The following is a 110,897-nucleotide window of genomic DNA, read 5'->3' on the forward strand; positions in this document are numbered from 1 at the left end:
GTGCTCGCCTCGCACGACCCCGACCGGCTGCTCTCGACCGCGAGCGTCGGCAAGGTCTTCGTCCTCGTCGAGCTCGCCGAGCGGCTGCGCGACGGCCGCCTCGCACCCGACCAGCCGCTCGACCGCCGGACCGTCACTCCCGTCGCCGACTCCGGCCTGTGGCAGCACCTCTCGACCGACGTCCTCCCGCTCGTCGACGTCGCCACCCTCGTCGGGGCGGTGAGCGACAACTGGGCGACGAACGTCCTTCTCGACCTCCTCGGTCTCGACGCCGTGCGCGCCCGCGCGCAGCGGTGGGCGCCGCGCGGCTCCGACCTCGTCGACGTCGTCCGCGGCCTGCGCGGACCCGGCGACCCGCCGCACCTCAGCCTCGGCTGCGCCGCCGACCACGTCGAGGTCCTCGCCCGGCTGTGGTCCGAGCGCGACGAGCCCGACTCGGTCGGCCGGCGAGTCCTCGGCTGGCTCGCCCACGGCGTGGACCTGTCGATGGTCGCCTCGGCCTGGCACCAGGACCCGCTCTCGCACGCCGAGGAGCCCGGCCCGGACGCCACGCTCATCACCCACAAGACCGGCACCAACCTCGGCGTCCGTGCCGACGTCGGCATCCTCGACCGCGGAGGGCGAGCCACGGCATACGCCGTCATCGCGAACTGGAACGAGCACCCTCCCGGCGCCGGCCGCGACGACGTCATGGACGCCCTCCGCCGCATCGGCGACGCGCTCCGCACTGCCCTCGGCTGAGCGAGCGCGAGGCGTGACAGGCTGGCGGCCATGAGCGAACACGGACACTTCGACGACGCCGCCGCCACGTGGGACGACGACCCGGCCAAGGTCGAGCGCGCCCACAACACCGCAGCCCTCCTCGCCGACGCACTCCCGCTGCGCGGCGACGAGCGCGTCCTCGAGATCGGCGGCGGGACGGGCCGGCTCAGCCTCGCGCTCGCCGACCGCGTCGGGTCGGTCCTCGTCACCGACGCGTCGGAGGGCATGGTCGACGTCGCGCGCACCAACATCGAGCGCGCCGGGGTGGGCAATCGCCTCGACGCGCGGCGTCTCGACCTCGTGGCCGACCCGCTGCCCGAGGAGCGCTTCGACGGCGCCTGGGCGCAGCTGGCGCTCCACCACGTCGAGGACCTCGACACCCTCCTCGGCCGTGTCCACGAGCTGCTCGTGCCGGGCGGATGGCTCGCCGTCGTCGACCTCGACGACGACCGCGCGGGCGCCTTCCACGCGCACCACGACAACTTCACCGGGCACCACGGGTTCGACCGTGACGCGTTCGCAGAACGCTTGCGGCGCAGCGGTTTCCGCGACGTCAGCGTGCGCGACGCGGGTTCGGTCGAGAAGGAGCTCGGCGGCGACCACCAGGGCCGCGGCACCTTCGGCATGTTCCTCGCCGTCGGCCACGCCTGAGGCCGCTCCGTGACCCGCACGCTGCGCGACGACCTCGGCCACGAGGTCGCCCTGCCCACCACCCCCGTATGCCGTGTCGTCTCGCTCGTGCCCTCGCTCACCGAGGCGGTGGCTGCGACGGCGCCGGAGGCCCTCGTCGGTGCGACCGACTGGTGCACTCACCCTGCCGACCTTGACGTGACCCGGGTGCGTGGCACGAAGAACCCCGACCGTGCCGCCATCGCCGACCTCCGCCCCGACCTCGTCGTCGCCAACAAGGAGGAGAACCGTGAGCTCGACGTGCAGCGGATGCGCGCGGACGGCATACAGGTGTGGGTCACCGACATCGAGACGGTGCCGCAGGCGCTCGCGTCGATGCGCCGTCTGTTCGTCGAGGCGTGCGGGTGGTCCGAGCCCGAGTGGCTGGTCGAGGCCGACCGGCTGTGGGCAGGGCCGGTGCCAGGGGCGCACCGCAGGGTCGTCGTGCCGATCTGGCGCGACCCGTGGATGGTCGTCGGGCACCCGACCTTCACCGCCGACCTGCTCGCGCGGGTCGGGTGCGAGGTGACGACCGCGGGGGAGCCGGGGCGCTACCCCCACGTCGACGTCGACCGGCTCGACGCCTCGGGCGCGGACCTCGTGCTGCTGCCGGACGAGCCCTACGTCTTCACCGCCGACGACGGCCCGGAGGCGTTCGCGCGCACGGCGACCAGGCTCGTCAACGGTCGCCTTCTCACGTGGTACGGGCCCTCGCTCGTCGAGGCGCGAGCGGCGCTGACCGGGCTCTGACCGAGGTCTGACGGCGGTTGGGGGAAATGGTCCGGGTCCGGAGCCGGTGGCGGTCTAGGATTCCCGCCGGGGGAGGGGTCCCGCGGTGGTGTGAGTCCTCGACCCGGGACCGTCCCACCGACCGACACCGAAGGAACCATGCGGACCACAGTGCCCCTCGTCGACCTCGAGCCCGGCGTCGTCGTGCAGGTCGTCGCAGGGCGTCCCTCGCCGGTGACGGCCTCGGTGTGGCTCAAGCAGGGGGACTTCGTGTGGAGCGAGCACCAGTTCACCGAGCTGGGCGTCGGCACGCGGTGGCTGTCGGTCGAGGACGACGACGGGCTCCTCGTGACGCTCTGGACGCCTCGGCCCGACCTCGCCGGCGGCAGGCCGGAGGGTCGGTGGATGCGCGTCGACGGGCGCCGCTGGACCCGTAAGGAGAAGGGTGAGGTCGACTTCCTCGCCGAGGGTCGGTCGCCCTACGGCCCGTCCGGCCGGTGTGAGTACGCCGACTACAGGAACGGCGACGAGCGGGTCTCGTTCGAGCGGTTCGGCAACCTGGCGTGGGAGGTCAGCACGGGTCGCACCATCCCCGCGTCCTCCGTCACCGCCTACCGGGAGGACGACGGTGCACCACGAGCTTGACGTGCCCTATGCCGACACGCGTGCCGAGGACCTGCGGTGGTCGCTCGACCACGGCGAGCTGCCGGCCGTCGTCACCGCGGGCGTCGACGCGCTCGTCGACGGCTGCCCGGTCGAGCTGCGCATCCTCGGCGCCTCGCACCAGGTCGTCCTCGAGGCGCCCGGGCTGCCGCGGCTCGTCGAGACCGTCGCCTACGTACCCGGCCTCGGCGACCCGCTGCCCCGCTCCGGCGTGCACACCACCGGAGGCGACGCGCCCTGGTCCTATGAGCTGACCTCCGAGGTGGAGGTGCTCGCGCCCGACGACCTGCGCGACCGGGTCGCGTCCCTCGTCGCCGACCTCGACGGACGCCCGGACGCGCTGAGCGCCGCCTTCCCCGGCGACCGGCACGCCGTCACGGCCGTCCACGCCGAGCCGCTTCCCGGCGGGGGAGCGACGTGGCGCACGTGGCACGCCTACCCGCAGCACGGCCAGCTCGTCTCCACCCGCACCCTGGTCCGGCCGGCGCCGCTGGCGCCAGCAGTGCCATCCGCGCGCCCGACCGACCCCCAACCCCCGCTCGAGGAGCCCGCATGCGACGCCCGCTGACCGCCCTGACCGTCGGACTCCTCGCCGTCGCAGCGCTCACCGGCTGCGGCGACGACCGCGAGTGCATGGCCCGCTACAAGGCCGACCAGCGCGCGCTCACCGGCGCCACCCCGACCGACGCCCAGGCCCGCGACGCCTGCGACCGCAACTCCGGCCGCGGCTACTACGGCGGCAGCCGCGCCCGTGGCGGCGGCTCCGGCATCGGCAAGTAGTCCGGCGCCCCTGCCGCCCCACGTGGGCCTCGGGCCCACCCCGCTTCCGCTTCACCCGACCGTTCGACCACGACACCCGCACGACACTGAGAGGCACACGATGGACGCTGGAGACCTGCTCTACGACGTGGGCGCGATCGCCGCCTTCGGCGCGATCGGACTGCTCCTCATGGCGGCCGGCTACGCGCTCGTCGACGCGCTCACGCCCGGCAGCCTGCGCGAGCTCATCTGGGAGCGGCGCAACGGCAACGCCGCGGTCCTGCTCGCGTCCAACACGCTGGCCGTGGCGGCCATCGTCGTCACCGCAATCCTGTCGAGCTACGACGGGCTCGGCGAGGGGCTCATCTCGACCGCGGTCTACGGAGCGCTCGGGCTGGCCCTCATGGCCGTCTGCTTCTTCGTCGTCGACGCCTTCACGCCCGGCCGCCTCGGCGACCTCGTCACCGACGCCGAGCGGCACCCCGCCGCCTGGGTGAGCGCGAGCGCGCACCTCTCGGTCGCGCTCATCGTGGCCGCCGCGATCAGCTGACGACGATGACCTCGGTGCAGGACGACGTCGCCCGCGGGACCGGCGCCTCGGAGGCGACCGTCGCTGAGGCGAAGGATGCGCCCCGCGCGCGCCGGCGGCGTGCCCTCGTCCTCGCCGCCGTCTTCGTCTGCGCCGCCTGCGGCCTCGTCTACGAGCTCGCGCTCGTCGCGCTCGGCTCCTACCTCCTCGGCAACACGATCACCCAGGCCTCGGTCGTCCTCGCGCTCATGGTCTTCGCCATGGGCTTGGGCTCGCTGGCAGCCAAGCCCCTGACCCGCCACGCGGCGGCGAGCTTCGCGGTCGTCGAGCTCGTCCTCGCCCTCGTCGGCGGCACGAGCGTCCTCATCCTGTATGCCGCATTCGCCTGGTGGTCGCTCTACCAGCCCCTTCTCGTCGTGCTGGCTCTCGCGATCGGCCTGCTCATCGGGGCCGAGATCCCGCTCCTCATGACATTGCTGCAGCGGATCCGACGACAGGAGGCGTCGTCGGCGGTGGCCGACCTCTTCGCGGCCGACTACGTCGGTGCGCTCATCGGCGGGCTCGCCTTCCCCTTCGTCCTCCTGCCATGGCTGGGCCTGCTCGAGGGCACGCTCGTCGTCGGCGCGGTCAACGCCGTGGCCGGGGCCGCCGTGACCCTGTGGCTCTTCCGCAGCGAGGTCCGGCGACGCGTCCGCGCCCTGCTCGGCGTCGCGCTCGCCGCCGTGCTCGCCGCCCTGCTCGTCCTCGCCGTGACCGCGAGCGCGTTCGAGGCGACGGCCCGCCAGCGCATCTTCCGCGACCCCGTCGTCGTCGCCGAGCGCAGCGACTACCAGGAGATCGTCGTGACCCGCAGCCTGCGTGGCGGCGACACCCGGCTCTTCCTCAACGGCGACCTCCAGTTCTCCTCGCTCGACGAGTACCGCTACCACGAGGCGCTCGTCCACCCGGCCATGGCGGGCGCGCACGCACGCGTCCTCGTGCTCGGCGGCGGCGACGGCCTCGCCGCACGCGAGCTGCTCCGCTACGACGACGTCGAGTCGGTGACGCTCGTCGACCTCGACCCCGCCGTCGTGAGCCTGGCCCGCCGGGACCCGACCTTCCGCGACCTCAACGACGACGCCTTTGCCGACCCCCGCCTCACGGTCGTCAACGCGGATGCCTTCGGGTGGCTGCGCGCCAACGACGAGCAGTTCGACGTCGTCGTCGCCGACATGCCCGACGCCGACGACGTGCCGACAGCCAAGCTCTACTCGGTCGAGACCTACGGCCTCGTCCGGCGCGCCCTCGCGCCCGGCGGTCGGGTCGTCGTCCAGGCCGGCTCGCCCTACTTCGCCCGCGAGGCCTACTGGACCACCGCGGCGTCGCTGCGGACCGCGGGACTCAGCCCGACGGCATACCACGTCGACGTCCCGTCGTTCGGTGACTGGGGGTTCTTCCTCGCGACTGCTGGGAGCGCCCCCGAGCTGCGGATGGCGCCGGACGCGCCGCGGACCCGCTTCGTCGACGACGGCGTCCTCGCGGCAGCGCAGGTCTTCCCCAAGGACCGTGGAGTCCTCGACCTGACGCCCTCGACGCTGCTCGACCCGGTCATTCTCGAGCGGCAGGGGACCTGGCGGGGCTACTGACCGGGGCGTCAGTCCTCGTCGGTGTAGAGCACGCGGAAGCGCTCGCAGACGACGGGCATGTCGCGGGCGAAGCCGCGGTCGTGCGACGCCGTCTGCGTGAAGAAGCGCTCGTGCACCTCGCGCCAGTGGGCGAGCGAGAGGTCGCCCTCGCCCTCGAGCCGGGCGTGCTCCTCGGTCACCTCGTCGAAGGGGACGAGGTCGACGTCGGTCGTCTCGAGGAGGGCGCGCGGACGGCCGGAGCCGTCGAGGACGATGCTCAGCGCACCCTTCTCGGGCACCGGCTCGTTGTCGGCCTCGTAGTCCCACAGGGCGCTCGCGGTCGCCGTCTTGGTGCCCGCGAGGACCAGGGCGAGGAGCTCGTCGGCCTGCTGCTCGTCGGCGCCGAACGACCACGCGGGCGGCGGCACGGAGTCGAGCGGCGTCGGGCCGAAGTAGGGCGAGGACACGTTGAGCTTCGCGTGCACCCGGGCCAGCTCCCAGAAGGTCGTCACCTGGTCGTCGTCGCTCATGCCGCACACCCTAGGTGGACGCTCGGTCGTCCCGGACGGCCGTCAGACCACACTGGCCCCATGACGCCGAAAGCGACGACGAGTCCGACGCCGGGGACGACACGCAGGACGACGTCGTGAAGGCGGTCGTGCACGACACCTTCGGCGGCCCGCTCGAGCTGCGCGACGTGCCCGACCCCGCCTGCCCCAGCGATGGTGTCGTCATCGCGGTCGGTGCGACCGGGGTGTGCCGGTCCGACTGGCACGCGTGGAAGGGCCATGACCCGGTCGACCTGCCGCACGTCCCGGGACACGAGCTCGCGGGCACGGTCGCCGAGGTCGGGCCCGAGGTCACGCGCTGGAGTGTCGGCGACCGGGTGACCGTGCCCTTCGTCTGCGGCTGCGGCCGGTGCGAGCTCTGCCTCGCGGGCGACGCCCAGGTCTGCCCCGACCAGACGCAGCCCGGCTTCACGGGACCCGGGTCGTTCGCCGAGCGCGTCGCCATCAACGCCGCCGACGCCAACCTCGTCGGACTGCCCGACGCGGTCGGCTTCGTCACGGCCGCGTCGCTGGGGTGCCGGTTCGCCACCGCCTTCCGCGGGGTCGTCGCACACGGCCGGCTGCAGTCGGGGCAGGTCCTCGCCGTCCACGGGTGCGGCGGCGTCGGGCTCTCGGCGGTGATGATCGGTGCTGCGCTGGGTGCAGAGGTCGTCGCCGTGGACGTGAGCGAAGCGGCACGGGAGCGGGCCCGTGAGCTCGGCGCGGCATACGTCATCGATGCGAGTGGTAACCACGACACCGCGGCGACGATCCACGACCTCACCGGCGGCGCCCACGTCTCGATCGACGCCCTCGGCTCGTCCGCGACCGCGGTGGCCTCGGTCGGCAGTCTCAGGCGCCGGGGGAGGCACGTGCAGGTCGGCCTGCTGCTCGGCGACGCGGCGACCCCGCCGCTGCCGATGGACCGTGTCGTCGCGCACGAGCTCGAGGTCCACGGCTCGCACGGCATGGCCGCCCACGAGTACCCCGCGATGCTCGCCCTCGTCGAGGACGGCACGCTGCGACCGGACCTCCTCGTCGGCTCGGTCATCGGTCTCGACGGAGCCGGTGCGGCCCTCGGGGCGATGGACCACCCGCCCACGTCGGCGGGCATGACCGTCGTCGAGATCGGGCGATGACACGGGCTCGAACCGGTCCTTCCGGGGCCTGATTTCGTTCGCGCGCAGGTGTCCGTGTAGCATCGCCGTCGCACTCAGGCCGGGTCTGACCCGGGTCCTGGTCGGCCCCCTTAGCTCAGTCGGCAGAGCGTTTCCATGGTAAGGAAAAGGTCGTCGGTTCGATTCCGACAGGGGGCTCTGGTCCGGTCCGACACCATCGCGTGACGGGCCACGACCCCCAAGGCGGGGTAGCTCAGCTGGTTAGAGCGCACGACTCATAATCGTGAGGTCGCGGGATCGAGCCCCGCTCCCGCTACTCAAGGCGATTTCGGGGAATACCCGGACTCGCGTACCCTGTTGTGCTGGCGTCGCGCGAACTCAAGATTCGTGAGCCGGCGCGACAGACCACCAGATCACCTTTTTTCCGAGAGCAGGTTGCCCCGATGGCCAAGGCCACTGACGTCCGCCCCAAGATCACCATGGCGTGCACGGAGTGCAAGGAGCGCAACTACATCACCAAGAAGAACCGTCGGAACGACCCCGACCGTCTCGAGCTGGCGAAGTTCTGCCCCCGCTGCAAGAAGCACACCGAGCACCGCGAGACCCGCTGACCCCAGCGCCTCGACGCACCGAAGCCGCCCCCACGAGTCGTGGAGGGCGGCTTCGCCGTTCCGGGGCGTCGCGCGCGTTGCCTAGAGTGTCCGCATGCCCGTGAACGCAGACTTCCAGGGTCGGTCCTATCCGCCGAGCGGTCCGTATGCCGTGAGCGCGGCCGGCATCGCCGCCTTCGCCGACGCGGTCGGTTCCGACGACCCCCTGCACCACGACCCCGAGGTCGCGCGGGCGGCGGGCCACGCCGACGTCATCGCGCCGCCGACGTTCGCCGTCACGCTGGCGCAGCGCTGCGACGCCGCCTACGTCCAGGACCCCGACTCGGGCATCGACTACAGCCGGGTCGTCCACGGCGAGCAGCGGTTCGTCCACCACCGGCCGATCACGGCCGGCGACGAGGTGCTCGGCACCCTCACCGTCGACTCGATCCGATCGGCCGGCGGACACTCCATGATCACGACCCGCACCGAGCTCACGGTCGAGGGCGAGCCGGTGTGCACCTCGACCTCGACCATCGTCGTGCGAGGAGGGGAGGGCGCATGAGCATTCGCACCGCAGCCGAGACCCGGGCCGGAGACACCTTCGGGCCGCAGACCGTGCCAGTCGCCCGCGAGACCCTCGTCGCCTACGCCGATGCGTCCGGTGACCAGAACCCGATCCACCAGGACGAGGAGTTCGCCAAGGGTGTCGGCCTGCCCGACGTCATCGCCCACGGCATGTGGACCATGGGTGCCGCCGGCTCGGCCGTGTCCGCCTGGGCCGGTGGGGCGGACCGCGTCGTCGAGTTCGGCACCCGCTTCACGAAGCCGGTCGTCGTGCCGGCCGGGGGCGCCCAGGTCGAGATCTCCGGGACGGTCAAGAGCGTCGACCCCGAGACCCGTCGCGCCGTCGTCGACCTGACCGTGACCGCCGCCGGCGACAAGGTCCTCGGGCGCTGTCTCGCGACCGTCCAGCTCGACTGATGCAGGAGCTTCACGACGCCCCGCTGGCCGAGCTGACGACGATGCGGGTGGGTGGACCTGCCCGCCGGCTCGTCGTCGCCGAGACGATCGACGAGGTCGTCGACACCGTGCGCGAGGTCGACGACGCCGACGAGCCGCTGCTCGTCGTCGGGGGCGGGTCCAACCTCGTCATCGCCGACGCCGGCTTCCCCGGCACGGTCCTCCAGGTCGCGACGAGCGGCGTCGAGGTCGAGTCGGACGACTCGTGCGGGGGAGCGATGGTCCGCGTCGCCGCCGGCGAGAACTGGGACGACCTCGTCGCACGCGCCGTCGCAGAGGGGTGGTCCGGGGTCGAGGCACTGTCCGGCATACCCGGTTCGACGGGGGCCACGCCGGTCCAGAACGTCGGCGCCTACGGCCAGGAGGTCGCCCAGACGATCGCGCGGGTGCGGGTCCTCGACCGGCGGACCCAGGAGGTCCGGACGTTCAGCAACGCGGACTGCGCCTTCACCTACCGGCACTCCGTCTTCAAGGCGTCGTCGCGGTTCGTCGTCCTCGACGTCACCTTCCAGCTGCGCGTGGCGGACCGCTCCCAGCCGATCGCCTACGCCGACCTCGCCAAGGGGCTGGGCGTCGACGTCGGTGCGCGGGTGCCGCTCGCCGAGGCCCGTGAGGCCGTCCTCGAGCAACGGCGGAGGCGCGGGATGGTCATCGACGCCGACGACCACGACACGTGGAGCTGCGGGTCGTTCTTCACCAACCCGATCATGTCCGCGGCTCGGTTCGACGCGCTCGCGGATCGCGTTCGCGCCGAGCTCGGAGACGACGCCGCCGAGCCGCCTCGCTTCCCCGACGCCAGTGGTGACGTCAAGACGAGTGCCGCGTGGCTCATCGACCGGGCCGGCTTCGGCAAGGGATTCGGTATGCCGGGCCCTGCCGCCCTCTCGACGAAGCACACCCTCGCGGTGACGAACCGCGGCTCGGCCACCGCCGCCGACGTCGCCGCCCTCGCGCGGCGGGTGCGCGACGGTGTCCACGACCGTTTCGGCGTGACGCTCGTCAACGAGCCCGTCTTCGTCGGCCACGAGCTCTGAGGAGGAGTCCGTGGAGCGTCAGCCACGAAACCTGAGGAGGGCCAGGTGAAGACCATCAACCTCGACGTCCGCACCGGTGGCAAGGACGTCGTGCTCGACCTCACCGACCGCTGCGCCGACTTCGTGCGCGACCTCGGCGACGGCCTGCTCCACGTCTTCGTACCGCACGCGACCGCCGGCATAGCCATCATCGAGACCGGTGCGGGCTCCGACGACGACCTGCTGGCCGCTCTCGCCGACCTCCTGCCCGCCGACGACCGGTGGCGCCACCGTCACGGCAGCCCCGGCCACGGACGCTCGCACGTCATGCCCGGGCTCGTCCCGCCCTACGCCAGCGTGCCCGTCGACGGCGGACGCCTCGCCCTCGGCACCTGGCAGAGCATCTGCCTCGTCGACCTCAACGTCGACAACCACGACCGCACCGTCCGCCTCGACTTCCTCGCCGGCTGAGGCGTCCCGACATCCCACGGGGGTCGTTCTCTGACAGCCGGCCGGCGCAGGCGGGCTGCTCCGCACCCACCTGCGTGAAGGGGGTGTCTTCGCTTCGGGAGGTGACGCAGGCCCGTGTCACGCACCACTGACGCGCCGTCAGGGTCAGCGAGCGACGGGTACGCATACACCCCGTCTGGGGGGTGTCTTCGCTTCGCGACGTGACGCACCGCTGCGGCGGGCATCGGGAACCCGAGGCTGGGTCAGGCGACCGCGTCGTCGGCGGGTCGTGCTTGTGAACCCGCGGACCACGCGTCGACGACCTGGCTCGACCTTCGTGACACGGGCACGCGCGCAGCGTGCGCTGGACCCCCTGCGTTCGCTGCGTCGGCGGCGGCGTCCGCCGCGTTGGCCGCGTCCGGCTCGTCCCCCACGTTCGCCGAGCTCGGTTCCTCAGGCACGACGGGACCCACGAGGTCCTGGTCCCAGAGCGGAAGGGGCCGTCGGGCGTACCACTTCGGCTCGTTCCCCAGACCTCGGACGAAGAACTCCCGGTGCCACCACCAACTCGGCGGGTTGTCGACCGCCTGCACGTCGTGGTGAGCGGGAAATCGCCGGCTCCCGCCGCGGACGCGTGCGACGAGCTCGCTCTCGCGCCACGAGCACGGCTCGACGACCTGGGCCGGCGATGACCCCTCCGGGGCCACGTGGACGAGGGCAATGCCGAAGCCCGTGCCGACGAGCGCGCCGACGACATCGTCAAGGCTCGACCGCCCCGCGTCGGACTCCAGACGGGCCACTCGGCTGGCCGACCAGGTGCGCATCGCGGCGTAGGCCCGTTGGGAGAGGCCGAGCCGCCGCCGGTGGTCCCGGATGGCAAGACCGACGGCACCGGCAAGTGTGAGGGTGTCCACGGCGTCATGGAGGTCGGCGGCGCGTCGGGCCGCTCGCTGCTCAGGTGTCATGGCTCGACGCTGCCGCCGCGTCGCTCTCCCGACCAGACCACGCTGGTGTTCCTGTGGACGGTCGCGTCTCGCCAAGCCACCTGTGGACGACCCGCCCGGAGAAACCACACGGAGACCCACAGCGCCGTGGCGACGTCATTGCCTCGGGTGGTGGAGCGAAGACACCCCGCCCAGGCACCCCTCGAAGGGCAGCCGGTTCGATGAGCCCAGCCGGTTGCCGTTGCGTCGGGTGGTGGAGCAAAGACACCCCTCCACGTCCACCCGTGTGCGGCGGTCCCATGGTCCCGCCGCGACGACGACGAGCGACCTCCTGCGGCGCAGGAAGCTACGGGCGGCGGAGCGGCAGCGCATTCAGCACAACGTTGCGCAGCTCGCCCCCACCCACCGTGCACGTGAGGTAGGTGCAGTGGGGCTGCCGCCGGCGGTCGGTCGGTGAGCCCGGGTTGAGCAGGCGCAGGCCGTCGTGCTCGGTGTCCCACGGAATGTGGCTGTGGCCGAAGACGAGGACGTCGAGGTCCGGGTACGCGGCCCGCATCCGTTCCTCGCGCCGCTGCTTCGGCCCGGTCTCGTGCACCACACCCCAGCGCAGGCCACCGAGCTCGACGCGTGCGACCTCGGGCAGCCTGCGCCGCAGCTCGGCACCGTCGTTGTTGCCCCAGACCCCGACGAGCCTCTTGGCTCGTTCTTCGAGTGCGTCGAGCAGCCGTGGTGTCACCCAGTCACCGGCGTGGAGGACGACGTCCGCCTCGTCCACGGCCGCCCAGACCTGCGCCGGCAGGTCTCGCGCCCGCGCCGGCAGGTGCGTGTCGGCCACGATGAGCAGCCGCAGCACGTCCGCCCTAGAGCCCGTCGCGCCCATGTCAGTCGTCGAGTCCGTCGAGGTCACGCAGCGCCTCCTCCCACCGGCGCCGCCGCTCGGCATCGTCCTGGTCCCACCACGGCGTTCCGCGCTCGCCCAGACCGTGCTTGGCGAGGTCGACCCGCAGACGTGACGGAGCCGGGTCCTGACCCGCCTGCTTGGCCGCTCGCACACCGGACCGTCCCCGACCCAGGTGCGACAGCAGCCTCTCGGCCACATCCTCGGGCAGGGCCGGGTCCTGCCGCCGCCACCGGCGACCGTCGACGATGAGCCACCGCTCGGCGTCGACCTCGGCAGACATCTCACCCACGGCTCGGCTCCTCGGGATCGGCACGAACCTGCTGAGACACGGCATACGAGGGCTGCCGGAGGGCGGTCCACAGAGGCGAGGTCCACGTCCCCATCGGCGCGTGGCCGACCGGGTCGTGGCGGCGCGTGCAGTCCGAGTCGGTCCACGTGAGCTCGAGGCGGCCCCGCTCGTGCCACGGGTGTCCGGGCGCCGCGACGAGCAGTCGGTAGGCGCTCGGGGGCTCGCCGCCCCCAGCCACCGGACCGGCAGGGTCCACCCTCAACAGGAGCCTGCCCCGCGCCGTCTCGAGCGGGAGGAGGGTGGTCAGCGGTCCGTGGTCCCAGCGCCCACGCACCGTCAGCACGTGGCGCGTGAGAACCCCTGTCCCCGTCGAGGCGAGGAGCACGTCGCCGGCGGCCGGTCCGGTCAGGCGCACCGCCAACCCCTCGATGTCCGGCCCCTCGCGCAGTCCCGTGGCGCGGGACCAGCGCACATCGCACGCATGCGGGCCCGGTTCGTCGAGAAGCACCACGCCGCTCCGCGGTCCCGGCTCGATCGTCACGCGCCCCGTCCCGCAGAACCCCACGGCGTGCAGCGCCCGGGTCCCCCGGAGCCGAGCCGTGAGCCCGAACGCCCCGGCGAGCGCCCGCCCGCCGATCCACCCCAGACCTCCGAGGACCGCCGAGCCAATCGACTCGTCGCCGCCAGCGCGTGCCTCCATCACTCCAACCTAGGCGCTGGCCGAGTTCCGTGCGTCGGCCCCGACGGCGTCGTCCGCACCGTCACCCTCGAGCCACGCGTCGATGTCGGCGTATGCCGTCTCACGCACCTTCCCGGGCGCTCGCGACGCCCGAAGGGACGCTCGGGCGAGGTCGGCAAGCTCGGCGTCGGAGAACTCGAGCAGCCGCGCCACCTCGTACTGCGCCTGCAGCCGCGAGCCGAAGATGAGCGGGTCGTCCGCCCCGAGGGCGATGGTCGCCCCGGCGTCGACGAGCCGCCGCAGCGGCACGTCGTCGATGTCGTCGTAGACACCGAGCGAGATGTTGCTGCCCGGGCACACCTCGAGTGCCACGCCGTCCTCGACGACGCGGTCGAGGGTGCGCGGGTCCTCGACGGACCTCACCCCGTGCCCGAGCCGGTCCGGCCCGAGCGAGGTGAGCGTGCGCTCGACGGCGTCGGGCCCGAGCAGCTCGCCCGCGTGCGGCACGAGCGCCAGCCCGGCCCGGCGCGCGATCGAGAAGGCCGGCGCGAAGGCCTCCGTCTCGCCGCGTCGCTCGTCGTTGCTCAGGCCGAAGCCCACGACGGCACCCGGTCCCTCGCCGGCATACCTCGCGGCGAGACGCGCGAGGGTGCGCGCCTCGAGCTCGTGGCGCATCCGCGAGGCCGCGACGATGACCCCGACCTGCGCGGCGCCCGGCTCGCGCGAGACCGCCGCCGCCTCGTCCAGGACGATCTCGAGCGCGGGTGTGATGCCACCGACGAAAGGTGCATACGACGTGGGGTCGACCTGGAGCTCGAGCCAGCGCGAGCCCTCGGCGCCGTCGTCGAGAGCCGCCTCGCGCACGATCCGCCGCATGTCGGCCTCGCCGCGCACGCAGTGGCGCGCGACGTCGTAGAGGCTCTGGAAGCGGAACCAGCCCCGCTCGTCGCGGGTCTCGAACGTCACCGGCCAGTCGGCGCCGAGGGCCGACGGCAGGCGCAGACCGTGGGCCTTCGACATCTCGCGCACCGTGGTGACGCGCATTGAGCCGGTGAAGTGCAGGTGGAGGTGCGCCTTCGGCAGGGTCGCGGTGTCACGGACCCCCGAGGTGCCGGAGGGCGGCGCGCTCACTCCTCGACGATGTGCATGGCCGACTCCTCGGCCGACACGTCCTCGGGAGCGCCGTGTCGGGCGCCGTCGCCCTCGTCGGCGACGAGCGTCTTCTCCTCGTCGGGGCCGAGGCCCTCGTCCGGAGCGGTGAGGGACCCGCCGTCGACGTCATCGACGCCGTCGACGCCACCCGGCTCACCGAGGAAGTCCTCCTCCGCCGGGATGGAGTCGGGGTCGTCCCCGCCGACGCGCGGCTCGTCGTCGAGGCCGCCCTCGTTGTCGGGGGCGCCGTAGGCCGAGTTGGGGTCCGGCACCTCTTGGTTGATGCGCTGGTCGATCGTCTCGTCCTGAGCCTGCTCCTCGGCCGTCGTGCCCCACTCGGTGTTGCGCGGCTGGAGGTCGGGCGGCGACACCGGCAGGTTGTCGCCCTCGCTCGAGTCGAGCAGGTCGGGCTGGCCCTCGCCGGCGTCCACGCCGTCGTCGAGGCTCATCGAGCCGAGGTCGTCGTTGAAGTTCTCGGTTCCGGGCTGGTCGCTCATGACCTCACCCTGTCACGCCTGCCAGCTTTTCGGCGGCGGCGAGGAGGACGCAGGTCGCGACACCGGCCATCGCGGTCTCGACCTCGGCGAGGACGGGGAAGGACGGCGCGAGCCGGATGTTGCGGTCGCGCGGGTCCTTGCCGTGGGGGAACGAGGCCCCGGCAGGCGTGAGCGCGATCCCCGCGCCCTTGGCGAGCTCGACGACCCGTGAGGCGGTGCCGTCGAGGACGTCGAGGTTGACGAAGTAGCCGCCGGTCGGCTTCGACCACGTCGCGACCTCGCGTCCGTCGAGCGCGGACGACAGCGCCGAGTCCACGGCCGCGAACTTCGGGCCGAGGATCTCGCGGTGCTTGCGCATGTGCTCGCGCACGCCGTCGGCCGAGCCGAAGAACTGCACGTGCCGCAGCTGGTTGACCTTGTCCGGGCCGATGGAGGCGAACTGCTGGTGCCCGAGGTACCAGTCGACGTTCGCCTTCGACGCCGCGAGGAACGCGACTCCGGACCCGGCGAAGGTGATCTTCGACGTCGAGGCGAACATGATCGGCCGGTTGGGGTGCCCCGAGCCCGACGCGAGCGTGATGATGTCGGCGCTCTTGGCCTCGTCCTCGGTGAGGTGGTGGAACGCGTAGGCGTTGTCCCAGAAGATCCGGAAGTCCGGCGCCGCCGTCTCCATCGACGCGAGCTCGCTCGCGACCTCCTGCGAGCACGTCGAGCCCGACGGGTTCGCATAGGTCGGCACGATCCACATGCCCTTGACCGCGGGGTCCTTGACGAGCTCGCGCACGGCGGCGACGTCCGGGCCGTCCTCGTTCATCGGCACCGTCAGCATCTCGATCCCGTAGGACGCGAGCATCGTGAAGTGCCGGTCGTAGCCGGGCACGGGACAGACGAACTTCACCGTCTCCTCCTGCGACCACGGGCGCGGCGAGTCGGGTGCGCCGTGGAGCAGGAGCTGGACGAGGCAGTCGTGCATCATCGTCAGGCTCGAGTTGCCGCCGGCGACGACCTGCTCGGGCTCGACCCAGAGCAGGTCGGCGAACATCGCGCGCAGCTCGGCGATCCCCGACAGCCCGCCGTAGTTGCGCACGTCGGTCCCGCTCGCATCCTTGTGTCCGCGCGGCAGCTCGAGCAGCTCGTTGCTGAGGTCGAGCTGCGCGACGGAGGGCTTGCCACGCGTGAGGTCGAGCGTGAGCCCACGTTCCTGGAGATCGGCGTATGCCGTGCGCTGGCTCTCGAGGAACGTCTCGAGCTCGGCGGGGGAGAGGGAGGACAGGGCTGCGGCGGTCTGCTCGGTCACGACCGTCATCGTTCCAGACGTGAGCCGGGGAGGGCAGTCCTCCCCATGGTGCGAGACGTGCGGCGTTGCGAGGGTGGTCCGGGGCGGGCGAGAGGCGCTCGCCGCGAGGGAGGGAACTCACATGAAACTGTCCACCAGCCGTCACGGCGCCGTGCTCGCGGTCGCCACGCTGGCGCTCACCGGCGCGATCGGCGCCGTGAGCACGACCACCGCACCGGCCGCCGAGGCCGCACCCGGGATGGTTCGAGTCATCTCGCACAACATCGCCAAGAAGCCCGAGGCCCTGACGAAGGTCATCCAGAAGTCCAAGAGCGACCGGTTCCCGGGAGCCGAGGTCGTCTTCCTCCAAGAGGTGTGCCAGAGCATGCTGCCGCGGATCGAGGAGAAGCTGGGCAAGGCGTCGTTCCACATCCGACGGGACAACCAGTCGGACTGCTCGGACAACGTCATCGGCGAGGTGGTGGTCTACACGGACAAGAATGCGCGTGTGGAGCGTGATGCCGTCGACTTCAATGTCGAGGGCGAGGACCAGAACTACGGCATGGCATGCCTCAACTTCTCCTACGCGGGTCGTTCCACGCGCGCCTGCTCCACGCACCTGGCCTCCGGCGACGGCCCGGCCAAGAACGCGATGCGGCTCGCGTCGACGAAGGTGATCCGCGACAAGGCACGCGCCTGGAACAAGGACCTGATCCTCGTCGCCGGGGACTTCAACCGTGAGCCGATGGCACGCGCCATGGACTACGTCTACGGCGTCGGTCCCGACGCCCGGGGCGACTTCCGGGAGATCACCCAGTCGGCCACGGGCAACGAGGCTCGAACCGGCCGGTTCACGATCGGCAAGGTCAAGAAGAACACCGACCGCAAGGTCGACTACATCTTCGGTTGGAAGGGGCACACCCGAGTGAACGGGGGTTGGGTCAAGACGGAGTTCACCCCTTCGAACCACCGGATGCTCTTCGGCGGAGTGCCGCTTCGCTGACCGACGAGCACGGTTGCGCCCCGGTCTGACGGTTTCGCGTCGGACCGGGGCGTCCCGTATGCTGTTCCCTCGGTGATCGCACCATGCTTCGGCGTGCCTGTCGTCACCTCCGGAACCACCTTCCCAGCAGGTGCGTTCCTAGGGCAGTGGCTCAATTGGTAGAGCACCGGTCTCCAAAACCGGCGGTTGGGGGTTCGAGTCCCTCCTGCCCTGCACGTTCAGATCATTTCGGAGAAGAGGAACCGTGACGGAAGTGGGCGAGTCCCGCGACTCTCGCCAGGCGAGCAAGCGCGCCGGCAAGGGCGGCAACCCCGTGTCGCGGCTCTTCGGCTCCCTGGGTCTGTTCATCAGCCAGATCCTCGACGAGCTGCGCAAGGTCGTCCGGCCGACGCGGTCCGAGCTGTGGAACTACACGCTCGTCGTCATCGTCTTCGTCTCCGTGATGATGGCGCTCGTGTCCGGCCTCGACTTCGGCTTCAGCAAGCTCGTCGGGCTGGTCTTCGGCAACGGGGGCTGAGCCCCCGGGCGCGTCCGCGAGGTCGCACCCGCCACCACGACCAACACAACGCTGAACAGGAAGTAGGTCCGCAGTGTCCGACCACACGACGTCCCAGGACGCCGAGTCGACCTCCGGCGACCCCGAGACCCTCGCCGTCGACGAGACCGAGAGCGCCGCGCAGCGCGAGTCGCTGACCCTCGGCGACACCGCCCCCGAGTTCCTCGACACGTCGGCCGACCAGCCCGCCGACCTCGACGCCCCCGAGGACGACGACGCGGACGAGGACGTGACCGCCGAGTCGAGCGACAACGACACCGACGATGAGTCCGACGCCCCCGCCGAGAGCACGCTCGAGGCCGCGACGACCGAGTCCGACGAGGACGGCGACGTCGTCCCCACCGACGTCGACCCGGTCCAGGCGTTCAAGGACGACCTCGCGAGCAAGTTCGGTGACTGGTACGTCATCCACTCCTACGCGGGCTACGAGAACCGCGTGAAGACCAACCTCGAGACCCGGATCCAGTCCCTCAACATGGAGGACTACATCTTCGAGATCGAGGTCCCCATGGAGGAGGTCACCGAGATCAAGAGCGGTCAGCGCAAGCTGGTCCGCCGGGTCCGGATGCCCGGGTACGTCCTCGTCCGCATGGACCTCACCGACGAGTCGTGGGGCGCCGTGCGCCACACGCCCGGTGTCACCGGCTTCGTCGGCAACGCGCACCAGCCGGTGCCGCTGAGCCTCGACGAGGTCTACACGATGATCAAGCCCGCCGAGCTCGAGATGGCCGCGGCCGCGGCTGCCGCCCCGGGCTCGCCCGCCTCCTCCGGTGGCTCGTCCGCCGACGCCCCCGTCGTCGACTTCGAGGTCGGCGAGTCGGTCACCGTCATGGACGGCCCCTTCGAGACCCTGCCGGCGACGATCTCCGAGATCAACGCCGAGAGCCAGAAGCTCAAGGTCCTCGTCTCCATCTTCGGCCGGGAGACCCCGGTCGAGCTGTCGTTCGGCCAGGTCGCCAAGATCTGACGCTCGGCAACACTGCAACCGGGTCATCGCCCACGGCGTGGGCCCACAACAAAGAAGAAGGAACGCAAGAGCATGCCTCCCAAGAAGAAGGTCTCCGGCTACATCAACCTGCAGATCCAGGCAGGTGCCGCGACCCCGGCTCCCCCCGTCGGCCCCGCGCTCGGTCAGCACGGCGTCAACATCATGGAGTTCGTCAAGGCCTACAACGCTGCGACCGAGCACCAGCGGGGCAACATCATCCCCGTCGTCATCACGGTGTTCGAGGACCGCTCGTTCACCTTCATCACGAAGACGCCGCCGGCCTCCGAGCTCATCAAGAAGGCCGCGGGTGTCCAGAAGGGCTCCGGCGAGCCGCACAAGACCAAGGTCGCGAACCTCACCGTCGACCAGGTCCGTGAGATCGCCGAGCAGAAGATGCCCGACCTCAACGCCAACGACGTCGACGCCGCGATGAAGATCATCGCCGGCACGGCCCGTCAGATGGGCATCACGACCGACCTCTCCTGAGGCCGGTCACCAACAGCAAACGTTCCGTATGCCGGCCGCCCAGGCGGGAGGCCGGCATACGGGAAGCGCTTCCTCACCTGAGGCAAGCGCGTGGGAGGGCCAGCGCTGGCCCGGACCACGACTCCACCACTGAAACAAGGAGCAGCACATGAAGCGCAGCAAGAGCTACCGCGCCTCCGCCGAGAAGATCGCGGCCGACAAGGTCTACAGCCCGCTCGAGGCCGTCCGCCTCGCCAAGGCCGGCGCCAAGGCCAAGTACGACGAGACGGTCGAGGTCGCCATGCGACTCGGTGTCGACCCGCGCAAGGCCGACCAGATGGTCCGTGGCACGGTCAACCTCCCCAACGGCACGGGCAAGACCGCCCGCGTCCTCGTCTTCGCCAACGGTGACAAGGCCGAGGCCGCCAAGGCTGCCGGTGCCGACTACGTCGGCTCCGACGACCTCCTCGAGAAGGTCGCCGGCGGCTGGCTCGACTTCGACGCGATCGTCGCCACCCCGGACCTCATGGGCAAGGTCGGTCGTCTCGGCAAGGTCCTCGGCCCGCGTGGTCTCATGCCCAACCCGAAGACCGGCACGGTCACGATGGACACGGCCAAGGCCGTCTCCGACATCAAGGGCGGCAAGATCGAGTTCCGCGTCGACAAGCACGCGAACCTCCACTTCATCATCGGCAAGGCGTCCTTCGACGAGAAGAAGCTCGTCGAGAACTACGCCGCCGCGCTGGAGGAGATCCTCCGCCTCAAGCCGGCCTCCTCGAAGGGCCGCTACATCAGCAAGGCCACGATGTCGACGACGATGGGCCCCGGTGTCCCGCTCGACTTCACCAAGACGCGCAACCTCCTCGAGGAGGACGCCCAGGCCGACGCCTGACCGTCCCGCGCACGCGACAGCGGCCTCCGTTCTCCGGAACGGGGGCCGCTGCCCGTTTTGCCCTGAGCGCAAAGCCCTGCGAGGGCCGTGGTGTGACCTTGACTGCTCTCCGTGGCCGCAACTTGTTTCTGAGGTAACCCCGGGGTAACTTCGCCGGAGCCCTGTTGCACCGCCGCCCCGGGCCCACCCGTGGTGGCGACTCCCTGCCACGCACCACGGGCCGGAAATGAGGTTGTGACAATGGGTGTCGCCATCGACGTCCAAGGGCTGACGAAGTCCTTCGGTTCCCAGCTGATCTGGAACGACGTCACGCTCACCCTTCCCCCCGGCGAGATCTCGGTGATGCTCGGCCCCTCGGGCACCGGCAAGTCCGTCTTCCTCAAGACGCTCGTCGGCCTCCTCAAGCCCGACAAGGGCTCGATCGTCATCAACGGCGACGACCTCGTCACGCTGCGCGAGAACGACCTCTACGAGATCCGCAAGCTCTTCGGCGTCCTCTTCCAGGACGGCGCACTCTTCGGGTCGATGAGCCTCTATGACAACGTCGCCTTCCCGCTGCGCGAGCACACGAAGAAGTCCGAGAGCGACATCCGCAGGATCGTCCTCGAGAAGATGGATCTCGTCGGCCTCTCCGGCGCCGAGGACAAGCTGCCCGGTGAGATCTCCGGTGGCATGCGCAAGCGCGCCGGACTCGCCCGCGCCCTCGTGCTCGACCCCGAGATCCTCCTCATCGACGAGCCCGACTCGGGTCTGGACCCGGTGCGCACGTCCTACATCAACCAGCTCTTCATCGACCTCAACGCGCAGATCGACGCGACCTTCCTCATCGTCACCCACGACATCAACACCGCGCGGACCGTCCCCGACAACATCGGGCTGCTCTACCACCGCCACCTCGCGATGTTCGGGCCGCGCGAGATGCTGCTCAGTTCCGAGGAGCCGGTCGTGCGCCAGTTCCTCAACGCCCAGACGGTCGGCCCCATCGGCATGTCCGAGGAGAAGGACGCCGACGAGCTCGCCGCCGAGTCCGGCCAGGAGCTGCCGCCGCTGCCGCCCATCCCGCTCCAGCTCGGCACGAGCGACGGCTCGCCCCGCCGCGCCGAGAAGCCGGCGGGCCAGTGGTGCCGCGACAACGGGGTCACCCCGCCGCCCGGCTCGTTCCGCTCGGGCAACGCCGGCGTGCCCGGCGTCTCGCAGGTGCCCGAGCAGGTGCCCGAGGGTGAGGTGGTCTCGTGAACCTGCTCGTCTCTCCGCTCAAGCAAGCGGGCGCGTTCTTCGCGATGGCCCTCGACGTGCTGCGGGCGCTGCCCAAGCGGCCGTTCCAGACCAAGGAGTTCATCCAGCAGTGCTGGTTCATCGCGTCGGTGACGATCATCCCCACGGCGCTGGTGTCGATCCCCTTCGGCGCCGTCATCGCCCTCCAGCTCGGCACGCTCACCCGCCAGCTCGGCGCCCAGTCGTTCACCGGAGCGGCGAGCGTCCTCGCGGTCGTGCGTGAGGCGTCACCCATCGTCACGGCCCTGCTCATCGCCGGCGCAGGCGGCTCCGCGATCTGCGCCGACCTCGGGTCACGCAAGATCCGCGAGGAGATCGACGCGATGGAGGTCCTCGGCATCAACCCCATCCACCGTCTCGTCGTGCCCCGCGTCCTCGCGGCGATGCTCGTCGCGGTGCTGCTCAACGGGCTCGTCTCCGTCGTCGGCGTGGGCGGCGGCTACTTCTTCAACGTTGTCATCCAGGGCGGGACGCCGGGCGCCTACCTCTCCTCGTTCACGGCGCTGGCGCAGCTCGCCGACCTGTGGACCTCGGAGATCAAGGCGCTGCTCTTCGGCGCGGTCGCCGCGATCGTCGCGTCCTACAAGGGACTGACGGCCGGGGGAGGGCCCAAGGGGGTCGGCGACGCCGTGAACCAGAGCGTCGTCATCACCTTCATGCTCCTCTTCGTCATCAACTTCGTCGTCTCGGCCATCTACTTCCAAGTCGTCCCCCAGAAGGTCTGAGGTGAGCACACGATGAGCCGGACCAAGGAGCTCGCCGCCCGCCCCGGGCGGATGCTCGACAGCCTGAGCGACCAGATGCACTTCTACGTGCGCTCGATCGCCTGGAGCGGCCGCACGATCCGCCGCTACAAGAAGGAGGTGCTGCGCCTCCTCGCCGAGGTCTCCCTCGGCAGCGGTGCGCTCAGCGTCATCGGCGGCACCGTCGGAGTCCTCACCTTCATGGCGTTCTTCACCGGCAGCCAGGTCGGACTGCAGGGCTACTCCTCGCTCAACCAGCTCGGCACCGGCGCCTTCGCCGGCTTCCTCGCGGCCTACCTCAACACCCGCGAGATCGCCCCGCTCGTCGCCGGGCTCGCGCTCGCGGCGACCGTCGGCTGCGGCTTCACCGCCCAGCTCGGCGCCATGCGGATCTCGGAGGAGGTCGACGCCCTCGAGGTCATGGGCATCCCCTCACTGCCCTTCCTCGTCACCACCCGCATGATCGCCGGCTTCATCGCGGTCATCCCGCTCTACGTCCTCGGCCTGCTGTCGTCGTATGCCGCGACCCGCTTCATCGTCACCGACTACTTCGGGCAGTCCAAGGGCACCTACGACCACTACTTCCATCTCTTCCTACCGCCGATAGACATCCTCTACTCGTTCCTCAAGGTGCTCGTCTTCGCGGTCATCATCATCCTCATCCACTGCTACTACGGCTACAACGCCAGCGGCGGACCCGCGGGCGTCGGTGTCGCCGTTGGCAAGGCCGTCCGCACCTCGATCGTCGCCATCAACCTCGTCGACTTCTTCTTCTCGCTCGCCGTGTGGGGCGCGACGACGACCGTGAGGATCGCGGGATAGCCATGGCCACGAGCTCAGCCCTCGGACGACTCGGGCACCGCACCTACGGTGTGGCGTTCCTCGTCGTCGTCGCCCTGCTCCTCTCGCTGTCGATCGCCTCGTTCAACAAGGCGTTCGCCGACGTCGTCGAGGTCACGCTCGAGACCAACCGCATCGGCAGCCAGCTCCAGGAGGCCTCCGACGTCAAGATCCGCGGGCTCATCGTCGGCGAGGTCCGCACGATCGAGTCGCACGGCGACGGCGTCACCCTCGGCCTCGCGCTCAAGCCCGAGATGGTCGACCTCATCCCGGCCAAGGTCAGCGCGCGGCTCCTGCCCAAGACCCTCTTCGGGGAGCGGTTCGTCGACCTCGTCCCGCCCCAAGGAGAGCAGGGCCGGGCCATTCGCGCCGGCGACGTCATCCCGCAGGACCGCACGACGCTCGCGATCGAGCTCGAGGAGGTCTTCGAGGATCTCCTGCCGCTCCTTCGGGCGGTCGAGCCGGCGAAGCTCTCGGCCACCCTCAACGCGCTCGCCACCGCCCTCGACGGTCGCGGCACCAAGCTTGGCAAGAACCTCGTCCTCGTCGACCAGTACTTCACCCAGCTCAACCCGCACATGCCGACCATCCAGGCCGACATCTCGGGTCTCGCCGACTTCGCGAGCACGTATGCCGTCGCCGCACCCGAGCTGCTCCGCGCGGCCAAGGCGCTGCTCACGACGAACACGACGATCGTCGAGAAGCAGAAGGAGCTCTCCGGCTTCCTCGCGGGCACCGCCGGGTTCGCCAACACGACCGCCGGCTTCCTCGAGACGAACCAGAACCGGATCATCCAGGTCGGCCGGGTGCAGCGCCCGACGCTCGAGGTGCTCGCCAAGCACTCGCCGATCTACCCCTGCTTCAGCCAGGGCCTCGTCGGCTGGCTGCCGCGCGCCCGCGAGATCTTCCGCGACGGGATGTTCCACATCACCATGGAGCTGCCCCGCCAGCGCGAGGGCTACCGACCGGGGGAGGAGCCCGCCTGGCGCGACAAGCGCGCCCCGGACTGCAAGGGCCTGCCGACCAAGGTGGGCAACCAGAACGACCCCCGTGAGGGCTCGAAGTTCGACGACGGCACCGACGGTGCACCGACCTACGTCAGCCACTCGGCGCTGCCCCAGGCCTTCCTCAGCGCCGACGCGGCGAGCATCCCGAGCGTCGACGCCGGGCTCGCGGGCACGGTCGAGGAGCAGCAGCTCGTCGGCGCCCTCGTCGGGGTGCCCGCGGACGAGGACGCCTCGCTGGCCACCCTGCTCGCGGGGCCGATGATGCGCGGGACGGTGGTGAGCCAGTGAAGACCACGCCCAGCCTCGTGAAGTTCATCGTCTTCGCGATCGTCACGATCCTCGCCACCGGCACCCTCGCCGCGACGATCGCCAACATCCAGCCCGGTGACCGCAACACCTTCACCGCCCTCTTCTCCGATGTCACCGGGCTCGCCAAGGGCCATGAGGTCCGCATCGCCGGCGTCCGGGTCGGCACCGTCAAGAGCATCGACGTCGCACCCGACCGCACCAACGCCGCGGTGGAGTTCGACGTCCTCTCGTCGAGCGTCCTCACCCAGGGCACGGTCGCGACCATCAAGTACCGCAACCTCGTCGGCGAGCGCTACATCGCGCTCACCCAGGGGCCGGGCGGCGCGAGCCCGCTCAGGGACGGGGCGAAGATCCCGCTCGAGCGCACCCACCCCGCCCTCGACCTCACCGTGCTCTTCAACGGGTTCAAGCCGCTCTTCGCGGCACTCTCGCCCAAGCAGGTCAACGAGCTCTCGGGGCAGATCATCTCGGTGCTCCAGGGCGAGGGCGGCAACATCAACACCCTCCTCGGCCAGACCGCGTCGCTCACGAGCACCCTCGCCGACCGCGACGAGGTCATCGGCCGGGTCATCAGCAACCTCACGACGACGCTGACGACGGTCGAGCAGCACGACGACGCCCTCGGCGAGCTGCTCATCCAGCTCCAGCGCTTCGTCTCCGGGCTCGCGGCCGACCGCAAGGCGATCGGCGAGTCGCTCACCAACATCAACTCGGTGACCGACGAGACCGCGCGGCTCCTCGCCGCCGGCCGTCCGGACATCAAGAACGACATCGCGCAGCTCCGCACGCTGGGAGCGACGCTCAACAAGCCGGCCAACACCGCGGCATACGAGAAGTTCATCACCGGCTCGCCCGAGAAGATCGCGGCCATCACGCGGACGGCGACCTACGGGTCCTGGTTCAACTTCTACCTCTGCCGCTTCGACGCCAAGAACATCGTCCTGCCGACCGGCCCGACGCCGGGGAACCTCGGCTACAACGTCTCGTCAGCGAGGTGCCGATGAGCCGCCCGTTCAGCAGCCGTGACCCGCTCCGCATCGGCATCGCCGGTCTGGGTGCGATCGCGATCGTCCTGCTCGCCGCCTTCAACGCCGCGTCGCTGCCGCTCATCGGTGGTGGCGAGAAGTACGCCGCGTCGTTCACCGAGGCCGGTGGCCTGCGCGACGGCGACGAGGTGAGGATCGCCGGCGTGCGCGTCGGCAAGGTCACCGACATCCGGCTCGCCGGCAACAAGGTCGACGTCGACTTCCGGATCACCGAGGACGTCGCCTTCGGCCCGGAAACCGGTGCCTCGGTCCGGATGAAGACCCTGCTCGGTCAGAAGTACGTCTCGCTCGAGCCCCGCGGCCGCGGCCAGATGAAGGAGGGGACGACGATCCCCACCTCCCGCACCGTGTCGAGCTACGACATCATCGACGCCTTCTCCGACCTCACCGAGACGACCGAGCGGATCGACACCGACCTCCTCGCCGACTCGCTCGACACGATGGCCCGCGAGTTCACCGACACCCCGGCCAACGTCACGCTGGCCCTCGACGGCCTCAGCCGCCTGTCGCGCACGGTCGCCAGCCGCGACACCGAGCTCAAGGCGCTGCTCAAGGCCGCGAACTCGGTCTCGGGCACGCTTGCCGACCAGAACAAGGTCATTGAGAAGATCATCGTCGACGCCGACCTGCTCCTCGCCGAGCTCTACGAGCGCCGCGACGCCATCCACACCCTCTTCACGAACACGAGCGCCATGGCCGTCCAGATCACCGGGCTCGTCCGTGACAACCGGGCGCAGCTCGGCCCGGCGCTCGAGCAGCTGCGCGGCGTCCTCGCCACCCTGCGCAAGCACGAGGCCGACCTCACCCGCACGATCGACGCGATGCAGCCGTTCACCCGGGTCTTCGCGAGCACGCTGGGGACGGGCCAGTGGTTCGACACTTACATCCAGAACCTCACGGTGCCGGTCGGGGCGGTGGGCCGATGAAGCACGGGAGCAAGCCCGTCCTCGGCAAGATCGTCGCGGCGCTCGTCGTCGTCGGCCTCGTCGCCGCTGCCGTGGCGTTCTGGCCGAGCGGCGGCACCAAGACCGTGAGCGGCGACTTCGGCCGCGCCGTCGGTCTCTTCCCCGGCTCCGACGTCCGGGTCCTCGGTGTCCGGGTCGGCGAGGTCAAGGCCGTCGAGCCGCGCGGCGAGAGCGTGCGCGTGACCTTCGAGGTCGACGACGACGTCAAGGTGCCCGCGGACGCCAAGGCCGCCGTCGTCGCCCCGTCGCTCGTGAGCGACCGCTACGTCCAACTGTTGCCGGCCTACACCACGGGCCCGGAGATGCGCGACGGCGCCCGCATCCCCCAGGAGCGCACCGCCGTCCCGGTCGAGCTCGACCGCGTGTCGCAGAGCCTCGACGACCTCATGGTCGCGCTCGGCCCCGACGGCGCCAACAAGGAGGGTGCGCTCACCCGCGTCCTCGACACGGGCGCCCGCAACCTCGAGGGCAACGGCGAGAACCTCCACGAGATGAACCGCAACCTCTCGCAGGCGGTGCAGACCTTCGCGGAGGGCCGTGGCGACCTCTTCGCGACCGTGAAGAACCTCGAGACCTTCACCGGGATGCTCGCGACCAACGACGCCCAGGTCCGCCGGCTCAACGCCGACCTCTCCAAGGTCTCCGACCAGCTCGACGGCGAGCGCGACGACCTCGAGGCGGCGCTCAAGAACCTCGCCGTCGCGCTGGCCGAGATCTCGACCTTCGTCAAGGACAACCGCGCCGTGCTCACCGAGGACATCGACCAGCTCACGTCGCTGACGACGGCGGTGGCGGCCAAGCGCGACAGCCTCGCCGCGACGCTCGACAACGCGCCGGTCGCGCTCTCCAACCTCCAGCTCGCCTACAACCCGCCGTCGGGCACGCTCGACACCCGCGCCAACGTCGAGGGTCTCGACGACCCCGCCCTCATCCTCTGCTCGCTCCTCACCGGTGCGACGGGCACGGGCAACGCCAACCCCAACCTCTGCACGACCCTCCAGGGCCTCATACCCAAGGGCGGGCTGCCCGGCGCCCTCAACCTGCCGGGCCTGTCGGCGATCCCCGCGGCGATGACCCTCGCCGAGGCCGGCGTCGTCGCGCCCCCGGCCGCTGCCGCCGAGGCCGCGGCGGCCAAGGCGTCGTCCACCGAGGTCCTCGTCCGTGGCGCGGACGCGACGCTCGGCGGACTCCTCCCGAAGGACACCCCATGACGTATGCCGCCCGCTCACCCAGGACGTCGGACCCGCGCCGACGCCGCACCGGTGCCCGCCTGCGAGCCGTGGCCGTGGCCGTCTCCGCCGCGGTCGTCCTGTCCGCCTGCCAGGGCGCCTTCGACCTGCCGCTGCCCGGTGGGGCGAAGGGCGACGGGCCGTCGATGAGGGTCCGGGTCGACTTCGCCGACGTCCTCGATCTCGTGCCCAAGTCCGCTGTGAAGATCGACGAGGTCGCCGTCGGTCAGGTCGAGGAGATCGAGCTCAACGGCTGGACCGCTCGCGTGACGCTCACGGTGCCGAAGTCGAGCAAGCTGCCCGACAACGCGATCGCCGAGCTCAAGCAGTCCTCGCTGCTCGGCGAGAAGTACATCGCCCTCTCACCGCCCGCGGGTGGTCGCGCCACCGGCACCCTCTCCGACGGCGACCTCATCCCGATCGAGCGCACCAACCGCAACCCCGAGGTCGAGGAGGTGCTCTCGGCGATGTCGCTGCTGCTCAACGGTGGTGGCGTCGGGCAGCTCGCGGTCATCGAGCGCGAGCTCAACAACGCGCTGCGGGGCAACACCGACGAGATCAAGCACCTCATCGGCGAGCTCAACACCTTCGTCGGCGGGCTCGAGGACCAGAAGGCCGAGATCGTGCGCGCCATCGACATGGTCGACCGGCTCGCCGCGCGCCTCGCCGCTCAGAAGGACCTCATCGCCCAGACGCTCGAGGAGATCCCCAAGGGGCTCAAGATCCTCGCCGACCAGCGCGTCCAGCTCACCCAGATGCTCCAGGCGCTGAGCCGGCTCGGCGCGGTCGGCACCAAGGTCATCCAGGGGTCCAAGGCCGACCTGCTCGCCAACCTCAAGGCCTTGGGCCCGGTGCTCTCGCAGCTCAACAAGGCCGGGGACGCGCTGCCGAAGTCGCTCGAGCTGCTCCTCACCTACCCGTTTCCCGACGCCGCCCTCGGCGCGATCAAGGGCGACTACACCAACCTGTCGGTCACGGCCGATCTCGACCTCAGCGAGCTGAAGATCCTCGACGGCGGCAGCGGGCCGACGATCCCCGGAGTGCCGCTTCCGTCGATCCCGAAGCCGACGATCCCGGTCCCGGTCCCGACCGTGCCGATCCCCGTGCCGACGCCGACGGCTCCGAAGCCTCCGGCGAACCCCCTCTGCCCGCCCCTGTGCGGCAGCGACGCCCCGGGCGACCGGTCGTGGACCTCGCTCTACGGAGGTGACGCGGCATGATCCGCACGTTCACCAAGGTCCAGCTCGCGGCCTTCACCCTCATCACAATCGTCGCGGTGTCGATCCTGTCGGCCAACTACATCGGGCTCACCGAGCGGCTGCTCGGCGGCGGCCCGGTCTTCAAGGCGTCGTTCGCGCAGTCCGGCGGCATCTTCGTCGGGTCCGAGGTGACCTACCGCGGCGTCAAGGTGGGCCGCGTCACCGGGCTGGAGCTCGAGAAGGACGGTGTCCTCGTCGAGGCACGACTCGACCGTGGGACCAAGGTGCCCAAGGACACCAGGGCGGTCGTCGAGAACCGCTCGGCGGTGGGGGAGCAGTACCTCGACCTCCAGCCGCGCTCCTCGGGCGGACCCGTCCTCGCGAAGGGAGACGTCATCCCACGCAAGGACACGGCATACCCGATCCGCGTCGACGAGCTGCTGCTGCACGTCGACAAGACGGTCCGCTCGGTCGACCAGGACGACCTGCGCACTGTCGTCGACGAGCTCGGCACCGGCTTCGAGGGCGCCGGACCCGACCTGTCGCGCCTCATCGACAACGGCGACCTGCTCACCCAGGCCGCGATCGACGCGCTCCCGTCGACCGTTCGGCTGCTCCAGCAGAGCAAGACGGTCCTCGACACCCAACGCGACACGGCGCCGCAGATCAAGAACTTCGCGACCGACTTCGCCAACCTCTCCGAGACGCTGCAGAAGTCCGACTCCGACCTGCGCCTCATCCTCGACCGCGGCGTCGTCGCCTCCAAGGAGCTCGAGTCGCTCATCAAGGCCAACGAGGCGGACCTCGCCGTGCTCATCGCCAACTTCATCACCATCGGGCAGGTGACGACCTCGCGCATCGACGGCATCGAGCAGATGTTCGTCACCTACCCCGAGGTCGTCGTCGGCGGCTACACCGTCGTGCCCGGCGACGGCACGGCGCACTTCGGCGTCCAGACCGCGCACGACCCGGTCGTGTGCACCAAGGGCTACGAGGGCACGCGCAAGACCGACCCCAACCAGACCGAGAACCTGCCGCCGCTCAACCGGGCCGCCGGCTGCACCCTGCCTCGCGGGTCCGCCTCCAACGTCCGCGGTGCCCAGAACGCTCCCCGTCCGCGCAGCGGCGTCGCGTCCTCGCACCCGCTCTCGCTCGCCGACCGCATGCTCCCGCTGGGCAACGACGCCGTGGCCGACGGTGTGCCGCAGCTCTCGGCCCCCCTCGCGCCGAGCGGAGGAGCAGCCGGGGCAGACTCCTGGTCGTGGATCATGCAGGAGGCCGCCCGATGACCCGGGTGACGACAACGCGGGTGCTGTGGGCGCTGACGGCGCTGGCGCTCGTCGCCACCGTCGCGCTCGCTGCCACGCGAGGACGCGCCTGGTGGGACGCCCGGGCCACCGAGCAGGCGCAGAACGACGCGCTCGCCGCCGGACGCCAGCTGGCCGTGAACTTCGCGACGATCGACTACCGCAAGGTCGACGAGGACACCGACCGGGTCAAGGCGGGCGCGACGGGGGAGTTCCTCTCGAGCTACACCGCCCAGCTCGCGGACCTCAAGAAGGTCATCGTCGACAACAAGTCGGTGAGCAAGGTCGAGCGCTCCGAGGCCGCCCTCGTCGACGGCGACCGCGACTCGGCGACGGTCATCGTCGGGCTCATCGCGCCGACGAGCAACACCGTCGTGCCGTCGGGGGAGAAGAAGACCTACCGCACCAAGCTCGGGCTGCGGCTGGTGGGGGAGCAGTGGAAGGTGGAGCGCCTTGAGTTCGTCGGCTAACCGTCGCCCCCGCGTCGCCGGGCAGCGCCGCCGTCCGGCACGTCCGGACGGTCCCGGCCTCGACCCCGCGACGACGCCGGTCGAGCAGGACGAGTCCGTCGAACTGGACGAGCCCGTCGCCCAGGAGGAGTCCATCGATCAGGACGAGTCCGTCGACGGGGCGACGGACAACAGCACCGAGACGTCCGAGGCTCCCGAGCCCACTCGCGGCCGACGCATCCTCGTCCCCGCCCTCGCGCTCGCGCTCAGCCTCGCCCTCCTCACCGCCGTCCTCCTCGTCACCCGCCACGACCCCGAGCAGCGCAGCCGCGACGCGAGCGCCGCACGGGCGACGGCCCGCTCGACGCTCGAGCAGGTCCTCAGCTACAACCACGAGACGATGACCCAGCAGATCCCGGCCAACCAGGCGCTGCTCACCGGAAAGTTCAAGGACGAGTTCGCTGCGACGATGACGAAGACGATCGTCCCGCTGGCGCAGAAGGACAGAACGGTCGTCAAGGCCCGCGCCTACGAGGTCGGCGTCATGTCGCAGACCGAGGACACGGTTGTCGTCCAGGCCTTCGTCAACCAGGCCCGCACGAGCGACACCCAGAAGGAGCCGTCGATCGACCAGAACCGGGTCATCGCGACGATGACGCACGTCGGCAACCGCTGGCTCGTCTCCGCCCTCAAGGCCTACTGAGCCGCGTCCGGCCGATCGGACGGGTTCGTCGACGCGCCCGGTCCGCGGTTACGGTGGAACGCAAACCAACCGGGAGGGACCCGCACCCCATGAAGATCACCCTGCGCCGCACCGGCGGCGCTGCACTGGCCCTGGCCGGCCTGCTCGCGCTCGGCGCGTGCGGCTCCGACGGCACCTCGGCGGAGGGCGCTGGAACCTCCGAGAAGGCCGATGCCGCCCAGGGCGACACGGTCGACGCCGGCGAGGTCGCCGGCCGGATGGTCAAGGCCATGGAGAAGGCCGGCAGCGGCACGATGACGATGAAGACCGGCGGCCAGGAGGCCACCGGCGACTTCCGCTACACCGACGGCAAGCTCGAGCAGCGCACCAAGGTGCCGGTCGAGGGCGCCGAGATGGAGATCATCGCCGTCGGCGACTTCGTCTACCTCAAGGGGCTCCCGGGCCAGTCCAAGCCGTGGGTCAAGATCGACCCGACCGCGACGGACCCCGTGAGCCAGATGTTCAAGGGCATCGTCGAGGGCGGCGTGAGCGACCCGACGAAGATGGCCGCGAACCTCAAGGGCACCCGGGCCACCGTCAAGGCCGAGTCGGGCGACACGACGACCTACGAGTTCACCGTCGACCCGGCGAAGGCGCTCGGGTCGACCGCCTCCGCGCCCGCCGGTTCCAAGCCACTGACGATGACCTACGTCCTCGACAAGGAGGACCGTCCCGTGACGATCGCGACGTCCGCCGCGGGCCAGAAGATCGAGGTCGCCTACAGCGACTGGGGCAAGAAGGTCGAGATCGCCGCCCCGCCCGCCGACCAGGTCGGCGCGCTGAGCATCCCCTCCGCCGGCTGACCGGCCTGCTGCTCGACTTCTTGCCCAGATGGGACAGCTCGCTGGCGCATCTGGGCAAGAAGTCGAGGGTCGATTTGGCCGCCGGGCGCTCGCCCGTCTACTGTGTCCCTTGACCAAAGACCGCCGGTTGTCCGGTGCACCCGCACCAGGCCGAAGGTTCCGCGAGAGCGGGCGACCAGCGCAGGCCGAGTTTCACCGCGACAGACGGCGTATGCCGCCTCCTCGCCCATGTGAGCCCCGCGCCCTGCGCCGGGGCTCGATCTGTTTGACGTGGATCCTTCCCGGAGGTCGTACCGACGGAAGGAGGCCCGAATGTCTCGTGCAGACAAGTCCGCGGCGATCGCCGAGCTCGCGGAGAAGTTCCGCAGCTCCAACGCCGCTGTTCTCACGGAGTACCGCGGGCTCTCGGTGGCACAGATCACCGAGCTTCGTGGCGCCCTTCGTGGCAACGCGACCTACGCCGTGGTCAAGAACACGCTGACCGAGCTCGCCGCCAAGGAGGCCGGAGTCACGGCCTTCGACGGCCAGCTCGTGGGGCCGTCGGCCATCGCCTTCGTCGAAGGCGACCCGGTCGAGGCAGCCAAGGGTCTGCGTGACTTCGCCAAGGCAAACCCCCTCCTCGTGATCAAGGGCGGGCTGCTCGAGGGCAAGGCCCTCAGCGCCGCCGAGATCACGAAGCTCGCGGACCTCGAGTCCCGCGAGGTTCTCCTCGCCAAGCTGGCGGGCGCCATGAACGCCTCGCTCAGCAAGGCCGTCTACCTCTTCGCCGCGCCGCTGTCGCAGACCGCTCGGGTCGTCGACGCGCTGCGCGCCAAGGTCGAGGTCGAGGGGCCGGCTGCCGCCGCCCCCGCGGCCGAGGCCGTCGAGGAGACCCCCGCCGAGACCGCTCCCGCGGCCGAGGCAACCGAAGACGTCGCCACGGGTGGCGACGACGCCTGAGACCCGAGCCCTGCTCGAGTCCCAGGAAAACACCAACCGCCACTCACGGCATACACGAAGTAGAAAGGCAGCCATCATGGCCAAGCTCAGCACCGACGAGCTCCTTGAGGCCTTCAAGGAGATGACCCTCATCGAGCTCTCCGAGTTCGTCAAGCAGTTCGAGGACACCTTCGGCGTCACCGCCGCCGCGCCCGTCGCGGTCGCGGCTGCCGGCGCCCCGGCCGGTGGCGGCGACGCCGCTGGCGGCGCGGAGGAGCAGGACGAGTTCGACGTCGTCCTCACCGCTGCCGGCGACAAGAAGATCGCCGTCATCAAGGAGGTCCGCGCGCTGACCTCCCTCGGTCTCAAGGAGGCCAAGGACCTCGTCGACGGCGCCCCGAAGCCCGTCCTCGAGAAGGTCGACAAGGCTGCGGCCGAGAAGGCCAAGGAGCAGCTCGAGGGCGCTGGCGCGACCGTCGAGCTCAAGTGAGCTGAGCCTCGACAGAGGCTGACTCGCCGTGAACGGGCGGGGTGGATCCACGAGATCCGCCCCGCCCGTTCCGCATCCCCGGCGACCCCCAAGGGGGTCGACACGCCCGTCGGAGCACGGGACCCGCTTGACGTGCGCGTCCTCTCCAGTCATCCTTTCCGGGTCACACCGCGTGCCTCCCGCATGCGACGGCTGACCGGACCCGCATCCCGCCCGGAGGGCGCGATTGGACAGGGTTGGACTGTTGCGCCCCTTTTGTCTAGACTGTTGCTTTGCCCTGCCCATGACCTTCGCCTGCTCTCGTCGAGCGACCTCCGCCGTGTCCCCGCCGCACCCCGGCCCTTGCACGCGCACCTGGTCCTTCGACCGTCGAGATCGGCTCGGGTGTCGTGGGCCTGGCGACCACCGTTGAAAACACATGGCCAGTGGAAGGACCATCCTTGGCTGCCTCGCGCACCGCGTCCAAGACCGTGACCACCGCAATGACGGCTTCGGGCCGTCTCTCGTTCGGCAAGATCCGTGAGCCCCTGGAGGTCCCCGACCTCCTCGCCCTGCAGACCGAGAGCTTCGACTGGCTCCTCGGCAACGAGCGGTGGCAGGAGCGCGTCGCTGAGGCTCTCGAAGCCGGCCGCGACGACGTCCCCGAGCGTTCGGGCCTCGAGGAGATCTTCGAGGAGATCTCCCCCATCGAGGACTTCAGCGGCTCCATGTCGCTCTCGTTCCGCGACCACCGTTTCGAGGACGTCAAGTACTCGATCGAGGACTGCAAGGAGCGCGACCAGACCTACTCCGCGCCCCTGTTCGTCACCGCGGAGTTCATGAACAACACCACCGGTGAGATCAAGAGCCAGACGGTGTTCATGGGCGACTTCCCGCTCATGACCGAGCGTGGCACCTTCATCATCAACGGCACCGAGCGCGTCGTCGTCTCGCAGCTCGTCCGCAGCCCGGGCGTCTACTTCGAGCGCACGCCCGACAAGACGTCCGACAAGGACATCTACACCGCCAAGATCATCCCGAGCCGTGGTGCCTGGCTCGAGTTCGAGATCGACAAGCGCGACATGGTTGGCGTCCGCGTCGACCGCAAGCGCAAGCAGTCGGTCACCGTCCTCCTCAAGGCCCTTGGCATGACCGAGGCGCAGATCCGCGAGGAGTTCGCCGGCTACGAGTCCATCGAGCTCACCCTCGACAAGGACAACACCGAGGGCCAGGACGACGCCCTGCTGGACATCTACCGCAAGCTCCGTCCGGGCGAACCGCCGACCCGTGAGGCCGCGCAGAACCTGCTCGACAACCTCTACTTCAACGGCAAGCGCTACGACCTCGCCAAGGTCGGCCGCTACAAGATCAACAAGAAGCTCGGCCTCGACGGCGAGCTCACCAACTCGACGCTCGCCATCGACGACATCGTCGCGACGATCAAGTACATCGTGGCGCTGCACAACGGTGACGAGACCCTGCCCGGCAGCCGCAAGGGCGAGGCCGTCGACATCCGCGTCGAGACCGACGACATCGACCACTTCGGCAACCGTCGCCTGCGCAACGTCGGCGAGCTCATCCAGAACCAGGTCCGCACCGGCCTGTCCCGGATGGAGCGCGTCGTCCGCGAGCGGATGACGACCCAGGACGTCGAGGCGATCACGCCGCAGACCCTGATCAACATCCGCCCCGTGGTGGCGTCGATCAAGGAGTTCTTCGGCACCTCGCAGCTGTCGCAGTTCATGGACCAGAACAACCCGCTCTCCGGGCTGACGCACAAGCGTCGTCTGTCCGCGCTGGGCCCGGGTGGTCTCTCTCGTGACCGCGCCGGCATGGAGGTCCGTGACGTCCACCCGTCGCACTACGGCCGCATGTGCCCGATCGAGACCCCTGAGGGCCCGAACATCGGCCTCATCGGCTCGCTCGCCTCCTACGGCCGCATCAACGCGTTCGGCTTCATCGAGACGCCCTACCGCAAGGTCGTCAAGGGCCGGATCACCGACGAGGTGCACTACCTCTCCGCCGACGAGGAGGACGAGCACGTCATCGCCCAGGCGAACGCGACGCTCGACTCCACCGGCGAGAAGTTCGCCCACGAGCGCGTCCTCGTGCGCGTCAAGGGTGGCGAGGTCGAGTACGTCCCGGCCGAGGAGGTCGACTACATCGACGTCTCCGCGCGCCAGATGGTCTCCGCCGCGACCGCACTCATCCCCTTCCTCGAGCACGACGACGCCAACCGCGCGCTCATGGGATCCAACATGCAGCGCCAGGCCGTGCCGCTCGTCAAGGCCGAGGCCCCGCTCGTCGGCACCGGCATGGAGTACCGCGCCGCGGTCGACTCCGGTGACGTCGTCGTGGCCGAGAAGGCCGGTGTCGTCACCGAGGTCTCCGCCGACCTCGTCACGGTCGCCGCCGACGACGGCACGTCGCGCACCTACCGGATCGACAAGTTCACCCGTTCCAACCAGGGCAACAGCTACAACCAGCGCGTTGTCGTGTCCGAGGGTGACCGTGTCGAGAAGGGTGGCCTCATCGCCGACGGTCCCGCGACCGACGGTGGCGAGATGGCCCTCGGCCGCAACCTCCTCGTGGCGTTCATGCCGTGGGAGGGCCACAACTACGAGGACGCGATCATCCTCAGCCAGCGCCTGGTCCAGGACGACGTCCTCTCCTCGATCCACATCGAGGAGCACGAGGTCGACGCCCGCGACACCAAGCTCGGCCCGGAGGAGATCACCCGCGACATCCCCAACGTCTCGGAGGAGGTCCTCGCCGACCTCGACGAGCGCGGGATCATCCGCATCGGTGCCGAGGTCCGCGACGGCGACCTCCTCGTCGGCAAGGTCACGCCCAAGGGTGAGACCGAGCTGACGCCGGAGGAGCGCCTGCTCCGCGCGATCTTCGGTGAGAAGGCCCGCGAGGTGCGCGACACCTCGCTCAAGGTCCCTCACGGTGAGACCGGCACGGTCATCGCGGTCAAGGTCTTCGACAAGGACGACGGCGACGAGCTGCCCCCGGGCGTCAACCAGCTCGTGCGCGTCTACGTCGCCAACAAGCGCAAGATCACCGACGGCGACAAGCTCGCCGGCCGTCACGGCAACAAGGGCGTCATCTCCAAGATCCTCCCGGTCGAGGACATGCCCTTCCTCGAGGACGGCACGCCGGTCGACGTCGTGCTCAACCCGCTCGGTGTCCCCGGTCGAATGAACATCGGCCAGATCCTCGAGCTGCACCTGGGCTGGGCCGCGAGCCGAGGCTGGGAGATCGAGGGCAACCCCGAGTGGGCCGAGCTCATCCCCGCCGACGCCCGCGCCGCCGAGCCGGGCACGCGTGTCGCCTCGCCGGTGTTCGACGGTGTCCGCGAGAACGAGATCGTCGGTCTGCTCGACAGCACCCGCAAGACCCGCGACGACGTCCGCCTCATCGACGGCTCCGGCAAGACGCACCTGTTCGACGGCCGCTCCGGCGAGCCGTACCCGGACCCGGTGTCGGTCGGCTACATGTACATCCTCAAGCTGCACCACCTCGTGGACGACAAGATCCACGCGCGCAGCACGGGTCCGTACTCGATGATCACCCAGCAGCCGCTCGGCGGTAAGGCCCAGTTCGGTGGCCAGCGCTTCGGTGAGATGGAGGTGTGGGCGCTCGAGGCCTACGGCGCCGCCTACGCGCTGCAGGAGCTGCTCACGATCAAGTCCGACGACGTCAACGGTCGCGTCAAGGTCTACGAGGCGATCGTCAAGGGCGACAACATCCCCGAGCCCGGCATCCCCGAGTCCTTCAAGGTGCTCATCAAGGAGATGCAGAGCCTCTGCCTCAACGTCGAGGTCCTGTCCAGCGACGGCCAGGCCATCGAGATGCGTGAGGCCGAGGAGGACGTCTTCCGCGCTGCGGAGGAGCTCGGCATCGACCTGTCGCGCCGCGAGCCCAGTTCGGTCGAAGAGGTCTGACCCGTATGCCGTGCGCTCACCCCACGCACGCAGCGCCAGGTGAGCGCACGGCATACGCAGCCCGCTTCCGACCCACATTCGAACTTTTTTAGAGACACGAGAGAAGGAACCACGTGCTCGACGTCAACTTCTTCGACGAACTGCGCATTGGCCTCGCCACCGCCGACTCCATCCGCGAGTGGAGCCACGGCGAGGTGAAGAAGCCCGAGACCATCAACTACCGCACCCTCAAGCCCGAGAAGGACGGCCTCTTCTGCGAGAAGATCTTCGGCCCGACCCGGGACTGGGAGTGCGCCTGCGGCAAGTACAAGCGGGTCCGCTTCAAGGGCATCATCTGTGAGCGCTGCGGCGTCGAGGTGACCCGTGCGGCCGTCCGTCGTGAGCGGATGGGCCACATCGAGCTCGCCGCCCCCGTCACCCACATCTGGTACTTCAAGGGCGTCCCGTCGCGCCTGGGCTACCTGCTCGACCTCGCGCCGAAGGACCTCGAGAAGGTCATCTACTTCGCCGCCTACATGATCACGAGCGTCGACGAGGACCAGCGCCACGCCGACTTGCCCTCGCTCGAGGCGCAGATCGAGGTCGAGAAGAAGGAGCTCGAGAACCGTCGCGACGCCGACGTCGAGACCCGCGCCAAGCGGCTCGAGGACGACATCGCCGCGCTCGAGGCCGAGGGCGCCAAGTCCGACGCCAAGCGCAAGGTCCGTGACTCCGCCGAGCGCGAGATGAACCAGATCCGCAAGCGCGCGGACGCCCAGGTCGAGCGCCTCGCGCAGGTCTGGGACCGGTTCAAGAACCTCAAGGTCCAGGACCTCGAGGGCGACGAGATCCTCTACCGCGAGATGCGTGACCGCTTCGGTCTCTACTTCGAGGGCGGCATGGGCGCCGCGGCGATCCAGAAGCGCCTCGAGTCCTTCGACCTCGACGCCGAGGCCGAGTTCCTGCGCGAGATCATCGCCACCGGCAAGGGCCAGAAGAAGACCCGTGCGCTCAAGCGCCTCAAGGTCGTCTCCGCGTTCATGACGACGACCAACAAGCCGGCCGGCATGGTCCTCGACGCCGTCCCGGTCATCCCGCCGGACCTGCGCCCGATGGTGCAGCTCGACGGTGGCCGCTTCGCGACGTCGGACCTCAACGACCTCTACCGCCGCGTCATCAACCGCAACAACCGCCTCAAGCGACTGCTCGACCTCGGCGCACCCGAGATCATCGTCAACAACGAGAAGCGGATGCTGCAGGAGGCCGTCGACAGCCTCTTCGACAACGGCCGTCGTGGTCGCCCGGTCACGGGCCCCGGCAACCGTCCGCTCAAGTCGCTGTCCGACATGCTCAAGGGCAAGCAGGGACGCTTCCGCCAGAACCTCCTCGGCAAGCGCGTCGACTACTCCGGCCGTTCGGTCATCGTCGTCGGCCCGCAGCTCAAGCTGCACCAGTGCGGCCTGCCGAAGCAGATGGCGCTCGAGCTCTTCAAGCCCTTCGTCATGAAGCGCCTCGTCGACCTCGACCACGCGCAGAACATCAAGTCGGCCAAGCGCATGGTCGAGCGTCACCGCTCGGTCGTGTGGGACGTCCTCGAGGAGGTCATCACCGAGCACCCGGTGCTGCTCAACCGCGCACCCACGCTCCACCGCCTCGGCATCCAGGCCTTCGAGCCGCAGCTCGTCGAGGGCAAGGCCATCCAGATCCACCCGCTCGTCTGCACCGCGTTCAACGCGGACTTCGACGGTGACCAGATGGCCGTCCACGTCCCGCTCTCCGCGGAGGCGCAGGCCGAGGCCCGCATCCTCATGCTGTCGAGCAACAACATCCTCAAGCCGGCCGACGGCCGTCCCGTGACCATGCCCACCCAGGACATGATCATCGGGCTCTACCACCTCACCTCCGGTGTCGAGGGCTCGCAGGGCGAGGGTCGCGTCTTCTCGACGGTCTCCGAGGCCCGCATGGCGTTCGACGCGGGCGAGATCCTGCTCGGCACGCCGGTCCGGATCCGCCTCAAGGACGTCGTCCCGTCGCCGGGCGCCGAGCTGCCCGAGGGCGTCGAGGTCGACGAGCAGGGCTACCTCGCCGAGTGGCTGCCCGAGACGACCCTGGGTCGCGCGCTCTTCAACGAGACGCTCCCGGTCGACTACCCGTTCGTCAACGACCAGGTCGACAAGAAGCGTCTGTCGACGATCGTCAACGACCTCGCCGAGCGCTACAGCAAGGTGCAGGTCGCGGCCTCGCTCGACGCGCTCAAGGAGTACGGCTTCCACTGGGCCACCCGGTCCGGCATCACGGTCGCCATCTCCGACGTCGTCACGCCTCCGCGCAAGCTCGAGATCCTCGAGGGCTACGAGACCAAGGCGACGAAGGTCCAGACCCAGTACGAGCGCGGTCTCATCACCGACGACGAGCGTCGTCAGGAGCTCATCGAGATCTGGACGCAGGCCACCAACGAGGTCGCCAAGGAGATGGAGGCCAACATCCCGGCCACGAACACCATCTTCCGCATGGTGTCCTCCGGTGCCCGAGGCAACTGGATGCAGCTGCGCCAGATCGCCGGTATGCGTGGCCTGGTGTCCAACCCGAAGGGTGACATCATCCCGCGCCCGATCCGCGCGAACTTCCGCGAGGGCCTGTCCGTGCTCGAGTTCTTCATCTCGACGCACGGCTCGCGAAAGGGTCTGGCCGACACCGCCCTGCGTACCGCCGACTCCGGCTACCTCACGCGTCGTCTCGTCGACGTGTCGCAGGACGTCATCATCCGCGAGGACGACTGTGGCACCGAGCGTGGCCTGCCCATGCCGATCGCCGCGACCGACGAGCGCACGGGCACCCGTGCGGTCCACGACGACGTCGAGACCTCGGTCTACGCCCGCACGCTCGCCGAGGACGTCGTCAAGGACGGCGAGACGCTGGCCGAGGCCGGCATCGACCTCGGTGACATCGTCATCGGCGCGCTCTTCGCGGCCGGTGTCGACAGCGTCAAGGTTCGCTCGGTCCTCACCTGCGACAGCAAGGTCGGCACCTGTGCCGCCTGCTACGGTCGTTCGCTCGCGACCGGCAAGCTCGTCGACATCGGCGAGGCCGTCGGCATCATCGCGGCCCAGTCGATCGGTGAGCCCGGCACCCAGCTGACGATGCGCACCTTCCACACCGGTGGTGTGGCCGGTGACGACATCACGCAGGGTCTGCCCCGTGTCGTCGAGCTCTTCGAGGCCCGCACCCCCAAGGGTGTCGCCCCGATCGCCGAGGCCAGCGGCCGGATCACGATCGAGGAGACCGACAAGGCTCGTCGCATCCTGCTCACGCCGGACGACGGCTCCGAGGAGCACGCCTACCCGGTCACCAAGCGTGCGCGCCTGCTCGTGCAGGACGGCCAGAGCGTCGAGGTCGGCACCCAGCTCACGGTCGGTTCCATCGACCCGAAGCAGGTCCTGCGCATCCTCGGCCCGCGCGCCGTCCAGGTCCACCTGGTCGACGAGGTCCAGCACGTCTACCGCCAGCAGGGCGTGTCGATCCACGACAAGCACATCGAGGTCATCGTCCGGCAGATGCTGCGCCGGATCACGATCATCGAGGCCGGCAACGCGGACCTGCTCCCGGGCATGCTCGCCGAGCGTGGTCGCTTCGAGGACGAGAACCGTCGCGTCGTCGCCGAGGGCGGCACCCCGGCCTCGGGTCGCCCCGAGCTCATGGGTATCACCAAGGCGTCGCTCGCGACCGAGTCGTGGCTGTCCGCGGCCTCGTTCCAGGAGACGACCCGCGTCCTCACCGAGGCCGCCATGGAGGGCAAGTCCGACTCCCTCCTCGGCCTCAAGGAGAACGTCATCCTCGGCAAGCTCATCCCCGCCGGGACCGGGCTGTCGCGCTACCGCAACATCAACGTGGAGCCGACCGAGGAGGCCAAGGCCGCGATGTACTCGATGCCGAGCTACGACGAGTTCGCCTACCCGGCCTTCGGTCCGGGCTCGGGCGAGGCCGTCCGCCTCGACGACACCGAGCTGGGTCTCGACCGCCTCTGAGTCGAGTCCTGCCTGACACGCAAGGGCGGGTATGCCGTGTGGTCCCCACACGGCATACCCGCCCTTCGTCGTCCCACAGCCGCGCCTCGTGTGCCCGAGCGGAAGCCGGGCCTTCCGCTCAGGCACACAGGGCAGGGGTGAGAGGGTGTGCGCATGCGTGACGACATGATCATCCGGCGCGAGCGGCCCGAGGACGCCGCGGCGGTGGCGGCGCTCCACGACGACGCGTTCGTGCGCGTCGAGGGGGCGGCGCGCTCGGTCGAGTCGAGCCTCGTCGACGAGCTGCGCGGCGACGGTGACGTCATCGACGAGCTCACCTTCGTCGCCGAGCTCGACGGCGAGGTCGTCGGCCACGTCCTCTGCTCGGCCGCGACGCTGGGGGAGGGGGCCTCGGTCGGGCTCGGTCCCATCGCCGTCACCCCGGCCCTCCAGCGGCAGGGCATCGGAGCCGCGCTCATGGCGTCGGTCATCGCCTCGGCCGAGCAGCGTGGCGACGCGGCCATCGTGCTGCTCGGCGACCCGGACTACTACGGGCACTTCGGCTTCCGCCCGGCAGTCGAGCTCGGCATCGGCTCACCTGGCCCGTGGGAGGACCGCTACTTCCAGGTCAAGACGCTGCGCGCCTGGCGCCCCGAGCTGGCCGGACCGTTCCGCTACGCGCCGGCCTTCGAGCGCCTCGAGGCCTGAGCGGCCCACCCGTTGCGTCCGCAACTGTGGTGGCCGGGCCGTCATTCCTGCGGACGTTGGCGGTGCCTCAGCCGCAGCGTCCGCAACTGTGGTGGCCAGAGCGTCATTCCTGCGGACGCAAGTGCCGCCTGATTCCGCCCGGGACGATTTGGTGGGCACCCGGCATACCGGTATCGTGGAGAACCGTGTCTGGCTAGGACCAGAGCACACGTGCCCAGTGCGAGAGCGCAGGGCCGCCCACCTCTCGCCGGGCGCCCCACCCACAGAACGAGTCGACACCGTCGATGCGGCCTGTGACGGGGAGTGCAGGGGAGAGCACCCGGTGCGACACACCCGACCGCGGGGGTCGAGCGCCGGGCATCCAAGGAGTCGCGGCAGCCGCCGTGGCATCGACCAGACAGACAAAGGATCCAGGTTGCCTACCATCAACCAGCTGGTGCGCAAGGGCCGGCAGGACAAGACCTCGAAGGTCTCCACTCCTGCCCTCAAGGGCTCGCCGCAGCGCCGCGGTGTGTGCACGCGCGTGTACACCACCACCCCCAAGAAGCCGAACTCCGCGCTCCGCAAGGTCGCGCGCGTCAAGCTCACCTCGGGCATCGAGGTCACGGCCTACATCCCCGGTGAGGGCCACAACCTCCAGGAGCACTCGATCGTGCTCGTCCGCGGTGGCCGTGTGAAGGACCTCCCCGGCGTCCGCTACAAGATCATCCGTGGCTCGCTCGACACCCAGGGTGTCAAGAACCGCAAGCAGGCTCGCAGCCGCTACGGCGCCAAGAAGGAGAAGAAGTAATGCCTCGTAAGGGCCCCGCTCCGAAGCGCCCCCTCGTCATCGACCCGGTCTACCAGAGCCCGCTCGTGACCCAGCTCGTCAACAAGATCCTCCTCGACGGCAAGAAGTCCATCGCCGAGACGATCGTCTACGGCGCCCTCGAGGGTGCCCGCGAGAAGACCGGCACCGACCCGGTGCTGCTCCTCAAGCGCGCGCTGGACAACATCAAGCCGACCCTCGAGGTCAAGTCCCGCCGCGTCGGCGGTGCGACCTACCAGGTCCCGATCGAGGTCAAGCCCAACCGCGCCACGACCCTGTCGCTGCGCTGGCTGGTCGGCTACTCGCGTCAGCGTCGTGAGAAGACGATGACCGAGCGCCTCATGAACGAGATCCTCGACGCCTCCAACGGTCTCGGCGCCGCAGTCAAGCGCCGCGAGGACACGCACAAGATGGCCGAGTCCAACCGGGCCTTCGCGCACTACCGCTGGTGACAGCGACCGGTATGCCGGCCGCCCACCCGGGCGGCCGGCATACCGGGATCGCGGTCAGACACGGCCGCACACAGCACGACCGCACAGCAGAACTTCCGCAACGAGCGAGATGAGACAACCGCAGTGGCACTCGACGTCCTGACGGACCTGACCAAGGTCCGCAACATCGGCATCATGGCGCACATCGACGCCGGCAAGACGACGACGACGGAGCGCATCCTCTTCTACACCGGCGTCAACCACAAGATCGGCGAGACGCACGACGGCGCCTCGACGACCGACTGGATGGAGCAGGAGAAGGAGCGCGGCATCACGATCACGTCGGCCGCCGTGACCTCCTTCTGGAACAACAACCAGGTCAACATCATCGACACCCCCGGTCACGTCGACTTCACCGTCGAGGTCGAGCGCTCGCTGCGCGTCCTCGACGGCGCCGTCGCCGTCTTCGACGGCAAGGAAGGCGTCGAGCCCCAGTCCGAGACCGTGTGGCGTCAGGCCGACAAGTACGACGTCCCCCGCATCGCGTTCGTCAACAAGATGGACAAGCTGGGCGCGGACTTCTACTTCACCGTCCAGACCATCAAGGACCGTCTCGGCGCCGAGCCGCTCGTCATCCAGCTGCCGATCGGCGCGGAGAACGACTTCATCGGTGTCATCGACCTCGTCGAGATGCGTGCCCTCGTGTGGCCCGGCGACGCCAAGGGTGACGTCACCATGGGCGCCAAGTACGAGGTCCAGGAGATCCCCGCGGACCTCCAGGCCAAGGCCGAGGAGTACCGCCACCACCTCATCGAGCGCGTCGCCGAGTCCGACGACGACCTCATGGAGAAGTACCTCGGTGGCGAGGAGCTCACGGTCGCCGAGATCAAGGCCGGCATCCGCAAGCTCACCGTCACCTCGGAGCTCTACCCGATCCTCTGTGGCTCGGCGTTCAAGAACCGCGGTGTCCAGCCGATGCTCGACGCGGTCGTCGACTACCTCCCGTCCCCGCTCGACGTCCCGCCGATGGTGGGTCACAAGCCGGGCGACGAGGCCACCGAGATGACCCGCAAGCCGAGCAAGGACGAGCCGTTCTCGGCCCTGGCCTTCAAGGTCGCGGCGCACCCGTTCTTCGGCACGCTCACCTTCATCCGCGTCTACTCCGGTCGCATCGCCGCCGGCTCGCCGGTCGTCAACACGACCAAGGGCCGCAAGGAGCGCGTCGGCAAGCTCTTCCAGATGCACGCCAACAAGGAGAACCCGGTCGAGGAGGCGCTGGCGGGTCACATCTACGCCGCGATCGGCCTCAAGGACACCACCACCGGTGACACCCTGAGCGACCCGGACCACCAGATCGTCCTCGAGTCGATGTCGTTCCCCGACCCGGTCATCCAGGTCGCGATCGAGCCCAAGACCAAGGGTGACCAGGAGAAGCTCTCCACGGCCATCCAGAAGCTCTCGGCCGAGGACCCGACCTTCCAGGTCCACCTCGACGAGGACACGGGCCAGACGATCATCGCCGGCATGGGCGAGCTCCACCTCGACATCCTCGTCGACCGCATGAAGCGCGAGTTCAAGGTCGAGGCCAACGTCGGCAAGCCGCAGGTCGCCTACCGCGAGACCATCCGTCGCACGGTCGAGAAGCACGACTACACCCACAAGAAGCAGACCGGTGGATCCGGTCAGTTCGCGAAGGTGCAGATCAGCCTCGAGCCCCTCGACACCACCGAGGGCGGCGAGCTCTACGAGTTCGAGAACAAGGTCACCGGTGGTCGCGTCCCGCGCGAGTACATCCCCTCGGTCGACGCCGGTATCCAGGACGCCATGCAGTACGGCGTGCTCGCCGGCTACCCGCTCGTCGGGATCAAGGCCGCGCTGCTCGACGGTGCGTACCACGACGTCGACTCCTCGGAGATGGCGTTCAAGATCGCCGGGTCGATGGCGCTCAAGGAGGCCGTCCGCAAGGCCGACCCCGTGATCCTCGAGCCGATGATGGCCGTCGAGGTGCGTACGCCCGAGGAGTACATGGGCGACGTCATCGGCGACATCAACGCGCGCCGTGGCCACATCCAGGCCATGGAGGACATCAGCGGCGCCAAGGTCGTCAAGGGCCTCGTCCCGCTGTCGGAGATGTTCGGCTACGTCGGCGACCTCCGGTCGAAGACCCAGGGCCGGGCGAACTACTCGATGGAGTTCGACTCCTACGCCGAGGTTCCCAAGTCCGTGGCCGAGGAGATCATCGCCAAGACCCGGGGCGAGTGACCGCTAGACTGGTCGCTGGTCCGGACAACTGAACGACACGGCACACGGCATCGACCGTCCTGCCCCGTCGGTCACCATCCAGAACAACCAATCCCAAGTACGACGCCACGTCCCGCCCGGTCGTAAGGCGTAACACCCAAGAAGAGTCCTGAGGAGGACATCAAGTGGCGAAGGCAAAGTTCGAGCGGACCAAGCCGCACGTCAACATCGGCACCATTGGTCACATCGACCACGGTAAGACGACGCTGACGGCTGCGATCTCCAAGGTCCTGCACGACAAGTACCCGGACCTGAACCCGCAGTTCGCGTTCGACGACATCGACAAGGCGCCCGAGGAGAAGCAGCGCGGTATCACCATCTCCATCGCGCACATCGAGTACCAGACCGAGAAGCGTCACTACGCGCACGTCGACTGCCCCGGTCACGCGGACTACGTCAAGAACATGATCACCGGTGCTGCGCAGATGGACGGTGCGATCCTCGTCGTCGCCGCCACTGACGGCCCGATGCCGCAGACGAAGGAGCACGTCCTCCTGGCCCGCCAGGTCGGCGTCCCCTACATCGTCGTGGCGCTCAACAAGGCCGACATGGTCGACGACGAGGAGATCCTCGAGCTCGTCGAGATGGAGGTCCGTGAGCTCCTGTCCGACTACGAGTTCCCGGGCGACGACCTGCCCGTCGTCAAGGTCTCGGCGCTCAAGGCGCTCGAGGGTGACGCCGAGTGGGGCAACACCGTCCTCGAGCTCATGGACGCGGTCGACGAGTCGATCCCGGAGCCCGAGCGCGACGTCGACAAGCCGTTCCTCATGCCCGTCGAGGACGTCTTCACGATCACCGGTCGTGGCACCGTCGTCACCGGTCGTATCGAGCGCGGCATCCTCAACGTCAACGAGGACATCGAGATCGTCGGCATCCACCCGGGTCCGGCCGCCAAGACCACGGTCACCGGCATCGAGATGTTCCGCAAGCTCCTCGACGAGGGTCGCGCCGGTGAGAACGTCGGCCTCCTCCTTCGTGGCACCAAGCGCGAGGACGTCGAGCGCGGGCAGGTCATCTGCAAGCCGGGCTCGATCACCCCGCACACGAACTTCGAGGCGAACGTCTACATCCTCTCCAAGGACGAGGGCGGCCGTCACACGCCGTTCTACGACAACTACCGCCCGCAGTTCTACTTCCGCACCACGGACGTCACCGGCGTCGTCTCGCTGCCCGAGGGCACCGAGATGGTCATGCCCGGTGACAACACCGAGATGTCGGTCGAGCTCATCCAGCCGATCGCCATGGAGGAGGGCCTCAAGTTCGCCATCCGCGAGGGTGGCCGGACCGTCGGCGCCGGCCGCGTCACCGCGATCACCAAGTGATCTGACGCCGGTCGAGCCGCAGGCTCACCATCGAGAAGGGCCCCGTCTGCTTCGGCAGGCGGGGCCCTTCCGCATCTCCCGCTCGTGGGCCCGTCGGACGGCGTCGTATGCCGTCCGCCCACCTCCGCGCATGCCCGTCCAGACCGCGCCCGGACCCACAGGTTCGTGACAGGTTCGCCATGGCCCCGCCCAAGGCCCTGCACCCACTGTGGAGGGAGCACGGTCGACCACACCCGGTCGGCTCCGACGAGAGGAACCCCTCATGCCCAGGATCACGACCACCAACGTCCTCGCCGGCGTGGCCGGCGCCGCCGCCGTCACGCTCGCCGGCTTCGGCGCCAACGCCGCGCTCGCCGAGAGCACGCCGACGCCCGCGCCGTCCTCGTCGACGTCGACCGAGCAGCCCGGCACCCCCACCGACGGCCACGGTCGCGGAGGCCGCGGCCACGGCGGCATGAAGGGCGCCGACGGGGCCGCGCTCGCCGTGGCCCTGGGCATCGACGAGGCCGAGGTCGAGGCCGCCATCGAGAAGGTGCGCGAGGCCAACCGGCCCACCGAGAAGCCCGCCGAGGGCACCGCGCCGAGCGAGGCCGACCGCGAGGCCAGGCGGACGGCATACGTCACGGCCCTGGCCAAGGAGCTCGGGATCACCGAGGACGAGCTCACCGCGGCCCTCGACAAGGTGCGCGACGCGCACCAGGCCGAGCACCGAACGCGGCTGGGGGAGCGGCTCGACGAGGCCGTCTCCGACGGCACGCTCACCGCCGCCGACAAGGCGTCGGTCCTCAAGGCGTTCGACGCCGGCGTGCTCGGCGGTGGCGGACCCCGCTGACGCTGCGCGGCCACGCACGACGACAGCCCTCGCGGGACAGGGAGCCGCGGGGGCTGTCGCGTGCCCTGGGAGGGCAAGGGCTCGAGGCGCATGCCGCCTCCGTCCCGTGGGTACGGTCGACGCATGGCTCACGAAGGCGCAAGCTCGACCAAGGCACGGACCGCACCCGACGAGAACTCGGACGCCAAGCCCGACTCCTTGGGTGACATCACCAAGCCGTCGTGGAAGTACACGGCCAAGAAGGCCTGGGCGGAGTTCACCGCGGACGGCTGCACCGACCTCGCGGCCGCGCTGACCTACTACTCCGTCCTGTCGCTCTTCCCCGCGCTGCTCGCGCTCGTCTCCCTGCTCGGCGTCTTCGGGCAGGGCGAGAGCACGACGACCGCGCTGCTCGACATGGTGCGCGACCTCGGGCAGGCCAACGCGGCGGACCAGCTCGAGGGGCCGATCAACCAGATGACGCAGGCCAACGCGGCCGGCCTCGCCCTCGTCGCCGGTCTCGCCGGAGCGCTCTGGTCGGCGTCGGGCTACGTCGGCGCGTTCGGGCGGGCCATGAACCGGATCTACCAGATCGACGAGGGCCGCCCGTTCTGGAAGCTCCGCCCGGTCCAGCTGCTCATCACCCTCGTCGGCGTGATCATGGTGGCCCTCGTGCTCGTGGCGCTCGTCGTCAGCGGGCCGCTCGCCGAGACCGTGGGGGAGACGATCGGCCTCGGGTCGAGCGCCGTGACCGCCTGGAACATCGCCAAGTGGCCGGTCATCCTCCTCGTCGTCGTCATCCTCGTCGCGCTGCTCTACTACTCCACGCCCAACGTCAGGCAACCGACGTTCCGGTGGATCAGCGTCGGAGCGGCGATCGCCATCGTCGTGTGGGTGCTCGCCTCCGTGCTCTTCGGGTTCTACGTCGCGAACTTCGGCTCCTACAACAAGACCTACGGCTCCCTCGCCGGCGTCATCGTCTTCCTCCTGTGGCTCTGGATCACCAACCTCGCGCTCCTCTTCGGCGCCGAGGTCGACTCCGAGCTCGAGCGTTCGCGTCAGCTCCAGGCCGGCATCGAGGCCGAGGAGACCCTCCAGCTCCCCCCTCGCGACGTCACCGCGTCCGAGAAGCGGCGCCGCCAGCACGAGGAGCACCTCGAGGAGGGCCGCCGCCTGCGCGAGCAGGCCTCGGTGGACGACGACGAGTCTCCGACCCGGGGCACGCGCCCCTGACGGAGCGCTCCCGACGCGCCACGAGAGCGGGTATGCCGTCCGCTCTCGGCCCGATTTGGTAGGTCGCCGCAGCCTCTGGCACACTTGTGAAGTTGCTTGGTGCGGGACGCCGTCCCCTCGACCCGGTCGAGGAGACACCGAACCGCCACTGCACGTGACAACGCATCGAACCGGCCACGCCGGGGCGACACACGGCAGGCCAGAGCAGCTCCGGAATCCCGGAGCTTCGATCCATCCGACGAACACACGCAGGACGCGTATGCCGTCGGGCCGCGGAGCGGGCGCGACACGCCCGACCTCGGGGGTCGGACTGGGAACCGGCCAGAGACAGAAGTAAGAAGACGGCGAGAGAGAGACGGAAGCCAAGATGGCGGGACAGAAGATCCGCATCCGCTTGAAGTCGTATGACCACGAGGTCATCGACAACTCGGCGCGGAAGATCGTCGACACGGTGACCCGTGCCGGCGCGACGGTGGTCGGCCCTGTGCCGCTGCCCACGGAGAAGAACGTCTTCGTGGTCATCCGTTCGCCGCACAAGTACAAGGACAGCCGCGAGCACTTCGAGATGCGCACGCACAAGCGCCTCATCGACATCATCGACCCGACGCCCAAGGCCGTCGACTCGCTGATGCGACTCGACCTGCCGGCTGACGTCAACATCGAGATCAAGCTCTGAGGGTTGACTGATGACTGACATTGCTACCAAGACCGTGAAGGGCGTGCTGGGCAAGAAGCTCGGCATGACCCAGGTGTGGGACGCCGACAACAAGCTCGTCCCCGTCACCGTCATCGAGGCAGGCCCCTGCGTCGTCACGCAGGTGCGCAACGCCGAGACCGATGGCTACAGCGCCGTCCAGATCGCCTTCGGTGCGATCGACCCGCGCAAGGTGACCAAGCCGCTCACCGGCCACTTCGAGAAGGCCGGCGTCACGCCGCGCCGCCACCTCGTCGAACTCCGCACCGCGGACGCCGCCGAGTACTCGCTGGGCCAGGAGCTCACCGCCGAGACGTTCGAGGCCGGTGCCTCGGTCGACGTCTCCGGCACCACCAAGGGCAAGGGCTTCGCCGGTGTCATGAAGCGTCACGGCTTCCACGGCGTCTCCTCCTCCCACGGTGCACACAAGAACCACCGCAAGCCGGGCTCCATCGGTGGCTGCGCCACCCCGGGTCGTGTCTTCAAGGGCATGCGCATGGCCGGCCGTATGGGTGGCGTGCGCCAGACCACCCAGAACCTCACGATCCACGCCGTGGACGCCGAGAAGGGCCTGCTGCTCGTCAAGGGCGCCGTCCCCGGTCCCCGCGGTGCGGTCGTGCTCGTCCGCAACGCCGTGAAGGGAGCGTGACCCGGATGGCCACCGCCAAGACCGTGAACGCTGACCTGCCCGCCGAGATCTTCGACGTGCAGACCAACGTCCCGCTCATCCACCAGGTCGTCGTCGCCCAGCTCGCCGCCGCGCGCCAGGGCACGCACTCGACCAAGACCCGCGGCGAGATCCGCGGTGGTGGACGCAAGCCGCACCGCCAGAAGGGCACCGGTCGCGCCCGTGCGGGCTCGACCCGCGCGCCGCACTGGACCGGTGGTGGTGTCGTGCACGGGCCGACGCCGCGTGACTACGCGCAGCGCACCCCCAAGAAGATGAAGGCCGCCGCCCTGCGTGGCGCCCTGTCCGACCGCGCCCGCAACGGCCGCATCCACGTCGTGGCCTCGCTCGTCTCGGGCGACGCCCCGTCGACGAAGGACGCCGCGGCGCTGCTGCTCGGCCTCACCGACCGCCCGAACCTGCTCGTCGTCCTCGACCGCAGCGACATCGTGTCGATGAAGTCGGTCCGCAACCTGGACCACGTCCACGTCATCGCGGTCGACCAGCTCAACACCTACGACGTCCTGTGCGCCGACGACGTGGTCTTCACCCAGGCCGCGCTCGACACGTTCGTCGCCGGTCCGGCCGCTGCGGTCAAGCCGCTCGACGCCGAGACCGCCGTCGTCACCGAGGCGCCCGCCGCCCCGGCCAAGGCCGAGAAGGCCCCGAAGGCGACCAAGGCCGCCAAGGTCGTCGAGACCGAGGCCGCCGAGGCCGACGCCGACGGTGGCTTCGGCCCCGACAGCGCCGCCGCCCTCGAGGACGGCTCCGCTCCCGCGGGCTTCGAGGTCAAGGGCAACAAGGACTCGATGAAGTACCACGTGCCCGGTTCGCGCTGGTACGACAACACCGAGGCCGAGGTGTGGTTCCGCACCGCTGAGGCCGCCAAGGCCGCCGGGTTCGTCCCGGCCGGTGGCGAGGCCGCTCAGCAGGTCTCCGAGGAGGAGGGCAAGTGAGCTCTGCATTCCAGGGGAAGAACCCCCGCGACATCCTGATCGCACCGGTCGTGTCCGAGAAGTCCTACGGGCTGCTCGACGAGGGCAAGTACACCTTCGTGGTCGACCCGCGTTCGAACAAGACCGAGATCAAGATCGCCGTCGAGCAGATCTTCAACGTCAAGGTCGACTCGGTCCACACGCTCAACCGCAAGGGCAAGACGCGCCGCACGCGCTTCGGCCTGGGCAAGCGCAAGGACACCAAGCGCGCGATCGTCACCCTCCGCGAGGGCACGATCGACATCTTCGGCAGCGCCGGCGCCTGAGAGACGACCGAGGAACTTAAGGAAACACGACATGGGTATCCGCAAGTACAAGCCGACGACGCCTGGCCGTCGCGGCTCCAGCGTCGCCGACTTCGTCGAGGTCACGCGCTCCACGCCCGAGAAGTCGCTCGTGCGCCCGCTCACCAAGAGCGGTGGCCGCAACAACAACGGCCGCATCACGACGCGTCACATCGGTGGTGGCCACAAGCGCGCCTACCGCCTCATCGACTTCCGTCGCCACGACAAGGACGGCATTCCGGCGAAGGTCGCTCACATCGAGTACGACCCCAACCGCACCGCCCGCATCGCTCTGCTGCACTACGCCGACGGTGAGAAGCGCTACATCCTGGCCCCCAAGGGTCTCGAGCAGGGCGCCAACATCGAGAACGGCCCCGGTGCCGACATCAAGCCCGGCAACAGCCTTCCGCTGCGCAACATCCCGACCGGTACGGTCGTCCACGCCGTCGAGCTCCGCCCCGGTGGCGGCGCGAAGATCGCGCGCTCGGCCGGCGTCCGCGTCCAGCTCGTCGCGAAGGACGGCCCCTACGCCCAGCTGCGTATGCCGTCCGGCGAGATCCGCAACGTCGACGCGCGCTGCCGCGCGACGATCGGCGAGGTCGGCAACGCCGAGCAGTCCAACATCAACTGGGGCAAGGCCGGCCGCATGCGCTGGAAGGGCAAGCGCCCGACCGTCCGTGGTGTCGTCATGAACCCGGTCGACCACCCGCACGGTGGTGGCGAGGGCCGCACCTCCGGTGGTCGCCACCCGGTGAGCCCGTGGGGCAAGCCCGAGGGCCGCACCCGCCGCCCCGGCAAGCCCAGCGACAAGATGATCGTCCGCCGACGCCGCACCGGCAAGAAGCGCTGACAAGGAGCCATTGACACATGCCTCGTAGCTTGAAGAAGGGCCCCTTCATCGACGACCACCTTCAGAAGAAGGTCGACGTCCAGAACGAAGCGGGCACCAAGAACGTCATCAAGACCTGGTCGCGCCGTTCGGTCATCAGCCCGGACATGCTCGGCCACACCCTCGCCGTCCACGACGGCCGCAAGCACGTCCCGGTGTTCGTCACCGAGTCGATGGTCGGCCACAAGCTCGGCGAGTTCGCACCCACGCGCACCTTCAAGGGTCACGTGAAGGACGACAAGAAGGGCCGGCGCCGCTGATGGCCACCAACACCACCCAGTCCGCCGAGGTCACCCTGGAGGCTCGGGCCCAGGCCCGCCACGTCCGGGTGACCCCGCAGAAGGCGCGTCGCGTCATCGACCTCATCCGCGGTCGCAACGCCAGCGAGGCCATCGCCACGCTGCGCTTCGCCCCGCAGTCGGCGTCCGACCCGATCCTCAAGGTCCTCGAGAGCGCTATCGCCAACGCCCGCGTCAAGACCGACAAGACGGCCGAGCGCTTCGACGAGCGCGAGCTCGTCATCACGTCGGCGTTCGTCGACGAGGGCGCCACGATGAAGCGTTTCCGTCCGCGCGCACAGGGTCGCGCGTCCCGCATCAACAAGCGCACGAGCCACATCACCGTGGTCGTCGCACCCAAGCCCAGCAAGGGAGGCAACCGCTAATGGGTCAGAAGGTCAACCCGCACGGCTTCCGTCTGGGTATCACGTCCGAGCACCGCAGCCGCTGGTTCGCTGACTCCACCAAGGAGGGTCAGCGCTACCGCGACTACGTCAAGGAGGACGTCGCCATCCGCAAGCTCATGTCCGAGGGCATGGAGCGCGCGGGCATCTCCAAGGTCGAGATCGAGCGCACCCGCGACCGCGTCCGCGTGGACATCCACACGGCGCGCCCGGGCATCGTCATCGGTCGTCGTGGCGCCGAGGCCGACCGCATCCGCGGCGAGCTCGAGAAGCTCACGGGCAAGCAGGTGCAGCTCAACATCCTCGAGGTCAAGAACCCCGAGACCGACGCGCAGCTCGTCGCCCAGGGCGTCGCCGAGCAGCTCTCTGCTCGCGTCTCCTTCCGTCGCGCCATGCGCAAGAGCATGCAGTCGGCGACGCGCGCCGGTGCCAAGGGCATCCGCGTGCAGGTCTCCGGCCGTCTCGGCGGCGCCGAGATGTCCCGCACCGAGTTCTACCGCGAGGGTCGCGTGCCGCTGCACACCCTTCGCGCGAACATCGACGTGGGCTTCTACGAGGCCCGGACCACCTTCGGCCGCATCGGCGTGAAGGTCTGGATCTACAAGGGTGACCTCACCGCGCGTGAGCTCGCTGCCCAGCAGGCCATCGCGCCTCGCCAGGGCCGTGGCCCGCGTCGTGACGGCGCCGACCGTCCCGCCCGCGCCCGTCGTGGCGACCGCGCCGAGAACACCGGCGCTGCGTCCACGGGTGAGGCCCCTGCCGCCACCACCCCGGCGGAGAACACCGAGGGAGCGTCCAGCTGATGTTGATTCCCCGTCGCGTCAAGCACCGCAAGCAGCACCACCCGGGTCGCTCGGGCGCTGCCAAGGGTGGGACGTCCATCGCCTTCGGTGACTACGGCCTCCAGGCCCTCGAGCCGGCCTACGTCACCAACCGTCAGATCGAGTCCGCGCGTATCGCGATGACTCGCTACATGAAGCGTGGCGGCAAGGTGTGGATCAACATCTACCCCGACCGCCCGCTCACCAAGAAGCCGGCTGAGACCCGCATGGGTTCCGGCAAGGGTTCGCCCGAGTGGTGGATCGCCAACGTCAAGCCCGGACGCATCATGTTCGAGATCTCCGGTGTGTCCGAGGAGGTCGCGCGCGAAGCCATGCGCCTGGCCATGCACAAGCTGCCGATGAAGTGCCGCTTCGTCCAGCGTGAGGGTGGTGACTTCTGATGGCAGTCGGTTCCAAGGACCTGATCTCCAAGGAGCTTCGTGGGTTCGACGACGAGCGTCTCGTCGACGAGCTGCGCAAGGCCAAGGAGGAGCTGTTCAACCTGCGGTTCCAGTCCGCGACCGGCCAGCTCGACAACCACGGCCGTCTGCGCGCCGTCCGCAAGGACATCGCGCGGATCTACACCGAGATGCGTGAGCGCGAGCTCGGCATCGGCTCCGCCCCGGCCGAGTCGGAGGAGAGCAAGTGAGCGACAACGTGAAGGACGAGAACGTGACCGGCGAGCAGACCGAGAGCACTCGGAACTACCGCAAGACCCGCCAGGGCTACGTCGTCAGCGACAAGATGGACAAGACCGTCGTCGTCGAGGTCGAGGACCGCGTCAAGCACGCCCTCTACGGCAAGGTCATGCGCCGCTCGGCCAAGATCAAGGCCCACGACGAGGAGAACACCGCCGGCATCGGCGACCGTGTCCTCATCATGGAGACCCGCCCGCTCTCGGCGACGAAGCGCTGGCGCCTCGTCGAGATCCTCGAGAAGGCCAAGTAAAGCTTTGCGGGGGGCTCCGGCCCCCCGCGACCCCCGAAGTTCGGCCAGGCTCTGCCGCCCTCAGGCCAGCAGAGAACCAGCACGACGTATAGGAGACAGATAAGTGATCCAGCAGGAGTCGCGAGTGCGCGTCGCCGACAACACCGGTGCCAAGGAGATCCTGTGCATCCGTGTTCTCGGTGGCTCGGGTCGCCGGTATGCCGGTATTGGCGACACGATCGTCGCCACGGTGAAGGACGCCATCCCCGGTGGCAACGTCAAGAAGGGCGACGTGGTCAAGGCCGTCATCGTCCGCACCAAGAAGGAGCGCCGTCGCGCCGACGGTTCCTACATCAAGTTCGATGAGAACGCCGCAGTGATCCTCAAGACCGACGGTGACCCCCGTGGTACCCGCATCTTCGGCCCGGTGGGCCGCGAGCTTCGAGACAAGAAGTTCATGAAGATCATCTCGCTGGCCCCGGAGGTGCTCTGAGCCATGGCGAAGTTCCGCATCAAGAAGGGTGACACCGTCCAGGTGCTCACCGGCAAGGACAAGGGTTCGACCGGCAAGGTCATCGCGGTCTACCGCGAGAACGACCGTGTCCTCGTCGAGGGCGTCAACCGCGTCACCCGCCACACCAAGGCCGGCCAGACTGCCCGTGGCAGCCAGACCGGTGGCCTCGTCGTGCAGGAGGCGCCGATCCACGTGAGCAACGTGCAGGTCGTCGACCCGTCCGACAAGAAGCCGACCCGTACCAAGACCCGCGTCGAGACCGTCGAGCGTGACGGACGCCAGAAGGCCGTCCGGACCCGCGTCGGCGTGCGCTCGGGCAAGGACCTGTGAGCCTGATGACTGAGACCACCACCGCGGTGACCCCGCGCCTCAAGCAGCGCTACGCGGACGAGATCCGCGCCGGCCTCCTCGAGCAGTTCGGCTACGCCAACGTCATGCAGGTTCCCGGCGTCGTCAAGGTCGTCGTCAACATGGGTGTCGGCGACGCAGCCAAGGACAGCAAGCTCATCGAGGGCGCGGTCCGCGACCTCACGGCGATCACCGGCCAGAAGCCGGTCGTCACCAAGGCGCGCAAGTCCATCGCCCAGTTCAAGCTGCGTGAGGGCATGCCGATCGGCACGCACACCACGCTGCGCGGTGACCGCATGTGGGAGTTCCTCGACCGCCTCATCGCGGTCGCGCTGCCCCGCATCCGCGACTTCCGTGGCATGAACCCCAAGCAGTTCGACGGCCGCGGCAACTACACCTTCGGCCTCACGGAGCAGTCGATGTTCCACGAGATCGACCAGGACAAGATCGACCGCGTGCGGGGCATGGACATCACCATCGTCACCACCGCGACGAACGACGACGAGGGACGCGCGCTGCTCAAGGCGCTCGGCTTCCCCTTCAAGGAGAACTGAGATGGCCAAGACCGCTCTTGTCAACAAGGCGAACAAGACGCCGAAGTTCAAGGTGCGCGGCTACACGCGCTGCCAGCGCTGCGGCCGTCCCCACTCGGTCTACCGCAAGTTCGGCCTGTGCCGGATCTGCCTCCGGGAGATGGCCCACCGCGGCGAGCTCCCCGGCGTGACCAAGTCGTCCTGGTGACGTCCCAGAACTGAACATCCCCGGTATGCCGTGGGGCCCTGCCCCGCGCACACCTCACCGCCGCGACCACGCGGCATACACACAAGACCATCTACATCGAAGGTCAGCCGGAGCTTTGGGCTCCGGATGAAACCACGGTGAGAAGGGCGGAGAAGCCCAATGACAATGACTGACCCGATTGCGGACATGTTGACCCGCGTCCGGAACGCCAACTCGGCGCACAAGGACACGGTCGCCATGCCGTTCAGCAAGCTCAAGTCGCACATCGCGGAGATCCTCGAGGCCGAGGGCTACATCTCCGGTTGGTCCGTCGAGGACGCCGAGGTCGGCAAGACCTTGACGATCAACCTCAAGTACGGCCCCAACCGTGAGCGCTCCATCGCGGGTGTGCGCCGCGTGTCCAAGCCCGGACTGCGCGTCTACGCCAAGTCCACCAACCTGCCCAAGGTTCTCGGTGGTCTCGGTGTCGCGATCATCTCGACGTCGTCCGGTCTGCTCACCGACAAGCAGGCCGCCAACAAGGGTGTGGGTGGGGAAGTCCTCGCCTACATCTGGTAAGGGGATCTGACATGTCGCGCATCGGACGTCTTCCGGTTGCCATCCCCTCGGGTGTCGAGATCAACGTCGAGGGCCAGACCGTCAAGGTCAAGGGTCCCAAGGGCGAGCTCGCGCACACCGTGGCGCAGCCGATCACGGTCGAGAAGACCGACGGCGAGGTCCAGGTGTCCCGGCCCAACGACGAGCGCGAGTCGCGTTCGCTCCACGGCCTGACCCGCTCGCTCATCAACAACATGGTCCTCGGTGTCACCGAGGGCTACGTCAAGAAGCTCGAGATCCACGGCACCGGTTACCGCGTGCAGAACAAGGGCGGTTCGCTCGAGTTCGCGCTCGGCTACTCGCACTCGATCACGGTCGAGCCGCCGCAGGGCATCACCTTCACCGTCGAGAACCCCACTCGGTTCCAGGTCGAGGGCATCGACAAGCAGCTCGTCGGTGAGGTTGCCGCCAACATTCGCAAGCTCCGCAAGCCCGACCCCTACAAGGGCAAGGGCGTGCGCTACGCCGGCGAGCACATCCGCCGCAAGGTCGGAAAGGCTGGTAAGTAAGCCATGGCAATGATCATCAAGCGCGCCAAGGGCAAGGTCGCCGCTCGCGGCCGTCGCCACGCTCGTCTGCGCAAGCAGGTCGCGGGCACGGCTGTCCGTCCCCGCCTGGTCGTGTCGCGCAGCTCGCGCCACGTCTTCGTCCAGGTCGTCGACGACACCGTGGGCAAGACCGTCGCCTCGGCGTCGACCATGGAGGCCGACGTCCGCTCGTTCGACGGTGACAAGACCGCCAAGGCCAAGAAGGTCGGCGAGCTCGTCGCCGAGCGTGCCAAGGCAGTCGGTGTCGAGGCCGTCGTCTTCGACCGTGGTGGCAACAAGTACCACGGTCGTGTCGCGGCCATCGCCGACGGCGCCCGCGAGGGTGGGCTGTCGCTGTGACCCACATGCTCTCCCACACCAGTGTTGAAATGAGGAACATCTGATGCCAGGACCCCAGCGTCGAGGCACCGGTCCCGCGTCCGACAACCGCAGCGACAACCGTGGCGGCGACCGTCGCGGTGGCCGCGGCGACGACCGTCGTGGCGGCGGTCGCGAGGCCGAGAAGAGCCAGTATCTCGAGCGCGTCGTGACCATCAACCGTGTCTCCAAGGTCGTCAAGGGTGGTCGTCGCTTCAGCTTCACCGCTCTCGTCGTCGTCGGTGACGGCGACGGCACCGTGGGCGTCGGCTACGGCAAGGCCAAGGAAGTTCCCGCCGCGATCGCCAAGGGTGTCGAGGAGGCCAAGAAGGAGTTCTTCAAGGTCCCGCGCATCCAGGGCACGATCCCGCACCCCGTCCAGGGTGAGGCCGCTGCCGGTGTCGTCATGCTCCGCCCCGCCAGCCCCGGTACCGGTGTCATCGCCGGTGGCCCGGTGCGTGCGGTCCTGGAGTGTGCCGGCATCCACGACGTGCTGTCCAAGAGCCTCGGCTCGGACAACGCCATCAACATCGTCCACGCGACCGTTCAGGCCCTCAAGGAGCTCGAGCGTCCGGAGTCCGTGGCTGCGCGCCGCGGCCTCCCCGTGGACCACGTCGCCCCCGCCGCAATGCTGCGCGCCCAGGCCGCCGGCATCGCCGAGGCCCGTGACGCCGCGAAGGCAGGTGCGTGATGGCCCGTCTCAAGGTGACCCAGACCCGTTCGGAGATCGGCGGCAAGCAGAACCAGCGTGACACGCTGCGCAGCCTCGGTCTCAAGCGCATCGGCGACGTCGTCGTCAAGGAGGACCGTCCCGAGATCCGCGGGATGGTCAAGACGGTGACGCACCTCGTCACCGTCGAGGAGGTTGAGTGATCATGGCCGACAAGAAGGCTGACGTGGAGCAGAAGGCCACCGCCCTCAAGGTCCACCACCTGCGTCCGGCCCCCGGAGCCAAGACCGCCAAGACCCGTGTCGGTCGTGGTGAGGGCTCCAAGGGCAAGACCGCCGGTCGCGGTACCAAGGGCTCGAAGGCGCGCTACCAGGTTCCGGAGCGCTTCGAGGGTGGCTCGACCCCCCTCCACATGCGTCTCCCGAAGCTGCGCGGCTTCAAGAACCCGTTCAAGACCGAGTACCAGGTCGTGAACCTCGACAAGCTGTCCTCGCTCTACCCGCAGGGTGGCGACGTCACGGTCGAGGACCTCGTGGCCAAGGGTGCGGTGCGTCGTGGCCACCTCGTCAAGGTGCTCGGCACCGGCGAGATCTCGGTCGCGGTCAACGTCACCGCCGACAAGTTCTCGGCGACCGCCAAGGAGAAGATCGAAGCCGCTGGCGGCTCGACCACCTCGGGCGAGTCCGCCTGAAGCTGAACCTGCATGGTTCGTATGCCGCAGGGCGCGGTTCCCGGAGGCGATCTCCGGAACTCGCTCTGCGGCATACGTCGTTTGTCCCCCTGTGAGGGCGGCGGTCGCTGACCGCCCTCCACACCGGGGTATCTTGTTCGTCGATCACCACGACGGTGTGGCCACAGCCGCACCGCACCGACGCGGCACCTGCCGCCCACCTGGAGGACCTGTGCTCACCGCCTTCGGCCGCGCGTTCAAGACGCCCGACCTGCGCAGGAAGATCCTGTTCACCCTCGCGATCATCGCGATCTACCGGCTCGGCGCCCACGTGCCGACGCCCGGTGTGAGCTACTCGCTCATCCAGGCGTGCCAGGAGGGTGCAGGCGACGCCAACGACCTGCTGGGTCTGGCGAACCTGTTCAGTGGTGGAGCGCTGCTCCAGCTGAGCATCTTCGCGCTCGGGATCATGCCCTACATCACGGCGAGCATCATCATCCAGCTGCTCACCGTCGTCATCCCGAAGTTCGAGGCCCTCAAGAAGGAGGGCCAGGCCGGGCAGGCGAAGATGACGCAGTACACGCGCTACCTCACGATCGCGCTCGCCGTCCTCCAGTCGGCCACGTTCATCACGTTCGCGCAGAACCCCTCGCAGCTGTTCGCCAACCCGGCTTGCACCAACATCCTCACGGACGACTCGATCGTCACGATCCTCATCATGGTGCTCACGATGACGGCCGGCACCGGCCTCGTCATGTGGCTCGGTGAGCTCGTCACCGACAAGGGTGTCGGCAACGGCATGTCGATCCTCATCTTCACGTCGATCGCCGCGACGTTCCCCGGTGCGCTCTGGGCCATCCAGCAGCGGGAGGGCCGCTGGGACATCTTCCTGGGGATCATCCTCATGGGCTTCGTCATCATCGCGCTCGTCGTCTACGTCGAGCAGAGCCAGCGCCGCATCCCGGTCCAGTACGCCAAGCGGATGGTGGGGCGTCGCGTCTACGGCGGCACCTCGACCTACATCCCGCTCAAGGTCAACATGGCCGGCGTCATCCCCGTCATCTTCGCGAGCTCGCTGCTCGCCCTGCCGACGCTTCTCGCGCAGTTCAACCGCAAGGCCGACGGCTCCAGCCCCGGCTGGGTGCAGTGGATCGACGCGAACTTCGCCGGCGGCGACACGTGGGAGTACGCGCTCACCTACATCCTGCTCATCCTCTTCTTCACGTTCTTCTACGTGTCGATCACGTTCAACCCGACCGAGGTCGCCGACAACATGAAGAAGTACGGCGGCTTCATCCCGGGTATCCGCGCCGGGCGACCCACGGCCGAGTACCTGCAGTACGTCCTCACCCGTATCACCGTCCCGGGTGCGATCTACCTCGCGCTGATCTCGATCATCCCGCTCATCGCCCTCGTGCTCGTCGGCGCCAACCAGAACTTCCCGTTCGGTGGCACGTCGATCCTCATCATCGTCGGCGTCGGTCTCGAGACCGTGAAGCAGATCGAGTCCCAGCTGCAGCAGCGCCACTACGAAGGGTTCCTCAAGTAATGACGTCCACGGGCAGGCGCCTCATCATCCTCGGACCCCCCGGTGCGGGGAAGGGCACGCAGGCTGCGCGCATCGCCGAGCACTACGGGATCCCGGCGATCTCCACCGGCGACATCTTCCGCGCCAACATCAAGAACGGCACCGAGCTCGGCAAGCAGGTGCAGGAGATCACCGCCTCCGGCGGCTACGTCTCCGACGACATCACCAACGCCATCGTCGAGGACCGCCTCAACGAGGACGACGCCCGCGAGGGCTTCCTCCTCGACGGCTACCCCCGCACGACCGGCCAGGTCACCGCGCTCGACTGGATGCTCGGCAAGCACGACCACGGGCTCGACAAGGTCCTCGCGCTCACCGTCGACGAGGACGCGGTCGTCACGCGCCTGCTCAAGCGGGCCGAGATCGAGGGTCGCGCCGACGACACCGAGGAGGTCATCCGCGAGCGTCAGGCGATCTACCGCCGCGAGACCGCCCCGCTCGTCGAGCTCTACGCCGAGCGCGGGCTCCTCGTCGAGGTCGACGGCCTCGGTGAGGTCGACGAGGTCACCGAGCGGATCATCGCCGCCCTGGCCTGACCTCCGCGCCTCACCTCTCGCCTCCCCAGCAGTCGAGAGTAGACAGAGCCCCGCCCCGTCCCCTCGGAGGCGGGGTTCTGTCTCCTCTCGACCGGCGCCTGTGGATGACGGGCCGACGAGGTGCGCGCTTTCGGCGACGCTCGTGGGCATGCGACCGCGGCCGTTGCCCGACGAGCTGGCGAGCGGGCCGTTCTCGACGGTCCGGGCCAGGGAGCTCGGGCTGCCCGCGATGCGCGTCTACCGCAGTGACCTCGTCCACCCGACGCACGGCGCGCACTCGCTCACGGAGCCGGTCACCCTCGCCGAGCGTGCGGTGGCCTACGCCGCGGGTATGCCGTCCGCCCGCGCGTTCTCGCACGTCACCGCCGCGCTCCTGCTGGGGCTGCCGCTGCCCATGCGGCTCGAGGCCGAGGCGCCGAGCGCCGGTCTGCACGTCATGGCGCCGACGTCGGACGGGTGGGTGGAGCGAGCAGGCTGCGTGGGACACCGCGGTCTGGAGAGCCGCAGGACCACGACGGTCCAGGGGATCGCGGTGGTCTCCGCGGCGGACACGTGGTGCGACCTGGGCGAGCTCCGGCGAGGAACAGTCGATGTCGACGACCTCGTCGTCGCCGGCGACGCCGCGGTGGCCCTCATCGACGCTCGCTCAGGGGTGCGGGTGAGAAGTGGGAGCGTCACGTCTCCCGGTGTGCGTGCGCTGCACGAGGCGCTGCACTCGCGGGTGAGGCCGCGGGGCAAGGTGATGCTGGCGGAGGCGCTCAGGCTGGTGCGGCCGCGCGTCGCGTCACCGATGGAGACGCGGTCGCGCCTGATGTTCGTGCGTGCCGGGTTCCCCGAGCCGGAGGTGAACGGCGTCGTGGTCGACGAGGCCGGCGAGTTCGTGGCCGAGGCAGACCTCCTCTGGCGCAGCCGGCGGGTCGTCGCCGAGTACCAGGGCGCCCCGCACGCCGAGATCCGGCGCCGCAGCGGGGACGAGGTCCGGCGCCGTCGGCTGGAGGCCCTCGGGCACACCGTCCGCGAGATCTTCTCCGAGGACGTGCACCGCACCCCGCGCCGGGTCGAGACCTTGCTCTTCATGGCGAGGGCTCTCGACGTGGATCCCGCCACGCTGCTCATCGCCTGACCCCGCCAGTCGAGAGTAGGGAGGTTCCCGCCCGAGGCCGACCGTGACGGGGTGTCTTCTACTCTCGACTGCTTGGGGAATGGGCGGACGGCATACGAGGTTGGTTGAACTGTGAATCAACTGAGCATCATCGTGTCCAGCACCCGCCCCGGCCGCATCGGCGACAAGGTCACCTCCTGGGTGAGCGAGCAGGCCGACGCCGAGCATTGGCAGGTCAAGGTCCTCGACCTCGCCGAGATCGACCTGCCGTTCTTCGACGAGGAGGACATGCCCCGCAACGGCAACTACGCCAAGCCGCACACGCAGGCGTGGGCGAGCGCGGTCTTCGAGTCCGACGCCATCGTCGTCGTGACGCCGCAGTACAACCGCAGCTTCCCGGCCCCGATCAAGAACGCCGTCGACTACCTCTTCGCCGAGTGGCAGTCCAAGCCGATCGGCATCGTCGGCTACGGGTGGTCCGGAGCCGGTGACGCGCGCGCCGACCTCGCCAAGGTGCTGACCCACGTCCAGGCCGACGTCGTCGGAGATCTGGGGCTGACCTTCCCCGAGCAGCTCACGGTCGACGGCTCCGTCGTCGACGCCGGGGAGGTCGCGACCGGTGAGCTCCGCTCGCTGCTCGCCGACCTGCACGCGAAGGTCGGCGACCTCGCCGACGCCCGTTCCTGACCCCTTCCGACCCACCCCTCCCGCGGCTCCCGCACCCCCAGAACGATTCGGGGAGTGGGAGCCGCGGCGGTAGGTTGCCCTCCATGGGACTGTTCGGACGTGAGCGCATCGAGGCCAAGACTCACGAGCAGGTGGTGCTCATGCGCGCCGCCGGGCTCCTCGTCGGTCGCACCCTCGAGCTCGTGCGCGACTCCGTCCGCGCCGGCATGACGACCAAGGAGCTCGACGCCCTGGCCGAGGCCCACATCCGCGACGGCGGCGGCACTCCGAGCTTCCTCGGCTACCACGGCTTCACCGGGACCCTCTGCACCTCGGTCAACGAGGAGGTCGTGCACGGCATCCCCGGCTCCCGCGTTCTTGAGGAGGGCGACCTGCTCTCGATCGACTGCGGCGCGATCGTCGAGGGCTGGCACGGCGACGCCGCCATCTCGGTCATCGTCGGCGGTCGTGAGGCCGGGCGTCCCGAGGACCTCGAGCTCATCGACGACACCGAGGCCTCGATGTGGGCCGGCATCGCCGCGCTCACCGTCGGGCAGAGCCTGTATGCCGTCGGCGCGGCCGTCGAGGACAGCCTCACCGAGGCGGGGGAGCGGCGTGGCCGTGAGTACGGCATCGTCGAGGACTACGTCGGCCACGGCATCGGCACGTCGATGCACATGGACCCGCAGGTCCCCAACTACCGCGTGAGCGGCAAGGGCCCGATCGTCGTCGACGCGACGACCGTGGCGATCGAGCCGATGGTGACTCTCGGCGACGAGGCCAACCGCGTCCTCGAGGACGACTGGACCGTCGTCACGAACGACGGGTCGCGCGCAGCCCACTGGGAGAACACCGTCGCTGCGACGTCGCAGGGCCTCTGGGTGCTCACGGCGGTCGACGGCGGCGAGGCCAGGCTCCGGGAGCTCGGCGCCCCCTTCGCGCCGCTCGCCTGACGGCGCGGAATGCCGACGACGGGGAGGCGTTGAACGGGCATGAAGCGCATCGGCTTTCTCTCCTTCGGCCACTGGAACCCGCACCCGCAGTCGGCGGTGCGAAGCGCCTCCGACGTGCTGCTCCAGTCGGTCGACCTCGCGGTCGCCGCGGAGGAGGTCGGGGCGGACGGTGCCTACTTCCGCGTCCACCACTTCGCCCAGCAGCTGGCCTCACCGTTCCCGCTGCTCGCAGCTGCGGGAGCCCGCACGAGCCGCATCGAGCTCGGCACCGGCGTCATCGACATGCGCTACGAGAACCCGCTCTACATGGCCGAGGACGCCGGCGCCGCCGACCTCCTCGCGGGCGGACGGCTCCAGCTCGGCATCAGCCGGGGATCGCCCGAGCAGGTCGTCGAGGGCTACCGCCACTTCGGCCACGACCCGCGCGAGGGCGAGTCCGATGCGGACATGGCGAGGCGGCACACGGCGAGGTTCCTCGAGGTCCTCGAGGGTGAGGGCTTCGCGAAGCCGAGCCCGCGGCCGATGTTCCCCAACCCGCCGGGCCTGCTGCGCGTGGAACCGCACAGCGAGGGCCTGCGCGACCGCATCTGGTGGGGCGCCGGGACGCGCGCGACGGCGCAGTGGACCGCCGCGCAGGGGATGAACCTCATGAGCTCGACACTGCTCACGGAGGACACCGGCGTGCCGTTCCACCAGCTCCAGGCCGAGCAGATCCAGCTCTTTCGCGAGGCCTGGCGGGAGGCCGGGTGGAAGCGCGAGCCGCGGGTGTCGGTGAGCCGGAGCATCTTCCCGCTCGTCAGCGCCGAGGACCACGCCTACTTCGGCGCCGACCGCGCGAGCAGTGACCAGGTGGGCATGATCGACGGCACCGTCGCGCGCTTCGGCAAGTCGTATGCCGGGGAGCCGGACGACCTCGTGCGTCAGCTCGCCGAGGACGAGGCGGTCGCTGCCGCCGACACGCTCCTGCTGACGATCCCGAACATGCTCGGGGTGGACTACAACGCCCACCTGATCGAGAGCATCCTGACCCACGTCGCGCCGGCCCTTGGTTGGCGCGACTGACGGCTCGGGAGAGCCCTCAGCGGCGCGGCACGTCGTAGACGAGCGCGACCGCGCCGCCGTCGAACGCGCGCTGCTCGCGCAGCACGAGGGATGAGGTCCACCCGTCGGGCAGCCACGGCAGACCACCGCCGGCGACGTGCGGCACGACGTAGGCCGCGACCTCGTCGACGAGCCCGGCGCGCAGGGCGTGCCCGGCGAGGGTCGGGCCACCGATGCTCACGTCGCCGGGGCTCTGGCGCACCAGGGCGGCGAGCCGGTCGAGATCGAGGTTCGGCCACACCTCGGTGCGTGGCTCGGCCGGCGGGTCGAGCGTCGTCGAGACCACGACCTTGTCCGCCCCGCGCCACAGTGCGGCGAACTCGTGGTGCTCGGGGGCGGCCTCGGGCTCGTCGTCCGCGGGCGAGTCCTGCCACCAGCGCATGACCTCCCACAGGCCGCGGCCGTAGACGAACGTGCCGACCTCGCGCTCGCGCTCGTTGACGAAGCCGTGGAGCTCGTCGCTGGGCATGGCCCAGTCGAAGGAGCCCGAGGCGTCGCGGGCGTAGCCGTCGAGCGAGACGAGCATGCCGTAGCGCAGGCGTCCCATCACCCCTCCTTGCGCTGGAAGAGGAGGTGGGTCACGCCCGAGGTGGGCGAGTGGACCGTCTCGATGTCGAAGCCGTCCTCGACACCCTCGAGGCCCTCCCACAGCGACACCCCACGGCCGAGGACGATGGGCACGAGCGCGACGTGCATGAGGTTGACGAGCCCGGCCGCGAGGAACTGCCGCACGGTGCTCGGGCCACCGCCGATGCGGACGTCGAGGCCGCCCGCGGCCTCCCGGGCCTGCGCCAGCACGTCCTCAGGCGTGCCGTCGACGAAGTGGAACGTGGTGCCACCTTCCATCTCCAACGGTGGTCGCGGGTGGTGCGTGAGGACGAAGACCGGCGTGTGGAAGGGCGGGTTGTCACCCCACCAGCCACGCCATCGGTCGTCGGTCCACGGCCCCGTCTGGGGGCCGAACTTGCCCCTGCCCATGATCTCCACGCCGACACTGCCGTCCCAGCCCGAGGAGACGAGAGCGTCGTCGATGCCGCGGCGCGCAGGCGCGTCGTCGTCGTGCACCTGTCGACCGAGACGAGTCGCACCGAACCAGTCCATGAGCCTGGAGCCTGCGTGGCCGAAGGGCGACTCGAGGGACTGTCCCTCTCCGGTCGAGAAGCCGTCGAGCGAGACACTGAACTGGGTGACCCTGACGAGGGACATGACCTCTCCTGACGTCGACTGATTGCGAAGGGCAACCACTCGCCACGTTAGAGTAGAGTGATTGCTAATGGCAAGCACTTTGAGGAGATGATGCGAAGCGAACCGCGGTCGGGCTGCCCGATCAATGCCGCCGTCGAGGCCCTCGGGGATCCGTGGAGCCTCATCGTGCTGCGCGATGTCATGTTCGGCGACCGGCGCTACTTCCGTGAGCTGCTCGGTGCCTCGGAGGAGGGGATCGCGAGCAACGTGCTCTCGTCGCGACTCAAGTCGCTCGTCGCGGCCGGGTTGCTGACCCGCGACGACGCCATCCGGGGCCAGCGGGCGCGCTACACCCTCACCGAGGTCGGCATCCAGACCCTGCCGATCCTCGTCGCCCTCGGCACGTGGGGTCGGGCGCACCGGAAGACGAGCCCGCAGCTCACCATCCGCCAACAGCTCATGGAGGAGGGCGGCCCGGCGATGGTCGCCGACCTCATGGACGAGCTCCGGTGGCGTCACCTCGGGGTGCCCCTGCCCGACCGCGAAGGGCCGCTCGCGAGCGAACGGTTGAGAGCGGCATACGAGCGTCTGGCCTGACCGCTGGTGTGCTGAAACTCTCGTCCAGCCGCGACGGGCCCGCCGGTAGGGTGACGAGAGGTCCGCAGACCTCACGACGCAGGTGCGGACCGCACGGACCAGCCAAGAGGAGCGGTGGATGACGGTGGCCCCGAAGCGGCCCGCGGCGATGACGCTGGCGGCACACTTCCCGGAGCGCACGCAGGCCGAGTGGCGCGAGCTCGCAGCGGCCGTCGTCAACAAGAGCCGGCCGGAGGGTGAGCAGCTCGACCCCGACGCCGCCGTGGAGTCGATGCGCAGCCACCTCCCCGGTGGGCTCGTCGTCGAGCCCCTCTACACCCGGGCCGACGAGCCCGCACTGCTCGGCGTCCCGGGCGCCATGCCGTTCACCCGTGGCCGGGCCCTGCGTGACGCCGACGTGCCCTGGGACGTCCGCCAACTCCACGACGACCCCGACGCCGCGGCGACCCGCAAAGCGGTCCTCGCCGACCTCGAGAACGGCGTCACCTCCGTGTGGCTCCACGTCGGCGCCGACGGCCTCGCCCCCGCCGACGTCGCCGAGGCGCTCGCGGACGTGCGGCTCGACCTCGCACCCGTCGTCGTGTCGTCGTGGGACGACCAGGTGGGCGCCGCCGAGGCCCTGTATGCCGTCCTCTCGGCCTCCGCCGCGGGCTCCGGCAACCTCGGCCACGACCCGGTCGGCGCGGCCGCCCGCACCGGCACCGCCCCTGACCTCGCCCCGCTCGCCGGGGCGGTCGCGAGGCTGGCCGACCACGGCGAGGTGCGTGCGATCACCGTCGACACCCGCGTCCACGCCGACGCCGGGGCCACCGTGCCCGACGAGGTGGGCTTCGCGCTCTCGACCGGTGTGGCCTACCTGCGCCACCTCGAGGCCGAGGGTGTCTCCGTCGAGGAGGCCTTCCGCCACGTCGAGTTCCGCGTGAGCGCCGGCGCCGACCAGTTCCTCGCAGCCGCCGCGCTGCGCGCGCTGCGCCGGACGTGGGCGCGCGTCGGCGAGAGCATCGGCGTGCCCGAGCGGTCGCGCGGTGCCCGCACGCACGCCGTGACCTCCGGGCGCATGTTCACCCGCGACGACGCGTGGACCAACATCCTGCGCAGCACGCTCGCGACCTTCGGCGCCAGCCTCGGGGGCGCCGACGCCATCACCGTGCTGCCCTTCGACACCGTGTCCGGGCTGCCGACCCCCTTCTCGCGGCGCATCGCCCGCAACACGCAGATCCTGCTCGCCGAGGAGTCCAACGTCGCGCGGGTCACCGACCCTGCCGGTGGCGCGTGGGCCGTCGAGGCGCTCACCGACGAGGTGGCGACCGCGGCCTGGTCGACCTTCCAGGAGGTCGAGCGCGCGGGCGGCATGGTCGACGCCCTCGCGAACGGGCTTGTCGCAGAGCGCATCGCGGATGCCGTCGCCGAGCGCGACGCCGAGCTGGCGACACGCGTGCGTCCCATCACCGGGGTGAGCACCTTCCCGCTGGCCGGGGAGAAGCGGCTCGAGCGCCGGGCCCGCCGCGAGCTGACGGTGTCGCCCGAGGCCCTCGAGCCCCACCGCGACTCGGCCGTCTTCGAGGCGCTCCGGGACCGCTCGACGGCATACGCGGCTCGACACGGACACGCCCCACGGGTCGCCGTGCCGCTGCTCGACGTCCCCCGCGCGGGCGACCGGCGCGTCGACGCGGTCAACCTGCTCACCGTCGCCGGCATCGACGCGGTCGACGCGGGCGAGCCGTCCGAGGCCGTGCTCGTCGCGGCCGGCAAGGGCTACGAGGGCGTGACCCCGGGCATGGACGTCGTCGACTTCCTGTCCTCCCTCCTCGACGTCATGGGAGCACCGGCATGAGCACCATCCCCGACTTCAGCCAGGTCGAGCTCGGCGAGCCGACGGTGAGCACCAGCGGTGAGGCCGCGACCGTCGACGGTCAGGTCTGGACCACCCCCGAGCAGATCGAGGTGCCGCCGCTCTACACCGAGGCCGACCTCGAGGGGCTCGACTTCCTCGACACCATCCCGGGCGCCCCGCCGTTCCTGCGCGGTCCCTACCCGACGATGTACGTCAACCAGCCGTGGACGATCCGTCAGTACGCCGGCTTCTCCACCGCCGAGGAGTCCAACGCCTTCTACCGCCGCAACCTCGCCGCCGGGCAGAAGGGCCTGAGCGTCGCGTTCGACCTCGCGACCCACCGCGGCTACGACAGCGACCACCCGCGGGTCGAGGGCGACGTCGGCATGGCCGGTGTCGCGATCGACTCGATCTACGACATGCGCACCCTCTTCGACGGCATCCCTCTCGACCAGATGTCGGTGTCGATGACGATGAACGGGGCCGTCATCCCGGTGCTCGCGCTCTTCGTCGTCGCGGCCGAGGAGCAGGGCGTTGCACCCGAGCAGCTCTCGGGGACCATCCAGAACGACATCCTCAAGGAGTTCATGGTCCGCAACACCTACATCTACCCGCCCGAGCCGTCGATGCGGATCATCAGCGACATCTTCGCCTTCACCTCCGAGAAGATGCCGCGCTTCAACTCGATCTCGATCTCGGGCTACCACATGCAGGAGGCCGGGGCGACGCAGGACCTCGAGCTCGCCTACACCCTCGCCGACGGCGTCGAGTACCTCCGCGCGGGCAAGGCCGTCGGGCTCGACGTCGACCGCTTCGCGCCGCGGCTGTCCTTCTTCTGGGCGATCGGCATGAACTTCTTCATGGAGGTCGCCAAGATGCGCGCGGCCCGCCTCCTCTGGGCGCGGCTCGTCGAGGAGCAGGGCGCGAAGAACCCCAAGTCGCTCAGCCTGCGCACGCACTGCCAGACGAGTGGGTGGTCGCTCACCGCGCAGGACGTCTTCAACAACGTCGTCCGCACGTGCATCGAGGCGATGGCGGCGACGCAGGGCCACACGCAGAGCCTGCACACCAACGCCCTCGACGAGGCGATCGCGCTGCCGACCGACTTCAGCGCGCGCATCGCCCGCAACACCCAGCTCGTCATCCAGCAGGAGTCGGGCACGACCCGCACCATCGACCCGTGGGCCGGCTCGGCCTACGTCGAGCGGCTCACCCACGACATCGCCGAGCGGGCGTGGGCGCACATCGAGGAGGTCGAGGCCGCGGGCGGCATGGCCAAGGCCATCGAGGCCGGCATCCCCAAGATGCGCATCGAGGAGGCGGCCGCCCGCACCCAGGCTCGCATCGACTCCGGTCAGCAGCCGGTCATCGGCGTCAACCGCTACGTCCCCGACCTCGACGAGGAGATCGAGGTCCTGAAGGTGGACAACGCGGCCGTGCGCGCCAGCCAGGTCGCCAAGCTCGAGCGCCTGCGCGCCGAGCGCGACGAGACCGTATGCCGTGCCGCGCTCGAGCGCCTCACCGCGGCCGCGCGGGCCGGCTCGGACGGCAGCCTCGAGACCAACCTGCTCGCGCTCGCCATCGACGCGGCCCGGGCCAAGGCGACCGTCGGCGAGATGTCGCAGGCGATGGAGGAGGCCTTCGGCCGCTACACCGCCCAGATCCGTACGATCGGTGGCGTGTACTCCGACGAGGCCGGCTCCGACGCCAACGTGCGCCGGGCGCAGGACCTCGTCGAGGAGTTCGAGGAAGCCGAGGGTCGCCGGCCCCGCATCCTCGTCGCCAAGATGGGCCAGGACGGCCACGACCGTGGTCAGAAGGTCATCGCGACGGCCTTCGCCGACCTCGGCTTCGACGTCGACGTGGGTCCGCTCTTCCAGACGCCGACGGAGGTCGCGCGCCAGGCCGTCGAGTCCGACGTGCACGTCGTCGGGGTCTCGTCGCTCGCCGCCGGTCACCTCACGCTCGTGCCTGCGCTGCGCAAGGAGCTCGACGCGCTCGGTCGCGAGGACCTCATGATCGTCGTCGGTGGCGTCATCCCCACGCAGGACTTCGACGACCTGCGCGCCGCGGGTGCGGACGCGATCTACCCGCCCGGCACCGTCATCGCGACGGCTGCGATCGACCTCATCGGCGACCTGCGCTCGCGGCTCCACGGCGACGCGCAGCCGACGGACGACCCGAGCGCGGGCGTCGCCGCCGACGCCACGGGTGGCGCGTGACCGACGAGCTGTTCGACGGGATCCGCGCGGGGCAGCGCGCTGCCGTCGCCCGTGCCATCACCCTCGTCGAGTCGAGCCGGCCCGACCACCGCGAGAGGGCACGGGCGCTCCTGCGGGAGCTCACGGCATACACGGGTTCGGCGGTCCGGGTCGGTGTCTCGGGGGTGCCGGGCGCCGGCAAGTCGACCTTCGTCAACGCGATGGGGCTGCGGCTCATCGAGGCCGGGCACAAGGTGGCGGTCGTCGCCGTCGACCCGAGCTCGCGGCGCACCGGTGGTTCGATCCTCGGTGACCGCACGCGGATGGGTGAGCTGGGTGCGAGCGACTCCGCGTTCGTGCGCCCGAGCCCGAGCGGTCGGCACCTCGGGGGAGTGGCGCGGGCGACACGCGAGTCGATGCTCGTGCTCGAGGCAGCCGGGTTCGACGTCGTCATCGTCGAGACGGTCGGCGTCGGTCAGAACGAGATCGCCGTGTCCGAGATGGTCGACACGTTCCTCCTGCTCACCCTCGCTCGTGCCGGCGACCAGCTGCAGGGGATCAAGCGCGGCATCCTCGAGCTCGCCGACGTCATCGCGGTCAACAAGGCCGACGGCGACGGCGAGAACCCCGCGAAGGCCGCGGCCAAGGACCTCGCCGCCGCGATGCGGCTCATGCTGCCGGGCGCCGATGTGCGCCGCCCGCCGGTGCTCACCTGCTCGGCGCAGACGGGCGCCGGCCTCGACGAGGTCTGGGCGGCGGTGCTCGAGCACCGGGAGCACCTCGAGTCGCAGGGCTCGCTCGAGTCGCGGCGCGCCCAGCAGCAGCAGGACTGGATGTGGGCGCTCGTCGAGTCCCACCTCGAGGAGGCCGTGCGCGTGGCGCCGGCGGTCCGCTCGCAGCGTGCCGAGATCGAGGCAGCCGTGCGGTCCGGCGAGCTCAGCGCCGTCGACGGCGCCGCCCGCATCCTCGACCTCTTCCTCGCTGCGCGACCCGACTGATCGCGTCGGTCAGCCCGTGGCCGGGGTGCGCCAGCCGGCCGGGGCGACGCCGCGGCGCCTCGCCAGCCAGAGCAGCACCGCGGTGACGACCGCTGTCGCGACGACGTTCATCGCCGCCGAGACCGGCGAGCCCTGGGTCTCGCCTGAGATGTAGGACTCCTCGAGGCCGCCGAGCAGGATGCCGGTGACCATGATGAGGACGTTGTTGACGACGTGGAGGACGATGACCGCCTCCAGTCCGCCCGTCCGCCACGCCAGCCAGCAGCCGGCGACGGCGAGCGATCCGAGCTCGACGACGATCCACGGGTCGGCCGAGCCGTGCGCGGCGGCGAAGGTCGCGGTCGACAGCGCGGCGGTCAGCGCGAGGGCCACCAAGGGGGAGCGGACCCACGCGCCGACTCCCTGCACGAGCCCGCCCCGGAAGGCCACCTCCTCGCCGGCCGCCTGCAGGGGAGTCGTGAGCAGGGTGATGGTGAGCAGCGCGCCCCAGCTCTCCGGTCGGTCGAGGACCTCCTGGTCGAAGACGAACCACGTCACGAGCAGGTAGGCCCCCCACAACGGGGTGACGACGAGCAGGCACCAGCCCAGCCAGCCCCACCGGAGCCTTCCGGTGACCGACAGCACCCGCCACGGACTGCGTCGGAACCCCACCCAGAGCCCGACGAGGGTGGCCGGGACGAGCGCCGCGAGGAGCAGGTTCAGCGACAGGGAGGCCCACGGGTCGAGGGGGTTGAGCATCTCCTCCTCGGACTCGACGAGGAGGAGGGACGGCACCGAGAGCACCGCCGCGCTCACGAGCCACACCCCGACGGCCACCGCCAGGGCGAGGAGCGGCCGCCACCAGCGGTAGCGCGGCCCCCGCATCTGGTGCACGTAGGTGCGCGGCTCCCGCTCGCCCGCCTCGAGCGCGGCGGCCTCGGCAGCCCGCTTCTCGGCGACGAGCCGGTATGCCGCCCGCTGCCGCGCCTGCCCGACGAACCACGCGGGCGGCTCGGTCGGGGAGACGAGCACCGGGGTGCCCGAGCCGTGCGCGCCCCATGCGGCGCGGCGCAGACCCTCCGCCTCCGGTGCCTCGGGCCAGGACAGGAACCACAGCGCGTCGAAGCCGGCGAGGTCGCCGCCCTCGACCCGCCGCGTCGTCAACGGCGACCACTCGAGGTCGGGGGCGACTCCCCGGGAGAGCGCCCGGGCACGGGCGAGCGACTGCTGGTCCTCGAGGTGGCCGGGGTCCCCCACGGCGGCGATGCGCACGGTCATGGGCACAGTCTCACCGAGCGTGCTGGGAGGATCATCGACCCGGGGTCGCGGACGGCATACGACCTTCGTCTGGCAGGCAGGCGTCGATTTCGTGCTCGGCGCGGGCTCCCGTAGGATGGAGCGTCGGTCTCGTGTGCTCCCGCACGCGCGGCCACATCTCCATGGTTCCACTGGTGGCCTTCGCGCCGCACCCAGGGTGGGGCCAGCAACGGATTGAGAGGGTATGGCCAAGAAGGACGGCGTCATCGAGATCGAGGGCACCATCGTTGAGGCGCTCCCCAACGCGATGTTCCGCGTGGAGCTCACCAACGGGCACAAGGTGCTCGCCCACATCTCGGGCAAGATGCGCCAGCACTACATCCGGATCCTCCCCGAGGACCGCGTGGTGGTGGAGCTCAGCCCCTACGACCTGACCCGAGGCCGCATCGTCTTCCGCTACCGCTGACCGGGTCCGCCCGAAGCAGCAGCACCCCGCAACACCAGCAAGACCCGGGACAGACGTCCTGGCCCGGGACGGATCGACACGACAGCAAAGGCGACATGAAGGTTCAGCCGAGCGTCAAGAAGATCTGTGACAAGTGCAAGGTGATCCGCCGCAACGGCCGGGTCATGGTCATCTGCGAGAACCCGCGCCACAAGCAGCGCCAGGGCTGAACGCAGACCCATTCCCGCGAGGGAACCCGCACGAGGCACAGCTTCGAGCACACGCAAGAAATCCATGATGAGAACGCAGCGCCCGACCCCCTCGAGCGTCACCTGAAGAGGTGAGCGAGGGACGTCACCCCCGGCCCGGAGGCCGGGGACCGGGAACCACGGACAGCCGTGGAGCAAGCCCGGACCGGCGTTGCACCAGACCTCCGGAAACACAGAACAGGAACCATCACACGATGGCACGTCTCCAAGGAGTCGATCTGCCGCGCGAGAAGCGCGTCGAGATCGCACTGACCTACATCTTCGGTGTGGGCCGCTCCAGCTCGCAGAAGGCCCTCGCCGCCACCGGCGTGGACCCCAACACCCGCGTCAAGGACCTCACCGACGCCGACCTCGTCGCCCTGCGCGACTGGATCGACGAGAACCTCAAGGTCGAGGGTGACCTCCGCCGTGAGGTCCAGGCCGACATCCGCCGCAAGGTCGAGATCGGCTCGTACGAGGGTCTGCGCCACCGTCGCGGCCTCCCCGTCCGCGGTCAGCGGACCAAGACCAACGCGCGCACCCGCAAGGGTCCGAAGCGCACCGTCGCCGGCAAGAAGAAGGTTGGTAAGTAATGCCTCCCAAGGGCCGTATGGCTGCGGGCGCCAAGAAGGTGCGCCGCAAGGAGAAGAAGAACATCGCCGTGGGCCAGGCCCACATCAAGTCGACGTTCAACAACACGATCATCTCGATCACCGACCCCACCGGTGCCGTCATCAGCTGGGCCTCGGCCGGCCAGGTCGGCTTCAAGGGCTCGCGCAAGTCCACCCCGTTCGCCGCGCAGACCGCCGCCGAGGCTGCTGCCCGCCGCGCCATGGACCACGGCATGCGCAAGGTCGACGTCTTCGTCAAGGGTCCCGGCTCCGGCCGCGAGACCGCGATCCGCTCCCTGACCGCTGCCGGTCTCGAGGTCGGCTCGATCCAGGACGTCACGCCCTCGCCGCACAACGGTGTCCGCCCGCCCAAGCGCCGTCGCGTCTGAGCGCCTGAGAAGACGGAGAGAGAAACCACACCATGGCTCGTTACACCGGCCCCATCACGAAGAAGTCGCGTCGCCTCAAGGTCGACCTCGTCGGCGGCGACAAGAACTTCGACCTGCGTCCCTTCCCGCCCGGCCAGCACGGCCGTCGCCGGATGCAGGAGAAGGAGTACCTCACCCAGCTGCAGGAGAAGCAGAAGGCCCGCTTCACCTATGGCGTCATGGAGAAGCAGTTCCGCCGCTACTACAAGGAAGCGGCGAACCGCCCCGGCAAGACCGGTGAGAACATCCTGACGATTCTCGAGTCCCGACTCGACAACGTCATCTACCGCGCGGGCCTCGCCCGCACCCGTCGTGCCGCCCGTCAGCTCGTGACGCACGGCCACTTCGAGGTCAACGGCAAGCGCGTGGACGTCCCGTCCTACCGCGTCGAGCAGTACGACATCATCACCGTGCGCAAGCAGTCGGCGGAAAAGCTGCCGATCCAGCTCGCCCGCGAGACCTTCGGCGACCGCCCGACCCCGGCCTGGATCCAGGTCGTCCCGGGTTCGCTGCAGATCCTCATCCACTCGCTCCCGGTGCGTGCGCAGATCGACAGCCAGCTCACCGAGCAGCTCATCGTCGAGTTCTACTCCAAGAACTGATCTCAGCCGACTTCTTGCGACTTTCGGCGCGTTCCACCGTCGGCGTGCCGACCGCGGTCTGCGCCGAAAGTCGCAAGAAGTCGGGGCCGTGGGCACCTCAGTGCATCACGGCATACAGCAAGGTCTGCCGAGCTCACAGACAGAGGTGAGCTGGGCTGTTCGAGCCCTTGTGGCTCGGTCTTCACGAGGCGTCATATAGCGGTCGCCCGTGGGAAGGAAAATCACCGTGCTCATCGCACAGCGTCCACTCCTCTCCGAGGACGTCATCTCCGAGAACCGGAGCCGGTTCGTCATCGAGCCGCTGGAGCCGGGCTTCGGCTACACGCTCGGCAACAGCCTGCGCCGCACCCTGCTCTCGAGCATCCCGGGTGCCGCCGTGACGAGCATCCGCATCGACGGCGTGCTCCACGAGTTTTCCACGATCCCCGGGGTCAAGGAGGACGTCACCGAGATCATCCTCAACATCAAGGGTCTGGTCGTCTCCTCGGAGCACGACGAGCCGGTCGTCATGTACCTGCGCAAGCAGGGTGCGGGCGCCGTCACGGCCGCCGACATCGCGCCGCCGGCCGGTGTCGAGGTCATCAACCCTGACCTGCACATCGCGACGCTCAACGACAAGGGCAGCATCGAGATGGAGCTGACCGTCGAGCGCGGTCGCGGCTACGTCTCCGCCGCCCAGAACAAGTCCGGTGACCAGGAGATCGGCCGCATCCCGGTCGACTCCATCTACAGCCCGGTCCTCAACGTCACCTACAAGGTCGAGCTGACCCGAGTCGAGCAGCGCACCGACTTCAACAGCCTCGTCCTCGACGTCGAGACCAAGCAGGCCGTCTCCCCGCGTGACGCGCTCGCCTCCGCCGGCAAGACCCTCGTCGAGCTCTTCGGCCTCGCCCGTGAGCTCAACGTCGAGGCCGAGGGCATCGACATGGGCCCGTCGCCGACGGACGCCGCGCTCGCCGCGGACCTCGCCCTGCCCATCGAGGACCTCGACCTCACGGTCCGTTCCTACAACTGCCTCAAGCGCGAGGGCATCCACACCGTGGGTGAGCTCGTCGGTCGCAGCGAGGCGGACCTGCTCGACATCCGCAACTTCGGCCAGAAGTCCATCGACGAGGTCAAGGCCAAGCTCCACGGCATGGGCCTGGCGCTCAAGGACAGCCCCGCCGGCTTCGACCCGAGCCAGATCGCTTCCTACGACGACGAGTTCAGCTTCTCCGACGCCGACGACGCCGAGGACGCGTCGTTCGCCGAGGACGAGCAGCTCTGACTCTGACTTAACCTCTAGGAGTAAAGACATGCCTACCCCCACCAAGGGTCCCCGTCTCGGAGGCGGCCCGGCTCACGAGCGGCTCATCCTGGCCAACCTCGTGACCTCGCTGTTCGAGCACGACTCCATCACGACGACCGAGTCGAAGGCCAAGCGCCTCCGCCCGCTCGCCGAGCGCCTCATCACCTTCGCCAAGCGCGGTGACCTCCACGCCCGTCGCCGGGTCATGACGGTCGTCCGTGACAAGGGCGTCGTGCACCGCCTCTTCGTCGAGGTCGCCCCCGACATGGCCGAGCGCCAGGGTGGCTACACGCGCATCACGAAGATCGGTCCCCGCAAGGGCGACAACGCCCCCATGGCAGTCATCGAGCTCGTCCGCGAGCCCGTCGCCAAGAAGGCCACCGTCAAGGAGGCCGAGGGCGCGACGAAGCGTGCCGCCAAGGAGTCCAAGGAGTCCAAGGCCGCCGAGGCCGAGGCCCCCGTGACGGCGGCTCCGGCCACCGAGGCCCCCGAGGCGACCGAGGCCGCTGCCGCGGTCGAGCTGCCCAAGGGCTCCGTCGCCGCGAACGAGGACGGCTCCGCTCCCGAGGGCTACTCGGTCAAGGGCAACGCCGATTCCGGCAAGTACCACGTCGAGGGTTCGCAGTGGTACGACCAGACCGAGGCCGAGTTCTGGTTCACCTCCGCCGAGGACGCCAAGGCTGCCGGCTTCGAGCCGGCCGGTGGCGAGGCCGCGCAGGCGCAGGGCGACGACGCCTGACCTGCTGCTCCACGGCATACGTGACAGGGCCGGTCACCTCCTCGTGAGGTGACCGGCCCTTCCGTATGCCGTTCGCACGCTCCCGCGCACGGCTCTCGGTTCGTGTCGAGGCAGGAGACCTCCGTAGGCTGGTCGCCATGGACTGGAACTCCTACGACGCTGCCCTCTTCGACCTCGACGGCGTGCTCACCCCGACGGCCGAGGTGCACATGAGGGCGTGGGACGAGATGTTCAACGCCTACCTCGCGTCCAAGGGCATCGAGGAGCCCTACACCGACCAGGACTACTTCGACCACGTCGACGGCCGGCCGCGCTACGACGGCGTCCGCGCGTTCCTCGCCTCGCGCGGCATCGAGCTGCCCGAGGGCGACCCCTCGGACAGCCCCGACGAGGAGACCGTGAGCGGTCTCGGCAACCGCAAGAACGACGCCTTCAACGCGGTCCTCGCGCGCGACGGCGTCGAGGCGTATGCCGGCTCGCTGCGGCTGCTCGACGCCCTCGCCGAGCGCGGCACGAAGATGGCCGTCGTCTCCTCGTCGAAGAACGCGCCGGCTGTGCTCGAGGCCGCGGGCATCGCGGACCGCTTCCCGGTCGTCGTCTCCGGTGCGGTCGCGGCCGAGCTGGGGCTCGCGGGCAAGCCGTCGCCCGAGACCTTCCTCCACGCCGCGAGCGAGCTGGGGGTGACCAAGGAGCGCGCCGTCGTCCTCGAGGACGCGACGTCGGGCGTCAAGGCCGGGCGGGACGGCGACTTCGGCCTCGTCGTCGGCGTCGACCGCGGCGCCGGGGCCGAGGGCCTCACCGCCGCGGGTGCCGACGTCGTCGTGCGCGACCTCGAGGAGCTGCTGCCGTGAGGTTCGACTTCGACGGCACCGACCCGCTCGACCGCGAGCGGTTCCCCATCGACGAGTGGCGGCTCGTCGAGAGGTTCCCGAGCGACAACGACCTCGGACTCACCGAGACCCTCTTCGCCATCGGCAACGGCTACCTCGGGATGCGCGGCAACCCGCCCGAGGGTCGCCCGTCCGCGGCGCACGGGACCTTCGTCAACGGGTTCCACGAGACGTGGGACATCCACCATGCCGAGCAGGCGTTCGGCTTCGCGCACACCGGTCAGACGATCGTCAACGTGCCCGACAGCAAGGTCATGAAGCTCTACGTCGACGACGAGCCGCTGCTGGTCTCGACCGCCGACCTCGTCGAGTACGAGCGCTCGGTCGACTTCCGCGACGGCACGCTCCGCCGCCACCTCGTCTGGCGCACGCCGTCGGGCAAGGTCGTGCAGGTTGACACGACGGCGATGATCTCGTTCGTCGAGCGCCACCTCGCGATCCTCTCCATCGAGGTGACGATGCTCGCGGGCAGCGCGCCCGTCGTCATCTCGAGTCAGATCCTCAACCGGCAGGACGGCGCCGACGAGTACCAGGACCGCGAGGCGATGGCCAAGAAGGACGGCTGGGACCCGCGCCAGGCCGGCGCCTTCACCTCCCGCGTGCTCGTGCCGCAGGGCGACTGGCACAGCGACCGACGGATGATCCTCGGCTACAAGTGCGCCCGCTCCGGCATGACCCTTGCCGTCGGCGCCGACCACACCATCGAGACCGACAACGTCGTCGAGGAGCTCATCGACACCGAGCCCGACCTCGGCAAGAAGGTCTACCGGGTCGACGCCGCCGAGGGGAAGACGATCCGGGTCACCAAGGCTGTCGCCTACCACTCCTCCCGTGGCGTGCCGGCGCGCGAGCTCTTCGACCGCTGCCGGCGCACCCTCGACCGGGTCCGGCGCGACGGGGTGCAGGTCCAGCTCGACCAGCAGCAGAGCTGGGTGGAGAAGTACTGGGCCAACGCCGACGTCGAGGTCGAGGGCCATCCGGAGGTGCAGCAGGCCGTGCGCTGGAACCTCTTCCAGATCGCGCAGGCCTCGGCCCGCGCGGACCAGCTCGGGGTCGCCGCCAAGGGCGTCACCGGCAGCGGCTACGAGGGCCACTACTTCTGGGACACCGAGATCTACGTCGTCCCGTTCCTCGCCCACACCTTCCCGACGGCCGCGAAGAACCTCCTGCGCTTCCGGGTCAACCTGCTCGAGCACGCCCGTGCGCGGGCGCGCGAGCTCGCCCAGCGCGGGGCGCTCTTTCCGTGGCGGACGATCAACGGGCTCGAGGCATCGGCCTACTACGCAGCAGGCACCGCGCAGTACCACATCGACGCGGACGTCGCGTATGCCGTGGCTCGCTACTGCGACGCGACCGGCGACAAGGACTTCCTTCGCCGCGACGGGGCGGAGATCCTCGTCGAGACCGCACGCCTGTGGGCCGACCTCGGCTTCTGGCGGGTCGACGGCGGGCGGACGTTCCACATCCACGGCGTCACCGGACCGGACGAGTACACGACGGTCGTCAACAACAACCTCTTCACCAACGTCATGGCCCGGTTCAACCTCGAGCGGGCGGCCGCGGTCGTGAGGGGCCTGCGCGAGGACGACCCCACGGCATACGCGCTCCTGCGGTCCCGGCTCAACCTCCAGGACGAGGAGGTCGACGAGTGGGAGGACTGCGCGGCCCACATGGCAGTGCCCTTCGACGAGGGGCTGGGCATCCACCCGCAGGACGAGAACTTCCTCGACCGCGAGCTGTGGGACCTCTCGCAGACCCCGCCGGAGAAGCGGCCGCTGCTGCTCAACTACCACCCGCTCGTCATCTACCGGTTCCAGGTGCTCAAGCAGGCCGACGTCGTCCTCGCGATGCTGCTCCAGGGCGACCGCTTCACCTCGGAGGAGAAGCGGCGCAACTTCGAGTACTACGACCCGATCACCACGGGCGACTCTTCGCTGAGCGCGGTCGTGCAGTCGATCATCGCCGCCGAGGTGGGGCACCACCAGTGGGCGATGCACTACTTCCTCTCGGGCCTCTTCGTCGACCTCGCCGACCTTCACGGCAACACCTCCGACGGCGTGCACATCGCCTCGGCCGGTGGGGTGTGGAACGCCCTCGTCTACGGGTTCGCCGGGATGCGCGACTACGGGGACGGGCTCACCTTCGACCCCCGACTCCCGAGCGCGTGGCCGAGCCTCAGGTTCCCCCTGCGGGTCCACGACACGAGGCTGCGCGTCGAGCTCGAGCAGGAGTCGATCACCTTCACTCTCCTCGAGGGCGACCCGGTCACGGTGTCGGTGCGCGGCGAGAGCCACGAGGTGGGGGCCGACGGTCCCACGCGCGTTCCGCTCGACGGGCAGGGGCCGCGGCTCACGCACCTCGTGCCGCGCCAGCCGGCGCCGGTGGTGCGTGCCGACGGCACGGTCATCACGGCGGGGGTGCCCACCGACCCGGAGACCCTCGCCGAGGAGGCGGCGCTGCAGTCGAGCTCGGGTCAGCCGATCTCGACGGTGCCCTGACAGCGCCAGTAGGTGCCGTCCCGTCGGTCGAGGAAGCCTTCCTCGACGAGGTAGCGGCGCAGGGCTGCGTGGTCAGGGTGGCGTCGCCGGAGGATCTCGTTGACCTGCGCCTCCGGGTAGATCTCGCCGAGTGCGAAGTCCTGCGCGACGAGGTCGAGGACGACGAGCCGCTTCGAGATCCGCGTCGGGATCGAGGCGAGCCGCCCGTCCGCGCCGACGAACGCCCGCAGCACCGTGTCGCGGTGGCGGAGGGCGTCGGTGAGGGAGGGGCGGTCCATACGCACCAGCCTAGGGAAGGCTCGTGCCCGCAGCGAGCGGCTTTGCGCCGGGCTCGGGCCCGACCGTGCAGCCTGCCACGGGCGGGCCCGAGTCACGGGCACATCGGCGCGGTCAGCCGCAGTGCTCGAACGGGCTGGTCCAGGACGTGCCCGTGATCGAGCCTCCCCACTTCACGCACGTGCCCGGTGCGGCCCGCCGCACGGGTCCCGCGTAGTAGGTGTAGCTGCCCGAGTCCGTGACGCGCGCCTTGCCCTGCACCTCGAGGAAGGCCGACGTCGAGCTCGCCGTGAAGCCGCTCGTCTTGAGCGTGACGACGCAGTTGTAGCCGTTGCCCGAGTTGTAGAGAAGGTAGGCCCGGCCCTTGGTGCCGATGGCGGCGGAGTCGATGACCGCGTAGCCCGACCCGCAGACCTCCTTGGCCGTGTAGGGGTTCGACGCACCGCCGCACCGGTTGCTGCTCGTGTAGCCCTTCGTGCCGTAGTAGAGGACGGTGACGCCGTCGAAGCGGATGGAGACCGCCGAGCCACCGACAGCGCTGCGCTGCTCGTAGTGGAGGTGGGCGCCGAAGCCGCCCGGCGTCTTCGGGAAGCCGGTGCCGCCGACGTAGCCGAGGACCTGGCCCTGCGAGACGGACTGCCCCTGGCTCACGGCGAACCCGGAGAGGTGCGCGTAGTAGCTCGCCGTGCCGTCGGAGTGCCGGACGATGACGAGGTTGCCGTAGGACGTGCCGGCCATCGAGCCCCGGTGCACCACCGTGCCGGCCGCGCTCGCGGCGACCGCGTCACTGGAGTCGTTCGTCCGGTTGAAGTCGATCGAGCGCAGTGGACTGTGGTTGGTGCGGGTCTGCCCCGTCCACGTCTGGCCGCACGGGAAGGGGACCTCGTGGTTGATGGCCGCGGAGGCCGGCGGTGCCGCGACGGCGAGGCCGCCGACGAGCAGGAGGAACCCGGCGCACAGCCGGGCGAGTACGTGTCGCATGAGAATCCACCCCTGGTCTGAGACGAGGTCCGACGCCACGCCGGACCGTTGCCACCCTGACGCACCTCCACCCGGGTGGCGATGGGGAGGACTCCCCGCGAGGTCGTGCCGGAGGCCCCCGGAGCGGCGGTGGCTAGGCTGCGGAACCATGACGTTGACGCGAGTGCGGATCGACCTCGCCTACGACGGCACCGACTTCTCCGGGTGGGCCGCCCAGCCGGGTCGGCGCACGGTCGAGGGCGAGCTCTCCGCCGCGCTGACGACACTCCTTCGCGCGCCGGATCCCGTGCGGCTCACTGTTGCCGGGCGCACCGACGCAGGAGTCCACGCCCGCGGGCAGGTCGCCCACGCCGACATCGACAGGGCCGCGTATGCCGGCCTGCCGGGTCGTTCGTCGCGCTCACCCGAGGAGGCGGCCAGGACCCGGCTCGCCGGCATCCTGCCGCCGGACGTCGTCGTGCGGTCGGTCGCTGTCGCGCCGGAAGGCTTCGACGCCCGCTTCTCTGCCCTGCGCCGGCGCTACACCTACCGGATCTGCGACCACCCGGGCACCCTCGACCCGTTGCGACGGCGCGACACCGTCGTCGTCAAGGACGAGCTGGACGTGACGGCGATGTCCGACGCTGCGGGCCGGCTCGTCGGCCTCCACGACTTCGCCGCCTTCTGCAAGCGGCGCGAGGGTGCGACGACCGTCCGGACGCTGCTCGACTACTCCTGGAGCCGTGGCGACGACGGCATCCTCGAGGGGCGCGTCGTCGCGGATGCGTTCTGCCACAGCATGGTTCGTGCGCTCGTCGGGTCCGTCGTCCCGGTCGGTCAGGGGCGGGCGCCGGTCGGCTTCCCGCAGGACATCCTCGGCGCACGTCAGCGCGACCCCCGCGTCGCGGTCATGCCGGCCCACGGCCTCTCGCTCGAGGAGGTCTCCTACCCCGCGGACGCCGACCTCGCGGCGCGCGCCGAGGAGGCGCGCTCCACCCGTACCCTCATCGACTGATTGCCCCGTTGCGACACGGTCGTCGGCCGACGGCCTGCGTCAGCGTGTCCCAACGGGGCAGTCAGCCGCTCAATCGCTGATCGTCACGTCCGCACCGCGCAGGTGGGCGCGGAAGCCGTCGGACTGCACGGACACCGAGGTGAGGGCCATGCCCTCGGGCACACCCTCGATCGTGTGGCGGATGGTGACGAGTTCGCGCACGATCGACGAGGCCGCGGTGTCGAGCCAGTCGGGTCCGTCGAGGTCGATCGTCTGCGGCTCGATGACGAGCCGCCCTCCCTGCGCGCGGACCGACCCCGTCGCCCGGACCTCGACGTCGCGACCGAGGACGCTCACCTTGCGCCGCAGGCCGGCCAGCCCGTCGTCGGCCGCGAAGAGCGTCACGCCGCCGCCGATCTGCGCTGCTGCCGTCGCGAAGGGCAGCGACGCATCGATGTCGAGGCGCTGCGCGCGCAGCCCGTCACGGGTCAGGGTGACACCCGACCCGATCGCGGTGACGTCGGTGAGTCCGCCGTCGCCGGTGACGACCTGGCTGCTCGTGAGCCGCACCTCGCCCAACCACGTCTCGCCCCGCGCGAGGTCTGCCGGGGCGGAGGGCCGGGGGGAGGCGCTGGCCGTCGGCACGTCGACGTCGGCACCCGACCCCGGGCTGCCGACGGACCAGACGAGAGCCAGCACGGCCACGACGAGGGCGACGAGCATCGTCGTCGCCCCGAGCACGAACTGCTTCACGGGCGACATCCTGCCGTGCGGGCCTGAGCGGAGGCTGGGTGTGGGTGGCGCGGAAAGTCCCGTCGCGGGCTTCATGTAAAACGTTTACGCAGCTAGCCTCCTCCGCAGACCTGTGCGCCGCGCACCAACGAGGGTGACGCGGGACTTCCCCTGGAGGAGCAACGATGCCCATCCCACGCCGCCTGTATGCCGTCGCCGCCGGGGCCGCGGTCGCCCTGTCCCCGGTCCTCGGGGCCAGCCTCCCCGCCTCGGCCGAGACCGTGTCCGTCGCCCTCGTCGGTTCGCTCCAGGACGAGATCGGCTGCCCGGAGGACTGGAAGCCCGAGTGCGCCGCCTCGGAGCTGACCCGGGTCGGTGACACCACGGCATACACGAAGACGTTCAGCCTCCCCAAGGGGACGTACGAGTACAAGATCGCGCTCAACGACTCGTGGGACGCAAACTACGGCGCTGGGGGAGCCTTCGACGGCCCCAACATCCCGCTCGTGCTCGAAGGTCCCGCGACGCTCGAGTTCACCTACGACGACGTGACCCACCTCGTTACGGTGACGCCCAAGAACCTCTCCGGCGGCACGACAGCCGCAGACGCGAAGCTCGCCGGAACGTCGCTGCGCTCGCCGCTGACGCGTGAGCGCTTCTACTTCCTCATGGCCGACCGCTTCGCCAACGGCCGCAAGGACAACGACCGCGGCGGCCTCACCGGCGGACCGCTGACGACCGGCTTCGACCCAACGCACAAGGGCTTCTACCACGGTGGCGACCTCAAGGGCGTGATGAACAAGCTCGACTACATCAAGGGCATGGGCACGACGGCGATCTGGCTGACGCCGAGCTTCAAGAACAAGCCGGTGCAGGGCAAGCCGGGCGAAGAGAGCGCCGGCTACCACGGCTACTGGATCACCGACTTCACCCAGATCGACCCGCACCTCGGCACCAACGAGGAGATGAAGGCGCTCATCGCGGCGGCGCACAAGAAGGGGATGAAGGTCTTCTTCGACATCATCACCAACCACACCGCCGACGTCATCGACTACAAGGAGGGGCAGTACACCTACCGCTCCAAGAAGAACTACCCCTACGAGGACGCCTCCGGGAAGGCCTTCGACGACCGCGACTACGTCAACAAGGCGTTCCCGGCAATGGACCCGAAGACGTCGTTCCCCTACACGCCGTTCCTCCACCCCGGTGACGAGGACGCCAAGACGCCGTCGTGGCTCAACGACCCGCTGATGTACCACAACCGCGGCGACTCGACCTTCGCCGGCGAGTCCTCGACGTACGGCGACTTCATCGGTCTCGACGACCTCTTCACGGAGCGTCCCGAGGTCGTCGAGGGCATGGGCGAGATCTACAAGCAGTGGGTCGACTTCGGTATCGACGGCTTCCGCATCGACACCGTCAAGCACGTCAACCTCGAGTTCTGGCAGAAGTTCATGCCGGACCTGCTTGGTCACGCCGCCAAGAAGAACGACGACTTCTTCGCCTTCGGTGAGGTCTACGACGGCAACCCGGCGGTCATGTCGGAGTACACGACCCGCGGCAAGCTCCAGGCCACCCTCGACTTCGGCTTCCAGCAGCAGGGCGTCGACTTCGCCAAGGGCAAGCCTGCCAACGTGCTCGCCGACTTCTTCTCCAAGGACGACTGGTACACCGACGCCGACAGCAACGCCTACCAGCTGCCGACGTTCCTCGGGAACCACGACATGGGCCGTGCCGCGATGTTCCTCAAGGACTCCAGCGCCAACGAGGCCGAGCACCTCGCCCGCGTGAAGTTCGCGCAGTCGCTCATGTTTGCGACCCGCGGCAACCCCGTGACCTACTACGGCGACGAGCAGGGCTTCATCGGCACCGGCGGCGACCAGCTCGCCCGCGAGGACATGTTCGCGAGCAAGGTCGACATCTACAACACCGAGGACGTTCTCGCCGGGCCCGAGGGCTCGCGCGACCGCTACGCCACCGACCACCCGCTCTACGCACACCTCAAGGCGCTCTCGGCGGTCCGTGCCAAGCACCCCGCGCTCGCGGACGGCGCGCAGGTGCAGCGCTACGCGGCGGAGGGCGCCGGCGTCTTCGCCGTCTCCCGGATCGACGCAGGGCAGAAGGTCGAGTACCTCGTCGCCGCCAACAACGCGACGACCCCGTCGAAGGCCAGCTTCCCGACGTGGAGCAAGGGCAAGGGCGTCGTCTTCACCCCGGTGTCCGGCACCGACACCGCGGTCAAGCCGGCCGGCGACGGCACGGTCTCCGTCACCGTCCCGCCGCTCACCGTGAGCGTGTGGCGGGCCAACAAGCCGATCTCGACCGCGGGCGCCGCGCCGACGGTGTCACTCTCGACCGGCGCGGCCCACACGGTCGCCGACCGTGCCGAGATCGCGGCGGACGTCTCGGCCAGCACGTTCGCGCAGACGACGTTCCTCTACCGCCCGGTCGGCACGACGACGTGGCGCCCCATCGGTACCGACGACAACGCACCGTTCCGTGTCTTCCACGACGTCTCCGGTATGCCGTTGGGCTCGCTCCTCGAGTACCGCGCCGTCGTGCGCGACGCCGCCGGCCGGGTCGCGGCCAGCGCCTCGTGGGCCTCGGTCGTGGCGCCGAAGAAGGGCGGCTCCACCGAGGGCGAGATCGGCGACCGGCCGGCGACCCAGCCCTCGACCGTGGGTGTCCCCGGCACCCACAACTCGGAGATGGGCTGCCCGAAGGACTGGGACGAGACCTGCAACGCCTCGCAGCTCACGTTCGACGCCAACGACGGCATCTGGAAGAAGGCGTTCACCGTCGCTCCGGGTCCCTACTCCTACAAGGCGACGCTGGACAAGGTCTGGACCGAGAACTACGGCGAGAAGGGTGTGCGCGACGGCGCCAACATCTCCTACGAGACCGCTGACGGATCGGTGACGTTCTTCTACGACCCGACGACCCACTGGGTCACCTCGGACGAGGAGACCGAGATCGTCACCGCCGCAGGCTCCTTCCAGTCCGAGCTGGGCTGCGCCGAGGACTGGAGCCCGGCGTGCATGCGGCCCTGGCTGCAGGACAAGGACGGTGACGGCGTCTTCACCTGGGCGACGACGAAGATCCCCGCAGGCACGTGGGAGTTCAAGATCGCCCACGACCGGTCGTGGACCGAGAGCTACGGCTCCGGTGGTTCGCCGAGCGGCGGCAACATCACGGTCACGGTGCCGAGCGACGGGGCGAGGACGAACTTCGTCTACGACTCGGCAACCCACCTCACGACGGTGACGAGCACGAGCTCCTGACCACCACGGGTACGACTTATTGCCCTTTTGCGCCGTTCCATGATCGGCCCACGTTCACGAGGACGTGCGCAAAAGGGCAATAAGTCGGATGGGCCGGGGAGCTGCGGCGGCGGGCGGCGCGGGGCCGCGTCAGGCGGGGTGGACGGCATACCGGAGGCGGACGAGGTCGGAGCCCTCCCAGCGGTGCACGTCGAGGAGCCGGAAGCGAGCCGGTGCCGCGTCCTCGAACGCCGGGATGCCGTCCGTGCCGACGACGCCCGGCCCGAAGAGCAGGTGGAGCTCGTCGACGAGGCCATGGGAGAGCAGGTCGTTCCACAGGACGTGGCTGCCGAAGACGACGACGTCGCCGCCCTCCTCCTCGCGCAGTGACCGGACGACCTCGTGCGCCTGCACCCGGGGGACGACGCGCGTCGTCGCCGACCACGGCTCGGTGTCCTCGGCCGTGAGCGTGTCGGAGACCACGACCTTGTCCACGGCCCAGTTGAGCCGCGAGATCTCGCGCTCGAGCTCGGGCTGGTCGGGGTCGTCCCGGACGTCGGGCCAGTAGTCGCGGAACCCCTCGAAGGTCGTCCGGCCCAGGAGGACCGTGCCGGCACCACGGAGGAGCTCGGCGTTGTTGTCGCTGAACCCGTCGTCGAAGGGCATGACCATGACGTCGCCCCCGGGGCCGGTGATCCGACCGTCGAGCGAGAGGATCTGGCTCACCACGACCTTGCGCATGACGTGCTCCCTTGCCTCGTCCCGTGTATGCCGTCCGGTCACCCGTGCGTCGTGCTCACCCGTGTGACGGCGTCACCTCTGCATTCTCGACCTCGGCGTCGGCGCGGTCGCGCCGACGGGCGGGCAGGAAGCAGACGAACCCGACGGTGCTGATGAGACCGGCGACGACCATCGCCGTCGAGATCGAGGTCCGCGCGGCGAGGAGCCCGAGAAGCGGACCCACGGCGGAGCCGCCGCCCTGCATGACGAGCGAGCTCATCGACAGGACGGTGGCGCGGTTCCTCGACGACGCCTCGCGGTGCAGGAGGCTGACGTAGGCAGGGCTCGCCGCACCGTGGAGCGTGTAGGTGAAGAGGTAGGCGACGAGCAGCGCGACCGGCCCGAGCGCCAGGCCCATGACGACGACACCGAGCCCGTTGACGACGCGGCCGACGATCGCGGCGCGCACGAGCCCGAGGCGCTCGGCGAGCCAGCCCCCGAGCCAGGACCCGAACGAGAACAGCGCCCAGCCGCCGGCCGCCGCCGGACCCATCCACACGCCGGCCTCGGCCTCGGAGCCCAACAGCTCGGCCAGGCGCAGCGGCATGAGGGTCTCGTAGGCCATCATCCCGGTCACCCAGAAGAGCTCGACGAGGACGAGGTAGCGCAGGACGCGGTTGGAGCCGAGCATCCGCAGCCCGTCGCGGATGACGGTTGGCGTCTCGCGCACCGACGACGCGAGGCGGCCGCCGAGGCGCCCCTCGGAGCGCGGCGTCTCCGACAGAAGCACGAGGGTGGCGACGAGGTGGACGACGCACAACGCGACGAAGACCTGGATCGGCAGGAGCAGGGGGCTCGAGTCCTCGAACGGGTGCCACGCGACGAGCGCGCCGGAGACGAGGGCACCGCCGCCCATGCCGACGCCGACGAGGACGCCCTGGATGGACATGGCCTTGTGGACGTCGGCCCCGGGCTCCTGCTCGTGGACGGTGTCGACGTACCACGCCTCGAGCGGACCCGAGTCGAGCGCGCGGTAGACGCCCATGAGACCGGCGGCGAGGGCGAAGGCCCAGAACGACTGGGCGAAGAGGTAGGCCACGCCCGCGACGATGTTGACGACGCCGGCCGCGAGGAGCACCGGCTTGCGGCCGAGCACGTCGGCGAAGCCGCTCGTCGGCATCTCGAGCAGGAGGACCATGACGCCCTGCGCGGTCATGTAGAGGGTGATCTCCTCGATGGAGAGCCCGCGCTCGCGGGCGACGAGGGTGAAGATGCCGACGACGAAGCCGACGGGGAGCCAGCGCGTCGTCGACAGGACGTAGAAGACGCGCTTGGCGGCGTCGGGGGACAGGGTGGTGGTCACGAGTCCTCACCTCGCGGGATGCGGTCGAGGTCGAGCGGGTAGGTGACGCTGTAGACCGCGAGGCGGCGAGCCGCCGGGTTGCCCTGGCCCACGCGGCGGTAGCGCGCGATGACGTCGTCGATCTCGGCCTTCATCTCCTCGAGCTGGGCAGGGGTGGCGATGACGTAGGAGTCGCTCATGCCCGCGGCGTCGCGCCAGGCGATCGGCCAGGCGGCCTCGACGTCGAGCCACTTCTCGAACTGCTCGGCGAAGTGACGGGTGTAGTCGCGCACGAGCCAGTTGAGCGCGGTCTCGGAGTCCTCGTCGCCGGCGAAGTCGCTCGGCTCGAACTGGTGGCTCTCGGTGGCCGCGCGCCAGAGCCGCCGCTTGCCCTCCCCCTCGCCGGTGTCGGCGACGAGGCCGACCGACTCGAGCTTGCGGAGGTGGTAGCTCGTCGCACCGGAGTTGGTGCCGAGCGCGGTGGCGAGGTCGGTCGCGGTGGCCGGGCCGCCCCGGCGCAGCGCGCTGAGCAGGCGCGAGCGCAGAGGGTGCGCGAGCACCTTGAGCGACGTCGCGTCGAGCCGTATGCCGGTCAGGCGCCCGTCAGCCTGAGGGGAGGTGGAGGTCATGCATGCACAATACCTCTGCACACTCCGTTTGCACAACTATTATGCACCCTCGGTTTGCAGCGGTGTTTTCGCAGGTCAGGTGCCGTTTCCGGCGGTTGTCGGAGGGATTTGGGTGCGGACGGACTTCTCCGTAAACTTGAGGACTGTTGTGCCGTGCGCCCTTTCCGGGGTGGCCCGAGAGGTGGAACCCCTGGCGGGAGCACACGGCATACCCCTGGGGTTGTCGACTCGACCCGAGCGCGACCGCAGGCTTCCCGATCCGACACACACGTTAGGCAACAACCGTGCGTACCTTCTCCCCGAAGCCGGGCGACATCACGCGGCAGTGGCACGTCATCGACGCCACTGACGTCGTGCTCGGTCGTCTCGCGAGCCAGGCCGCGACGCTCCTGCGCGGCAAGCACAAGGCGACCTTCGCCCCCCACATGGACATGGGCGACTTCGTCATCATCATCAACGCCGACAAGGTCGCCCTCACCGGCGCCAAGGCGGAGCAGAAGAAGGCCTACCGCCACTCGGGCTTCCCGGGCGGTCTCAAGAGCCGCAGCTACGTCGAGATGCTCGACAAGTTCCCCGAGAAGGCCGTCGAGAAGGCCATCCGCGGCATGCTTCCCCGCACCTCGCTCGGTCGCCAGCAGCTGACCAAGCTCAAGGTCTACTCCGGCTCCGAGCACCCCCACGCTGCCCAGCAGCCCAAGCCCTTCGAGATCACCCAGGTGGCCCAGTGATGACCGAGAACACCAGCATCGACCAGGTCGACGAGTTCGGCACGGACGCCGACGACCAGGAGATCACCGAGTACACCTCGGAGACCTCGGCCGACGCCACGGTCGGCGGCGAGCCGGCCCGTCGTCCCTCCGCCTCCGCCCCAGGTGCCGCCACGGGTCGCCGCAAGCAGGCCGTGGCCCGCGTGCGCATCGTCCCCGGCACCGGCGAGTGGAAGATCAACGGCCGCACCCTCGAGGCCTACTTCCCCAACAAGGTGCACCAGCAGATCGTCAACGAGCCGCTCAAGGTCCTCGAGCTCGACGGCGCCTACGACGTGCTCGTCCGCGTCCACGGTGGTGGCCCCTCGGGTCAGGCCGGTGCCGTCCGCCTCGGTGTCGCCCGCTCGCTCAACGGGGTCGACGAGGAGCTGAACCGTCCGGCGCTCAAGAAGGCCGGCTTCCTGACCCGTGACGCCCGCGTGCCCGAGCGCAAGAAGGCCGGTCTCAAGAAGGCCCGCAAGGCCCCGCAGTACTCCAAGCGCTGATCCCGCGCTGTCGAGAGTAGACAACACGCCGTGTGCCCACCCGGGCGCACGGCGTGTTCTCTTCTCTCGACCCTTTTGCTCGGTATGCCGTCTCGCGCGCGCGGGGGTAGGTTGTCTCGTCGGCTCCTTGCGGGGCCGGAACCACGCACCACCTGTGAACCGACGAAAGGCACGGCATACGCATGGCACGACTGTTCGGGACCGACGGCGTCCGGGGGCTCGCCAACGTCGACATCACCGCCGACCTCGCGCTGCAGCTCGCCGTGTCGGCCGCCCACGTGCTCGGCCGCGAGGCCCGCGAGTCGGGACGCAAGCCCAAGGCCGTCGTGGGCAGGGACCCGCGCGCCTCGGGTGAGTTCCTCGGCGCGGCGGTCGTCGCCGGGCTCGCGTCCGCCGGAGTCGACGTGCACAACGTCGGCGTGCTGCCCACGCCGGCCGTCGCGTTCCTCACGGCCGACATGGACGCCCACTTCGGTGTCATGCTCTCCGCGTCGCACAACGCCATGCCCGACAACGGGATCAAGTTCTTCGCCTCGGGCGGTCACAAGCTGCCCGACGCCGTCGAGGACGAGATCGAGGCCGGTCTCGGCAAGGACTGGGAGCGTCCGACGGGGGCGCAGGTCGGTCGCGTCCTCCAGAACCGCGCCGGGCAGGCCCGCTACGTCGCCCACCTGCTCGAGGCCCTCCCGAACCGGCTCGACGGCCTCACCGTCGTCATCGACGGCGCCCACGGCGCCGCCTCGTCCGTCTCGCCCGAGGTCTTCCGCCTCGCCGGGGCCGACGTCATCGAGATCGGCACCGAGCCGGACGGGCTCAACATCAACGACGGCTACGGCTCGACCCACCTCGAGCACCTCAAGGCCGCCGTCGTCGCGAAGGGCGCCGACCTCGGCATCGCGCACGACGGCGACGCCGACCGGTGCCTCGCCGTCGACGCAGACGGCAACGAGATCGACGGCGACCAGATCATGGGCATCCTTGCCGTGGACATGAAGTCGCGCGGCGCCCTGCACGACGACACCCTCGTCGCGACGGTCATGAGCAACCTCGGCCTGCTGCAGGCGATGGAGCGCGAGGGCATCAAGGTCAAGCAGACCGGCGTCGGTGACCGCTACGTCCTCGAGGAGATGCGCGCCTCGGCCCACACCCTCGGCGGCGAGCAGTCCGGCCACGTCATCCTCCTCGAGCACGGCACGACCGGCGACGGCGTGCTCACCGGACTCATGCTCGCCGCCCGCATGGTCGCGACCGGCAAGACCATCGCCGAGCTCGGCACGGTCATGACCCGCCTGCCGCAGGTCCTCATCAACGTCAAGGGCGTCGACAAGGCCCGCGTCGAGACCGACGAGCACGTGCAGGCTGCCGTGGCCGAGGCGGGTCGCGAGCTCGACGGCTCCGGCCGGGTGCTGCTGCGCAAGTCCGGCACCGAGCCGGTGGTGCGCGTCATGGTCGAGGCCGCGACCGCCGACCACGCCCAGGCCGTCGCCGACCGTCTCGTGACGGTCGTCAAGGAGCGCCTCACCCTCTGACCGCCGCCTCAGCTTTTGCTCCTGGGGAGAAAACCTTGAGGGTCCGGACGGAAATAATCCGTCCGGACCCTCAGGGTTTCCCCATGGGGAGCAAAAACTGGGGTCAGCCGAAGGCGCCGCCGCCGTAGTGGCCGTGGGTGTCGTGCGGCGCCGTGAAGCCGTTGCCGGTCGTGTCGTGCTCGTGACGCTTGTTGTATGCCGCGTCCTCGGCTCCCGGGTCGACGTGCGTCGGGTCGAGCACGCGCTGGAGGAAGACGCGGGTGCGCTCCTCCTGCGGGTCGCCGATGACCTGGCTGGGCGCGCCCTCCTCGACGATGTTGCCGCCGTCCATGAAGATGACGCGGTCGGCGACCTCACGGGCGAAGGCCATCTCGTGGGTGACGACGAACATCGTCATGCCCTCGCTGGCGAGCCGGCGCATGACCGAGAGGACGTCTCCGACGAGCTCGGGGTCGAGCGCCGACGTCGGCTCGTCGAAGAGCATGAGCTGGGGGTCCATCGACAGCGCCCGGGCGATGGCCACGCGCTGCTGCTGACCGCCCGAGAGCTGGGCGGGGTAGGCGTCCGCCTTATCCGACAGCCCGACCTTCTCGAGGTTCTCGCGGGCCTTGGCCTGAGCCTCGGACTTGCTCCGCTTGAGCACGGTCGTCTGGGCGACGGTGCAGTTGTCGAGCACGGAGAGGTGGGGGAAGAGGTTGAACTGTTGGAAGACCATGCCCATGTTGCGGCGGATGGCGTCGATGTCGCAGTCCGGGTCGGTGACCTCGTCGCCGCCGACCTTGATCGAGCCGCTCGTCGGCTCCTCGAGGAGGTTGATGCAGCGCAGGAAGGTCGACTTGCCCGACCCCGACGGGCCGATGACGCAGACGACCTCGCCCTGGTGGATCGTCGTGTTGAGGCCCTGGAGGACGTGGTTGGACCCGAAGGACTTGTGCAGGTCGGTGACCTCGACGACGGGGGCGCCGGACCGGGTGCTGGAGGCGGTCATGCTCAGCGCTCCTTCTTCTGACGGGCTTCCATCCGGCGCACGAGGATGGAGAGGGGCAGGGTGATGAACAGGTAGCAGAGGCCGGCCACCGTCAACGGGGTGAGACCCGCGGTCTGGTTGCCCAGGTCGCGCCCGTACTTGGTCAGCTCGAACCCGCTCGCGGAGATGCCGAGGATGAAGACGAGGGACGAGTCCTTGATGAGGAGGATCAGCTCGTTGGTCAGCGGCGGGATGACGATCCTCAACGCCTGGGGCAGCACGATCTTGCGGGTCGCGATGCCGGCCGTCATGCCCAGCGACCGGGCTGCCTCCACCTGTCCCTTGGAGACCGCCTGGATGCCTGCACGGATCGTCTCGGCCATGTAGGCCGAGGCGACGATGCCAAGGCCGAGCCACACCGTCCCGTAGGGGTCGAAGGGAATGATGAGGCCGGGGAAGGCGATCGACAGCGACCCGAAGGCCAGCAGGACCAGGAGCGCCGGCAGGCCCCGGAAGAACTCGATCCAGGCGGTGGCGATCCATCGGTAGGGCCCGACCGACGACAGCCGCATCAGGGCGAGGACCGTGCCGAGCACGAGCCCGATGACGAAGGCGCCGGCGGTATAGACCAACGTGTTCTTCACCGCCGTGCCCAGGCCCGACGTGAACGTGAGCTTGATGTCCTCGACGTCGAAGAAGTTCCTCTGGACCTCGCTCCAGTTCACGGTGAGGGCCAGGACGACGACGACCAGACCGAGGATCGCGTACTGGACCCATCGGATGCGTTGGGCGCGTCTGCGCGGGGAGAGCTTCTTCTTCGGCACTGCTTCAGTGGTCGTGCTCACGGGTCCTCCTGGCGACCGACGGGTCTGGGGCCTGCAACGCGAGGGCGGCGGCCGGTCGAAACCGTACCGCCGCCCCCGACGTCAGTGAAGGGTCACTTGGGGGCGTCGACCCCGAACCACTTCTTGTAGATGGTGTTGTAGGTGCCGTCCGCCTTGGCGGCCTTGATGACCTCGTTGGTGGTCTCGGCGAGCTTCGTGGCGTTGGCGTCGTCCTTCTTGAAGAGGATGCCGTACTGCTCGCCCGTGTCGAACTCCGTGACGACCTCGGTGGTCGGGTTGTCCTTGGCGTAGTCGTAGACGACGCCGTTGTCGTTGATCGCCCCGTCGACGCGGCCGGAGAGCACGCCCGCCATCTCGGTCGACAGGTCGTCGAAGACGACGACCTCGTAGCCGTTGGAGCCCTTGTTCTCCTCGGCGTAGGACTGGCCGGTCGTGTCGGTCTGGACGCCCAGCTTCTTGCCCTTGAGGCCCGCGAGGTCCTTGATGCCCGAGTCCTTCTTGACGATGAGCGCCTGCGTGGCGTCGAAGTAGGGGTCGGAAAAGAGGACGGCCTTCTTGCGCTCGTCGGTGATCGTCGTGCCGGCGGCAGCGGCGTCGCACTTCTTCGAGGCGAAGACGGCGCCGGAGGTGATCTGCGCGAACTCGATGTCGACGATCTCCTGCTCGAGGCCGAGCTTCTTGGCGACGAGGTCCATGAGGTCGACGTCGAAGCCGACGACCTTCGAGCCCTCCTTGAACTGGAACGGCTTGTAGGACAGGTGCGTGCAGACCTTGAGTTTGCCTGACGTCACGGTGGTGACACCGGACGCGTTGGTGGCGGTGCCGCCACCCTCGCCGTCGTCGGAGCCACAGGCCGCGAGGCCGAGGACGGAGATGAGGGCCGCGGCGGCGAGGGAACCGACCCGGCGGGTGCGTGAGGTGCTCACGGGGTACTCCTTGTGGACTGTTGGCGTGGGGTCCCACGACCGACTGGGGGCGACCCTACCCAGCGGTGCACGGCATACGACCGTTTTGTCCGTTGAAGGGCCGAAATCGTGACCTGTGTTGCGACCGTGTGACGCGGCTCAGCCGTGGTGGGCGGCGATGATCCGGGCGTACTCGTGGCCAGAGTCCTTGACCGTGCGCTTCTGGGTCTCGTAGTCGACGTGGACGATGCCGAAGCGCTTGCTGTAGCCGAACGCCCACTCGAAGTTGTCCATGAGCGACCAGGCGAAGTAGCCGCGGATGTCCGCACCGTCGTCGATCGCCTGCTTCACCGCGTCGAGGTGGCCGTGCAGGTATGCCGTCCGGTCCGGGTCGTGGACCGCGCCGTCCTCGCTCACCTCGTCGGGCCAGGCCGAGCCGTTCTCGGTGATGTAGATCGGCAGGCCACACTCCTGCGCGGAGCGCATGAGGATGTCGTGGTGGCCCTGGGGCGAGATCTCCCAGCCCATGTCGGTGAGTGGCGGGTGCGGGTCGGTCTCCTCGACACCCTCCCCGCCCGGGAGCGGGTGCACCGCGCCCTCGGTGTGCTTGACCCGGGTGGGGAAGTAGTTGTTGACGCCGAGGTTGTCGAGCGGGGCGCTGATGACCTCGAGGTCGCCGTCGTGGATGTAGGCGTGGTCGGTGATCGCGGCCGTGTTCTCGAGGAGCGACTCGGGGTAGGCGCCGTGGAAGAGCGGCCCGAAGAAGATCCCGTTGAGGGCGTCGTCGGCCCGGCGGACCGCGTCGAGGTCCGCTTCGGTGGGGTTGTCGGGGCCGTAGACCTGCGTCGGGTTGAGCGTGATCGACACCTCGGCTCCCGGGCAGTTCTCGCGGATCACCGGGACCGCCGTGCCGTGGGCGAGCATGAGGTGGTGGGCGGCGACGAGCCCTTCGACCCTGTCGGTGTGCCCCGGGGCGTGGTGGCCGAGCGTGTAGCTGAGCAGCGAGGAGCACCACGGCTCGTTGAGGGTCGTCCAGTTGGTGACGCGGTCACCGAGGTGGCTGACGACGGTCTGGGTGTACTCGGCGAACCAGTCCTTGATGTCACGGTTGAGCCAGCCGCCGCGGTCGTCGAGGACCTGGGGGAGGTCCCAGTGGTAGAGCGTGACGAAGGGCCGGATCCCGTTCTCGAGCAGGTCGTCGACGAGGCGTGAGTAGAAGTCGATCCCGGCGGGGTTGACCTCGCCGGTGCCTGTCGGGATGACACGCGGCCACGCGACGGAGAAGCGGTAGGCGTCGAGCCCGAGCTCCTTCATGAGGACGACGTCCTGCGGCATGCGGCGGTAGTGGTCGCAGGCCGGGTCGCCGGTGTCCTTGTTGACGACGTTGCCCTCGACGTCGCAGAAGGTGTCCCAGATGGAGGGGCTGCGGCCGTCGGCCGTCGTCGAGCCCTCGATCTGGAAGGACGCGGTCGCCGCTCCCCAGAGGAAGCCGTCGGGGAACCTCGTGTCGAACGTCATGGACCCAACCTAGTCCCGTGGCCGTTCGTGGGGCAGGGTGTTCCCATGCCCTACGAAGCCCTCAACCAGACCCTCTACACCACCGCCGCCACCAACGAGGGTGGCCGTGACGGCACCGTGCGCAGCGAGGACGGTGTCATCGAGCTCGAGCTCGGCAAGCCCGGCAGCAGGTCGAACCCCAAGGCCAACCCCGAGACGCTCTTCGCCGCCGGCTATGCCGCCTGCTTCGGTGGCGCCCTCGGCCACGTCGCCGGTGAGGCCGGCGTCGACATCACGGGCTTCGCCGTGCGCGCGGCGGTGAGCTTCGGCCTCACCGACACCGGGGTCGGCATCGCCGTGGACATCGACGCGCTCCTGCCCGGTCTCGACGAGGCCATGGCCAAGGACCTCGTGCAGCGCGCCCACCTCGGCTGCCCCTACTCCAAGGCCACGCACGGCAACATCGACGTCACCGTGACGAGCAGGGTGGCCTGACAGTGGCCGCCGTGACGATCATCGGTGGGCACGGCAAGGTCGCCCTGCGGGCCTCCCGCCTCCTCGCCGACGCCGGCCACGACGTGACGTCGTGGGTGCGCAACCCCGACCACGTCCCCGACGTCGAGGCGACCGGCGCCACCGCGGCGGTCCACGACGCCGAGAGCATGTCGACCGAGCAGATGGCGCGGGCGCTCGCGGGCGCGGACGTGGTCGTCTGGTCGGCCGGCGCCGGTGGCGGCTCACCGGAGCGGACCCGGGCGGTCGACCACGAGGCCGCAGTGCGCTCTATGGACGCGGCAGCGACCCTCGCGGACCCGCTCTACGTCATGGTCTCCTACTTCGGGGCCGGGTCGGATCACGGTGTGCCGCAGGACAACCCGTTCTTTGCGTACGCCGAGGCCAAGGCGGCGGCCGACGAGCACCTGCGCGGCTCGGACCTGCGGTGGGTCGTCCTCGGGCCGAGCACGCTCACGGACGAGCCGGGAACCGGGCAGGTCGACGTGGATGCGGAAGAGAGCGGTGAGGTGACCCGCGACGACGTCGCCGCGGTCATCGCACACGTCGTCGAGCACCCCGAGCTGGCAGGCCGCACGATCCGCTTCAACAACGGCGACACCCCCATCGCCGAGGCGCTCGACTCCCTGGTCTGACCATCAGTCGGGGACGACCTCGTCCCCGACGCGGACCACGCCCGTGCCGTCGGGGATGAGCTGCACGGCGAACCACGTCGCGCCGTCCCAGCGACGGTGCCGGGCGAGGGTGCGGATCGGCTCCTTGCCGGTCTCGAGCGAGTCGAGGTCGATCGTCGTCATGACGCAGCGGTCGACCGGCTTCGCGACGCGGAACGTCACCTCACCGAGCCGCACTCTTCTCCACGAGTCCTCGACGAACGGCTCGAGGTCGCCCCCGATGACGACGTTGGGCCGGAACCGCTCCATGGGCAGCGGCTCGGGGAGCTCCTCGCCCCGCTCGACCGCGGTCTCGGCGATCCAGTCGTTGAGCCGGTCGAGCGAACTGCGGCTCGCGAGCGTCACCGGATATCCGTCCGCGTATGCCGTGTGGTCGCCGTCCCGGCTGTAGGCCGGGTTGAGCGCCCGGGCCGTGGGGTCGACGCACCGCACGAGGCGCAGGCCCGGCTGCCCGACGGCCTCGCTGAGCCACGCGTCGGCCTCGGGGGAGACGAGGGCGCCGGTGAGGTCGTGGCGGTGCAGCCGGACCGGCACGACCTCGGACCCGCCCTTGTCGTCGAGGTGCAGGTCGGGTCGGCCGGGCGCGCGCAGGCGCAGGCCGGCCCCGACGTCGGACGACGTCTCCGGGGTGTCGGCGACGACCGAGAAGAGCCGGTGGACCTCACGCGCCGAGACGAGCCGCGCGTCAACGTCGACGACCATCCAGCGACGGTCACCCACGAACCCCGCGCGCTCGACGGTGGCGGTCCGGACAGGACGGATCGCCCCGCTCTTGAGCGGATGCACGGTGAGCCCGGTCACGCGAGGTGACGGCACGGCATACCCCCTTCTTGTCCGACTCATTGCGCGTTCGGCCCGTTCGTCGCTGCGCTCCTCACGGGCCGAACGCGCATTGGGTCGAGGTCAGATGCGCTGCTCGAGCAGGCCGCTGTCGACGTCGTAGAGGAAGCCGCCTACGGCGACGGTGTCGGGGATGAGCGGGTGCGAGCGCACGGCCATGACGTCGGCCTTGAGCGCGGCCTCCTGGTCGGGGACGACGTGGAAGCCGACCCACGACGCGTCGGTGCCGGCCTTCTCGCCGATGACCTCGCGCAGCTCGACCTCGGAGTACTTCGTCATCGCGCACCGGGTGTGCGGGACGACGAGGATGCGCTGCACGTTGAGCAGGTGCACGCCGAGGACGAGCGCCTCGAGCGCGGCGGAGGTGACGCGGCCGCCCGGGTTGCGGAAGATCTTGGCGTCGCCGGGGGAGAGGCCAAGCATGCCGAGGGGGGCGATGCGCGAGTCCATGCACGTGACGATCGCGATGCCGGCGTGGGCGACACCATCGAAGCCACCGAGGTCGAAGGTCTGCGCGAAGGTGCGGTTCGCCTCGAGGAGGTCGTCGAACTCGCCTGTCGCAGTGGGGTTCTCGCTCACAGCAGTCCTGCTCTCTTGGGAATGGTCATGGCCAGCGGCTTGGTGACGGACGCGAAGAAGTCGTTGCCCTTGTCGTCGACGACGATGAAGGCGGGGAAGTCCTCGACCTCGATCTTCCAGATCGCCTCCATGCCGAGCTCGGGGTACTCGAGGACCTCGACGCTCTTGATGCAGTCCTGCGCGAGGCGGGCGGCGGGGCCCCCGATCGAGCCGAGGTAGAAGCCTCCGTGGGACGCGCAGGCGTCGGTGACCTGCTTGCTCCGGTTGCCCTTGGCGAGCATGACCTTCGAGCCGCCGGCCGCCTGGAACTGCTCGACGTAGGAGTCCATCCGGCCGGCGGTCGTCGGTCCGAACGAGCCGGACGGCATGCCCGCAGGGGTCTTGGCGGGGCCGGCGTAGTAGACGGGATGGTCGCGCAGGTAGGCGGGCATCTCCTCGCCGGCGTCGAGGCGCTCCTTGATCTTGGCGTGAGCGATGTCCCGGGCGACGACGAGCGGTCCGGTGAGCGAGAGCCGGGTCTTGACGGGGTGCGTCGTCAGCTCGGCGAGGATCTCGTCCATCGGCCGGTTGAGGTCGATCTCGACGACTGCACCCTGTCCCGTGGACCCGGCCCCGGTGGCCTCGTCGTCGTGCTCGGCGAGCCCCTCGTGGGTGTTGTCGGGCAGGAAGCGGGCCGGGTCGGTCTCCAGCTGCTCGATGAAGACGCCCTCCGGCGTGATCTTGCCGAGCACCTGGCGGTCGGCGGAGCACGACACCGCGATCGCGACGGGCAGCGAGGCGCCGTGGCGGGGGAGGCGCACGACGCGTACGTCGTGGCAGAAGTACTTGCCGCCGAACTGGGCGCCGATGCCGAACTCGCGCGTGAGCTCGAGCACCTGCCCCTCGAGCTCGACGTCGCGGAAGCCGTGGCCGGTCGCCGGGTCGCCACTCGTCGGGAGGCTGTCGAGATACTTCGCGCTCGCGTACTTCGCTGTCTTGAGGGCGAACTCGGCGCTCGTGCCGCCGATGACGATGGCGAGGTGGTAGGGCGGGCAGGCCGCCGTGCCCAGCCCCCGGAGCTTCTCGTCGAGGAAGCGCATCATCGCCGCCTCGTTGAGCACCGCCTTGGTCTCCTGGAAGAGGAAGGACTTGTTGGCGCTGCCGCCGCCCTTGGCCATGAAGAGGAACTTGTATGCCGTCTCGTGCCCCTCCGCGGTGTCGGCGTAGAGCTCGATCTGCGCGGGAAGGTTGGAGCCGGTGTTCTTCTCCTCCCACGTCGTCACGGGTGCCATTTGCGAGTAGCGCAGGTTGAGGGTCGTGTAGGCGTCGTAGATGCCGCGCGAGAGGGCGCGCTCGTCGGTGCCTTCGGTGAGGACGTGTTGCCCGCGCTTGCCCATGACGATGGCCGTGCCGGTGTCCTGGCACATCGGCAGGACACCGCCCGCGGCGATGTTGGCGTTCTTGAGCAGGTCGAGCGCGACGAACTTGTCGTTGTTGCTCGCCTCGGGGTCGTCGAGGATGTTGCGGAGCTGCTGGAGGTGCGCCGGGCGCAGGTAGTGCGCGATGTCGTGCATCGCGGTCTGGCTGAGCAGGCGCAGCGCCTCCGGCGCGACGTGGAGGAACCTGCGCCCGCCGGGTCCGTCGACGACCTCGACGCCGTCCGTCGTGAGCAGCCGGTATGCCGTGTCGTCGGCGCCGACCGGCAGCAGGTCCTCGTAGGCGAAGTCAGCCATGGTGTCCTTCAGATCTCCTCACGGGTGGGGGCGTAGGCGCCGGAGCGGCCGACCGTGACGGCGCTCGTGCCGAGCGCTCGCTCGACGGCGGGGGTGACGGCGTCGAGGGTCGCCGCGCGCAGTCGGTCGCGGGCGGCGGCGTCGCCGAGCAGCCCGGCGTCGAGGAGCCCGGAGACGAGTCCGGCCATGAACGAGTCGCCGGCGCCGACGGTGTCGGCGACCCTGTCGACCCGTGCCGGTGCGTCGCCGACCTCGCCGGTCGAGCTCACGCGGTAGGTGACGCCGTCGCCGCCACGGGTGACGACGACGAGGCCGGGACCCAGCCCGCCCCACGCGGCCATGACCTCGGGAAGGGAGCGGCCGGCATACAGCCACTCGACGTCGTCGGCGCTCGCCTTGACGACGTCGCTCACGGTGATGAGCTCCTCGATCCGCACGCGGACCTCGTCGACGGTGCCCATGATCGTCGGCCGGACGTTGGGGTCGTAGGAGATCGTCGCGTGCGCGCGGGCGTCGGTGAGGGTGCGGGTGATGACCTCGGCGCCGGGCAGCAGGGTGGCCGCGATCGACCCCGTGTGGACGTGGCCGAAGCGCGCGAGGTCGTCGACCGGGCGCAGCTCCCAGTGCAGGTCGAAGTCGTACTCCGCCGCGCCGGAGTCGTCGAGGGTGGCCTTAGCGGTGGAGGTCCCGTGACCGCCGGCGTCGAGGTTCTCGATGGTGACGCCGTGGTCGGTGATCTGCTCGCGGCAGCGCCGGCCGTGGCCGTCGTCGCCGAGCGTCGTCGCGAGGACCGTCTCGTGCCCGAGGCGGGCGATGCCCATGGCGACGTTGGCGGGGGAGCCGCCGACGTGCTCGGTCACGGCCCCGTCGGGGGTGTGGACGATGTCGACGAGGGTCTCGCCGACGACGAGGACCGGGGTGCTGGGCGCGGCGTCGGTGGTCATGTCAGCCCTCGCTCCGGGGGAGGCCCGCGGTCCGGTCGAGCACGTGGTGGCTCTCGATGACGCGGACGGTGCCGGACTTGCTCCGCATGACGATCGAGTTCGTCGTGGCGCGGCCCCGGGAGTAGCGCACGCCCTGCAGCAGCTCGCCGTCGGTGATGCCCGTGCCGACGAAGAAGCAGTTGTCGGAGGTGACGAGGTCGTCGGTGGTGAGGACCTTGTCGAGGTCGTGGCCGGCATCGATCGCCTTCTGGCGCTCGTCGTCGTCCTGCGGCCAGAGCCGGCCCTGGATGACGCCACCGAGGCACTTGATGGCGCAGGCGGTGATGATGCCCTCGGGAGTGCCGCCGATGCCGAGCAGCAGGTCGATGCCGGTGGTCTCGCGCGCAGCCGAGATGGCGCCCGCGACGTCGCCGTCGGAGATGAGCTTGATCCGGGCGCCGGTGTCGCGCACCTCGCGGGCGAGGGCCTCGTGGCGGGGGCGGTCGAGCATGACGACGGTGACGTCCTCTGGGCGCTCCTTCTTGACCTTGGCGATGCGGCGGACGTTCTCGGCCGCAGGCAGGCGGATGTCGACGACGTCCGCGACCTCGGGACCGGCGACGAGCTTGTCCATGTAGAAGACGGCGCTCGGGTCGTACATCGAGCCCCGGTCGCTCACGGCCATGACGGCGATGGCGTTGGGCATGCCCTTGGCGGTGAGGGTCGTGCCGTCGATCGGGTCGACCGCGACGTCGACCTCGGGGCCCGCGCCGTTGCCGACCTGCTCGCCGTTGAAGAGCATGGGCGCGTTGTCCTTCTCGCCCTCGCCGATGACGACGGTCCCGCGCATCTCGACGGTGGAGATGAGGGCACGCATCGCCTCGACGGCGGCGCCGTCCGCGCGGTTCTTGTCACCTCGTCCGACCCATCGCCCGCCTGCCATCGCGGCGGCCTCGGTGACCCGGACGAGCTCGAGCGCGAGGTTGCGGTCGGGGACGTTCGCGGAGGGGGCGTCGGGCATGAGGAACCTGTCCTTCGTGACGTGGCGCGGCAGCCGGTCAGCGGCGGCCGGGGAGCGGTGGCCCGACTCTATCGCCGACCCGATATGGGGAATCGTGCGGTCATCGGCGACCATGGAGGGGTGAGCCAGACGCCGGCGAAGAGCCACTACTCCTCGGGATCCGTCCCCAACATGGTGCGGTCCCTGCTCGTCATCGGGGCGCTCATGGGCCTCATCTGGTTCATGACCCCGCGGGTCAACAGCATCGGTGGACCCGTCGTCGACGTGCACGCGACCGCGGTCGACGTGGCGGAGCAGAGCGGCTGGCCTATCTCGGAGGCGGTCGACCTGCCGAAGGACTGGAAGACGACGAGCGCCCGCTACGTCCGTGGCACCGACGGGCTCATGACGTGGCACGCGGGCTACCAGGCGCCGTCGGGCAACTACGTCGCCGTCGAGCAGACGCGGGACGCGACCCGGGCGTGGGTCGAGGCCCAGACGAACCGGGCACGACGCGTCGGCGAGCTCGAGGCCGCCGGGACCACGTGGGTCAAGTACGAGCGGGGCGGCAAGGTGCAGAACAGCCTGGTCGACCGCCGCACCGGCTCGGGCGAGCTCACGACGCTGCTCACCGGGACCGGCACCTTCGAGGAGCTCGCGTTCGTCGCCGAGCACCTGGGCCCGGTCACGTGAGCCACGCCGTCACTCGCTGAGCTTGGCCTCGGCCTCGTCGAGCCACTGCGCGCAGTGGGCGGCCAGCACCTCGCCGCGCTGCCACAGGCCCATGCTGTCCTCGAGCCCGACCTGGCCGTTCTCGAGCCGGGCGACGATGTCGACGAGCTCGTCGCGGGCGGCCTCGTAGCTCATCTCGGCGACGTCGGCGTTGGCCTCGTCGACCTCGGGTGCGGCGACAACGGTCTCGTCCGACTCGGGCTGCGGGGTGTCCTTGGCCATGACGTGCACCCTAACCCTCGGTCCGGACGCCGAAGTCGCCCCGAGCCACGGTGACGTGGAGCAGCTCGTCGACCTCGAGCTCGGCGGGGTCGTGGACGACCGCGCCGTCGACCCGTTGGACGATCGCATAGCCCCGGTCGAGGGTCGACTGCGGCGAGAGCGTGCGCACCTGGGCCCGGAGGTGCCCGATGTGGTCCTGGTGGCGGTGCACCTGTGCCTCCACGCGGTGGTGGGCGCGCGAGCGGAGTGCTGAGACCACGTCCCGCTGCACCCGGACGAACGCACCGGGGTCGGCGAGCACGGGGCGTGAGCGCAGCTCGACGAGCCGGCGCCGCTCGTGGTGCAGCCGGGACGCGAGCGCGCGACGGGCCCGGGACCGCGCCGCGTCGACGGCGTGGTGCTCGCGCTCGGCGTCGGGGACGATCGCCTTGGCGGCGTCGGTCGGGGTCGAGGCCCGGTGGTCGGCGACGAGGTCGAGGAGCGGGGTGTCGACGTCGTGCCCGATGGCGCTGACGACCGGGGTCCGCGCCGCGGCGACGGCGCGCAGCATGGCCTCGTTGCTGAAGGGGAGGAGGTCCTCGACCCCTCCGCCGCCACGTGCGATGACGATGACGTCGACGTCCGGTATGCCGTCCAGCTCGCCGAGCGCCTGGGTCACCTCCGTGACCGCGGTGGAGCCCTGCACCGCCACCTGCCGGATCTCGAAGCGGGCTGTCGGCCAGCGGCGTCGGGTGTTCTCGACGACGTCCTTCTCCGCCGCGCTCGCCCGGCCGCAGATGAGCCCGATGCGTCGCGGCAGGAAGGGCAGCGGTCGCTTGCGGTCGACGTCGAAGAGGCCCTCGCTCGCGAGGTTGCGCTTGAGGTACTCGATCCGAGCGAGCAGCTCGCCCACGCCGACCGGGCGGATCTGGCGGCCGTCCATCGTCAGGGTCCCTCGCTGGGTCCAGAACGACGGCTTGGCCTGCACGACGACCCTGAGTCCCTCGCTGACCGGCGCCGCCATGGCGTCGAGGGCGTTGACGTGGATCGAGACCGACAGCGACATGTCGACGTCCGCGTCGCGCAGGGTGAGGTAGGCGGTGCGGGCTCCCGGGCGGCGGTTGAGCTGGACCACCTGCCCCTCGACCCAGACCACCGACATCTTCTCGACGTAGTCGGCGATCTTCATCGAGAGCAGGCGCACCGGCCACGGCGACTCGGCCGTCGTGTCGGCCGCACGCTCCGGGAGGGACATGCCGCTCAGTCAACACTGCCCGACGGACACCGCGAGCCTCGACGCGCCACCGTCACGACGACGCGGCGGCCAAGGTCGGCCTCACTCGCCGAACAGTGGTGACCGGGCGAACGGGGCGACGGTCGACAGGTAGGTCGGGGAACCGGTGAGCTTCGTCGGGGCCACACCGAGGTCGACGATCGGGGTGGTCGTCCCGGTCGCGTGCCCCACGGCATACAGACGCACCGTGCCGGTGTCGCGGTCGATCCCGGCGACGAGGGTGCCCTGCCTGCCGCAACCGTCGGCGACGAGCGACTCGTGGGCGGCCCACCCGCTCGTGCGGACCACCTTCACCACGGGCTTCATCGGCCTCGCGAGGGGGATCCGCACCGTGTAGAGCGCGCCACCGTTGGTGGTGACGAGGAACGTGTCGTACGTCGTGGTCTGGCTGTTGTGCGCCATCGCCCTGACCGAGGAGAAGCCGGGAGCGGACTCCTTCGCCGCGTAGCCACCCGCACGGACCTCCCAACGGTTGAGGGTGCCGTCGGATGCGAGGGCGTAGGTGCGGTGGTGCGAGGTCGCCTCGGTGGCGTTCAGCGGTGAGTACTGCACGATGGAGAGGGCCTTCATGGCGCCCCAGCCACTGCCGATCCGGGTGAAGGTGAGGCCACTCGGCGGCTTGGGCTGGTAGCGGTAGGCGTAGGTGTACAGCGAGTCGCCGAGGACGACGCTTCCTCGCGTCTCGGCGTCCGCGGGAACCACTGGTTCGATGATCGCGTCCGAGGCGAGCCTGGCGACACCCGGCGCGAAGACGGGTCCAGCGTCAAAGCGCGGTGGCGTCGACGTCACCGGCTGCGTCGCGGTGAACGTGGCGCTGCCCTGCCTCCCGTCCGGCGTGACCACGCCCACGCTGATCGAGCACCGCTTCGCGTCCTGCGCGCTGGCGTGCGCGTGAGGAAGCGCCGCCGCGGCCGACGCGACCCCGACGACTCCTGCCAGGCGGCCCAGTCGTGTGCGTGTGGACATGGCCCCAACCCCTTGTGCCTCGGTTCCGGACGCCCATGTCCGAAGGAGGATTTTTTCACCTTGGCGCGGGCGCCGCTCATTCCCCGAACGGAGGAGGCTCGACATCCGACCGCGGCGACGGCACACCCGGGGCACTGACCTTGTCCGGGAACGTGCCGGGCAGTCGGCCGAGACCCCGGATGACCGTGCTCGTGCCGATCGCGTGCCCGACGGCATACAGGTAGGCCAGTCCGGTGTCGTGGTCGACGCCGACGAGCACGGTCCCGTTGCCGCCGCAGACGTCGGCGATGAGGGTCTCGAGCCCCTGCCACGTCCCGGTGCGGACGACGGTGACCACGGGGCTCATCGGGGAGGCGATGGGGATGCGCACGGTGTAGAGCGCGCCGCCGCGCGTGTTCATGAGGAAGGTGTCGTAGGTCGCGGTCATGCTGATGAGCGTCATCGACTTCACCGACGCGAACCCCGCGAAGGACTCGTGACCCCGCCACGTCGTGCCCGACCTGACCCACCGGTGGAGCGAGCCGTCGGCCTTGAGCCCGTAGAGGGTCGTCCGCGGAGTGGTGACGTCACGGTGGGCGTACTCCGCGACCTCCATCTCGCGCATCGTCGACCACCCTCCGCCGATCCGGGTGAGACGCGGGTCGCCGGGCTCGAGGACGGCATCATCGGTGTCGGCGTAGACGAAGTGGTGGAGCACGTCGCCGAGGACGACCCAGCCGTAGGTCTCGAAGGACTGCTCGTCGACCTGGTCGACGGACGTGCGCGACAGCAGCCGCGCGGCGCCGTCGGGGAAGACGTCGCGCATCGAGGTGCGCGGTGGCCAGGCGGTCGGGACGCGGGTGCCGTCGTAGGAGCGCCAGAGGTGGTCACCGGTCGGGGTCACACCGACCGTGTCGATGATGCAGCGGTCGGGGCCGGTGCGCTGCGGCGTCGCCGCGCGAAGACCGCCGGCCGCGGCAGTGCCCGGCACGCAGAGCGTCGCGCACGCAATGGCGCCGGCCAGTCCTCCTGCCACTCCCCGTCGAACCAGCTGATCCCTGCGCGTCCGTGCCGACATCGGCTCCTCCTGTGCCCGTCGTACCCCAGTCCATCGACGGTACTCCCGCCGGACGGCATACAGGGGGGGTTCAGGTGCGCCCGTAAGATGGGAAGCATGACCGCCACGACTGACCAGGCCACCAAGCGCGTGCTCCTCGCCGCGCCCCGCGGCTACTGCGCCGGGGTCGACCGGGCCGTCGTCACGGTGGAGAAGGCGCTCGACCTCTACGGCGCACCGGTCTACGTGCGCAAGGAGATCGTCCACAACAAGCACGTCGTGACGACACTGGAGAAGCGCGGCGCGATCTTCGTCGAGGAGACCGACGAGGTCCCCGAGGGCGCCACGGTGATCTTCTCGGCGCACGGCGTCGCCCCGGTCGTCCACGAGGAGGCCAAGGCGCTCGGGCTCAAGACGATCGATGCGACCTGCCCGCTCGTCACCAAGGTGCACCGCGAGGCAGTGCGGTTCGCCAGCGACGACTACGACATCCTGCTCATCGGCCACGAGGGTCACGAGGAGGTCGTCGGCACGGCGGGCGAGGCGCCCGAGCACATCACCCTCGTCGACGGTCCCGACGACGTCGACAACGTCGAGGTCCGCGACCCCGACAAGGTCGTGTGGCTCTCCCAGACCACGCTCTCGGTCGACGAGACGATGGAGACCGTGCGTCGGCTGCGCGAGAAGTTCCCCGCGCTGCAGGACCCGCCCAGCGACGACATCTGCTACGCCACCCAGAACCGCCAGCTCGCGGTGAAGCACATGGCCCCCGAGTGCGACCTCATGATCGTCGTCGGCTCGCGCAACTCTTCGAACTCGGTGCGGCTCGTCGAGGTAGCGCTCGAGCACGGCTCGAAGGCCGGCCACCTCGTGGACTACGCCGAGGAGATCGACGACACGTGGCTCGAGGGTGTCCGCACGGTCGGGGTGACCTCGGGTGCGTCCGTGCCGGAGATCCTCGTGCGCGGAGTCCTCGACTACCTCGTGGGTCACGGCTTCGAGGACGTCAAGCCCGTCGTGGCGGCCGAGGAGTCGCTCATGTTCTCGCTCCCCAACGAGATCCGTCGTGACCTCAAGGCCGCGGGCATGTCCGACAAGATGCGCCACGACGGCTCGTTCGCCGAGGCCGGATCGCTGCACTGACGGTCGTCCGTTGACGTGCTGAGGGCGCGGCCCCCCTGTGGGTGCTGCGCCCTCAGCACGTCTGCGGTGCGCGATCGGGTGCGCGTCAGACCGGGCAGCCGTCCGGTCCGCAGGCCGCGTCGCCCTCCGCGCCAGTGGCGCCGGGGGCGCTCACCATCGTCAGCGGGTGAGCCTCGCCCCAGGCCTGGTCGAGCACCTGCGTGAAGAGCTCGGTGGGTTGCGCGCCGCTCACGCCGTACTTCTCGTCGACGACGAAGAAGGGGACGCCCGAGATGCCGTAGCGCTGCGCCTGTGCGATGTCGTCCCGGACGGACTCGGCGAAGGTGCCGTCGGCGAGGGCCGAGCGGACCTCGCCGGCGTCGAGCCCGATGGACGTCCCGAGGCGGACGAGGGTCTCGACGTCGCCGATGTCCTCGCCGTGCTCGAAGTGCGCGGACAGGAGGGCCTCCTTGGCCTCGTCCTGGCGGCCATGGCTCGCGGCGAGGTGGATGAGCTCGTGCCCAAGCAGGCTGTTGGCGACGACGAGGGAGTCGAAGTCGTAGGCGAGCCCTTCGCCCGCGGCCACCTCCGCGACGTGGTCGAACATCTGGCGCACCTGCTCGCGCGGCATGCCCTTGCGCGTCGCGAGGTAGTCCAGCTCGGTGCCGTCGTAGTGCTCCGGCAGCGACGGGTCGAGCTGGTAGCTGTGCCACGTCACCTCGACCGACTCGCGGTGCGGGAACCGAGCGAGGGCGCTCTCGAAGCGGCGCTTGCCGATGTAGCACCACGGGCAGGCGATGTCGGACCAGATGTCAACCTTCATGAGAAGTTGAACCGTCAAGGACTGTGGAGTGTTCCCCCCGCCGTATGCCGGCCGCGCACCGTTGCGCGTTCGCCCTCGCCGCCATCGACCTCAGTCACGCTCGATGAGGGCGGCGAGTCCGTCGAGGGTGCGGGCCAGCCCGAAGGTCCATGCGGCGGCCTCGCTCCAGGCGGAGCCGTGTGCCTCTCCGGCGGCGGCGCCTATGCGGGTCGCGCGCGGGTAGGCCGTCGGGTCGAGCGCCCGCTCGAGGACGGGCTGGTTGGCGGCCCACCACTGCTCGTCGCTCATCGCGGTGTCGGTCGTGGCCCGTCGGGCGTCGTGGGCCGACCGGGCGTGGGACTGCACGAAACCGAGCAGGTAGGTGAGGGCCGCGTCGGTGTCGACGTCGGAGAGTCCGCTGCCGTCGAGGGCGGAGAGCTCGTGCTCGTACTTCGCCATTACCCCCGGGCCGAGCGGGGGCCGGCTGAGCGCGGCGACCTCGGTGAGCCACGGGTGGGTGGTGAGCAGCTCGAGGTTCGACTCCGCGACGGAGGTGAGCCGGCTGCGCCACCGCGACCGCCCCCACGCAGGACGGGGCATCTGCGCGTAGAGCGCGTCGACCATGAGGTCGAGCAGCTCAGCCTTGCCCGGGACGTAGGTGTAGACCGACATCGCCGAGACCCCGACGCGCTGGGCGACGGCTCGCATCGTCACGGCGCCGAGGCCTTCCTCGTCGGCGAGCGAGAGAGCTGCATCGACGACCTGCGCCACGGTCACGGACCGTCCCGGACCCTTGCGCGGCTGGGCGGAGGGGTCGCCCCAGAGCAGTGCGAGCGTCCGGCTCGGCTCACCGGCGCCGGTGCTGCGGGTCCTCGGAGGCGTCACGGGAACAATCGTGGCACACAGGCGTTGTACGTCGTACACCGTACTGCGTACACTGAAGCGAACGCAGTCATCCACGACAGGAGAGCGCCTTGCGCATCACCGACTCCGCCATTTCCCTCAACGTCCCCGACGTCGAGGCCTCCGCCGCCTGGGTGCGCGAGCACCTGGGCTTCACCGAGGCGATGGCCGCCGACGGGTTCGCCTCGCTGGCGCACGAGGACGCCGGCATGAACCTCATCTACCTGCGGACCGAACTGCCGACGTTCAAGCCGGCAGCGGCCGCGGGTCGCGCCGACGGCCTGCTCGTGGTCTTCACGGTCGAGGACATCGACGCCGACTACGCGCGCCTCGTCGACGCCGGCGTCGAGGTCGTCACGCCCATCGAGACCGAGCCGTGGGGTGAGCGCTACTTCCAGATGACCGACCCCAACGGCGTCGTCTACCAGCTCGTCCAGTGGGTCGAGCCGACCGACCCGCAGTACGCGCAGTGACCGCCTGAACCACTTCTTGCCCCGCTGCGACACGTCGGTCGAGCGTTGCCGCGACTGTCGCAACGGGGCAAGAAGTCGGTGTCGCAACGGGGCAAGAAGTCGCGGTGTGAGCGGGGACGTCG

Annotated in this window: 124 protein-coding genes and 3 tRNA genes (1 of these 127 running past the window's edge); 95 read left to right on the forward strand and 32 right to left on the reverse strand. The window is 69.8% G+C overall.

Annotation, left to right across the window (positions count from 1 at the left end):
* The 8 genes from N798_RS05515 to N798_RS05550 form a co-directional block, all read left to right on the forward strand.
* Window positions 1-741 carry the 3' portion of a serine hydrolase gene (locus N798_RS05515; protein WP_229708350.1) on the forward strand. 72 nt of this gene lie to the left of the window's left edge, so the window shows 741 of its 813 coding nt (coding positions 73-813); its start codon lies off the left edge, out of view; it ends in the stop codon at window positions 739-741.
* A gap of 30 nt (window positions 742-771) precedes the next feature.
* Window positions 772-1,413, forward strand: coding sequence for a class I SAM-dependent methyltransferase (locus N798_RS05520; protein WP_035946900.1), 642 nt, complete (start codon window positions 772-774; stop codon window positions 1,411-1,413).
* 9 nt (window positions 1,414-1,422) lie between these two features.
* Complete coding sequence (locus N798_RS05525) at window positions 1,423-2,181, forward strand: helical backbone metal receptor (RefSeq protein ID WP_084100155.1); 759 nt, start codon at window positions 1,423-1,425, stop codon at window positions 2,179-2,181.
* Window positions 2,182-2,319: 138 nt separating this feature from the next.
* Window positions 2,320-2,805: a DUF4178 domain-containing protein gene (locus tag N798_RS05530; RefSeq protein WP_084100157.1), complete on the forward strand. Its 486-nt coding sequence runs from the start codon at window positions 2,320-2,322 to the stop codon at window positions 2,803-2,805.
* Window position 2,806: 1 nt separating this feature from the next.
* Window positions 2,807-3,391 (forward strand): DUF2617 family protein, encoded by a 585-nt coding sequence (locus N798_RS05535; RefSeq protein ID WP_198030714.1) that lies wholly within the window; start codon window positions 2,807-2,809, stop codon window positions 3,389-3,391.
* Window positions 3,376-3,603: a hypothetical protein gene (locus N798_RS05540; protein WP_035946901.1), complete on the forward strand. Its 228-nt coding sequence runs from the start codon at window positions 3,376-3,378 to the stop codon at window positions 3,601-3,603. The genes N798_RS05535 and N798_RS05540 overlap by 16 nt, the downstream gene beginning before the upstream one ends.
* A gap of 100 nt (window positions 3,604-3,703) precedes the next feature.
* On the forward strand, window positions 3,704-4,132 hold the full coding sequence (locus tag N798_RS05545) for a DUF350 domain-containing protein (RefSeq protein ID WP_052116959.1): 429 nt from the start codon (window positions 3,704-3,706) through the stop codon (window positions 4,130-4,132).
* A gap of 5 nt (window positions 4,133-4,137) precedes the next feature.
* Window positions 4,138-5,736 carry a polyamine aminopropyltransferase gene (locus N798_RS05550; protein WP_035946903.1) on the forward strand — a complete coding sequence of 533 codons (1,599 nt, stop codon included), beginning with the start codon at window positions 4,138-4,140 and terminating at the stop codon, window positions 5,734-5,736.
* A gap of 8 nt (window positions 5,737-5,744) precedes the next feature.
* Here N798_RS05550 and N798_RS05555 read toward each other — a convergent pair whose 3' ends face one another.
* Window positions 5,745-6,245 carry an ASCH domain-containing protein gene (locus N798_RS05555; protein ID WP_035946906.1) on the reverse strand — a complete coding sequence of 167 codons (501 nt, stop codon included), beginning with the start codon at window positions 6,243-6,245 and terminating at the stop codon, window positions 5,745-5,747.
* A 116-nt stretch (window positions 6,246-6,361) separates the two neighbouring features.
* Here N798_RS05555 and N798_RS05560 point away from each other — a divergent pair, with 116 nt between their 5' ends.
* The 8 genes from N798_RS05560 to N798_RS05595 all read left to right on the forward strand — a co-directional run bounded on the left by N798_RS05560 (window position 6,362) and on the right by N798_RS05595 (window position 10,478).
* Window positions 6,362-7,402: a zinc-dependent alcohol dehydrogenase family protein gene (locus tag N798_RS05560; RefSeq protein WP_035947137.1), complete on the forward strand. Its 1,041-nt coding sequence runs from the start codon at window positions 6,362-6,364 to the stop codon at window positions 7,400-7,402.
* Between the two features lie 104 nt (window positions 7,403-7,506).
* Window positions 7,507-7,579 (forward strand) — tRNA-Thr (locus N798_RS05565).
* 44 nt (window positions 7,580-7,623) lie between these two features.
* Window positions 7,624-7,697: transfer RNA gene (locus N798_RS05570), tRNA-Met, on the forward strand.
* A gap of 127 nt (window positions 7,698-7,824) precedes the next feature.
* Window positions 7,825-7,992 carry a 50S ribosomal protein L33 gene (rpmG, locus tag N798_RS05575; protein ID WP_035913435.1) on the forward strand — a complete coding sequence of 56 codons (168 nt, stop codon included), beginning with the start codon at window positions 7,825-7,827 and terminating at the stop codon, window positions 7,990-7,992.
* A 94-nt stretch (window positions 7,993-8,086) separates the two neighbouring features.
* On the forward strand, window positions 8,087-8,536 hold the full coding sequence (locus N798_RS05580; RefSeq protein ID WP_035946908.1) for an FAS1-like dehydratase domain-containing protein: 450 nt from the start codon (window positions 8,087-8,089) through the stop codon (window positions 8,534-8,536).
* On the forward strand, window positions 8,533-8,955 hold the full coding sequence (locus N798_RS05585; RefSeq protein ID WP_035946909.1) for a MaoC family dehydratase: 423 nt from the start codon (window positions 8,533-8,535) through the stop codon (window positions 8,953-8,955). The genes N798_RS05580 and N798_RS05585 overlap by 4 nt, the downstream gene beginning before the upstream one ends.
* Complete coding sequence (locus N798_RS05590) at window positions 8,955-10,028, forward strand: UDP-N-acetylmuramate dehydrogenase (protein WP_035946911.1); 1,074 nt, start codon at window positions 8,955-8,957, stop codon at window positions 10,026-10,028. Before N798_RS05585 ends, N798_RS05590 begins: the two co-directional genes overlap by 1 nt.
* A 45-nt stretch (window positions 10,029-10,073) precedes the next feature.
* The gene (locus tag N798_RS05595) at window positions 10,074-10,478 is read left to right on the forward strand and encodes a secondary thiamine-phosphate synthase enzyme YjbQ (protein ID WP_035946912.1); all 405 of its coding nucleotides are present in this window, start codon (window positions 10,074-10,076) and stop codon (window positions 10,476-10,478) included.
* 242 nt (window positions 10,479-10,720) lie between these two features.
* On the opposite strand, the gene N798_RS05600 is transcribed toward N798_RS05595, so the two are convergent.
* The 7 genes from N798_RS05600 to N798_RS05630 form a co-directional block, all read right to left on the reverse strand.
* Complete coding sequence (locus tag N798_RS05600) at window positions 10,721-11,422, reverse strand: hypothetical protein (protein WP_156971631.1); 702 nt, start codon at window positions 11,420-11,422, stop codon at window positions 10,721-10,723.
* Between the two features lie 325 nt (window positions 11,423-11,747).
* Window positions 11,748-12,281 (reverse strand): metallophosphoesterase family protein, encoded by a 534-nt coding sequence (locus N798_RS05605; protein WP_198030716.1) that lies wholly within the window; start codon window positions 12,279-12,281, stop codon window positions 11,748-11,750.
* A 1-nt stretch (window position 12,282) separates the two neighbouring features.
* Window positions 12,283-12,582, reverse strand: a complete 300-nt coding sequence (locus N798_RS05610; protein ID WP_035947139.1) for a hypothetical protein — start codon at window positions 12,580-12,582, stop codon at window positions 12,283-12,285.
* A 1-nt stretch (window position 12,583) separates the two neighbouring features.
* Window positions 12,584-13,291, reverse strand: coding sequence for a hypothetical protein (locus N798_RS05615; protein ID WP_052116960.1), 708 nt, complete (start codon window positions 13,289-13,291; stop codon window positions 12,584-12,586).
* Between the two features lie 9 nt (window positions 13,292-13,300).
* Complete coding sequence (locus tag N798_RS05620; RefSeq protein WP_035946914.1) at window positions 13,301-14,401, reverse strand: adenosine deaminase; 1,101 nt, start codon at window positions 14,399-14,401, stop codon at window positions 13,301-13,303.
* Complete coding sequence (locus tag N798_RS05625) at window positions 14,398-14,919, reverse strand: DUF5709 domain-containing protein (protein ID WP_035946916.1); 522 nt, start codon at window positions 14,917-14,919, stop codon at window positions 14,398-14,400. Before N798_RS05625 ends, N798_RS05620 begins: the two co-directional genes overlap by 4 nt.
* A 4-nt stretch (window positions 14,920-14,923) precedes the next feature.
* Window positions 14,924-16,216, reverse strand: a complete 1,293-nt coding sequence (locus N798_RS05630) for a PLP-dependent aminotransferase family protein (RefSeq protein ID WP_232222668.1) — start codon at window positions 16,214-16,216, stop codon at window positions 14,924-14,926.
* Between the two features lie 121 nt (window positions 16,217-16,337).
* On the opposite strand from N798_RS05630, the gene N798_RS05635 reads away from it, so the two are divergent.
* From N798_RS05635 to N798_RS05910, 56 genes are all read left to right on the forward strand, one after another.
* Window positions 16,338-17,198 carry an endonuclease/exonuclease/phosphatase family protein gene (locus tag N798_RS05635; RefSeq protein ID WP_156971632.1) on the forward strand — a complete coding sequence of 287 codons (861 nt, stop codon included), beginning with the start codon at window positions 16,338-16,340 and terminating at the stop codon, window positions 17,196-17,198.
* 140 nt (window positions 17,199-17,338) lie between these two features.
* Window positions 17,339-17,411, forward strand: a tRNA-Trp gene (locus N798_RS05640).
* A 31-nt stretch (window positions 17,412-17,442) separates the two neighbouring features.
* Complete coding sequence (gene secE / locus N798_RS05645; protein ID WP_035946920.1) at window positions 17,443-17,715, forward strand: preprotein translocase subunit SecE; 273 nt, start codon at window positions 17,443-17,445, stop codon at window positions 17,713-17,715.
* A gap of 73 nt (window positions 17,716-17,788) precedes the next feature.
* Complete coding sequence (gene nusG, locus N798_RS05650) at window positions 17,789-18,721, forward strand: transcription termination/antitermination protein NusG (protein ID WP_035946921.1); 933 nt, start codon at window positions 17,789-17,791, stop codon at window positions 18,719-18,721.
* 72 nt (window positions 18,722-18,793) lie between these two features.
* Complete coding sequence (gene rplK, locus N798_RS05655) at window positions 18,794-19,228, forward strand: 50S ribosomal protein L11 (protein ID WP_035946923.1); 435 nt, start codon at window positions 18,794-18,796, stop codon at window positions 19,226-19,228.
* Between the two features lie 148 nt (window positions 19,229-19,376).
* On the forward strand, window positions 19,377-20,099 hold the full coding sequence (gene rplA, locus N798_RS05660) for a 50S ribosomal protein L1 (protein WP_035946924.1): 723 nt from the start codon (window positions 19,377-19,379) through the stop codon (window positions 20,097-20,099).
* A 240-nt stretch (window positions 20,100-20,339) separates the two neighbouring features.
* Entirely contained in the window at window positions 20,340-21,335 is a 996-nt protein-coding gene (locus N798_RS05665) for an ABC transporter ATP-binding protein (protein WP_052116961.1), read from the forward strand.
* A complete protein-coding gene (locus N798_RS05670; protein WP_229708344.1) occupies window positions 21,332-22,099 on the forward strand; it encodes an MlaE family ABC transporter permease in 768 nt (255 codons plus the stop codon). The genes N798_RS05665 and N798_RS05670 overlap by 4 nt, the downstream gene beginning before the upstream one ends.
* A 12-nt stretch (window positions 22,100-22,111) precedes the next feature.
* Window positions 22,112-22,939 carry an MlaE family ABC transporter permease gene (locus N798_RS05675; RefSeq protein WP_035946925.1) on the forward strand — a complete coding sequence of 276 codons (828 nt, stop codon included), beginning with the start codon at window positions 22,112-22,114 and terminating at the stop codon, window positions 22,937-22,939.
* A gap of 2 nt (window positions 22,940-22,941) precedes the next feature.
* Window positions 22,942-24,252 (forward strand): MCE family protein, encoded by a 1,311-nt coding sequence (locus tag N798_RS05680; RefSeq protein WP_052116962.1) that lies wholly within the window; start codon window positions 22,942-22,944, stop codon window positions 24,250-24,252.
* On the forward strand, window positions 24,249-25,277 hold the full coding sequence (locus N798_RS05685) for an MCE family protein (protein WP_035946927.1): 1,029 nt from the start codon (window positions 24,249-24,251) through the stop codon (window positions 25,275-25,277). The genes N798_RS05680 and N798_RS05685 overlap by 4 nt, the downstream gene beginning before the upstream one ends.
* The gene (locus N798_RS05690) at window positions 25,274-26,245 is read left to right on the forward strand and encodes an MCE family protein (RefSeq protein ID WP_035947145.1); all 972 of its coding nucleotides are present in this window, start codon (window positions 25,274-25,276) and stop codon (window positions 26,243-26,245) included. Before N798_RS05685 ends, N798_RS05690 begins: the two co-directional genes overlap by 4 nt.
* Complete coding sequence (locus N798_RS05695; RefSeq protein WP_035946929.1) at window positions 26,242-27,495, forward strand: MCE family protein; 1,254 nt, start codon at window positions 26,242-26,244, stop codon at window positions 27,493-27,495. The genes N798_RS05690 and N798_RS05695 overlap by 4 nt, the downstream gene beginning before the upstream one ends.
* Window positions 27,492-28,733, forward strand: coding sequence for an MCE family protein (locus N798_RS05700; RefSeq protein WP_084100163.1), 1,242 nt, complete (start codon window positions 27,492-27,494; stop codon window positions 28,731-28,733). Before N798_RS05695 ends, N798_RS05700 begins: the two co-directional genes overlap by 4 nt.
* Window positions 28,730-30,001, forward strand: coding sequence for an MCE family protein (locus tag N798_RS05705; protein ID WP_035946931.1), 1,272 nt, complete (start codon window positions 28,730-28,732; stop codon window positions 29,999-30,001). The genes N798_RS05700 and N798_RS05705 overlap by 4 nt, the downstream gene beginning before the upstream one ends.
* The gene (locus N798_RS05710) at window positions 29,974-30,489 is read left to right on the forward strand and encodes a hypothetical protein (RefSeq protein ID WP_229708341.1); all 516 of its coding nucleotides are present in this window, start codon (window positions 29,974-29,976) and stop codon (window positions 30,487-30,489) included. Before N798_RS05705 ends, N798_RS05710 begins: the two co-directional genes overlap by 28 nt.
* A complete protein-coding gene (locus N798_RS05715) occupies window positions 30,473-31,171 on the forward strand; it encodes a hypothetical protein (RefSeq protein WP_035946936.1) in 699 nt (232 codons plus the stop codon). Before N798_RS05710 ends, N798_RS05715 begins: the two co-directional genes overlap by 17 nt.
* A gap of 89 nt (window positions 31,172-31,260) precedes the next feature.
* A complete protein-coding gene (locus N798_RS05720; protein WP_035946939.1) occupies window positions 31,261-32,013 on the forward strand; it encodes a hypothetical protein in 753 nt (250 codons plus the stop codon).
* 312 nt (window positions 32,014-32,325) lie between these two features.
* Window positions 32,326-32,952, forward strand: a complete 627-nt coding sequence (gene rplJ, locus N798_RS05725) for a 50S ribosomal protein L10 (protein ID WP_035946941.1) — start codon at window positions 32,326-32,328, stop codon at window positions 32,950-32,952.
* 76 nt (window positions 32,953-33,028) lie between these two features.
* Entirely contained in the window at window positions 33,029-33,421 is a 393-nt protein-coding gene (gene rplL / locus N798_RS05730; RefSeq protein WP_035946942.1) for a 50S ribosomal protein L7/L12, read from the forward strand.
* 440 nt (window positions 33,422-33,861) lie between these two features.
* Complete coding sequence (gene rpoB / locus N798_RS05735) at window positions 33,862-37,350, forward strand: DNA-directed RNA polymerase subunit beta (RefSeq protein ID WP_035946943.1); 3,489 nt, start codon at window positions 33,862-33,864, stop codon at window positions 37,348-37,350.
* Between the two features lie 113 nt (window positions 37,351-37,463).
* On the forward strand, window positions 37,464-41,354 hold the full coding sequence (locus N798_RS05740; RefSeq protein WP_035946944.1) for a DNA-directed RNA polymerase subunit beta': 3,891 nt from the start codon (window positions 37,464-37,466) through the stop codon (window positions 41,352-41,354).
* Window positions 41,355-41,507: 153 nt separating this feature from the next.
* Window positions 41,508-42,041, forward strand: a complete 534-nt coding sequence (locus N798_RS05745; protein ID WP_156971633.1) for a GNAT family N-acetyltransferase — start codon at window positions 41,508-41,510, stop codon at window positions 42,039-42,041.
* 415 nt (window positions 42,042-42,456) lie between these two features.
* Window positions 42,457-42,831 carry a 30S ribosomal protein S12 gene (gene rpsL, locus N798_RS05750; RefSeq protein ID WP_035913344.1) on the forward strand — a complete coding sequence of 125 codons (375 nt, stop codon included), beginning with the start codon at window positions 42,457-42,459 and terminating at the stop codon, window positions 42,829-42,831.
* Window positions 42,831-43,301 (forward strand): 30S ribosomal protein S7, encoded by a 471-nt coding sequence (gene rpsG, locus N798_RS05755; protein WP_035946945.1) that lies wholly within the window; start codon window positions 42,831-42,833, stop codon window positions 43,299-43,301. The genes rpsL and rpsG overlap by 1 nt, the downstream gene beginning before the upstream one ends.
* 123 nt (window positions 43,302-43,424) lie before the next feature.
* Window positions 43,425-45,542, forward strand: a complete 2,118-nt coding sequence (gene fusA / locus N798_RS05760) for an elongation factor G (RefSeq protein WP_035946946.1) — start codon at window positions 43,425-43,427, stop codon at window positions 45,540-45,542.
* A gap of 164 nt (window positions 45,543-45,706) precedes the next feature.
* Entirely contained in the window at window positions 45,707-46,903 is a 1,197-nt protein-coding gene (gene tuf / locus N798_RS05765) for an elongation factor Tu (protein WP_035946948.1), read from the forward strand.
* Between the two features lie 262 nt (window positions 46,904-47,165).
* Complete coding sequence (locus N798_RS05770) at window positions 47,166-47,735, forward strand: hypothetical protein (protein WP_035946949.1); 570 nt, start codon at window positions 47,166-47,168, stop codon at window positions 47,733-47,735.
* A gap of 123 nt (window positions 47,736-47,858) precedes the next feature.
* Window positions 47,859-48,947 (forward strand): YihY/virulence factor BrkB family protein, encoded by a 1,089-nt coding sequence (locus N798_RS05775; protein ID WP_052116963.1) that lies wholly within the window; start codon window positions 47,859-47,861, stop codon window positions 48,945-48,947.
* Between the two features lie 367 nt (window positions 48,948-49,314).
* The gene (gene rpsJ / locus N798_RS05780; RefSeq protein ID WP_009775966.1) at window positions 49,315-49,623 is read left to right on the forward strand and encodes a 30S ribosomal protein S10; all 309 of its coding nucleotides are present in this window, start codon (window positions 49,315-49,317) and stop codon (window positions 49,621-49,623) included.
* Between the two features lie 10 nt (window positions 49,624-49,633).
* Window positions 49,634-50,290 carry a 50S ribosomal protein L3 gene (rplC, locus tag N798_RS05785; protein ID WP_035946951.1) on the forward strand — a complete coding sequence of 219 codons (657 nt, stop codon included), beginning with the start codon at window positions 49,634-49,636 and terminating at the stop codon, window positions 50,288-50,290.
* A gap of 5 nt (window positions 50,291-50,295) precedes the next feature.
* A complete protein-coding gene (rplD, locus tag N798_RS05790; protein ID WP_035946953.1) occupies window positions 50,296-51,264 on the forward strand; it encodes a 50S ribosomal protein L4, sunset domain variant in 969 nt (322 codons plus the stop codon).
* Window positions 51,261-51,569, forward strand: coding sequence for a 50S ribosomal protein L23 (rplW, locus tag N798_RS05795; RefSeq protein ID WP_035946954.1), 309 nt, complete (start codon window positions 51,261-51,263; stop codon window positions 51,567-51,569). The genes rplD and rplW overlap by 4 nt, the downstream gene beginning before the upstream one ends.
* A gap of 31 nt (window positions 51,570-51,600) precedes the next feature.
* Window positions 51,601-52,437 (forward strand): 50S ribosomal protein L2, encoded by an 837-nt coding sequence (gene rplB / locus N798_RS05800; protein WP_035946956.1) that lies wholly within the window; start codon window positions 51,601-51,603, stop codon window positions 52,435-52,437.
* 17 nt (window positions 52,438-52,454) lie between these two features.
* Window positions 52,455-52,736, forward strand: coding sequence for a 30S ribosomal protein S19 (gene rpsS, locus N798_RS05805; protein WP_009775961.1), 282 nt, complete (start codon window positions 52,455-52,457; stop codon window positions 52,734-52,736).
* A 35-nt stretch (window positions 52,737-52,771) separates the two neighbouring features.
* A complete protein-coding gene (gene rplV, locus N798_RS05810) occupies window positions 52,772-53,140 on the forward strand; it encodes a 50S ribosomal protein L22 (RefSeq protein ID WP_035947152.1) in 369 nt (122 codons plus the stop codon).
* The gene (gene rpsC, locus N798_RS05815; RefSeq protein ID WP_035946958.1) at window positions 53,140-53,961 is read left to right on the forward strand and encodes a 30S ribosomal protein S3; all 822 of its coding nucleotides are present in this window, start codon (window positions 53,140-53,142) and stop codon (window positions 53,959-53,961) included. The genes rplV and rpsC overlap by 1 nt, the downstream gene beginning before the upstream one ends.
* Window positions 53,961-54,380, forward strand: coding sequence for a 50S ribosomal protein L16 (gene rplP / locus N798_RS05820; protein ID WP_035946960.1), 420 nt, complete (start codon window positions 53,961-53,963; stop codon window positions 54,378-54,380). Before rpsC ends, rplP begins: the two co-directional genes overlap by 1 nt.
* Window positions 54,380-54,628 (forward strand): 50S ribosomal protein L29, encoded by a 249-nt coding sequence (gene rpmC / locus N798_RS05825; protein ID WP_035946961.1) that lies wholly within the window; start codon window positions 54,380-54,382, stop codon window positions 54,626-54,628. The genes rplP and rpmC overlap by 1 nt, the downstream gene beginning before the upstream one ends.
* On the forward strand, window positions 54,625-54,927 hold the full coding sequence (gene rpsQ / locus N798_RS05830; protein WP_084100165.1) for a 30S ribosomal protein S17: 303 nt from the start codon (window positions 54,625-54,627) through the stop codon (window positions 54,925-54,927). The genes rpmC and rpsQ overlap by 4 nt, the downstream gene beginning before the upstream one ends.
* 103 nt (window positions 54,928-55,030) lie before the next feature.
* On the forward strand, window positions 55,031-55,399 hold the full coding sequence (gene rplN, locus N798_RS05835; RefSeq protein WP_035913313.1) for a 50S ribosomal protein L14: 369 nt from the start codon (window positions 55,031-55,033) through the stop codon (window positions 55,397-55,399).
* A gap of 3 nt (window positions 55,400-55,402) precedes the next feature.
* Window positions 55,403-55,750 carry a 50S ribosomal protein L24 gene (gene rplX / locus N798_RS05840; RefSeq protein ID WP_035946962.1) on the forward strand — a complete coding sequence of 116 codons (348 nt, stop codon included), beginning with the start codon at window positions 55,403-55,405 and terminating at the stop codon, window positions 55,748-55,750.
* 5 nt (window positions 55,751-55,755) lie between these two features.
* The gene (gene rplE, locus N798_RS05845) at window positions 55,756-56,322 is read left to right on the forward strand and encodes a 50S ribosomal protein L5 (protein ID WP_035946964.1); all 567 of its coding nucleotides are present in this window, start codon (window positions 55,756-55,758) and stop codon (window positions 56,320-56,322) included.
* 1 nt (window position 56,323) lies between these two features.
* Complete coding sequence (locus N798_RS05850; RefSeq protein WP_035946966.1) at window positions 56,324-56,509, forward strand: type Z 30S ribosomal protein S14; 186 nt, start codon at window positions 56,324-56,326, stop codon at window positions 56,507-56,509.
* A gap of 159 nt (window positions 56,510-56,668) precedes the next feature.
* On the forward strand, window positions 56,669-57,067 hold the full coding sequence (gene rpsH / locus N798_RS05855; RefSeq protein ID WP_035946967.1) for a 30S ribosomal protein S8: 399 nt from the start codon (window positions 56,669-56,671) through the stop codon (window positions 57,065-57,067).
* A gap of 11 nt (window positions 57,068-57,078) precedes the next feature.
* A complete protein-coding gene (gene rplF, locus N798_RS05860) occupies window positions 57,079-57,615 on the forward strand; it encodes a 50S ribosomal protein L6 (RefSeq protein WP_035946968.1) in 537 nt (178 codons plus the stop codon).
* A gap of 3 nt (window positions 57,616-57,618) precedes the next feature.
* Window positions 57,619-57,993, forward strand: a complete 375-nt coding sequence (gene rplR, locus N798_RS05865) for a 50S ribosomal protein L18 (RefSeq protein WP_035946970.1) — start codon at window positions 57,619-57,621, stop codon at window positions 57,991-57,993.
* 43 nt (window positions 57,994-58,036) lie between these two features.
* On the forward strand, window positions 58,037-58,702 hold the full coding sequence (gene rpsE / locus N798_RS05870) for a 30S ribosomal protein S5 (RefSeq protein ID WP_035946971.1): 666 nt from the start codon (window positions 58,037-58,039) through the stop codon (window positions 58,700-58,702).
* Window positions 58,702-58,884 (forward strand): 50S ribosomal protein L30, encoded by a 183-nt coding sequence (gene rpmD / locus N798_RS05875; RefSeq protein ID WP_035946972.1) that lies wholly within the window; start codon window positions 58,702-58,704, stop codon window positions 58,882-58,884. The genes rpsE and rpmD overlap by 1 nt, the downstream gene beginning before the upstream one ends.
* 2 nt (window positions 58,885-58,886) lie before the next feature.
* Window positions 58,887-59,372: a 50S ribosomal protein L15 gene (rplO, locus tag N798_RS05880; protein WP_052116978.1), complete on the forward strand. Its 486-nt coding sequence runs from the start codon at window positions 58,887-58,889 to the stop codon at window positions 59,370-59,372.
* Between the two features lie 211 nt (window positions 59,373-59,583).
* Window positions 59,584-60,900 (forward strand): preprotein translocase subunit SecY, encoded by a 1,317-nt coding sequence (gene secY / locus N798_RS05885; protein ID WP_035946974.1) that lies wholly within the window; start codon window positions 59,584-59,586, stop codon window positions 60,898-60,900.
* A complete protein-coding gene (locus N798_RS05890) occupies window positions 60,900-61,475 on the forward strand; it encodes an adenylate kinase (protein ID WP_035946976.1) in 576 nt (191 codons plus the stop codon). Before secY ends, N798_RS05890 begins: the two co-directional genes overlap by 1 nt.
* A gap of 148 nt (window positions 61,476-61,623) precedes the next feature.
* Complete coding sequence (locus N798_RS05895) at window positions 61,624-62,598, forward strand: hypothetical protein (RefSeq protein WP_156971634.1); 975 nt, start codon at window positions 61,624-61,626, stop codon at window positions 62,596-62,598.
* A 132-nt stretch (window positions 62,599-62,730) separates the two neighbouring features.
* On the forward strand, window positions 62,731-63,264 hold the full coding sequence (locus N798_RS05900) for an NADPH-dependent FMN reductase (RefSeq protein WP_229708340.1): 534 nt from the start codon (window positions 62,731-62,733) through the stop codon (window positions 63,262-63,264).
* Window positions 63,265-63,347: 83 nt separating this feature from the next.
* Window positions 63,348-64,196 (forward strand): type I methionyl aminopeptidase, encoded by an 849-nt coding sequence (gene map / locus N798_RS05905; protein WP_035946982.1) that lies wholly within the window; start codon window positions 63,348-63,350, stop codon window positions 64,194-64,196.
* A gap of 39 nt (window positions 64,197-64,235) precedes the next feature.
* A complete protein-coding gene (locus N798_RS05910) occupies window positions 64,236-65,258 on the forward strand; it encodes an LLM class flavin-dependent oxidoreductase (protein ID WP_035946984.1) in 1,023 nt (340 codons plus the stop codon).
* A 16-nt stretch (window positions 65,259-65,274) separates the two neighbouring features.
* Here N798_RS05910 and N798_RS05915 read toward each other — a convergent pair whose 3' ends face one another.
* Both N798_RS05915 and N798_RS05920 read right to left on the reverse strand, forming a co-directional pair.
* Window positions 65,275-65,844, reverse strand: coding sequence for a dihydrofolate reductase family protein (locus N798_RS05915; RefSeq protein ID WP_035946985.1), 570 nt, complete (start codon window positions 65,842-65,844; stop codon window positions 65,275-65,277).
* The gene (locus N798_RS05920; RefSeq protein ID WP_035946988.1) at window positions 65,844-66,503 is read right to left on the reverse strand and encodes a dihydrofolate reductase family protein; all 660 of its coding nucleotides are present in this window, start codon (window positions 66,501-66,503) and stop codon (window positions 65,844-65,846) included. The genes N798_RS05915 and N798_RS05920 overlap by 1 nt, the downstream gene beginning before the upstream one ends.
* 87 nt (window positions 66,504-66,590) lie before the next feature.
* Between N798_RS05920 and N798_RS05925 the strand changes: the two genes are divergently transcribed.
* From N798_RS05925 to meaB, 4 genes are all read left to right on the forward strand, one after another.
* On the forward strand, window positions 66,591-67,079 hold the full coding sequence (locus N798_RS05925; RefSeq protein WP_232222669.1) for a winged helix-turn-helix transcriptional regulator: 489 nt from the start codon (window positions 66,591-66,593) through the stop codon (window positions 67,077-67,079).
* A 118-nt stretch (window positions 67,080-67,197) separates the two neighbouring features.
* Entirely contained in the window at window positions 67,198-68,913 is a 1,716-nt protein-coding gene (locus tag N798_RS05930; RefSeq protein WP_035946991.1) for a methylmalonyl-CoA mutase subunit beta, read from the forward strand.
* On the forward strand, window positions 68,910-71,135 hold the full coding sequence (scpA, locus tag N798_RS05935) for a methylmalonyl-CoA mutase (RefSeq protein ID WP_052116964.1): 2,226 nt from the start codon (window positions 68,910-68,912) through the stop codon (window positions 71,133-71,135). The genes N798_RS05930 and scpA overlap by 4 nt, the downstream gene beginning before the upstream one ends.
* On the forward strand, window positions 71,132-72,112 hold the full coding sequence (meaB, locus tag N798_RS05940; RefSeq protein WP_035946995.1) for a methylmalonyl Co-A mutase-associated GTPase MeaB: 981 nt from the start codon (window positions 71,132-71,134) through the stop codon (window positions 72,110-72,112). The genes scpA and meaB overlap by 4 nt, the downstream gene beginning before the upstream one ends.
* 9 nt (window positions 72,113-72,121) lie before the next feature.
* On the opposite strand, the gene N798_RS05945 is transcribed toward meaB, so the two are convergent.
* Window positions 72,122-73,369, reverse strand: coding sequence for a CPBP family intramembrane glutamic endopeptidase (locus N798_RS05945; RefSeq protein ID WP_052116965.1), 1,248 nt, complete (start codon window positions 73,367-73,369; stop codon window positions 72,122-72,124).
* A gap of 223 nt (window positions 73,370-73,592) precedes the next feature.
* Here N798_RS05945 and infA point away from each other — a divergent pair, with 223 nt between their 5' ends.
* From infA to N798_RS05990, 9 genes are all read left to right on the forward strand, one after another.
* A complete protein-coding gene (infA, locus tag N798_RS05950; RefSeq protein WP_006946284.1) occupies window positions 73,593-73,814 on the forward strand; it encodes a translation initiation factor IF-1 in 222 nt (73 codons plus the stop codon).
* 95 nt (window positions 73,815-73,909) lie between these two features.
* On the forward strand, window positions 73,910-74,023 hold the full coding sequence (gene rpmJ / locus N798_RS05955; RefSeq protein ID WP_009775928.1) for a 50S ribosomal protein L36: 114 nt from the start codon (window positions 73,910-73,912) through the stop codon (window positions 74,021-74,023).
* 233 nt (window positions 74,024-74,256) lie between these two features.
* Window positions 74,257-74,634: a 30S ribosomal protein S13 gene (rpsM, locus tag N798_RS05960; protein ID WP_035946998.1), complete on the forward strand. Its 378-nt coding sequence runs from the start codon at window positions 74,257-74,259 to the stop codon at window positions 74,632-74,634.
* Window positions 74,634-75,041 carry a 30S ribosomal protein S11 gene (gene rpsK, locus N798_RS05965; protein ID WP_035947000.1) on the forward strand — a complete coding sequence of 136 codons (408 nt, stop codon included), beginning with the start codon at window positions 74,634-74,636 and terminating at the stop codon, window positions 75,039-75,041. The genes rpsM and rpsK overlap by 1 nt, the downstream gene beginning before the upstream one ends.
* Before the next feature lie 32 nt (window positions 75,042-75,073).
* Window positions 75,074-75,682: a 30S ribosomal protein S4 gene (rpsD, locus tag N798_RS05970; RefSeq protein ID WP_035947001.1), complete on the forward strand. Its 609-nt coding sequence runs from the start codon at window positions 75,074-75,076 to the stop codon at window positions 75,680-75,682.
* A 226-nt stretch (window positions 75,683-75,908) separates the two neighbouring features.
* On the forward strand, window positions 75,909-76,949 hold the full coding sequence (locus N798_RS05975) for a DNA-directed RNA polymerase subunit alpha (RefSeq protein ID WP_035947003.1): 1,041 nt from the start codon (window positions 75,909-75,911) through the stop codon (window positions 76,947-76,949).
* 28 nt (window positions 76,950-76,977) lie between these two features.
* Window positions 76,978-77,709, forward strand: a complete 732-nt coding sequence (gene rplQ, locus N798_RS05980) for a 50S ribosomal protein L17, sunset domain variant (protein ID WP_035947005.1) — start codon at window positions 76,978-76,980, stop codon at window positions 77,707-77,709.
* Window positions 77,710-77,846: 137 nt separating this feature from the next.
* Window positions 77,847-78,560: an HAD family hydrolase gene (locus N798_RS05985; RefSeq protein WP_035947006.1), complete on the forward strand. Its 714-nt coding sequence runs from the start codon at window positions 77,847-77,849 to the stop codon at window positions 78,558-78,560.
* Complete coding sequence (locus tag N798_RS05990) at window positions 78,557-81,097, forward strand: glycoside hydrolase family 65 protein (protein ID WP_052116966.1); 2,541 nt, start codon at window positions 78,557-78,559, stop codon at window positions 81,095-81,097. The genes N798_RS05985 and N798_RS05990 overlap by 4 nt, the downstream gene beginning before the upstream one ends.
* Here the strand turns inward: N798_RS05990 and N798_RS05995 are convergent.
* A complete protein-coding gene (locus tag N798_RS05995) occupies window positions 81,073-81,375 on the reverse strand; it encodes a DUF2087 domain-containing protein (protein WP_035947007.1) in 303 nt (100 codons plus the stop codon). The genes N798_RS05990 and N798_RS05995 overlap by 25 nt on opposite strands.
* 112 nt (window positions 81,376-81,487) lie before the next feature.
* Complete coding sequence (locus N798_RS06000; protein WP_052116980.1) at window positions 81,488-82,354, reverse strand: M23 family metallopeptidase; 867 nt, start codon at window positions 82,352-82,354, stop codon at window positions 81,488-81,490.
* A 148-nt stretch (window positions 82,355-82,502) separates the two neighbouring features.
* On the opposite strand from N798_RS06000, the gene truA reads away from it, so the two are divergent.
* The gene (truA, locus tag N798_RS06005) at window positions 82,503-83,348 is read left to right on the forward strand and encodes a tRNA pseudouridine(38-40) synthase TruA (RefSeq protein WP_035947008.1); all 846 of its coding nucleotides are present in this window, start codon (window positions 82,503-82,505) and stop codon (window positions 83,346-83,348) included.
* A gap of 69 nt (window positions 83,349-83,417) precedes the next feature.
* On the opposite strand, the gene N798_RS06010 is transcribed toward truA, so the two are convergent.
* Window positions 83,418-84,080: an LmeA family phospholipid-binding protein gene (locus N798_RS06010; protein WP_052116967.1), complete on the reverse strand. Its 663-nt coding sequence runs from the start codon at window positions 84,078-84,080 to the stop codon at window positions 83,418-83,420.
* Window positions 84,081-84,244: 164 nt separating this feature from the next.
* Here N798_RS06010 and N798_RS18050 point away from each other — a divergent pair, with 164 nt between their 5' ends.
* The gene (locus N798_RS18050; protein ID WP_052116968.1) at window positions 84,245-87,340 is read left to right on the forward strand and encodes a pullulanase X25 domain-containing protein; all 3,096 of its coding nucleotides are present in this window, start codon (window positions 84,245-84,247) and stop codon (window positions 87,338-87,340) included.
* Between the two features lie 129 nt (window positions 87,341-87,469).
* Here N798_RS18050 and N798_RS06020 read toward each other — a convergent pair whose 3' ends face one another.
* From N798_RS06020 to N798_RS06030, 3 genes are read right to left on the reverse strand one after another with little or no spacing between them, the layout of a single operon-like run.
* Entirely contained in the window at window positions 87,470-88,060 is a 591-nt protein-coding gene (locus N798_RS06020) for a dihydrofolate reductase family protein (RefSeq protein ID WP_035947010.1), read from the reverse strand.
* A gap of 55 nt (window positions 88,061-88,115) precedes the next feature.
* A complete protein-coding gene (locus N798_RS06025; RefSeq protein WP_035947012.1) occupies window positions 88,116-89,402 on the reverse strand; it encodes an MFS transporter in 1,287 nt (428 codons plus the stop codon).
* A complete protein-coding gene (locus tag N798_RS06030; protein WP_035947013.1) occupies window positions 89,399-90,010 on the reverse strand; it encodes an ArsR/SmtB family transcription factor in 612 nt (203 codons plus the stop codon). Before N798_RS06030 ends, N798_RS06025 begins: the two co-directional genes overlap by 4 nt.
* Before the next feature lie 284 nt (window positions 90,011-90,294).
* On the opposite strand from N798_RS06030, the gene rplM reads away from it, so the two are divergent.
* The 3 genes from rplM to glmM all read left to right on the forward strand — a co-directional run bounded on the left by rplM (window position 90,295) and on the right by glmM (window position 92,791).
* On the forward strand, window positions 90,295-90,738 hold the full coding sequence (gene rplM / locus N798_RS06035; RefSeq protein ID WP_035947014.1) for a 50S ribosomal protein L13: 444 nt from the start codon (window positions 90,295-90,297) through the stop codon (window positions 90,736-90,738).
* On the forward strand, window positions 90,738-91,262 hold the full coding sequence (gene rpsI, locus N798_RS06040; RefSeq protein ID WP_035947015.1) for a 30S ribosomal protein S9: 525 nt from the start codon (window positions 90,738-90,740) through the stop codon (window positions 91,260-91,262). Before rplM ends, rpsI begins: the two co-directional genes overlap by 1 nt.
* A gap of 182 nt (window positions 91,263-91,444) precedes the next feature.
* Window positions 91,445-92,791: a phosphoglucosamine mutase gene (glmM, locus tag N798_RS06045; protein ID WP_035947017.1), complete on the forward strand. Its 1,347-nt coding sequence runs from the start codon at window positions 91,445-91,447 to the stop codon at window positions 92,789-92,791.
* Window positions 92,792-92,894: 103 nt separating this feature from the next.
* Here the strand turns inward: glmM and N798_RS06050 are convergent, their stop codons facing one another.
* The 4 genes from N798_RS06050 to N798_RS06065 form a co-directional block, all read right to left on the reverse strand.
* Window positions 92,895-93,779, reverse strand: a complete 885-nt coding sequence (locus tag N798_RS06050) for an amino acid ABC transporter ATP-binding protein (RefSeq protein WP_035947019.1) — start codon at window positions 93,777-93,779, stop codon at window positions 92,895-92,897.
* Window positions 93,780-93,781: 2 nt separating this feature from the next.
* Window positions 93,782-94,603 carry an amino acid ABC transporter permease gene (locus N798_RS06055; RefSeq protein WP_084100171.1) on the reverse strand — a complete coding sequence of 274 codons (822 nt, stop codon included), beginning with the start codon at window positions 94,601-94,603 and terminating at the stop codon, window positions 93,782-93,784.
* Window positions 94,604-94,695: 92 nt separating this feature from the next.
* Entirely contained in the window at window positions 94,696-95,529 is an 834-nt protein-coding gene (locus N798_RS06060; protein ID WP_035947021.1) for a transporter substrate-binding domain-containing protein, read from the reverse strand.
* Between the two features lie 138 nt (window positions 95,530-95,667).
* The gene (locus tag N798_RS06065) at window positions 95,668-97,026 is read right to left on the reverse strand and encodes a GH1 family beta-glucosidase (protein WP_035947023.1); all 1,359 of its coding nucleotides are present in this window, start codon (window positions 97,024-97,026) and stop codon (window positions 95,668-95,670) included.
* 45 nt (window positions 97,027-97,071) lie between these two features.
* Here N798_RS06065 and N798_RS06070 point away from each other — a divergent pair, with 45 nt between their 5' ends.
* Complete coding sequence (locus tag N798_RS06070) at window positions 97,072-97,500, forward strand: Ohr family peroxiredoxin (RefSeq protein WP_035947024.1); 429 nt, start codon at window positions 97,072-97,074, stop codon at window positions 97,498-97,500.
* 2 nt (window positions 97,501-97,502) lie between these two features.
* Complete coding sequence (locus N798_RS06075) at window positions 97,503-98,153, forward strand: NAD(P)H-binding protein (protein ID WP_035947027.1); 651 nt, start codon at window positions 97,503-97,505, stop codon at window positions 98,151-98,153.
* 3 nt (window positions 98,154-98,156) lie between these two features.
* Here the strand turns inward: N798_RS06075 and N798_RS06080 are convergent, their stop codons facing one another.
* The 5 genes from N798_RS06080 to glpX all read right to left on the reverse strand — a co-directional run bounded on the left by N798_RS06080 (window position 98,157) and on the right by glpX (window position 103,267).
* On the reverse strand, window positions 98,157-99,008 hold the full coding sequence (locus tag N798_RS06080; RefSeq protein ID WP_035947028.1) for an MOSC domain-containing protein: 852 nt from the start codon (window positions 99,006-99,008) through the stop codon (window positions 98,157-98,159).
* Window positions 99,009-99,095: 87 nt separating this feature from the next.
* The gene (locus tag N798_RS06085) at window positions 99,096-99,611 is read right to left on the reverse strand and encodes a beta-class carbonic anhydrase (RefSeq protein WP_035947029.1); all 516 of its coding nucleotides are present in this window, start codon (window positions 99,609-99,611) and stop codon (window positions 99,096-99,098) included.
* Window positions 99,608-101,323 (reverse strand): fumarate hydratase, encoded by a 1,716-nt coding sequence (locus N798_RS06090; protein WP_035947031.1) that lies wholly within the window; start codon window positions 101,321-101,323, stop codon window positions 99,608-99,610. Before N798_RS06090 ends, N798_RS06085 begins: the two co-directional genes overlap by 4 nt.
* Window positions 101,324-101,331: 8 nt before the next feature.
* Entirely contained in the window at window positions 101,332-102,267 is a 936-nt protein-coding gene (locus N798_RS06095) for a PfkB family carbohydrate kinase (protein WP_035947033.1), read from the reverse strand.
* A 1-nt stretch (window position 102,268) separates the two neighbouring features.
* Window positions 102,269-103,267, reverse strand: a complete 999-nt coding sequence (glpX, locus tag N798_RS06100) for a class II fructose-bisphosphatase (RefSeq protein ID WP_035947035.1) — start codon at window positions 103,265-103,267, stop codon at window positions 102,269-102,271.
* A 120-nt stretch (window positions 103,268-103,387) separates the two neighbouring features.
* Here glpX and N798_RS06105 point away from each other — a divergent pair, with 120 nt between their 5' ends.
* Window positions 103,388-103,939 (forward strand): DUF4245 domain-containing protein, encoded by a 552-nt coding sequence (locus N798_RS06105; RefSeq protein ID WP_035947037.1) that lies wholly within the window; start codon window positions 103,388-103,390, stop codon window positions 103,937-103,939.
* A 9-nt stretch (window positions 103,940-103,948) separates the two neighbouring features.
* Here the strand turns inward: N798_RS06105 and N798_RS06110 are convergent, their stop codons facing one another.
* The 4 genes from N798_RS06110 to N798_RS06125 all read right to left on the reverse strand — a co-directional run bounded on the left by N798_RS06110 (window position 103,949) and on the right by N798_RS06125 (window position 107,409).
* Window positions 103,949-104,200 (reverse strand): exodeoxyribonuclease VII small subunit, encoded by a 252-nt coding sequence (locus tag N798_RS06110; RefSeq protein ID WP_035947172.1) that lies wholly within the window; start codon window positions 104,198-104,200, stop codon window positions 103,949-103,951.
* 10 nt (window positions 104,201-104,210) lie between these two features.
* Window positions 104,211-105,434, reverse strand: coding sequence for an exodeoxyribonuclease VII large subunit (gene xseA, locus N798_RS06115; protein ID WP_035947039.1), 1,224 nt, complete (start codon window positions 105,432-105,434; stop codon window positions 104,211-104,213).
* Between the two features lie 81 nt (window positions 105,435-105,515).
* Window positions 105,516-106,439 carry a hypothetical protein gene (locus N798_RS06120; protein WP_156971636.1) on the reverse strand — a complete coding sequence of 308 codons (924 nt, stop codon included), beginning with the start codon at window positions 106,437-106,439 and terminating at the stop codon, window positions 105,516-105,518.
* Between the two features lie 76 nt (window positions 106,440-106,515).
* Window positions 106,516-107,409 (reverse strand): hypothetical protein, encoded by an 894-nt coding sequence (locus N798_RS06125; RefSeq protein WP_035947042.1) that lies wholly within the window; start codon window positions 107,407-107,409, stop codon window positions 106,516-106,518.
* 183 nt (window positions 107,410-107,592) lie between these two features.
* Here N798_RS06125 and N798_RS06130 point away from each other — a divergent pair, with 183 nt between their 5' ends.
* Window positions 107,593-108,618, forward strand: a complete 1,026-nt coding sequence (locus tag N798_RS06130) for a 4-hydroxy-3-methylbut-2-enyl diphosphate reductase (RefSeq protein WP_035947044.1) — start codon at window positions 107,593-107,595, stop codon at window positions 108,616-108,618.
* An 85-nt stretch (window positions 108,619-108,703) separates the two neighbouring features.
* Here N798_RS06130 and N798_RS06135 read toward each other — a convergent pair whose 3' ends face one another.
* Together N798_RS06135 and N798_RS06140 are read right to left on the reverse strand one after the other, a co-directional pair.
* Window positions 108,704-109,420 (reverse strand): DsbA family oxidoreductase, encoded by a 717-nt coding sequence (locus N798_RS06135; RefSeq protein ID WP_035947045.1) that lies wholly within the window; start codon window positions 109,418-109,420, stop codon window positions 108,704-108,706.
* A 90-nt stretch (window positions 109,421-109,510) separates the two neighbouring features.
* Entirely contained in the window at window positions 109,511-110,284 is a 774-nt protein-coding gene (locus tag N798_RS06140) for a TetR/AcrR family transcriptional regulator (protein ID WP_035947047.1), read from the reverse strand.
* Window positions 110,285-110,373: 89 nt separating this feature from the next.
* Here N798_RS06140 and N798_RS06145 point away from each other — a divergent pair, with 89 nt between their 5' ends.
* A complete protein-coding gene (locus N798_RS06145; protein WP_035947048.1) occupies window positions 110,374-110,775 on the forward strand; it encodes a VOC family protein in 402 nt (133 codons plus the stop codon).
* The last annotated feature ends 122 nt before the right edge of the window (window positions 110,776-110,897 follow it).

It is taken from the genome of Knoellia flava TL1 (assembly GCF_000768675.1).
Classification (GTDB): Bacteria; Actinomycetota; Actinomycetes; order Actinomycetales; family Dermatophilaceae; genus Knoellia; species Knoellia flava.

Excerpts from the sequence above, each read along its gene's own strand:
- N798_RS18050 (WP_052116968.1), top strand. The coding sequence starts at position 84,245 with ATGCCCATCCCACGCCGCCTGTATGCCGTCGCCGCCGGGGCCGCGGTC.
- N798_RS05775 (WP_052116963.1), top strand. The coding sequence starts at position 47,859 with ATGGCTCACGAAGGCGCAAGCTCGACCAAGGCACGGACCGCACCCGAC.
- N798_RS05945 (WP_052116965.1), bottom strand. The coding sequence starts at position 73,369 with ATGACCGTGCGCATCGCCGCCGTGGGGGACCCCGGCCACCTCGAGGAC.
- N798_RS05610 (WP_035947139.1), bottom strand. The coding sequence starts at position 12,582 with ATGTCTGCCGAGGTCGACGCCGAGCGGTGGCTCATCGTCGACGGTCGC.
- rpsG (WP_035946945.1), top strand. The coding sequence starts at position 42,831 with ATGCCTCGTAAGGGCCCCGCTCCGAAGCGCCCCCTCGTCATCGACCCG.
- N798_RS05625 (WP_035946916.1), bottom strand. The coding sequence starts at position 14,919 with ATGAGCGACCAGCCCGGAACCGAGAACTTCAACGACGACCTCGGCTCG.
- N798_RS05705 (WP_035946931.1), top strand. The coding sequence starts at position 28,730 with ATGATCCGCACGTTCACCAAGGTCCAGCTCGCGGCCTTCACCCTCATC.
- rpmG (WP_035913435.1), top strand. The coding sequence starts at position 7,825 with ATGGCCAAGGCCACTGACGTCCGCCCCAAGATCACCATGGCGTGCACG.
- N798_RS05635 (WP_156971632.1), top strand. The coding sequence starts at position 16,338 with ATGAAACTGTCCACCAGCCGTCACGGCGCCGTGCTCGCGGTCGCCACG.
- rpsD (WP_035947001.1), top strand. The coding sequence starts at position 75,074 with ATGGCTCGTTACACCGGCCCCATCACGAAGAAGTCGCGTCGCCTCAAG.
- rplL (WP_035946942.1), top strand. The coding sequence starts at position 33,029 with ATGGCCAAGCTCAGCACCGACGAGCTCCTTGAGGCCTTCAAGGAGATG.
- N798_RS05745 (WP_156971633.1), top strand. The coding sequence starts at position 41,508 with ATGCGTGACGACATGATCATCCGGCGCGAGCGGCCCGAGGACGCCGCG.
- map (WP_035946982.1), top strand. The coding sequence starts at position 63,348 with ATGGGACTGTTCGGACGTGAGCGCATCGAGGCCAAGACTCACGAGCAG.
- N798_RS06070 (WP_035947024.1), top strand. The coding sequence starts at position 97,072 with ATGCCCTACGAAGCCCTCAACCAGACCCTCTACACCACCGCCGCCACC.
- rplK (WP_035946923.1), top strand. The coding sequence starts at position 18,794 with ATGCCTCCCAAGAAGAAGGTCTCCGGCTACATCAACCTGCAGATCCAG.
- rplX (WP_035946962.1), top strand. The coding sequence starts at position 55,403 with ATGGCGAAGTTCCGCATCAAGAAGGGTGACACCGTCCAGGTGCTCACC.
- N798_RS05555 (WP_035946906.1), bottom strand. The coding sequence starts at position 6,245 with ATGAGCGACGACGACCAGGTGACGACCTTCTGGGAGCTGGCCCGGGTG.
- N798_RS05915 (WP_035946985.1), bottom strand. The coding sequence starts at position 65,844 with ATGGGACGCCTGCGCTACGGCATGCTCGTCTCGCTCGACGGCTACGCC.
- rplA (WP_035946924.1), top strand. The coding sequence starts at position 19,377 with ATGAAGCGCAGCAAGAGCTACCGCGCCTCCGCCGAGAAGATCGCGGCC.
- N798_RS06020 (WP_035947010.1), bottom strand. The coding sequence starts at position 88,060 with ATGCGCAAGGTCGTGGTGAGCCAGATCCTCTCGCTCGACGGTCGGATC.
- glpX (WP_035947035.1), bottom strand. The coding sequence starts at position 103,267 with ATGCCCGACGCCCCCTCCGCGAACGTCCCCGACCGCAACCTCGCGCTC.
- N798_RS05890 (WP_035946976.1), top strand. The coding sequence starts at position 60,900 with ATGACGTCCACGGGCAGGCGCCTCATCATCCTCGGACCCCCCGGTGCG.
- N798_RS05545 (WP_052116959.1), top strand. The coding sequence starts at position 3,704 with ATGGACGCTGGAGACCTGCTCTACGACGTGGGCGCGATCGCCGCCTTC.
- N798_RS05530 (WP_084100157.1), top strand. The coding sequence starts at position 2,320 with ATGCGGACCACAGTGCCCCTCGTCGACCTCGAGCCCGGCGTCGTCGTG.
- rplQ (WP_035947005.1), top strand. The coding sequence starts at position 76,978 with ATGCCTACCCCCACCAAGGGTCCCCGTCTCGGAGGCGGCCCGGCTCAC.
- N798_RS06095 (WP_035947033.1), bottom strand. The coding sequence starts at position 102,267 with ATGACCACCGACGCCGCGCCCAGCACCCCGGTCCTCGTCGTCGGCGAG.
- xseA (WP_035947039.1), bottom strand. The coding sequence starts at position 105,434 with ATGTCCCTCCCGGAGCGTGCGGCCGACACGACGGCCGAGTCGCCGTGG.
- N798_RS06135 (WP_035947045.1), bottom strand. The coding sequence starts at position 109,420 with ATGAAGGTTGACATCTGGTCCGACATCGCCTGCCCGTGGTGCTACATC.
- rplO (WP_052116978.1), top strand. The coding sequence starts at position 58,887 with ATGGCCGACAAGAAGGCTGACGTGGAGCAGAAGGCCACCGCCCTCAAG.
- infA (WP_006946284.1), top strand. The coding sequence starts at position 73,593 with ATGGCCAAGAAGGACGGCGTCATCGAGATCGAGGGCACCATCGTTGAG.
- rplB (WP_035946956.1), top strand. The coding sequence starts at position 51,601 with ATGGGTATCCGCAAGTACAAGCCGACGACGCCTGGCCGTCGCGGCTCC.
- N798_RS05675 (WP_035946925.1), top strand. The coding sequence starts at position 22,112 with ATGAGCCGGACCAAGGAGCTCGCCGCCCGCCCCGGGCGGATGCTCGAC.
- rplR (WP_035946970.1), top strand. The coding sequence starts at position 57,619 with ATGGCAATGATCATCAAGCGCGCCAAGGGCAAGGTCGCCGCTCGCGGC.
- rpsC (WP_035946958.1), top strand. The coding sequence starts at position 53,140 with ATGGGTCAGAAGGTCAACCCGCACGGCTTCCGTCTGGGTATCACGTCC.
- N798_RS05695 (WP_035946929.1), top strand. The coding sequence starts at position 26,242 with ATGAAGCACGGGAGCAAGCCCGTCCTCGGCAAGATCGTCGCGGCGCTC.
- rpsJ (WP_009775966.1), top strand. The coding sequence starts at position 49,315 with ATGGCGGGACAGAAGATCCGCATCCGCTTGAAGTCGTATGACCACGAG.
- rplD (WP_035946953.1), top strand. The coding sequence starts at position 50,296 with ATGGCCACCGCCAAGACCGTGAACGCTGACCTGCCCGCCGAGATCTTC.
- N798_RS05665 (WP_052116961.1), top strand. The coding sequence starts at position 20,340 with ATGGGTGTCGCCATCGACGTCCAAGGGCTGACGAAGTCCTTCGGTTCC.
- N798_RS06110 (WP_035947172.1), bottom strand. The coding sequence starts at position 104,200 with ATGGCCAAGGACACCCCGCAGCCCGAGTCGGACGAGACCGTTGTCGCC.
- N798_RS05605 (WP_198030716.1), bottom strand. The coding sequence starts at position 12,281 with ATGGGCGCGACGGGCTCTAGGGCGGACGTGCTGCGGCTGCTCATCGTG.
- N798_RS05580 (WP_035946908.1), top strand. The coding sequence starts at position 8,087 with ATGCCCGTGAACGCAGACTTCCAGGGTCGGTCCTATCCGCCGAGCGGT.
- rpsK (WP_035947000.1), top strand. The coding sequence starts at position 74,634 with ATGCCTCCCAAGGGCCGTATGGCTGCGGGCGCCAAGAAGGTGCGCCGC.
- N798_RS05995 (WP_035947007.1), bottom strand. The coding sequence starts at position 81,375 with ATGGACCGCCCCTCCCTCACCGACGCCCTCCGCCACCGCGACACGGTG.
- N798_RS05680 (WP_052116962.1), top strand. The coding sequence starts at position 22,942 with ATGGCCACGAGCTCAGCCCTCGGACGACTCGGGCACCGCACCTACGGT.
- N798_RS06000 (WP_052116980.1), bottom strand. The coding sequence starts at position 82,354 with ATGCGACACGTACTCGCCCGGCTGTGCGCCGGGTTCCTCCTGCTCGTC.
- rplE (WP_035946964.1), top strand. The coding sequence starts at position 55,756 with ATGACTGAGACCACCACCGCGGTGACCCCGCGCCTCAAGCAGCGCTAC.
- N798_RS06030 (WP_035947013.1), bottom strand. The coding sequence starts at position 90,010 with ATGACCTCCACCTCCCCTCAGGCTGACGGGCGCCTGACCGGCATACGG.
- rpsE (WP_035946971.1), top strand. The coding sequence starts at position 58,037 with ATGCCAGGACCCCAGCGTCGAGGCACCGGTCCCGCGTCCGACAACCGC.
- N798_RS05770 (WP_035946949.1), top strand. The coding sequence starts at position 47,166 with ATGCCCAGGATCACGACCACCAACGTCCTCGCCGGCGTGGCCGGCGCC.
- N798_RS06050 (WP_035947019.1), bottom strand. The coding sequence starts at position 93,779 with ATGACCGCCTCCAGCACCCGGTCCGGCGCCCCCGTCGTCGAGGTCACC.
- rpsI (WP_035947015.1), top strand. The coding sequence starts at position 90,738 with ATGACCGAGAACACCAGCATCGACCAGGTCGACGAGTTCGGCACGGAC.
- rpmJ (WP_009775928.1), top strand. The coding sequence starts at position 73,910 with ATGAAGGTTCAGCCGAGCGTCAAGAAGATCTGTGACAAGTGCAAGGTG.
- N798_RS05600 (WP_156971631.1), bottom strand. The coding sequence starts at position 11,422 with ATGACACCTGAGCAGCGAGCGGCCCGACGCGCCGCCGACCTCCATGAC.
- N798_RS05930 (WP_035946991.1), top strand. The coding sequence starts at position 67,198 with ATGACGGTGGCCCCGAAGCGGCCCGCGGCGATGACGCTGGCGGCACAC.
- N798_RS05520 (WP_035946900.1), top strand. The coding sequence starts at position 772 with ATGAGCGAACACGGACACTTCGACGACGCCGCCGCCACGTGGGACGAC.
- rpsH (WP_035946967.1), top strand. The coding sequence starts at position 56,669 with ATGACAATGACTGACCCGATTGCGGACATGTTGACCCGCGTCCGGAAC.
- N798_RS05850 (WP_035946966.1), top strand. The coding sequence starts at position 56,324 with ATGGCCAAGACCGCTCTTGTCAACAAGGCGAACAAGACGCCGAAGTTC.
- glmM (WP_035947017.1), top strand. The coding sequence starts at position 91,445 with ATGGCACGACTGTTCGGGACCGACGGCGTCCGGGGGCTCGCCAACGTC.
- N798_RS06130 (WP_035947044.1), top strand. The coding sequence starts at position 107,593 with ATGACCGCCACGACTGACCAGGCCACCAAGCGCGTGCTCCTCGCCGCG.
- scpA (WP_052116964.1), top strand. The coding sequence starts at position 68,910 with ATGAGCACCATCCCCGACTTCAGCCAGGTCGAGCTCGGCGAGCCGACG.
- N798_RS06065 (WP_035947023.1), bottom strand. The coding sequence starts at position 97,026 with ATGACGTTCGACACGAGGTTCCCCGACGGCTTCCTCTGGGGAGCGGCG.
- N798_RS05720 (WP_035946939.1), top strand. The coding sequence starts at position 31,261 with ATGAAGATCACCCTGCGCCGCACCGGCGGCGCTGCACTGGCCCTGGCC.
- rplJ (WP_035946941.1), top strand. The coding sequence starts at position 32,326 with ATGTCTCGTGCAGACAAGTCCGCGGCGATCGCCGAGCTCGCGGAGAAG.
- N798_RS05585 (WP_035946909.1), top strand. The coding sequence starts at position 8,533 with ATGAGCATTCGCACCGCAGCCGAGACCCGGGCCGGAGACACCTTCGGG.
- N798_RS05895 (WP_156971634.1), top strand. The coding sequence starts at position 61,624 with ATGCGACCGCGGCCGTTGCCCGACGAGCTGGCGAGCGGGCCGTTCTCG.
- N798_RS05925 (WP_232222669.1), top strand. The coding sequence starts at position 66,591 with ATGATGCGAAGCGAACCGCGGTCGGGCTGCCCGATCAATGCCGCCGTC.
- N798_RS05550 (WP_035946903.1), top strand. The coding sequence starts at position 4,138 with ATGACCTCGGTGCAGGACGACGTCGCCCGCGGGACCGGCGCCTCGGAG.
- N798_RS05690 (WP_035947145.1), top strand. The coding sequence starts at position 25,274 with ATGAGCCGCCCGTTCAGCAGCCGTGACCCGCTCCGCATCGGCATCGCC.
- rpsM (WP_035946998.1), top strand. The coding sequence starts at position 74,257 with ATGGCACGTCTCCAAGGAGTCGATCTGCCGCGCGAGAAGCGCGTCGAG.
- N798_RS06120 (WP_156971636.1), bottom strand. The coding sequence starts at position 106,439 with ATGTCCACACGCACACGACTGGGCCGCCTGGCAGGAGTCGTCGGGGTC.
- rplF (WP_035946968.1), top strand. The coding sequence starts at position 57,079 with ATGTCGCGCATCGGACGTCTTCCGGTTGCCATCCCCTCGGGTGTCGAG.
- N798_RS05700 (WP_084100163.1), top strand. The coding sequence starts at position 27,492 with ATGACGTATGCCGCCCGCTCACCCAGGACGTCGGACCCGCGCCGACGC.
- N798_RS05910 (WP_035946984.1), top strand. The coding sequence starts at position 64,236 with ATGAAGCGCATCGGCTTTCTCTCCTTCGGCCACTGGAACCCGCACCCG.
- rplC (WP_035946951.1), top strand. The coding sequence starts at position 49,634 with ATGACTGACATTGCTACCAAGACCGTGAAGGGCGTGCTGGGCAAGAAG.
- truA (WP_035947008.1), top strand. The coding sequence starts at position 82,503 with ATGACGTTGACGCGAGTGCGGATCGACCTCGCCTACGACGGCACCGAC.
- rplP (WP_035946960.1), top strand. The coding sequence starts at position 53,961 with ATGTTGATTCCCCGTCGCGTCAAGCACCGCAAGCAGCACCACCCGGGT.
- N798_RS06090 (WP_035947031.1), bottom strand. The coding sequence starts at position 101,323 with ATGGCTGACTTCGCCTACGAGGACCTGCTGCCGGTCGGCGCCGACGAC.
- N798_RS05615 (WP_052116960.1), bottom strand. The coding sequence starts at position 13,291 with ATGGAGGCACGCGCTGGCGGCGACGAGTCGATTGGCTCGGCGGTCCTC.
- N798_RS05985 (WP_035947006.1), top strand. The coding sequence starts at position 77,847 with ATGGACTGGAACTCCTACGACGCTGCCCTCTTCGACCTCGACGGCGTG.
- N798_RS05540 (WP_035946901.1), top strand. The coding sequence starts at position 3,376 with ATGCGACGCCCGCTGACCGCCCTGACCGTCGGACTCCTCGCCGTCGCA.
- rpmD (WP_035946972.1), top strand. The coding sequence starts at position 58,702 with ATGGCCCGTCTCAAGGTGACCCAGACCCGTTCGGAGATCGGCGGCAAG.
- rpsS (WP_009775961.1), top strand. The coding sequence starts at position 52,455 with ATGCCTCGTAGCTTGAAGAAGGGCCCCTTCATCGACGACCACCTTCAG.
- N798_RS05920 (WP_035946988.1), bottom strand. The coding sequence starts at position 66,503 with ATGTCCCTCGTCAGGGTCACCCAGTTCAGTGTCTCGCTCGACGGCTTC.
- rpmC (WP_035946961.1), top strand. The coding sequence starts at position 54,380 with ATGGCAGTCGGTTCCAAGGACCTGATCTCCAAGGAGCTTCGTGGGTTC.
- N798_RS05590 (WP_035946911.1), top strand. The coding sequence starts at position 8,955 with ATGCAGGAGCTTCACGACGCCCCGCTGGCCGAGCTGACGACGATGCGG.